The sequence below is a fragment of the Butyrivibrio proteoclasticus P6B7 genome, assembly GCF_000622085.1.
Lineage (GTDB): Bacteria > Bacillota > Clostridia > Lachnospirales > Lachnospiraceae > Butyrivibrio > Butyrivibrio proteoclasticus_A.
In genome coordinates this window covers 1-115,343 of record NZ_JHWL01000004.1, presented here as the reverse complement: position 1 = coordinate 115,343, position 115,343 = coordinate 1, and the positions used below count along the sequence as shown (strand labels likewise).

The 115,343-nt window shown below is 42.4% G+C and carries 101 protein-coding genes and 1 tRNA gene (1 of these 102 running past the window's edge); 17 read left to right on the top strand and 85 right to left on the bottom strand.

Features of this window, described 5'->3' with window-relative positions; translation table 11 throughout:
* The 3 genes from rhaB to T541_RS0105225 all read right to left on the bottom strand — a co-directional run.
* Positions 1-374: the start of a rhamnulokinase gene (gene rhaB, locus T541_RS0105235; RefSeq protein WP_034466156.1), read on the bottom strand. The gene continues 1,057 nt to the left of window position 1, outside the view; the window shows 374 of its 1,431 coding nt (coding positions 1-374); it begins with the start codon at positions 372-374; the stop codon falls past the left edge of the window.
* Positions 375-416: 42 nt separating this feature from the next.
* A complete protein-coding gene (gene rhaD / locus T541_RS0105230) occupies positions 417-1,265 on the bottom strand; it encodes a rhamnulose-1-phosphate aldolase (RefSeq protein WP_034466153.1) in 849 nt (282 codons plus the stop codon).
* 104 nt (positions 1,266-1,369) lie between these two features.
* A complete protein-coding gene (locus T541_RS0105225; protein ID WP_026651697.1) occupies positions 1,370-2,620 on the bottom strand; it encodes an L-rhamnose isomerase in 1,251 nt (416 codons plus the stop codon).
* 207 nt (positions 2,621-2,827) lie between these two features.
* On the opposite strand from T541_RS0105225, the gene T541_RS0105220 reads away from it, so the two are divergent.
* Entirely contained in the window at positions 2,828-3,811 is a 984-nt protein-coding gene (locus T541_RS0105220) for an AraC family transcriptional regulator (protein WP_026651696.1), read from the top strand.
* A 45-nt stretch (positions 3,812-3,856) separates the two neighbouring features.
* Here T541_RS0105220 and T541_RS0105215 read toward each other — a convergent pair whose 3' ends face one another.
* The gene (locus T541_RS0105215) at positions 3,857-4,834 is read right to left on the bottom strand and encodes a hypothetical protein (protein ID WP_026651695.1); all 978 of its coding nucleotides are present in this window, start codon (positions 4,832-4,834) and stop codon (positions 3,857-3,859) included.
* Positions 4,835-4,972: 138 nt separating this feature from the next.
* Between T541_RS0105215 and T541_RS0105210 the strand changes: the two genes are divergently transcribed.
* A complete protein-coding gene (locus tag T541_RS0105210) occupies positions 4,973-5,854 on the top strand; it encodes a YitT family protein (protein ID WP_026651693.1) in 882 nt (293 codons plus the stop codon).
* A gap of 261 nt (positions 5,855-6,115) precedes the next feature.
* Here T541_RS0105210 and T541_RS18870 read toward each other — a convergent pair whose 3' ends face one another.
* Positions 6,116-7,411: a glycoside hydrolase family 3 N-terminal domain-containing protein gene (locus tag T541_RS18870; RefSeq protein ID WP_034466149.1), complete on the bottom strand. Its 1,296-nt coding sequence runs from the start codon at positions 7,409-7,411 to the stop codon at positions 6,116-6,118.
* Between the two features lie 989 nt (positions 7,412-8,400).
* Entirely contained in the window at positions 8,401-9,639 is a 1,239-nt protein-coding gene (glyA, locus tag T541_RS0105200; protein ID WP_026651692.1) for a serine hydroxymethyltransferase, read from the bottom strand.
* A 136-nt stretch (positions 9,640-9,775) separates the two neighbouring features.
* Here glyA and T541_RS0105195 point away from each other — a divergent pair, with 136 nt between their 5' ends.
* Entirely contained in the window at positions 9,776-10,747 is a 972-nt protein-coding gene (locus tag T541_RS0105195) for a diacylglycerol/lipid kinase family protein (protein WP_026651691.1), read from the top strand.
* A 68-nt stretch (positions 10,748-10,815) separates the two neighbouring features.
* On the opposite strand, the gene T541_RS0105190 is transcribed toward T541_RS0105195, so the two are convergent.
* The 16 genes from T541_RS0105190 to argC all read right to left on the bottom strand — a co-directional run bounded on the left by T541_RS0105190 (position 10,816) and on the right by argC (position 28,582).
* Positions 10,816-12,132 (bottom strand): sensor histidine kinase, encoded by a 1,317-nt coding sequence (locus T541_RS0105190; RefSeq protein WP_026651690.1) that lies wholly within the window; start codon positions 12,130-12,132, stop codon positions 10,816-10,818.
* Positions 12,133-12,258: 126 nt separating this feature from the next.
* Entirely contained in the window at positions 12,259-12,969 is a 711-nt protein-coding gene (locus T541_RS0105185) for a phosphatase PAP2 family protein (protein WP_051538102.1), read from the bottom strand.
* Between the two features lie 68 nt (positions 12,970-13,037).
* Complete coding sequence (locus T541_RS0105180; RefSeq protein ID WP_026651688.1) at positions 13,038-14,063, bottom strand: glycosyltransferase family 2 protein; 1,026 nt, start codon at positions 14,061-14,063, stop codon at positions 13,038-13,040.
* Positions 14,064-14,068: 5 nt separating this feature from the next.
* Positions 14,069-14,758: a DUF1653 domain-containing protein gene (locus tag T541_RS0105175; RefSeq protein ID WP_034466146.1), complete on the bottom strand. Its 690-nt coding sequence runs from the start codon at positions 14,756-14,758 to the stop codon at positions 14,069-14,071.
* 75 nt (positions 14,759-14,833) lie between these two features.
* Positions 14,834-15,862: a DNA polymerase III subunit delta gene (holA, locus tag T541_RS0105170; protein ID WP_051538100.1), complete on the bottom strand. Its 1,029-nt coding sequence runs from the start codon at positions 15,860-15,862 to the stop codon at positions 14,834-14,836.
* A 64-nt stretch (positions 15,863-15,926) separates the two neighbouring features.
* On the bottom strand, positions 15,927-18,215 hold the full coding sequence (locus tag T541_RS0105165) for a DNA internalization-related competence protein ComEC/Rec2 (protein ID WP_155839464.1): 2,289 nt from the start codon (positions 18,213-18,215) through the stop codon (positions 15,927-15,929).
* Positions 18,216-18,220: 5 nt separating this feature from the next.
* Positions 18,221-19,156 carry a GerMN domain-containing protein gene (locus T541_RS0105160; RefSeq protein WP_026651684.1) on the bottom strand — a complete coding sequence of 312 codons (936 nt, stop codon included), beginning with the start codon at positions 19,154-19,156 and terminating at the stop codon, positions 18,221-18,223.
* Positions 19,157-19,164: 8 nt separating this feature from the next.
* Positions 19,165-20,691 carry a sensor histidine kinase gene (locus tag T541_RS0105155; RefSeq protein ID WP_034466142.1) on the bottom strand — a complete coding sequence of 509 codons (1,527 nt, stop codon included), beginning with the start codon at positions 20,689-20,691 and terminating at the stop codon, positions 19,165-19,167.
* Between the two features lie 6 nt (positions 20,692-20,697).
* Positions 20,698-21,378, bottom strand: coding sequence for a response regulator transcription factor (locus T541_RS0105150; protein ID WP_026651682.1), 681 nt, complete (start codon positions 21,376-21,378; stop codon positions 20,698-20,700).
* Between the two features lie 17 nt (positions 21,379-21,395).
* Positions 21,396-22,055: a helix-hairpin-helix domain-containing protein gene (locus tag T541_RS18865; RefSeq protein ID WP_051538099.1), complete on the bottom strand. Its 660-nt coding sequence runs from the start codon at positions 22,053-22,055 to the stop codon at positions 21,396-21,398.
* A 75-nt stretch (positions 22,056-22,130) separates the two neighbouring features.
* Positions 22,131-23,651 (bottom strand): sugar ABC transporter substrate-binding protein, encoded by a 1,521-nt coding sequence (locus tag T541_RS0105140; protein WP_026651680.1) that lies wholly within the window; start codon positions 23,649-23,651, stop codon positions 22,131-22,133.
* A complete protein-coding gene (locus tag T541_RS0105135; RefSeq protein WP_330375711.1) occupies positions 23,648-24,847 on the bottom strand; it encodes an aspartate aminotransferase family protein in 1,200 nt (399 codons plus the stop codon). Before T541_RS0105135 ends, T541_RS0105140 begins: the two co-directional genes overlap by 4 nt.
* A 37-nt stretch (positions 24,848-24,884) precedes the next feature.
* Complete coding sequence (gene argB, locus T541_RS0105130; RefSeq protein WP_026651678.1) at positions 24,885-25,772, bottom strand: acetylglutamate kinase; 888 nt, start codon at positions 25,770-25,772, stop codon at positions 24,885-24,887.
* 53 nt (positions 25,773-25,825) lie between these two features.
* On the bottom strand, positions 25,826-27,049 hold the full coding sequence (gene argJ, locus T541_RS0105125; RefSeq protein ID WP_026651677.1) for a bifunctional glutamate N-acetyltransferase/amino-acid acetyltransferase ArgJ: 1,224 nt from the start codon (positions 27,047-27,049) through the stop codon (positions 25,826-25,828).
* A gap of 27 nt (positions 27,050-27,076) precedes the next feature.
* Positions 27,077-27,520, bottom strand: coding sequence for a GNAT family N-acetyltransferase (locus T541_RS0105120; RefSeq protein ID WP_026651676.1), 444 nt, complete (start codon positions 27,518-27,520; stop codon positions 27,077-27,079).
* A gap of 9 nt (positions 27,521-27,529) precedes the next feature.
* Entirely contained in the window at positions 27,530-28,582 is a 1,053-nt protein-coding gene (gene argC, locus T541_RS0105115; protein ID WP_026651675.1) for an N-acetyl-gamma-glutamyl-phosphate reductase, read from the bottom strand.
* A 272-nt stretch (positions 28,583-28,854) separates the two neighbouring features.
* Here argC and T541_RS0105110 point away from each other — a divergent pair, with 272 nt between their 5' ends.
* From T541_RS0105110 to T541_RS0105095, 4 genes are all read left to right on the top strand, one after another.
* The gene (locus T541_RS0105110; protein WP_026651674.1) at positions 28,855-30,078 is read left to right on the top strand and encodes an argininosuccinate synthase; all 1,224 of its coding nucleotides are present in this window, start codon (positions 28,855-28,857) and stop codon (positions 30,076-30,078) included.
* Positions 30,079-30,081: 3 nt separating this feature from the next.
* A complete protein-coding gene (locus T541_RS0105105) occupies positions 30,082-30,375 on the top strand; it encodes a DUF1294 domain-containing protein (RefSeq protein ID WP_026651673.1) in 294 nt (97 codons plus the stop codon).
* A gap of 19 nt (positions 30,376-30,394) precedes the next feature.
* Positions 30,395-31,123, top strand: coding sequence for a LytR/AlgR family response regulator transcription factor (locus tag T541_RS0105100; RefSeq protein ID WP_026651672.1), 729 nt, complete (start codon positions 30,395-30,397; stop codon positions 31,121-31,123).
* 64 nt (positions 31,124-31,187) lie between these two features.
* Positions 31,188-32,024, top strand: coding sequence for a DegV family protein (locus T541_RS0105095; RefSeq protein WP_026651671.1), 837 nt, complete (start codon positions 31,188-31,190; stop codon positions 32,022-32,024).
* 13 nt (positions 32,025-32,037) lie between these two features.
* On the opposite strand, the gene T541_RS0105090 is transcribed toward T541_RS0105095, so the two are convergent.
* A complete protein-coding gene (locus T541_RS0105090; protein WP_026651670.1) occupies positions 32,038-33,060 on the bottom strand; it encodes a substrate-binding domain-containing protein in 1,023 nt (340 codons plus the stop codon).
* Between the two features lie 168 nt (positions 33,061-33,228).
* Between T541_RS0105090 and T541_RS0105085 the strand changes: the two genes are divergently transcribed.
* Entirely contained in the window at positions 33,229-33,729 is a 501-nt protein-coding gene (locus T541_RS0105085) for a DUF5721 family protein (protein WP_026651669.1), read from the top strand.
* Here T541_RS0105085 and T541_RS18860 read toward each other — a convergent pair.
* From T541_RS18860 to T541_RS18855, 19 genes are all read right to left on the bottom strand, one after another.
* Complete coding sequence (locus T541_RS18860) at positions 33,709-34,068, bottom strand: Hpt domain-containing protein (protein ID WP_051538098.1); 360 nt, start codon at positions 34,066-34,068, stop codon at positions 33,709-33,711. The genes T541_RS0105085 and T541_RS18860 overlap by 21 nt on opposite strands.
* 104 nt (positions 34,069-34,172) lie before the next feature.
* Complete coding sequence (gene prfA / locus T541_RS0105075; protein ID WP_026651668.1) at positions 34,173-35,240, bottom strand: peptide chain release factor 1; 1,068 nt, start codon at positions 35,238-35,240, stop codon at positions 34,173-34,175.
* A gap of 8 nt (positions 35,241-35,248) precedes the next feature.
* Positions 35,249-36,100 (bottom strand): peptide chain release factor N(5)-glutamine methyltransferase, encoded by an 852-nt coding sequence (gene prmC / locus T541_RS0105070; protein WP_026651667.1) that lies wholly within the window; start codon positions 36,098-36,100, stop codon positions 35,249-35,251.
* Positions 36,093-37,091, bottom strand: a complete 999-nt coding sequence (locus T541_RS0105065; RefSeq protein WP_026651665.1) for a DUF1385 domain-containing protein — start codon at positions 37,089-37,091, stop codon at positions 36,093-36,095. The genes prmC and T541_RS0105065 overlap by 8 nt, the downstream gene beginning before the upstream one ends.
* Before the next feature lie 72 nt (positions 37,092-37,163).
* On the bottom strand, positions 37,164-37,370 hold the full coding sequence (gene rpmE / locus T541_RS0105060) for a 50S ribosomal protein L31 (protein WP_026488091.1): 207 nt from the start codon (positions 37,368-37,370) through the stop codon (positions 37,164-37,166).
* A gap of 126 nt (positions 37,371-37,496) precedes the next feature.
* Complete coding sequence (sigH, locus tag T541_RS0105055; RefSeq protein ID WP_034466135.1) at positions 37,497-38,120, bottom strand: RNA polymerase sporulation sigma factor SigH; 624 nt, start codon at positions 38,118-38,120, stop codon at positions 37,497-37,499.
* A gap of 4 nt (positions 38,121-38,124) precedes the next feature.
* Complete coding sequence (gene rlmB / locus T541_RS0105050; protein WP_026651663.1) at positions 38,125-38,874, bottom strand: 23S rRNA (guanosine(2251)-2'-O)-methyltransferase RlmB; 750 nt, start codon at positions 38,872-38,874, stop codon at positions 38,125-38,127.
* An 89-nt stretch (positions 38,875-38,963) separates the two neighbouring features.
* Entirely contained in the window at positions 38,964-39,404 is a 441-nt protein-coding gene (locus T541_RS0105045) for a Mini-ribonuclease 3 (RefSeq protein ID WP_026651662.1), read from the bottom strand.
* Positions 39,389-40,813 carry a cysteine--tRNA ligase gene (gene cysS / locus T541_RS0105040; RefSeq protein WP_026651661.1) on the bottom strand — a complete coding sequence of 475 codons (1,425 nt, stop codon included), beginning with the start codon at positions 40,811-40,813 and terminating at the stop codon, positions 39,389-39,391. The genes T541_RS0105045 and cysS overlap by 16 nt, the downstream gene beginning before the upstream one ends.
* A gap of 28 nt (positions 40,814-40,841) precedes the next feature.
* Positions 40,842-41,318 (bottom strand): 2-C-methyl-D-erythritol 2,4-cyclodiphosphate synthase, encoded by a 477-nt coding sequence (gene ispF / locus T541_RS0105035; RefSeq protein ID WP_026651660.1) that lies wholly within the window; start codon positions 41,316-41,318, stop codon positions 40,842-40,844.
* A gap of 12 nt (positions 41,319-41,330) precedes the next feature.
* Positions 41,331-41,645, bottom strand: coding sequence for an AzlD domain-containing protein (locus T541_RS0105030; protein ID WP_026651659.1), 315 nt, complete (start codon positions 41,643-41,645; stop codon positions 41,331-41,333).
* Entirely contained in the window at positions 41,638-42,354 is a 717-nt protein-coding gene (locus T541_RS0105025) for an AzlC family ABC transporter permease (protein WP_026651658.1), read from the bottom strand. Before T541_RS0105025 ends, T541_RS0105030 begins: the two co-directional genes overlap by 8 nt.
* Positions 42,355-42,370: 16 nt before the next feature.
* Positions 42,371-43,555, bottom strand: a complete 1,185-nt coding sequence (locus tag T541_RS0105020; RefSeq protein WP_051538097.1) for an alanyl-tRNA editing protein — start codon at positions 43,553-43,555, stop codon at positions 42,371-42,373.
* A gap of 52 nt (positions 43,556-43,607) precedes the next feature.
* On the bottom strand, positions 43,608-44,126 hold the full coding sequence (locus T541_RS0105015; RefSeq protein ID WP_026651656.1) for a CarD family transcriptional regulator: 519 nt from the start codon (positions 44,124-44,126) through the stop codon (positions 43,608-43,610).
* Between the two features lie 158 nt (positions 44,127-44,284).
* Positions 44,285-44,845, bottom strand: a complete 561-nt coding sequence (locus tag T541_RS0105010; RefSeq protein WP_026651655.1) for a GNAT family N-acetyltransferase — start codon at positions 44,843-44,845, stop codon at positions 44,285-44,287.
* A complete protein-coding gene (locus T541_RS0105005) occupies positions 44,842-45,279 on the bottom strand; it encodes a hypothetical protein (RefSeq protein ID WP_026651654.1) in 438 nt (145 codons plus the stop codon). Before T541_RS0105005 ends, T541_RS0105010 begins: the two co-directional genes overlap by 4 nt.
* Positions 45,280-45,281: 2 nt before the next feature.
* Positions 45,282-47,198, bottom strand: a complete 1,917-nt coding sequence (locus T541_RS0105000) for an EAL domain-containing protein (RefSeq protein ID WP_081779859.1) — start codon at positions 47,196-47,198, stop codon at positions 45,282-45,284.
* A 70-nt stretch (positions 47,199-47,268) separates the two neighbouring features.
* Entirely contained in the window at positions 47,269-48,573 is a 1,305-nt protein-coding gene (locus T541_RS0104995) for an alpha-amylase family glycosyl hydrolase (protein ID WP_026651652.1), read from the bottom strand.
* 18 nt (positions 48,574-48,591) lie between these two features.
* Entirely contained in the window at positions 48,592-49,398 is an 807-nt protein-coding gene (locus tag T541_RS18855; protein WP_051538096.1) for a chitosanase, read from the bottom strand.
* 172 nt (positions 49,399-49,570) lie between these two features.
* Between T541_RS18855 and T541_RS0104985 the strand changes: the two genes are divergently transcribed.
* A tRNA-Met gene (locus T541_RS0104985) sits at positions 49,571-49,644 on the top strand.
* Between the two features lie 47 nt (positions 49,645-49,691).
* On the opposite strand, the gene T541_RS0104980 is transcribed toward T541_RS0104985, so the two are convergent.
* From T541_RS0104980 to T541_RS21060, 12 genes are all read right to left on the bottom strand, one after another.
* A complete protein-coding gene (locus tag T541_RS0104980) occupies positions 49,692-53,471 on the bottom strand; it encodes a diguanylate cyclase domain-containing protein (protein ID WP_026651651.1) in 3,780 nt (1,259 codons plus the stop codon).
* Positions 53,472-53,473: 2 nt separating this feature from the next.
* Positions 53,474-55,957, bottom strand: coding sequence for a bifunctional diguanylate cyclase/phosphodiesterase (locus T541_RS0104975; protein ID WP_197025141.1), 2,484 nt, complete (start codon positions 55,955-55,957; stop codon positions 53,474-53,476).
* Positions 55,958-56,134: 177 nt separating this feature from the next.
* Entirely contained in the window at positions 56,135-56,839 is a 705-nt protein-coding gene (locus tag T541_RS0104965) for a DUF4234 domain-containing protein (RefSeq protein ID WP_026651647.1), read from the bottom strand.
* A 37-nt stretch (positions 56,840-56,876) separates the two neighbouring features.
* Complete coding sequence (locus tag T541_RS0104960) at positions 56,877-57,287, bottom strand: DUF2752 domain-containing protein (protein WP_026651646.1); 411 nt, start codon at positions 57,285-57,287, stop codon at positions 56,877-56,879.
* A 28-nt stretch (positions 57,288-57,315) separates the two neighbouring features.
* Entirely contained in the window at positions 57,316-57,939 is a 624-nt protein-coding gene (locus T541_RS0104955; protein WP_026651645.1) for a L,D-transpeptidase, read from the bottom strand.
* 136 nt (positions 57,940-58,075) lie between these two features.
* Positions 58,076-59,413, bottom strand: a complete 1,338-nt coding sequence (locus T541_RS0104950; RefSeq protein WP_026651644.1) for an MATE family efflux transporter — start codon at positions 59,411-59,413, stop codon at positions 58,076-58,078.
* 68 nt (positions 59,414-59,481) lie between these two features.
* Complete coding sequence (gene argS / locus T541_RS0104945; RefSeq protein ID WP_026651643.1) at positions 59,482-61,251, bottom strand: arginine--tRNA ligase; 1,770 nt, start codon at positions 61,249-61,251, stop codon at positions 59,482-59,484.
* A gap of 60 nt (positions 61,252-61,311) precedes the next feature.
* Positions 61,312-61,800, bottom strand: a complete 489-nt coding sequence (locus T541_RS0104940) for a hypothetical protein (protein WP_155839463.1) — start codon at positions 61,798-61,800, stop codon at positions 61,312-61,314.
* Between the two features lie 20 nt (positions 61,801-61,820).
* On the bottom strand, positions 61,821-63,317 hold the full coding sequence (locus T541_RS0104935) for a carboxypeptidase M32 (RefSeq protein WP_026651641.1): 1,497 nt from the start codon (positions 63,315-63,317) through the stop codon (positions 61,821-61,823).
* A 20-nt stretch (positions 63,318-63,337) separates the two neighbouring features.
* Positions 63,338-65,098 (bottom strand): alpha-galactosidase, encoded by a 1,761-nt coding sequence (locus T541_RS0104930; RefSeq protein ID WP_026651640.1) that lies wholly within the window; start codon positions 65,096-65,098, stop codon positions 63,338-63,340.
* Positions 65,079-65,759: an epoxyqueuosine reductase QueH gene (locus T541_RS0104925; protein ID WP_026651639.1), complete on the bottom strand. Its 681-nt coding sequence runs from the start codon at positions 65,757-65,759 to the stop codon at positions 65,079-65,081. Before T541_RS0104925 ends, T541_RS0104930 begins: the two co-directional genes overlap by 20 nt.
* Positions 65,760-65,768: 9 nt before the next feature.
* Positions 65,769-67,232 (bottom strand): shikimate kinase, encoded by a 1,464-nt coding sequence (locus T541_RS21060; protein WP_026651638.1) that lies wholly within the window; start codon positions 67,230-67,232, stop codon positions 65,769-65,771.
* A 231-nt stretch (positions 67,233-67,463) separates the two neighbouring features.
* On the opposite strand from T541_RS21060, the gene T541_RS0104915 reads away from it, so the two are divergent.
* A complete protein-coding gene (locus T541_RS0104915) occupies positions 67,464-67,892 on the top strand; it encodes a hypothetical protein (RefSeq protein WP_026651637.1) in 429 nt (142 codons plus the stop codon).
* A 97-nt stretch (positions 67,893-67,989) separates the two neighbouring features.
* On the opposite strand, the gene T541_RS0104910 is transcribed toward T541_RS0104915, so the two are convergent.
* The 15 genes from T541_RS0104910 to mraZ form a co-directional block, all read right to left on the bottom strand.
* A complete protein-coding gene (locus T541_RS0104910) occupies positions 67,990-68,745 on the bottom strand; it encodes an ABC transporter ATP-binding protein (protein ID WP_026651636.1) in 756 nt (251 codons plus the stop codon).
* A 12-nt stretch (positions 68,746-68,757) separates the two neighbouring features.
* Complete coding sequence (locus tag T541_RS18850) at positions 68,758-69,552, bottom strand: ABC transporter ATP-binding protein (RefSeq protein ID WP_051538095.1); 795 nt, start codon at positions 69,550-69,552, stop codon at positions 68,758-68,760.
* A complete protein-coding gene (locus tag T541_RS0104900) occupies positions 69,543-70,358 on the bottom strand; it encodes an ABC transporter permease (protein WP_026651635.1) in 816 nt (271 codons plus the stop codon). The genes T541_RS18850 and T541_RS0104900 overlap by 10 nt, the downstream gene beginning before the upstream one ends.
* Positions 70,358-71,302, bottom strand: coding sequence for an ABC transporter permease (locus T541_RS0104895; protein WP_026651634.1), 945 nt, complete (start codon positions 71,300-71,302; stop codon positions 70,358-70,360). Before T541_RS0104895 ends, T541_RS0104900 begins: the two co-directional genes overlap by 1 nt.
* 78 nt (positions 71,303-71,380) lie before the next feature.
* A complete protein-coding gene (locus T541_RS0104890; RefSeq protein ID WP_026651632.1) occupies positions 71,381-72,985 on the bottom strand; it encodes an ABC transporter substrate-binding protein in 1,605 nt (534 codons plus the stop codon).
* Between the two features lie 199 nt (positions 72,986-73,184).
* On the bottom strand, positions 73,185-73,697 hold the full coding sequence (gene nrdR, locus T541_RS0104885; RefSeq protein ID WP_026651631.1) for a transcriptional regulator NrdR: 513 nt from the start codon (positions 73,695-73,697) through the stop codon (positions 73,185-73,187).
* Positions 73,698-73,930: 233 nt separating this feature from the next.
* The gene (ftsZ, locus tag T541_RS0104880; protein ID WP_026651630.1) at positions 73,931-75,169 is read right to left on the bottom strand and encodes a cell division protein FtsZ; all 1,239 of its coding nucleotides are present in this window, start codon (positions 75,167-75,169) and stop codon (positions 73,931-73,933) included.
* Positions 75,170-75,280: 111 nt separating this feature from the next.
* Positions 75,281-76,108 (bottom strand): cell division protein FtsQ/DivIB, encoded by an 828-nt coding sequence (locus T541_RS0104875; RefSeq protein ID WP_051538094.1) that lies wholly within the window; start codon positions 76,106-76,108, stop codon positions 75,281-75,283.
* Between the two features lie 31 nt (positions 76,109-76,139).
* Entirely contained in the window at positions 76,140-77,288 is a 1,149-nt protein-coding gene (locus T541_RS0104870) for an FtsW/RodA/SpoVE family cell cycle protein (protein WP_026651628.1), read from the bottom strand.
* Positions 77,289-77,338: 50 nt separating this feature from the next.
* Positions 77,339-78,715, bottom strand: a complete 1,377-nt coding sequence (murD, locus tag T541_RS0104865; protein WP_026651627.1) for a UDP-N-acetylmuramoyl-L-alanine--D-glutamate ligase — start codon at positions 78,713-78,715, stop codon at positions 77,339-77,341.
* Between the two features lie 20 nt (positions 78,716-78,735).
* Positions 78,736-79,701 (bottom strand): phospho-N-acetylmuramoyl-pentapeptide-transferase, encoded by a 966-nt coding sequence (mraY, locus tag T541_RS0104860; protein ID WP_026651626.1) that lies wholly within the window; start codon positions 79,699-79,701, stop codon positions 78,736-78,738.
* A gap of 21 nt (positions 79,702-79,722) precedes the next feature.
* Positions 79,723-81,972: a penicillin-binding transpeptidase domain-containing protein gene (locus T541_RS0104855; RefSeq protein WP_026651625.1), complete on the bottom strand. Its 2,250-nt coding sequence runs from the start codon at positions 81,970-81,972 to the stop codon at positions 79,723-79,725.
* Between the two features lie 44 nt (positions 81,973-82,016).
* Positions 82,017-82,478 carry a cell division protein FtsL gene (locus tag T541_RS18845; protein ID WP_242840749.1) on the bottom strand — a complete coding sequence of 154 codons (462 nt, stop codon included), beginning with the start codon at positions 82,476-82,478 and terminating at the stop codon, positions 82,017-82,019.
* 57 nt (positions 82,479-82,535) lie between these two features.
* The gene (rsmH, locus tag T541_RS0104845) at positions 82,536-83,471 is read right to left on the bottom strand and encodes a 16S rRNA (cytosine(1402)-N(4))-methyltransferase RsmH (protein ID WP_026651624.1); all 936 of its coding nucleotides are present in this window, start codon (positions 83,469-83,471) and stop codon (positions 82,536-82,538) included.
* Between the two features lie 10 nt (positions 83,472-83,481).
* Complete coding sequence (gene mraZ, locus T541_RS0104840) at positions 83,482-83,922, bottom strand: division/cell wall cluster transcriptional repressor MraZ (protein WP_026651623.1); 441 nt, start codon at positions 83,920-83,922, stop codon at positions 83,482-83,484.
* A 179-nt stretch (positions 83,923-84,101) separates the two neighbouring features.
* Here mraZ and T541_RS0104835 point away from each other — a divergent pair, with 179 nt between their 5' ends.
* Together T541_RS0104835 and T541_RS0104830 are read left to right on the top strand one after the other, a co-directional pair.
* Entirely contained in the window at positions 84,102-84,755 is a 654-nt protein-coding gene (locus tag T541_RS0104835) for a DUF3990 domain-containing protein (protein ID WP_026651622.1), read from the top strand.
* Positions 84,756-84,758: 3 nt separating this feature from the next.
* On the top strand, positions 84,759-85,394 hold the full coding sequence (locus T541_RS0104830) for a helix-turn-helix domain-containing protein (RefSeq protein ID WP_051538093.1): 636 nt from the start codon (positions 84,759-84,761) through the stop codon (positions 85,392-85,394).
* Between the two features lies 1 nt (position 85,395).
* Here the strand turns inward: T541_RS0104830 and lgt are convergent, their stop codons facing one another.
* The 4 genes from lgt to T541_RS21055 all read right to left on the bottom strand — a co-directional run bounded on the left by lgt (position 85,396) and on the right by T541_RS21055 (position 89,606).
* Complete coding sequence (gene lgt, locus T541_RS18840; RefSeq protein ID WP_081779857.1) at positions 85,396-86,385, bottom strand: prolipoprotein diacylglyceryl transferase; 990 nt, start codon at positions 86,383-86,385, stop codon at positions 85,396-85,398.
* A gap of 17 nt (positions 86,386-86,402) precedes the next feature.
* Positions 86,403-87,500, bottom strand: coding sequence for a redox-regulated ATPase YchF (gene ychF, locus T541_RS0104820; protein WP_026651619.1), 1,098 nt, complete (start codon positions 87,498-87,500; stop codon positions 86,403-86,405).
* Positions 87,501-87,747: 247 nt separating this feature from the next.
* A complete protein-coding gene (locus T541_RS0104815) occupies positions 87,748-89,283 on the bottom strand; it encodes a methyl-accepting chemotaxis protein (RefSeq protein WP_026651618.1) in 1,536 nt (511 codons plus the stop codon).
* Between the two features lie 179 nt (positions 89,284-89,462).
* Positions 89,463-89,606, bottom strand: a complete 144-nt coding sequence (locus tag T541_RS21055; protein ID WP_242840748.1) for a helix-turn-helix domain-containing protein — start codon at positions 89,604-89,606, stop codon at positions 89,463-89,465.
* A 318-nt stretch (positions 89,607-89,924) separates the two neighbouring features.
* Between T541_RS21055 and T541_RS0104805 the strand changes: the two genes are divergently transcribed.
* The 3 genes from T541_RS0104805 (at position 89,925) to T541_RS0104795 (ending at position 92,584) form a co-directional block, all read left to right on the top strand.
* Positions 89,925-90,260: a hypothetical protein gene (locus T541_RS0104805; protein ID WP_081779856.1), complete on the top strand. Its 336-nt coding sequence runs from the start codon at positions 89,925-89,927 to the stop codon at positions 90,258-90,260.
* A gap of 92 nt (positions 90,261-90,352) precedes the next feature.
* On the top strand, positions 90,353-90,814 hold the full coding sequence (locus tag T541_RS0104800) for a DUF2752 domain-containing protein (RefSeq protein WP_026651616.1): 462 nt from the start codon (positions 90,353-90,355) through the stop codon (positions 90,812-90,814).
* 165 nt (positions 90,815-90,979) lie between these two features.
* Positions 90,980-92,584: a hypothetical protein gene (locus T541_RS0104795; protein WP_026651615.1), complete on the top strand. Its 1,605-nt coding sequence runs from the start codon at positions 90,980-90,982 to the stop codon at positions 92,582-92,584.
* Between the two features lie 133 nt (positions 92,585-92,717).
* Here T541_RS0104795 and T541_RS0104790 read toward each other — a convergent pair whose 3' ends face one another.
* From T541_RS0104790 to T541_RS22050, 5 genes are read right to left on the bottom strand one after another with little or no spacing between them, the layout of a single operon-like run.
* Positions 92,718-93,578, bottom strand: coding sequence for a PHP domain-containing protein (locus T541_RS0104790; RefSeq protein WP_026651614.1), 861 nt, complete (start codon positions 93,576-93,578; stop codon positions 92,718-92,720).
* A 17-nt stretch (positions 93,579-93,595) separates the two neighbouring features.
* The gene (locus T541_RS0104785; protein WP_155839461.1) at positions 93,596-93,895 is read right to left on the bottom strand and encodes an STAS domain-containing protein; all 300 of its coding nucleotides are present in this window, start codon (positions 93,893-93,895) and stop codon (positions 93,596-93,598) included.
* 25 nt (positions 93,896-93,920) lie between these two features.
* Positions 93,921-95,474: a PP2C family protein-serine/threonine phosphatase gene (locus tag T541_RS20545; protein WP_051538092.1), complete on the bottom strand. Its 1,554-nt coding sequence runs from the start codon at positions 95,472-95,474 to the stop codon at positions 93,921-93,923.
* 35 nt (positions 95,475-95,509) lie between these two features.
* Positions 95,510-97,279, bottom strand: a complete 1,770-nt coding sequence (locus T541_RS0104775; protein WP_026651612.1) for an MATE family efflux transporter — start codon at positions 97,277-97,279, stop codon at positions 95,510-95,512.
* Positions 97,280-97,327: 48 nt separating this feature from the next.
* A complete protein-coding gene (locus tag T541_RS22050) occupies positions 97,328-98,881 on the bottom strand; it encodes an ATP-binding protein (RefSeq protein ID WP_197025140.1) in 1,554 nt (517 codons plus the stop codon).
* A 205-nt stretch (positions 98,882-99,086) separates the two neighbouring features.
* Between T541_RS22050 and T541_RS0104765 the strand changes: the two genes are divergently transcribed.
* The gene (locus tag T541_RS0104765) at positions 99,087-99,569 is read left to right on the top strand and encodes a cyclic nucleotide-binding domain-containing protein (protein ID WP_026651610.1); all 483 of its coding nucleotides are present in this window, start codon (positions 99,087-99,089) and stop codon (positions 99,567-99,569) included.
* A gap of 101 nt (positions 99,570-99,670) precedes the next feature.
* Here T541_RS0104765 and T541_RS0104760 read toward each other — a convergent pair whose 3' ends face one another.
* The 5 genes from T541_RS0104760 to T541_RS0104740 form a co-directional block, all read right to left on the bottom strand.
* Positions 99,671-101,179, bottom strand: a complete 1,509-nt coding sequence (locus T541_RS0104760; RefSeq protein ID WP_026651609.1) for a glutamate synthase subunit beta — start codon at positions 101,177-101,179, stop codon at positions 99,671-99,673.
* A 13-nt stretch (positions 101,180-101,192) separates the two neighbouring features.
* The gene (gene gltB, locus T541_RS0104755; protein WP_026651607.1) at positions 101,193-105,701 is read right to left on the bottom strand and encodes a glutamate synthase large subunit; all 4,509 of its coding nucleotides are present in this window, start codon (positions 105,699-105,701) and stop codon (positions 101,193-101,195) included.
* A 347-nt stretch (positions 105,702-106,048) separates the two neighbouring features.
* Entirely contained in the window at positions 106,049-108,157 is a 2,109-nt protein-coding gene (locus T541_RS0104750) for a glutamine synthetase III (protein WP_034466127.1), read from the bottom strand.
* 125 nt (positions 108,158-108,282) lie between these two features.
* Complete coding sequence (gene asnB / locus T541_RS0104745; RefSeq protein WP_026651605.1) at positions 108,283-109,866, bottom strand: asparagine synthase B; 1,584 nt, start codon at positions 109,864-109,866, stop codon at positions 108,283-108,285.
* Between the two features lie 230 nt (positions 109,867-110,096).
* On the bottom strand, positions 110,097-111,866 hold the full coding sequence (locus tag T541_RS0104740; protein ID WP_026651604.1) for an ammonium transporter: 1,770 nt from the start codon (positions 111,864-111,866) through the stop codon (positions 110,097-110,099).
* 428 nt (positions 111,867-112,294) lie between these two features.
* Here T541_RS0104740 and T541_RS0104735 point away from each other — a divergent pair, with 428 nt between their 5' ends.
* A complete protein-coding gene (locus tag T541_RS0104735) occupies positions 112,295-113,395 on the top strand; it encodes a ribose-phosphate pyrophosphokinase (protein WP_026651603.1) in 1,101 nt (366 codons plus the stop codon).
* Here T541_RS0104735 and T541_RS0104730 read toward each other — a convergent pair.
* Together T541_RS0104730 and T541_RS0104725 are read right to left on the bottom strand one after the other, a co-directional pair.
* Positions 113,382-114,596 carry an LL-diaminopimelate aminotransferase gene (locus T541_RS0104730; RefSeq protein ID WP_026651602.1) on the bottom strand — a complete coding sequence of 405 codons (1,215 nt, stop codon included), beginning with the start codon at positions 114,594-114,596 and terminating at the stop codon, positions 113,382-113,384. The two genes, T541_RS0104735 and T541_RS0104730, sit on opposite strands and share 14 nt — an antisense overlap.
* Positions 114,597-114,752: 156 nt before the next feature.
* Positions 114,753-115,343 (bottom strand): WG repeat-containing protein (locus tag T541_RS0104725; protein WP_026651601.1); only part of this gene is annotated, 591 nt, incomplete at its 5' end.

The following is a 115,343-nucleotide window of genomic DNA, read 5'->3' as shown; positions in this document are numbered from 1 at the left end:
ATTCCGGTCCTCTCATAGAGGGCTTCCTCAGAGATGATCTTGTAAACCTCAGTGTCCATGCCCTTTGTTCTGTCATCGCGGTAGGCAATGCAGTCACCAAGGAGCTTGTCATCCTTATCAAGGAGCACATAGTCAACTCCCCAGGTGTCGATGCCCATGGTTTCTGGGATTTTGCCCAGTTCTTTGCATTTCTTCATGCCGGCAAGGATTTCGGAAAAGAGCCTTTCTGTATCCCAGACTTTGTGGCCGTTTCTGTCATCCATGCCATTATAAAAGCGGTAGACTTCTTCCAGAACGATCCGGCCCTCCTCAAGGTGAGCTAAGATGTGGCGGCCGGAAGAAGCACCTATATCCACTGCCAAGTAATATTTCATAGTAGTTTTCCCCATATACATTAGTTTACTGTTTGACTGATATCACTTCTCACCGATGATGCGGCTCTTTTTGTCATAGAGGAAGTCCTCGCTGATATGAACGCCGAAAGGTTCATTAAGGGCTCTAAAGTCAGCTGGCTCAATGGTCTGTCTTTTCTGATTAGTCATGGACATTACCTTAACCAGGATTTCTGCGGCCTTTTCAACTGTGTGCATAAGGCCAAAGGTGATGTCAAAGTCTGTTCCGCAGGCGAACATGCCGTGGTGAGCCCAGATAGCAACGTCCTGTCTCTTCATGATCTCTGAAGTTGCAACGGCGATCTCTCTTCCGCCAGGAACCATCCAAGGCACAATGCCGATGCCCTCTGGGAATACGATTGGGCACTCTGTAGCCATCTCCCAGATTTCTCTTGTGAACACTTCTGATTCAAGAGGAAGCACGAAGGTAAGTGCGATGGTGTTAGCTGGGTGGCAGTGATAAACCACGCGGATCTGGGGATCTCTCTTTTTACAAACTTCAAGATTCATAAGGTGGGATGGAAGCTCTGATGTTGGTCTTCCGCCCTCCACAAGGCCCCAGACGATCTTATATTTCTCGCCGGCTTCATCCACCTTGATAAGGCAGATGTTGGCAGCTGGATCAATCTCTACATTTCTAAAGTATTTGCCTGAGCCGGTTACCATGAAGTATTCGCCGGCAAGGTCCTTAACGGTGGTGCCGATTTCCTTCCACTCTCCGGATTCATCAAGCTCTTCCTTTACTTCTTCAATCTCTTCTGGTTTAACTCTATAGCTGAGGTTTCCGCCATTTCTCTCGTGCCATCCCTGGTAGAAGCCATCAACACACAGACGGCAGAATCCCTTAGCAAATTTTGAATCTAGTACTTTCATGTCAATCTCCTTTATGTACGGCTCCATATCATTCTATGTCGCCGAATATACGTAATGTATTTCTGATATGATAGTTCTTTTGTCCTATCATTCTCTTCTGTGCCTCAGCCTCGCTTGGACAGTACTTCCTTCTCGTACTTTGCACAGTCTGCGAACCAGTCGCCTTCAAGGGCTACGCCGTTCTTCTCGCAGTAGTAATCCCAAACATCTCCGAATGGCATCATCTTAAGCTGCTCGTTAAGGCTCATAAGCTCTGTAAAGTTGCAGGAATCCTGAAGGGCAGTCAGCTTGTCCATTGGCTGCAGCTCAGCATACATAAGGGCTTTGAGGAAGTTCCTCATACCGTTGGTCCAGGCAGAGATTCTGTTGATGCTGGCGTCAAAGTAGTCCATGCCGATGTAGAATCTGTCGGCGCCGTTTCTTACGATCTCCTGAGCCAGATCTTTTGCATCATCATTGAAGATAACAACGTGGTCAGAATCCCAGCGGACAGGGCGTGAAACGTGAAGGGCCATCTTATCATAGAACAGGAGCATTGAAGAAAGCTTATCAGCAACGTTCTCTGTTGGGTGGAAGTGGCCTGTGTCGATAAGGCACATTACGTCGTTCTTGGCAGCGTAGTTCATGTAGAACTCGTGGCTTCCAACTGTATAGCTCTCAGCGCCGATTCCAAAAACCTTGGATTCAACGGCAACTGCTACCTTAGTCTTGTCGTAATCAATAGAAAGAATCTGATCAAGAGAATCCTTAAGTCTTGCGCGAGGGGCCTTTCTGTCCCCTGGAATGTCCTTAAGTCCGTCAGGAATCCAGATGTTCATCATACAGGTCTGTCCTGTCTGTTCAGCGAAGTACTCAGAAATCCTGATGCAGGCCTGGCCGTGTCTGATCCAGAACTGCCTGATGTCCTCGTCTGCTGATGAAAGTGTTGCCACCTCTGACTTAGGATGGCTGAAATATGTAGGGTTAAAGTCAACACCCAAGCCTCTCTCCTTGGCAAACTCAGCCCATTTCTTAAAGTGCTTAGGCTCTAAAGCATCTCTGTCAGCCCACTCGCCGTCTTCAAAGATTGCATATGAAGCGTGGAGGTTGATCTTGTGCTTACCTGGCACGTAGCTAAAAGTCTTATCCATGTCAGCCATGAGCTCCTCTGGAGTTGTGGCCTTGTATGGGTAGTTACCTGTGGTCTGGATGCCTCCTGTGAGAGGTCCCTTCTGGTCAAAGCCGATAACGTCATCTCCCTGCCAGCAGTGCATTGAGAGCTTGATCTTAGAAAGAGCCTCAAGGGCCTTATCTGTGTCCACTCCAACCTTGGCATAGCGCGCTTTTGCGTCTTTGTATCTTTCTTTTACTGTCATTGTAATCCCCTTTCCAAAACGTTTATGTGTTTTTATATTCCTTACATTTGTGTCCTTTGATACAGAGACAGCTCTTTTTGTAAAAAGAGCTAATCCTTTGTTTATAGTTCTATATTAAAGTCTTCACTTCTAAATCTTAAGGTCGGTTGTGAACAAATTTTACGTCCTTTCTTGCAATTAGAACCTGATGATTGTAGACTTGGATATATGGATAAACGACTAATTGAGATACTTGGAACAATTACAGATGAGGAAAGGGCCATTCTTGCTGGTGAAGAGCGGATCAACAGAGCCCTTTACTACAGCGACAGCCCCTCCGGCAAAAGAGCTAAATCCTCTGAGGATGAGATTGATGCTGCCAGAGTCCTTCAGGACGGCAAGCTCATCGATATGCGTCCTCACGTGCGTTTCGTGCACTTCCCTCTCCACACCCACAACTACGTGGAGTTTATCTACATGTGCCAGGGAGAGACCACCCACATCGTGGATGGGCAGAGGATCACGCTGAAGGAGGGAGATCTTTTATTCCTTAATCAGCACGCCAAACAGGAGATTCTGCCTGCCAGTGAAAGAGATATTGCGGTGAATTTCATGATTCTGCCGGCCTTCTTTGATACAGCCTTTTCCATGATGAAGGAAAATGACAGTGCCCTTAAGGATTTCCTGGTAAGCTGCTTAACTTCCAAGGATATCGACGGTAACTTCCTGTATTTCAAGGTTTCCGAAGTTCCACAGATCCAGAACATTATGGAGAATCTCATTTGGAACATGCTCTCAGATAACGAGGGCGGCAGAATGATCAATCAGGTGACCATGGGACTTCTTTTCCTTAATCTCCTTGAGCACACTGACGCCATCAGGGTTTCAAGGCGTTCCTACGAGCAGGAGGTTATGTTTGCCCTACTAAGATACATTGACGAGCACTTCCAGGATGCTACCCTGTCGGCCTTTGCCCGTGATCAGAAGGAAAATGAATACACCCTAAGCCGCATGATCAAGAAAAACACCGGCAGTACCTTCAAGGAATTATTGCAAAATAAAAAGCTCACAAAGGCCTGTGAGCTTCTAAAAAACACCGATATTCCCGTGGCTGACATCTCCGTGATGATAGGCTATGACAACACCAGCTTCTTCCACCGTCTCTTTAGGCGAAGCTTTGGCATGAGCCCAAGACAATACCGAATAATGTAAAAAGAAAACGCTATCACCAGCAAGTACTGATGATAGCGTTATGTTTTAATTAAAGGCGCTGTACATTGAGGATGTATCCTCGTTAACGCTGTTGATAGTAAGGATTCCGATAAATCCGTTGTGTCCAAAGATGTAAACGTCAGAGTAAAGAACTGCTCCGTTTTCGTAGTCCACTTTAAGAGTAACCTTGCGGGCTTCGTTGCCTTTAAAGGTTGTGGTCTCAATTGAGGTCTCGGCCTTAGTTCCGCCGTACTTCTGAGCTACAAGGGATTCATCTTCAAATCCAGACTCTGCCACCATCTTATCAAGCTTCTCAGAAAGACCCGTGTCCTTACCGTAATAAACTACAGAAACGCCAACGGTCTTGTAGCCATCGTTGGACTCAGCAAACATCTCTGATCTGTAGCTGTTATTGTTCATGATGTCTGTGTAGAGGTTCTCAAAGAAGTTATCGGATGTAACTCCGTCGTGGCTTGCAAGGCCCTGCTCATCGGCAAACTTCCAGTCAGAGCCCTTGGTATACTTAATGCCAAGTACGCTGCTGGTGTAGGTGTTGCCACTCATGGTAGGAAACACGTAGCCGTTTGTGCCACTGCTGATGGTGTCTACGATTCCAGACTGATCCTCTGTTTCCTCAGCCGCTGCAAAGACATCTGAAGTAGCAGTTGCGGACTCATCTGTCTGGTCTTCCTCACTATTAGAAGCTGCGGCTCCAGACTCTAGCTCTTTTAACTCAGAGGTGCCATCTGACAGGACCACGTCCTCTTCCTGGTCTGACTCTAAAGCCTCGCCATCTGCAGACTTGTGGCTGTTGATATACTCAGTAACAGTCCTGTAGTGTATCACTCCGCTAACTGTAGTTGCAATGAAACCACCAAGAGAAAAGGCTCCAATGCAGGCAACAATAATAAGAAGAGCGCTATAGTTCCTCTTCTTGCAGTGATAAGCCATCTTGATGGAAAGAATCAGTATTATAAGGGTTATTATGCCCCAAATTATATATTTTAATAATCCTGGTACCAAAATTAGTCCTCCATATAATTATACGGGCAATATTTTATTAGTTTCGGGGCATTTTGGCAATACTATTTCTTTAAGTTATGTTGTATACTGATTATGTGTGTATGTAAACCACAGAGTATATGTTAACAGGGGATTTTTATGTCAGAAAGGCAAAAGAAATTAGTTAAAGTATTGCGATGGGATCTCGTAAGGCTTACGGTGGTTCTTATGGCAGCTTTCGTGATGGCTTCTAACATCAAGACCTTCGTATCCGCAGGCGAGCTGTATCCAGGCGGCGCCACAGGTCTGACCATCATCATTCAGCGTATTTTTGAAACCTATCTTGGAATCAAAGTCTACTATACGCCTATCAACGTTATCCTAAATGCAGTTCCAATCTATATCGGTTACAAATATATCGGTAAGCGATTCACACTTTTTTCCATGATAATGGTGTTTGCCAACGGTATTTTCGTTGACCTTATCCCAAGCGTTACAATAACAAATGATCCGTTATTAATCGCAGTATTTGGCGGCCTTATCAATGCTGTAGCCATTACAATGTGCCTTAAGGTTGACGCCACAAGTGGAGGAACGGACTTCATTTCCATCTTCCTCTCCCAGAAGAAAGGTATCGATGCTTTCCCAATTATCCTTCTTGGAAATACAGTTCTTTTGCTGGTGGCTGGCTATTTGTTTGGTTGGGACAAGGCTCTTTACTCAATTATTTTCCAGTTCGTTTCAACCCAGGCTCTGCACACTCTTTACAGGACTTATCAAAAGAGAACTCTCTTTATTGTTACGGATAAGCCATCGGAGGTCTGCAGCCTGATATATTCTATGTGTAATCACGGCGCTACTCTCATAAATGGAGAAGGCTCTTTTGAACACAACAACAAGATGATCGTGTACTCCATCGTAAGCGCATCTGATACACGTAAGCTGATCCCGGCAATTAAAGAGATTGATCCAAAGGCCTTCGTTAACTCTATTCAGACTGAGGAAATGATGGGTAACTTCTATCTTAGGCCAAGAGATTAAGCCTTTGTGCTTGGTAAAAGAGATTTAATATGGATATAAGATAGCATGTTGCTTGCAACATGCTCGCGCCGAGCGCGGTTGCATTTATGCAACATTTACCTATCGCGCGAGTGCGCATCCATAGCGGAGCGTTTTTTATGATATAGGAATTTCGGAGAAATTTCCTATTATCATAAAAAAAGTCATAGCTCGTGTGGGCTATGACTTTTATTATGTGTTATTTGAGTTACGTTATATGTTGTGTCAAAAGATATCCAATCATCAGTTACCTTCTGTGATCTGATCCACTCTGTCAGCGTACTTAACTCGGTAAATACGGGCTAAGGACTCATCGATTCTCTCTTCTGAGATCTTACCTGACTGAACTGCCTCTAAAAGGCCCTGGTAGGCTGCCTCAAAGTCCTCTGGCAAATAGAGCATGTCTGCTCCTGCCTTGATAGCCTCAACTACGGCCTGTTCTGATGTGTAATACTCAGTGATGGCCCCTTCATTAAGTGGTGCTGTAATTACAATGCCTCCAAATCCAAGGTCGCCTCTAAGCTGGCCCTCAATAACTTCCTTGGAAAGCGATGCTGGCGTATTGTCAGATGCTATAGATGGAAAAGAACCATTGCTGACCATAACTGCATTGAGATGGCCTGTTGCAATTGCATCTGTAAACATGCCGTAGCACTGCGCCTGAAGGTCCTCAGCGCTTCTATCATCCACTGCCATTCCTGCCTTGGTATCAAGGCTTGCAGGGAACATACTCATACATGTGGTGATTCCGGACTCTTCCATTCCTGTCACAAAGCTTGCCATGGTTCCTCTGGCTGCCTCTGGATCAGTTCCAAAGGGTGAGCTCTCAGAAAGATCTGTAAGTGGAGCAATGTTAAAGTTGAACTTGTACTGGAAAAGTGTATTGCCAATGGCCTGCGCAGCTGATGTTGCCAAATCAGGATCTGTCATAGGACCGATTCCCTCAAGGCCTATAGATGATGTAATGGCTCCTCTATCACTTCCATCCTCAGAAACCACGGTAAATATAGGATATTTACTCATGGAAGCTGTGGTGCCAAGCATATCTGTTATCTGATCCTCTGACTTGATATTCTTGCCTGAATATACTATTCCGCCAACAGCATATGTTGTCAGAGCTGACTGTGTGCCGCTTCCAGCCTTAACAGCTGTGTCCACTCCTGTAAGCTGCTCAGGAGTTATTATAAACAAACCTGCAACCTTATCCTCCAGGGGCATCTCGCTGATGCAGGTACTAACTATCTCATCCAAAAGATCTGTCTGGCTCATCTCCTGCACCTCTTCATTTTCCTCGGGTGTCTCGATGACTGTGTTCTGAGCCTCCAGCGATGCCTGAATACTTGCTGCCTGTTCTTCAGCCTTCCTTGCTGCTCTGTCGTTAATGAATTCCTTAAGGAAATGTATTCCGGTTCCAATAACACCTGCTATCAAAAGAACACATACTCCTAATACTATAAAAGCCTGAATCTGGCTCTTTCTACGCTTCTGCCTCCTTGCCAAGCGTTTCTCGTCAAGGTCTAAATCGTCTATTCTACTCATATCTTCCCCATCAAAAAGTTTTCTCCCGTTAATAAAGATATTCTACCACAAAAAAATGCACAATAATAGGGCAGAAGCTTCATCATATTACCTGCTTCTGCCCATCATACCGAGTACTCTTCTAATTCAAAATTTTCTGCGTCCAATGGACCGTCCTCCGAATTCTCAGCACCATCTTTCCATTAACTATTGCATTCATATGCTGTGGCTGTAGATGGAAATATACAATTACCACTCTTCATGTACTCAAGGGCTGTTAGTTACTTCCTACAAAACTTAGAAAAATTCATTTTAAAACTAAAGCTTAATTGTCTGGTGGTCTTTACCATCCTTTCCTTAAATATTTTGACTTAGTATCCCTTTGGTCCGTACCTGCCTTTCTTTCCCATCAACTTCACGATCAATTACCTTGTTGTGAGAAGTAATGTTTCTCTTGATGCTTTTATTATACTCGACCCAAATAATTTGTCAATACATTTTTGAAATATCATGCCATTATTTTGATTATTCACTTATAATTGTTCTATATTCAGCCAATTAACATAATTGTATATTCATTATACACAATTCTGTACATTTACATTGTTAAAAATCAGACCCTTATTTCATCTATGATTCACCTTCTGAAAATGTATCGACAGTTCCATTCCCACTCCAAAAACAAACGTTCAAATTTCTGAAAATTTACAAGGGAAAGGCCTAAAGAAGGAAATGCCAGAGCTGGTAAAGTAAGTTACTATAAGTATCCTTTTTTATTAATAGCCCCAGGCAAGCGAATAAGCGAGCCTCTTCGTTAACGTAAATACGCCATCCATAAACCAAAATATATTCACAAGGAGCGATTTTAGTTTTTAGGGTTCATACCCTATCTCCTTATATAACCTTCACCCTAAAAACTACGAGCGACGGTGAATATATTTTGGTTTACGGATGGCGTTTCACAAACAAACCCCAGGCATGCTTATTCGCTGCCTGGGGCCCTTCATATCTTAAACTAAAGGATACTTATCTGTAAGTGTCTTAATTATAGCTCTGGCCTCTTCGTTCTTTTCGCCCTTGGATTTGATGACGATGGAGATGGCCTCTGCGATCTTGTCCATGTCGGCTTCGTTCATGCCACGAGTTGTTACGGCTGGTGTACCGAGACGGATACCGCTGGTTACGAATGGTGACTTCTGCTCATTAGGAATTGTGTTCTTGTTGGCTGTGATGTGTGCATCATCAAGCCAAGCCTCTACCTCTTTTCCTGTAAGATCGTAATTAGTAAGATCGATCAGCATAAGGTGATTGTCTGTACCACCTGATACGATCTTGATATCTCTTTTCATAAGTCCATCGCAAAGAGCCTTGGCGTTCTTAACAATGTTCTCAGCATATGTCTTAAACTCTGGAGAAAGAGCTTCCTTAAAGCAAACAGCCTTAGCTGCCACAACATGCTCAAGTGGGCCACCCTGGATTCCTGGGAATACAGCCTTATTGAACTTGAACTTGTCCTGAGCCTCCTGGTTCCAAAGGATAAGTCCTCCTCTTGGTCCTCTGAGAGTCTTGTGAGTTGTTGTTGTAACAACATCAGCGTATGGGAATGGGCTTGGATGAACCCCTGCAGCCACGAGACCGGCAATGTGCGCCATGTCTACCATAAGGATCGCTCCGCAGGCATCAGCAGCCTCTCTGAATTTCTTGAAATCTATTGTTCTGCAGTAAGCAGAAGCGCCGGCAATAATAAGCTTTGGCTTGTTCTCTACTGCAAGTCTGTACATCTCGTCGTAGTCAAGTACGCCGTTTTCATCAACACCATAAGGAACAACCTTGAAGTATGTTCCAGAAATATTAGCACTGCTTCCATGAGTAAGGTGACCACCCTGATTAAGGTTCATACCCATGATGGTATCTCCTGGCTCAAGAAGTGCAAACTGAACAGCCAGGTTAGCCTGAGCTCCTGAATGGGGCTGTACGTTGGCATAGTCACAGTTAAAGAGCTTCTTAGCTCTTTCTATAGCAATATTCTCTACTTCATCCACTACGTGGCATCCGCCGTAATATCTTTTTCCAGGAAGACCTTCTGCATATTTGTTTGTAAGTGGGCTTCCCATAGCAGACATAACAGCCTTGCTAGTCCAGTTCTCTGATGCAATAAGCTCAATGTGGTTGTTCTGACGCTCAACCTCTGCTTCGATAAGTGAAGCAATCTCCGGATCAACGTTTCTTACTTCTTCCAATGAATACATTTTGACTCCTCCCAGAATAAACATTTTGACAATTTAATGTGCTAAAGTCATATCTCGCATATCGTACCATACTCTATAAAAAAATGCTATAATAATTTCACTATTTTATTATTTTACTAGAGTTGGGGGAACACACATGTATTACTGCATAGTCAATCCATCAGCCCGTTCTGGGAAGGGGAAAGAGATCTGGGATAAACTGGAATCCAAGTTTAAGGAAAAGAACTTAGAATATAAGGCAGCCATGACAAATGGCCCTGGGCACGCCACCACGCTTGCCAAGAAGCTTTGCACTGAGATCAATGATGAAAAGAAATTGCCCATTAAACTCATTGTTATGGGAGGCGATGGAACGCTTAATGAAGCAATTAACGGTATCACTGACTTTGACAAGTTTTTACTTGGATACATTCCTATCGGATCCAGCAATGATTTTGCCAGAGACCTGTCCTATCCTAAGAATGTTGATGATCTTATTGATACAATCCTTGAGGGAAAAGAGGTACGTAGGCTTGACCTTGGTAAGCTGTCCTACAACTCCATGACTGATCCCTTATCAAGGCTTCACGAGGATAAGGTTGCCACAACAAGGCTCTTTGATGTAAGCTCTGGAATTGGCTTTGACGCTGCGGTTTGTGAGGAAGCTCTTTCTTCAGGCACCAAGAATTTCTTTAATAAGATCGGTCTTGGTAAGCTCACCTACGGAACCATCGCACTTAAGCAGCTTTTGGGAGCAGAAAAGATACCATGTGATATTGTATTTGAAGATGGCACATCCCAGCACTTTGACCACTTTATTTTCATAGCAGCCATGGTTCATCACTATGAAGGCGGCGGATTTAAATTCGCTCCTGATGCGGACCTGACAGATGGACTTTTTGATATCTGTGCTGCCGGAGATATTCCTAAGGGCAAGATGCTTCCTGCTCTTCCCTTTGCTTTCTTTGGCAAACACTATTGGATCAAGGGCATCTACCACTATCTTGTTCCTAAGGTAACCATCAAGACAGAAAAGCCTGTCTGGGTTCACACAGATGGTGAAGTATCCGTCAAATCAGATAACATCACCTATGAATGCCTTAAGGAAAGGCTTATCATGATGTGCTGATTCGTTTCGCAATGATTTTTAGACAATAAAATGCGGCGCCTAATCTTGAATTGGGCGCCGCTTATTTTTTACTTGGATGGAATATTGATCACGCAGGTGGTTCCTCTGCCAACCGCTGAGTTAATGCTAAGTGTTGCATATTTCATCAGCTCAAGTTTCTTTCTAACGCTTCGGATTCCTACAAGCTTTCCGTCTCCTTTTTCCTTCTCTTTTTCTTTATACTTGTCGATATCAAAGCCAGCGCCATTGTCACTGATCATGATTTCGATGTTACTGTATTCCTTAGTAGTTCGTATGGTAATAAGTCCCTTCTGCCCTTCTGGCATCTTAGTTACGCCGTGTTTAACAGCGTTTTCAACCAGTGGCTGAAGTGTAAGGGCTGGAATAGTAAAATCAGAGTAGTCTATCTTATATTCCACGTCGAACTGGTCTTTATATCTTTCCTTCTCGATATTCAGGTATATCTTAGTATGAGCCAGCTCTTTTTCAAAGGGGATAGGCTCCACAGATTGTATGGAATCCACATCGTTTTTAAGATATTCAGCCAGGTTTCTCACCAGGTCTTTTGCCTTATCATCATCACAAAGGTCATAGACTGCGTTTAGGGTATCGTAAAGAAATGCCGGTTTAATCTGTGATAATGCAACTCTCATCTGCATATCTTCCAGTTCATCATTTTGCTTACTGATCTTGTACTGCTGCTTTAACAGTGTCTGAGCATTCTCCTCAAGGGAATAAGCAAACAACGCCAGGGCACTGATAATTATAGCCATGTTGGATAGTGAATATCCATATACAAAGGCCTGTACCACTGCAGCTGCCATAGGCAACAAAGCAAACAAAAGAACTACTACCATGTTCTTTTTATTGAGGTATTTATGCTTATATATGGTGTAAAAGAGGAATACAAAGCATTCGATCATGATTATGGCTTCCCAGATTGGGAACAATGGACCTCTTTCATATAGATTGGTCAATGTGTCGATGGAAAAGATATAGCCCTTAAACTGCATCATGCTAAGCCAAATGATGGCGAAGGTTCCTATTCCGCCCTCAAGATAAATGATTCCAAGATTTCTTTGTTCATCAGGAAGGGCCAGGAACAGATAAGCCGTCACGAATACTGGCATTATGGCATTACAGATAAATGAGATGTAGTTACTTATGGAAAGAATTGAATAAGAGTTATCATACAGAGTGCCGTCGAAGATATAGGCTATGGCATCAGAAAAGAGCATCACAGCAATAACCAGCTCCAGCTCCGCTAAAGCGCGATACTTATCCTTGATTGCGGATTTTCCCACGAACAGATAGAAGGCAGCCAGTAGTCCAAACAAACTGCCCCAGAACTCCATTCCGATCACAACGTATTTAGGATCAAGCACGTCTGTTCCTCCTGATCTGTATACCGTTACCTTATATATATAATTTAGTTGATTTTGAGGATTATTTCAATGCTTGATAAATAAAAAAGACTTAGCTATTACGGCTAAGTCTTAAAATCTTATAAATCAATCAACATGATAGGCCAGCTTTCTTTCTCTCTTCTTGCTGAACTCCTCCACCACATCTGTCTTGTAATACAGAAGGTAGAAGATAACTGCCATAATGAATGCTGTAGCAACGTCATATACTGAATGCTGCTTAACGAACATAGTTGAAAGAATAATTGAAGCTCCAATAATATGTCCAATAAATGTGGCTACCTTATTAAATCTAGGGCTGTGCTGAATCGCGATCATAATTCCAATTGAATTATAAACGTGGATACTTGGCCAAAGGTTGGCTGAAGTATCAGTCTTGTAAATAGCAAGAACCATATGCGTAAACACGTTGTCCCTAGGCATTACTGCTGGACGAAGGTTCTGCATATTAGGCCACAATGTAGATATGATAAGGAAAATTGTCATACCTGTAGCCAGGAATATAAAGCACTTATAAAAATCTGATAAATCCAAAGCCAGTAACATTATAGCCAGCACGATCGTTACATAAAAGAACCACATGTAGTAAGGGACGATAAACACTTCCAAAAATGGAATAAAATCATCTATTACCGTATGAATTACTGTGTAGTGTGCAAACTTATGGTTCTCAATATAAAAGAACCAGTAAAGATAGACCACAAGATACAGAATGGCTGGTGTAACAACCCTGATGACGTCGGCCACATAATCTTTAGTTAATGGCCTTCCTGTCCACTCTTCATATTTCTTTTTCATAATCATCCTCATAAAGCGTAACAAAAAAACAACAATTTCGTATATATTACCACTTTATTAACAAAATATCAATTAAAATGGAAAATATTACGAAGGAGCTTGTAACCTGCAAGGGTTATCTTTCTTCCGCCCTTTCCAGGAAGGTAGATATATGTTCCTTCGATGCTATATCTGATCTTTAAGTAAAGTAAGAAGCTCTTATCCTTGATGTAGTCAAGAAGCTCTTTTCTCTTGGCAAGATTCTCTTTAGTATCCTCAGTGATCAAAAGGATTGATGAGATAGCTGTGATAATCTCAAGGTAGTTAAACATATACTTATGTCTGTTGCACTGAGACTTGATCATGCCAATATTCTCAACATAGTAGTCCACCATGAGTTTGTTAACTCTGATCTGCTGATCGATTCGTGAAAGCATGATCTGCTGGTTAACAGACTGATCCTCACGACCAATGTAGTAGTAATAGAAGTTAACATCAAGGTAGTACATGTTCTTAACAAATGGAAGTGGATTGAACACGTAAATATTGTCTACATAGAATGTGTGCTCAGGAAGCTTAAGTCCGCACTCTCTAAGAAGCTTGGTTCTGTAGATAGCTGAGTGCATGAGAAGGTAATGTCCCTTAGGGGTTCTCATTACATCCTCCCAGGTAAAGAGCTTCTCAACTGGGAACATTCTGTTGTAGCGCATAACCTTATGGCGCTTCTCTCCAACCTTGTTGTAAACAAAGTTACTGATAAGAAGATCAAGCTGAGTATCTCCTCCAGCAAGCTCTGAAAGAGTTGCAAGAATCTTCCTATAAGCGATTTCCTTAACCCAGTCATCAGAATCTACAACCTTAAAGAAAAGACCTGTAGCATTCTCGATACCTGTATTAACGGCTGAACCATGTCCACCGTTTGGCTTGTGGATTGCCTTAACTATTGTAGGATATTTCTTGGCATACTCATCAGCGATCTCTGCTGTTCTATCCTTAGATCCGTCATCTACGATAAGGATCTCTACCTCTTCTCCACCAACAAGCAGAGAATCGATACATTTGCTCATATAAGCTTCTGAATTGTAGCAAGGTATTGCAATTGATAATAGCTTCATCTATCTTAACTCCTCAATCTATTACTTTCGAATTTTTCAACTGTTGCTAAACAGGTGCGAAGGTCATTGTATCTGTCATACACATCGCCTTCGTTAATAACAACGCCAACTGACATGGCCATAATATCAATCATATCATTTGTTATTATTGGTCTTAATTTAGACAAAATTCCCAGTCTGTCTGAAGCAAGCTCTGCATCCATGAACTGGATAACTAGTGGATCAAGGTTAAGCTCTTCTGCCTCTTCATCCACAGTCTTCTTCATATACTCAGAAGGCTCTGTAGGCTCAAGTGGCTTGATCACAGAGGTTCTCTCTGGTCTCTCTTCTGGGGCCTTAACTGATCCTGTCTCAATATGAATGCTTGGCTTAACCACTCTGTCCATCTCCGCTTCTGTAGTCTCTTTCTTAACTTCTGGCTGCTGAACCGGTGCCAATGTAGCAGGATCGATCTTCTCAAAGCGTTTCTTCTGCTTAACGTCTGGGTATTTAACCCTGTCTACGTCAGACATAAACATATCAAGAGGTCTTACGTAGCATCTGTAGTCTCCATAAAGAGCCTGGTACACTACCATTTCCTCTCTTGTCTCTGAGTGGGTTGCAACAGTAACTATCTGATATAAGTTGCCTTTAAAATGTCTGTAAAGTTCCTGTGGTCGTGGTCTGTCCAAAATAACCTCCTTATAGCACAACATAGATAAATATAACGCTATGTATAGTGTTCGTCAATGTGTTTTGTTACAAAAAAGGCACTAAATATAAGTAAGTTTTTAACTATTTTGTACCTTGTTCTCTGTACATTTGATAATAACTATCTCTACGCTGATGATATAGTCAAGCTTACCTGTCTTAACCGCCTCATCATTGGATGCGCAAAGTTCCAACGCTTCATGGAGTTCCTCAAATGTGTAATTCCTTGCCCAGTTCATATACTTGCCAACCAGGAAAGGTGCCAGCTTAATGGCGCTGGCTATCTGAGCTTTATCCCTGTGATTATCCACCATTTCCTTGACCTGAAGCATTAGATTGAACTGCCTTGTAATAAGGGCCAGAATCTTGGCCGGAGGCTCTTTAAGGGCCAGCAGATCATAATAAAGATCTATGGCTGTCCTCTGCTTCTTTTCAACAATGGCATCGGTCATAGCAAATATACGGCTGGTGAGCCAGTTGGCGCACACTTTATCAATGTCGTCCTCTGTAACCTCAGACCTGTCCATACAGTAGCACACAAGTTTCTCAAGCTCAGTACTTATGTTGGACATATCGGTGCCCACTCTGTCGATGAGAAATGCCAATGCTCTTGGGGAAATCGTCTTACCCTCTGCCCGGAGCTTAGATGCCACCCATCTCTTTAGAGTGTCCGCATCCTGTTCCTCGCAGCAGATGTCGAATCCAACCTTGGTAACTGCCTTGTATATGTCTTTTCTTTTGTCCACTTCCTTTTCAACGAAAATAAAGAAGGTGGTCTCAGAAGGACTCTTGAGATAATCTGACAGCTCAGGACATCCGGACTTAAAAAAGCCACTGTTCTCAACAAGAATAACTCTTTTGTCCGATAAGAAAGGCATGGTCTCTGCCATATCTATGATGGCAGCCGGATTACAGCCATCTCCCTCGTACTTTGAGAAGTTCATGGAAGAACCGCCTCCATCCAGGGCTTTCACCAGCTTATCCCTGTTCTGCAGCCTTAAATAGGCCTCATCCCCATAGATAAGATAGCAACGTTTGAAGTTTTGATTAGTGATATCCTCGTTAAGCTGCTTCTGCTTAGCAGGAAAATCTGTGGTTTTGATTGCCATTATTGTCCCCAAATCCTGTCAAAAAAATCTACTATACCAATATACCATTTTTCTGCCTGTGTTTCTATTTACAAAACTCATCTATATAGATTTTTTCTCCCTTTACAGTTATAGATATCATGCCCGATTCATCCGTCCTATAAATCCTGGCTCCGGATTCTTCAAGTCTTTCAAGGAGCTCTTTGTGGGGATGTCCATATTTGTTCCTATCTCCCACGCTGATAAGGGCAATTCTTGGGTCCACCAGACGAAGGAACTCCTCTGAGGTAGCTCCCCTAGAGCCATGGTGAGCAACCTTAAGAAGTGTCAGTTCCCTATACTTCTCGGGATTCTGCTTTATATCTTTTATCAGGTGGCTCTCTCCCTCCTGTTCCAGATCTCCTGTAAAAAGAGCTTTGAAGTTGCCATACTCCATGAAAAGCACGATGGAATGAGCGTTGGCAGATTCATAACGAGTGTTTTTATTTGGATTAAGACATTCCAGTTTGACTTTCTTATTGGGCAAAAGAGGTGATGCATGTAGCTCCAGCGTCTGACCACAGCTAAGATAATCCACAGTGATTCCAACTTCTCTTGCTCTCTTTTCCAGGTTCTTGTAGTTTTCCTCCTGCTGATTCTCTGGCACTGCTGGAAGAAATAGCTTTTTTACCCTGATTCCTCCCTCTTCCATGTCATCCATAAGCTCCAAAATGCCTGAAATGTGGTCTTCATCCTCATGGGTTACGAATACCGCTTCAATGGTACCTACTCCTTCGTAGTTAAGATATGGGATGATAGAATACTTGCCAACAGATTTGTTGGAGGTACTTCCGCCGTCAATGAGATAACTCTTTCCTCCAATCTCCATGTAGATTCCATCTCCCTGTCCCACGTCGATCATGGATATCTGTAGCTTTTCTCCAGGTCTAAAAGTCAGAAAAAGCACAAGAATCAAGGCTATTGCCAGTTTAAACTCTCTTAATCGCCTTGTTTTCAGCCATTTCGCCATATCAAGCTTTAGAATTGCAAATAATAACACAAGATATATTATCATCTTCCACTTGGCAGAATGGCCAAAACGCCAGATTCCACCAGGGATTTCCAAAGACAGATTGCAAAGAAGCCTGTAAAATACCAGGATAAGATGAATCAGAAAGGCTGGGATAATGGAAAGCTTACGGAATATGCACCCTAGGAGAAGACATATGATGCCAAGAACAAGTAGTGGGGTCATCAACGGAATAACTATCAGGTTAAGCACCATGGAACCTAGCGAATACTTGTAGTAGAAGCTGCTATAGACAGGGAGAGTCACAAGGAATATAGAAAGGCCTATAAATATGCTGCTCTTAAGCTTTTCCATTATTTCTCCCCAGAGTTTTTCGTATTTATCAGGGACAAAGGCCATTTTCCTTTGATCTCCCATGTCCTCCTTTGGGAAAAGAGCTGGATAGACAAAGGAAATGCCTACAATGGCACCAAATGAAAACAAGAATCCGCTGTTGTAGATCTGAAGAGGCTGATCCAGTAAGAGCAATATTCCAGCCAGGGCAAGACCTGTGAGCATGTCGTAGGTTCTTTTATGGAGCGGCGCTATAAGCCTTAAGCCAAACATTAGGATTGCCCTAAAGGCAGATACTCCCATTCCGCACATGGTTCCATAGGAATAGATGAAAGCCAGGGATATAACTGTGCACACGCTGTTTCGCAGATTGACCTTTCTAAGGGCCTTGTAGATTCCAAAGGCTATTACAGATATGTGCAATCCGCTGACCGCCAGGATATGGACTACACCGCTGTTCTGATATAGCTTTTTTACCTCATCATCCATGAAGGCTTTATCTCCTAGTAAAACCGCCTTCATTATGGAGCTGTCCTTCTCTGAAAGGCAACTATCAAGAATGCCTTCAAAGTGGGTCTTAAGCCTGAACAATCCTTCTCTGTATGGGTTTTCCCTGCCCGCTTTCTTAAGGACCTGGCAATTTGTCATTCTGTATGCGGTTTTTAAGGTTGAATAATAGAGGCGACTGTCAAATTCACCTGGATTGGTGGGGGATTTAAAGGTTTTAACCTTACCGGAAACCATGATTCTCTCACCAATAGATATTTTGCTGTTATTATCGAGTGAAACATAACACTGAATAAACTTAGAATTATCAGACATTCTTTCATCTGGAATCAGACAAAGAACTAAGATTTTATTTCCCTCATAGTCCAAGTGGTAATCCTTGGACGTTATCTTACCTGTTATAGTCAGCTCTTTTCCGTCAAGGTGCCCATAGGGGTCCCTTGACAGATAAGGGCTTCTAATCTCAAGATAAATATAGACAATCACCGCCAGTATCATAAAAAGATAACATAACGGTCGTTTCAAAATAATTACTCCATGATATCTAGATTTCTTTCATATGCACCATTTATGAGATAGTCCATATATGTAAATGTCAGCTCTCCGTTGACGCTCATTACAACCTTGTTGATGTTAGGAAGCTCAGTAACGGTGTTAACTATAGAATAAAGAGCTACCTCAGCGCTGACGTTATTGGTATTCTCTAAAAAGCTTGCATCAAAGTCCACGTAACATGTGCCGTCTTTGACACTTATACTGTTGATCTTACTACTGTTTGAAATGGTCGGGCTTGAAATGTCATTGTTGGGACCGCTGATGATCTGCTCAATAGCAAGTCTCTCCATGGAAATGTTACTGTTATAGACAACTGATCTATAGACAGGAACCAGCTTATCGCCAGTCTCGTTGGCGAAATACAGCTTAAGCTCCACCTTCTCATAGGTATTGATCTCGTTACCAACGTTATAGATAAAGGTGTCAGAGGACATATTGCCTATGATACTGCCTGAATGGTCTGTAAGAGGTGTTCCCTCGATCTGGAAGGAGACATAATCCACATGGTCAAGCTGAGTAAAGGTTCTTACTATTGCTGCTCTGTCCAGGATCTCAATGGTTCTTCCAAGGTCGTTGTAGCCAGCGTTGAAATTAAGGGTAAGCAGGTTATCATTTACTGAATAGCCCACAAGGTCGATCTTACTGGAAATTGGAGCTTCATACTCAAGTCTGTCAGGCATTGTCTTAAGGACTTCGATGAGCTCACTTATTGCTTCATCGGTATTGCCCTTTCCTGCCTTAAGCTCATAGTCTTGGGAAATAATACCTGTTTCATCCACATTGACGTAATATACCTTAATGGCATTAGCTGACTGACTCTTATTCTTGGCACAGGCAGCAAGCCCGCCTAAAACAAGGGTAAGGCCCAGGATCACTATTAAATTTCTTATGATCTTCTTTTGATTTTTCATAATAATCCTTAATTAGTCTTGGTGTTGCCACACATAAGCGGAATCTTAATGGTAAATGTTGTTCCCTCGCCTAAAACACTTTCTGCTTCGATGGTCCCTCTATGCATGATTACAGCGTTTCTGGCGATGGAAAGACCGAGTCCTGTTCCACCGATTTCTCTGGATCTGGACTTATCAACACGGTAAAATCTCTCATAAATATGGTCTAAAGACTCCTCTGGAATACCCATTCCGGAATCTGCTACCTTCACAGTAAAGAACTGATGATCAGCGTCAAGCTCTACTCTTACCCAGCCATCGTCCTTGTTGTACTTAATAGCATTCTCCACCAGGTTCATAATGACAAGAGAAATCTTAACCTCATCAATCTCAGCGTTTATAGCTCTGTTACTCTCAAGAGTAAGCTCCACATTCTTCTTCCTTGCAATTGGGCGGAGGCGCTTAAGCACGTTCTCAGTAAGGGCCACCACGTCAACGCTTGTAATGTTAAGGCCTGAAGCCTTCTTATCCATCTTAACAAGAGCAAGAAGATCGTTGATGATCTTGTCCTCTCTATCTATCTCAGCCACAATGTCGGTCATGAAGTCCTTATAAACCTCAGCAGGGATATTCTCCTGAGTAATAAGGGAATCTGCCAGTACCTTAATGGATGTGATAGGTGTCTTAAGCTCATGGGAGACGTTAGATACGAACTCCTGTCTTGAATCGTCAAGAACCTTCATCCTTCTAAGAAGAGAGTTAAAGGCATTGATGATCTGCTCTGTCTCGTAGTAATTAGGTCCAATAATAGGCTGATCTGTGTATCCAGCCTTAACGTCATTGATGGCTGCTGTGATCCTGTCGAAGGGCTTAAGAAGCGCATAGGATACAACTACTGCAAACACAAGAATAACAAGAATGATGATCATCTCCATATTCTTGGCCCTGGTACTTAATACGCTAAGGGTTGTCTCTATGGTATCTGTAGATACACTGGTTAAAAGAACTCCTCTAACCACCTCATTGGAATCGCCAACGATGGACACGTCGCCCTCTTCAATCACCTGGCTTTCAATGATAGGTGTGATCATCTCTATATAACCGTTGGCATTGTCGTATTTGGATATTGTTCCCTTAGAACCCTTTTTTAGACAGTTAACCACCTCTTCTGAAATGATAGTCTTACCCTGACTGATGTTATAGGTATCCTTAACAACCTTAAGGTCATCATTGATAACCATTACACGACCATCATAAAGATTAGCAAGCATATCAAGCTCTGCGTTAATAACATCAGAGGAGGTATCCTGCAAATAATTGTACATAATAAGGTGATTAGCCAGAATTCTAAGCTGAGTCTGAACCTCAGTTGATCTGACACTGACGGCACGCGCTTCATAACTGTCCAGGATCATGGTATGTAGTACCAGACATGAAACCACACCTGTCACAAAGACAATTATAAAGAAGCGCACCCGTAGACTTTTTAGAATATCTTTTATCTTAAGTTGTTTAAAGAAATCTGCAGCTCTGCTGCCAATCTGTTCAGTATCCATTAAATATTAACCCTGGAAAAAGTAACCTGTACCCCACTTAGTCCTAATATACTTAGGATGACTTGGATCCACTTCAATCTTCTCACGAAGTCTTCTAACATGAACATCAACTGTTCTAAGATCCTCTGGATGCTTACTGTTCCAGATAGCTGCAAGAAGCTCTTCTCTTGAATATACCTTTCCAGCGTTGTTAACAAGGAACTCTAACAGCTCATACTCTCTTGCTGTAACATTGATTTCCTTATCATCGATAAATACTCTTCTATAATCTGAGTTAATGACAAAACGGCCGAACTCCATGATACCTGAAGCAGCCTGAGTCTTAGTTGTTCTTCTGATAATAGCCTTGATTCTAGCCTTAACCTCAAGGATGTTGAAAGGCTTAGTCATATAATCATCTGCGCCATAGTCGAGACCAAGGATCTTGTCCATGTCGTCGCCCTTAGCAGTAAGCATGATAATAGGAACATTAGAAAATTCCCTGATCTGCTGACATACTTCAAATCCTGAAAGTCTTGGAAGCATAACATCAAGAAGGATAATATCATATAAGGTCTCTCTTGCCTTCTCTACAGCATCAAGTCCATCATATGCACAATCCACAATAAGATCGTCCTGTTCAAGACTGAACTTAAGTCCCTTTACAATAGCCTTCTCATCATCAACTACTAATACTCTCTTTGACATTTCCTCACCATTCCTGTTCAAATAGTTATATAATCTTTTATTTTCGCAAATAGCTTATCTTTGATGCCAGGAACCTTCATGATGTCTTCAATAGAATTAAATCGTCCGTTATCGTTCCTGTAATCTATGATTCTCTGAGCAAGCCCATCTCCAATTCCAGACAGAGTCTTAAGTTCTTCTATCCCGGCAGAATTGATATTAACAAGTCCGCTCTTACTGCTATCTTCAGCATAATTACTATCATCCCCACCAGATATGAATTCATCACTACCAACGCCGCCTTCAGCCTGCAACGCCTCGGAAACTGTGGGAACTTTTATTTTAATACCATCCGATATAGATGCTGCCAGATTAAGATATGTAGTATCTGCTTCCTGGCTAAATCCGCCAGCAGCCTCAATGGCATCAACAACTCTGCTATCAGAAGGAAGCGAATATACTCCAGGAGCATTAACTGCTCCGCAGACATAAACGCATACATCCTGCAGTGTATCAATGGTATTCGTATCTACATTTGAATTATCAGAGGATATTGTGCTCGATTCAACAGAAAAATCTTCAGAACTTATAGAAGCACTGCTTTCCAGGTCCGAGAACTCAATCTCCTGGTCTGGTAAGCTACATCCCGTCAACAAAACAAACATTATTAAAAATACTGGTATTACTCTATAACGCATGTTTCCTCCAAAAATTAGAGGACCCCGCCATGCTTTTCTATTCTAGTATATAAAAATATAAATCGCAAGCCTATATTAATCTGATTCTTCTGTTAGGCCAGCAGTTATTGCATCGTCATTAGGATCTGGAAGAACTTCCTCTGTATAAACATCTCCGGTAACCTGAGTCATGATATTCTCGGACACCTGTCTTAAAGTATCATTACAGTCCTCTCCGTTCCAGATCTTGGTAAATGCAATCTCAAGTTCCATCCAAAGATTACTTGTCTCAATAGTCTTAGGCATTGGAACTGAATCATTATAAACGTCAACAAATGTAGTAAGGTTAGGATCGCTGTAGCTAACACCGTAATGAGCAGCCAACTTACCACTAAGCTTGTACATATCATCAGAATTGTCATTACAAAGGAATCTTGCATAGGCATTAGCCTGATTAGTATGCTCTGAATAACCGTTAACAACAATACAGTTAGTAACTGACATTGTTCTTGTTCCGAAATCACTGGTAAGACCAGGCATGTCTGCAACTCCAAATTCGAAATCGCACTCACCAGCAGCCTTAGCATCATCAATCTTCTTAAGGATATCGGTAGTTGCCACTGTGAAAACGATCTTACCATCAATAAAGTCCTGAGTTACGGAATCATAATCAATCTCATCTGCATCAATAGCAAAGAACTGATTAAGCTGCTGATAGATCTTCATGCAGCTGATGGTCTCAGTATTATAGATATCTATCTGACTTACATCATCGCCGGCTCTTCCGCCAACGTTCATGTAATTACCAACAAAGAAATAATTATAGAAAATATCTGTAACGTCCCATTTAAATACGGCCTCGACTGTATCTGGAGCGTTATAGTTCTGAGCGAACTGCAGAATATCTGAAATTGAAAGAGGAAGTGCCTCCTCAACCTCGCTGTCGATCATATCCTGAGTAATACCATTTGAAAGATTCTCAGAAGCAGCATCAGATGCCACTTCACTTTCGCCTGAAGAACCAGCTGCAGCAGCTGAATCCTCTGAATCAATAGCCTCCTGAGCAGCCTCACCCTCTGCAGCATCAAGCTGAGCCTGAACATTCTCAACAGCCATATTCTCAAGGTAGGTCTTGTTATAAACAAGAGAGCTTGTTTCAAAGTACAAAGGATATCCTATAACCTTGCCCTTGTATGTAACTGAATCAATGGCAGCTGTAGGGAATGAACCGTTCTTAAGATACTCCTGGCCATTTAAGGTCTCCATGGCAAGCCCGGCTAAATAAGCCTTCTCAAGAGAATCGTTTGTTATTATAAAAAGATCTGGGTAATTGTCTTCCTCGACTGAAGCCTTATTGATGGCCTCAAGATATTCAAGACCTGAAACCAATACAGGCTCCACACGGACACTTGAATTAATTTCATTATAAGAAACAGCCTTACTTTGCATATAAGAAGTAAGGGCATCATCTGTATACCATATTCTGATTGTTGTCTTGTTCTTAGGGAACAATGCGTGATTTTCAAAAAGGCTCTGTCCTGAGCGGGCGTAAACTACAGCGCCCACTACAGTACATACTACTAATATAATAGAAAAAATTCTAACTCTTAACTTCATAAATCCCTCAGACATGAGTCCAAAATATCAATCATGTCATCAATATTTTCTTTCGTGATAATTAACGGTGGCACGAATCTGATGATATTGGCTCCTGCGTTTATGAGGATAAGTCCATTAGATAATGCTTTATTTATTACATCTCCTACAGGTCTGTTAAAGACCAGTCCCTGCATGAGACCAAGACCTCGCCTTTCTGTGATAAATTCATATTTATCCTTAAGCTCATCAAGGCGACTTTCCAAATATGGAGCCACTAGATTCACATTCTCTATTATATTGTCATCTTTAAATAAATCAAGGACTTTATTGATGGCAGCGCAGGCAAAAGGGTTTCCACCATAGGTTGTTCCATGGTCTCCCGCCACTAATGAATTTTGTGCTACCTTCTCATTTAATAGGAATGCGCCTACTGGAACTCCGCAGCCCAGAGCCTTGGCAGTTGTAACAATATCAGGCTTAATTCCATATCTCTGGAATGCGTACATGTAGCCTGTTCTTCCCATTCCGCACTGGATCTCGTCCAGGATAAGAAGGATATCTTTTTCATCACAAAGAGCTCTCACCTTCTTAAGGAAATCCTCAGAAGCGGGATAGATTCCGCCCTCTCCCTGAACAGTCTCCATAATGATGGCGCAGGTCTTGTCAGTTACACAGCTAAGAACACTGTCAAAATCGTTAAGGTCTGCGAATTTGATATTGCCGATCATGGGCTCAAAGGCCTCTCTGTAATGGGGATTGCCAGTAACAGAAAGAGCTCCAAAGGTTCTGCCATGGAATGAGTGATTCATGGCAATAATTTCATGATCTGTGTGTCCATCCTTGTTATAGGCATATTTTCTTGCAGCTTTGAGAGCGCCCTCAACAGCTTCAGCTCCGCTGTTGGTAAAAAATACCCTGTCCATACCAGAGGCTTCCTTGATCTTCTTGGCAGCTTCAACAGCAGGAACATTGTAGTAATAATTTGATGTATGCAAAAGCTTATCAATCTGAGCCTTAAGCGCATCATTGTAGTCCTTGTAGTTATATCCCAGGGCAAAAACAGCAATACCAGACACGAAGTCCAGATACTTCTTGCCTTCCAGGTCATATAAATACACTCCGTCTCCCTTATCCAAGACTATCTGATAACGATTATATGTGTGAAGAAGGGACTTCTCAGCCTCATCTATGTATTCTTTCATTGAAATGCTCATATTGATATCTCCTGTTATTTATTAAATGTAGGTATTCTCAGGATGCCAGGTCATCATCTGACATAAACATTGTTCCAACACCCTTGTTAGTAAATATTTCAAGAAGCAGGCAATGAGGAATTCTTCCATCCAGAATATGGACTCTGGAAACGCCCTCTCTGATTGCGTTTGTACAGTTATTAAGTTTAGGAAGCATGCCTCCTCCGATGTTTCCACCGGCAATAAGGGCATCTGCCTCTGAACAGGTCATTCTTGAGATGAAGGTGTCTGGATCATTGATATCCTTGTAAACGCCCTCGATATCTGTAAGGAAAGCCAGCTTGTCAGCGCCAACTGACTTGGCAATGGCACAGGCCGCATCATCTGCATTGATATTGTAGGTATCAAAATTGTCGTCATAGCCAACAGGAGCAACGATCGGAATATAGTCATTGTCCAGAAGGTCAAAGAGTACCTTAGGATCCACCTTATCAACCTCTCCTACAAATCCAATGTCTTTTCCATCAGAATACTTCTTGGATACATGCAAAAGACCTGAATCCTTACCGCTAATTCCAATTGCCTTAACGCCAAGTTCCTGAACCATAGTAACCAGCTGCTTGTTAACTCTGCCAAGTACCATCTCAGCTATTTCCATGGTCTCTTCATCTGTAACTCTAAGACCATTTACAAACTCTGCCTCTTTTCCCACTTTGGACACCCAACTGGAGATGGCTTTTCCACCACCATGGACGATAATAGGCTTAAAACCTACAAGTTTCAAAAGAGTAACATCTGTTATTACGCTCTTTTGAAGCTCGGGATTACTCATGGCACTTCCGCCATACTTAACAACAATCACCTTTCCAAAGTATTTCTGTATATAAGGAAGAGCCTCCACTAGAATCTCTGCCTTTTTAAGTACTTCCTGCATATCCTTATCCATCTTTTACCTCCAAAGCACCAATACTTTTCTACTTCTATAAGTTCTGAACCTGATCAGCTTCTGTAATCTGCATTTATCTTGACGTAGTCGTAAGTAAGATCGCATCCCCAGGCTGTGGCCTCTTCACTTCCCTCGTTCATATTCACAAACACTGTAACAGCGTCGGCCTTCATAATCTTAAGGGCCTCATCCTCGTCAAAATCAAGGGGAACACCCTTATGGAAGACCTCAATCTTTCCATTTGCGCTTTCAAAGAACAGCTCCACATCATTCTGATCAAACATGGCTCCAGAGTAGCCCATGGCGCAAAGGAATCTTCCAAAGTTGGCATCGCAGCCGTAGATTGCAGCCTTTGAGAGGTTAGAACCAACGATTGCTCTTGACAGAGTTCTTGCGTCTTCCTTGGTCTTGGCGCCAATTACCTTAGCCTCAAAGAGCTTACTTGCTCCCTCTCCATCAGCAGCCATTTTCTTAGCCAGGAACTCACATACATAGGAAAGAGCTTCCTTAAAGGCTTCAAAATCACCTCCCTTGGAAGTAATGGTGTTATTACCTGCAAGGCCATTAGCCATGCAAAGAAGCGTATCATTGGTGGATGTATCACCATCAACTGTTATCATATTGAAAGTATCCTTAACCACTTCAGAAACGGCGTCCTGAAGTAGCTCTTTTGCAATGGAAGCATCCGTTGTAAGGAACGCCAGCATAGTGCACATATTAGGATGGATCATTCCTGAGCCCTTGCTCATTCCGCCCAGAGTAACAGTCTTCCCATCAAGTTCAAGGGAGACAGCCACTTCCTTATTAACAGTATCTGTTGTCATGATTGCCTTGGAAGCGTCGGTTCCAGCCTTAATGCTGTCATCAAGGGTTTTACTCATCTTGGAAACACCAGCCACAAGCTTATCTACAGGAAGCTGCATTCCAATAACACCGGTAGATGCCACAGCCACTGCGTTGTATGCTACTCCCAGATTATCCTGAACCGCTTTGGCTGTAGCTTCGCAGGCATCAAAACCCTCTTTCCCTGTGCAGGCATTGGCAATTCCTGAGTTGATAACCACAGCCTGCATTGAATCACCGGATTCAACAATCTTTTTATCCCACTGGACACAGGCAGCCTTCACCACGTTTGATGTGAAGGTACCAGCGCAGACACAGGGCTCCTTGGAATAAACAAAGGCCATGTCTGTCCTGTCCTTATATTTGATATTTGCTTCGCAGCTACTGGCCATAAAGCCCTTTGCTGCTGTAACTCCGCCTTCGATAACTTTCATTGTGCCACCATCCTTTAAGTTTATTGTTTATGGAACAAATATGGTCTTGTTATCCTCGTTAAGGGCAAGATCGTAATAATTCATGTCGCTTCTAAGATTCCAGTTCATCTTCTGCCAGAACCTGTTTCCCACGGTGTTTGTAACAAAGGCATTGAGGCAAACCTTGTTGATCTTCTCTTTCTTAAGCTGTTCGCAGCAGAAGTTCACCATCTTTTTACCTATTCCATGCATTCTGTATTTCTCACTTACACATACGTGATAAAGGCAGGCTCTTCTTCCATCGTGCCCGCATAAAATAGCACCCACTATTTTTCCATCCTCGATGGCTACTGCACTTGTGGTGGGATTCCTCTTAAGAAAAATCTCTATTCCCTCCCTGGAGTCATCCAAGGATCTGATGCCAAATCCATGGATTGAATTCCAAAGCTTATAGACTTCTTCATAATCGTCCATTGTCATAACACGAACCATAACTACTCCTCACAGGCTCTTTGGAACAAGCTTAAGTCCGCTGGTTTCATCGATGCCAAACATAATATTCATATTCTGAACAGCCTGACCAGCCGCTCCTTTAACAAGATTATCGATGGTTCCCATCATAATGATCCTTCCGGTGCGCTCATCAATCTTAAAGCCTATATCTACGAAGTTACTTCCCTGAACCCATCTGGTCTCCGGATATACGCCGTCGCCAAGGATTCTTATAAACAGCTCTTTTCCATAGTACTTCTCGTAGGCTGCTCTGATCTCCTGTGCTGTTGGAAGAACACCGTTCTTCTTAGTAAGAGTCGCGTACTCTGTAGCCAGGATTCCTCTGTTCATAGGAACAAGATGTGGTGTGAAGTTAAGAGTTAGCTCTTTTCCCGCTGCGTATCCCAGCTGCTCTTCAATCTCAGGAGTATGTCTATGTGTGGCTACTCCGTAGGGTTTGCAGCTCTCATTTACTTCGCAGTAGAGATTAGCTACCTTGGCGCCTCTTCCTGCCCCGGAAACGCCTGAAAGAGCGTCGATAATAAGTGTGTCAGGATCAATAAGTCCCTCTTTAACAAGTGGATATGCTGTAAGAATTGAGCAAGTGGTATAGCATCCAGGATTAGCCACAAGTCTTGCACCCTTAATCTTGTCTCTGTTCACCTCGCAAAGGCCATATACAGCCTCTTCAATGAAGGAAGGAGCCTTGTGCTCTATCTTGTACCACTTCTCATATATAGAAACGTCTTTTAATCTAAAGTCTGCGGAAAGATCTATAATCTTAACCTTCTTAAGTAGATCTTCATTAACTAAAGAAGCGCAAAGCCCCTGAGGTGTCGCGGTGAAGATCACGTCCACCTTTGAAGCCATTTCCTCGATATTATCGTCCAGGCACTTAGCATCTACTATATTAAGAAAGTTTCCAAATATACTGCTGAACTCCTCGTCAACATAGGACCTTGAACCATACCAGACCACCTCTGCCTCTGGATGTCCCAAAAGGATCCTTGCTATCTCAGCTCCTGCATAACCTGTAGAACCAATGATTCCTGCTTTGATCATACTGCCTCCTGCAAAACCCTAAGGTTTTATACATTATTTATGCATATTTTTTCTGGTGAAATTTGTTTTAGTATACGACTGATGGGAACAATATGCAATAGATATTTTTATATTTATGCAAAAATAATATCTTTTTTAAGTATTTATGCATTTTTCTATTGCATTTTATTCATTATGGGTTTATATTATGAAACATAGACGGCTTAAAGGCCCTAACGAACTAATTATATCACTATATAGTTACTACTAATATGAAAGAAGAGGGAAAATAAATGGCTAAAGAAAAGGTTATACTTGCTTATTCAGGCGGACTTGACACAACAGCAATCATTCCATGGCTCAAGGAGAACTTCGATTATGAAGTTGTCTGCGTATGTATCGACTGTGGACAGGAGGAAGAACTTGACGGACTTGACGAAAGAGCTAAGAGCTGCGGAGCAAGTAAGCTTTATGTTCTTGATGTTGTAGATGAATTCTGCGACGAATATATCGTACCATGCGTTATGGCTCACGCAGTTTATGAGAACAAGTATCTTCTTGGAACTTCAATGGCTCGTCCTCTTATTGCCAAGAAGCTTGTAGAGATAGCTCGTAAGGAAGGCGCTGTTGCCATCTGCCACGGAGCTACTGGTAAGGGTAACGATCAGATCCGTTTCGAGCTTGGAATCAAGGCTCTTGCACCAGACATCAAGATCATTGCAGCCTGGAGAAATGACAAGTGGACAATGGATTCCCGTGAGTCAGAGATCGAGTACTGCAAGCAGCACGGAATCAATCTTCCATTCTCAGCAGATAGCAGCTACAGCCGCGACCGTAACCTGTGGCATATCTCCCATGAGGGTCTTGAACTTGAGGATCCTTCTCTTGAGCCTAATTACAAGCACCTCCTTGTTCTTGGAAAGACTCCTGAGGATGCACCAGATACACCAACAACAGTAACAATGACCTTCGAAGCTGGCGTTCCTAAGTCAGTTAACGGAAAAGAGATGAAGGTTTCAGACATCATCCGTACCCTCAATAAGCTGGGCGGAGAAAACGGCATCGGTATCGTTGATATCGTTGAGAACCGTGTAGTAGGCATGAAATCCCGTGGCGTTTACGAGACTCCTGGCGGAACAATCCTCTATGAAGCACACCAGCAGCTTGAGGAGTTGATTTTAGATCGCGATACCTATACAATGAAGAAAGATATGGGCAATAAATTTGCTGATATAGTATATGAAGGGAAATGGTTCACTCCTCTTCGTGAAGCAGAGCAGGCATTTATTGAGTCCACCCAGAAGTATGTCACAGGTGAAGTTACCTTTAAGCTTTACAAGGGCAATATCATCAAGGCTGGCACCAAGTCTCCATATTCTCTCTACAACGAGAGCATAGCATCCTTTAAGACTGGAGATCTCTACGATCACCACGATGCTGAAGGCTTCATCAATCTGTTTGGACTTTCTTCAAAGGTTCGTGCTATGAAGATGCAGGAAGTTATGAACAACAAGTAATACATGAATTCGCTTTATCTTATAGCTATTTATTTAATAACAGTTAATATTATAGGGTTTGCCTTAATGGGAATCGACAAGCGGAGGGCCAGACGTAATGCCTTCCGCGTCCCTGAGGCGACCCTTTTTGCTATTGCCATTGTTGGAGGAAGTATTGGTTCTATTTTGGGAATGTATATTTTCAAGCACAAGACAAAGCATTGGTATTTCAAGTTCGGAATGCCTATAATACTAGTATTGCAGATAGCCTTAGTGGTATTTCTTTACTATCTGCCAATTCAGTTTAGTTTTATCTAATAATTAATGGGGGATTACAATGCACATAGCAGTTTGTGATGACAATATAGCAGACAGAAAGCAGACTGAACGTCTTTTGGGAAGGCAGTCAGATCGATTCTTTAAGGAGACTGGAGAGAGACTCCACATTGACTCTTATGGCAATGTTTCTGCATTTATGAGCTTTCCACAGATGTACGACGGCCTGTTCGTGGATATGGTTCAGTCAGAGAAGGATGGCATCGAGATCACCAAGATGCTTCTTGATGTGGGCGTAGTAAGGCCTATCATCCTCTGCTCTTCATCCATCGACTACAGGACTCGCTGGGCCCAGGAAGGAACCGATGCCACCAACATCTATTTCCTTGATAAGCCCATTAAGGTGGCTGAGCTTACTGCAACCATGGACATGATAAAAGAGCTAAAGGGAGAAGAGACACCTTCTTTAGAGCTTAGAAATAAGGATAAAACAATTTACGCCAAGGATGACGATATAGTATGTGTAAGGAAAAAGGGCGCTGAGCTTCACATCTATCTTAAGGATGGCCAGGTTGTAACTCTTATGGACGAGATCTACAACTTCTATGACCAGTGCAGGATTTTCCCTCAGATATGCCCTCTTACGGACAATTCTCTCATCAACATCAACCATATCCAAAAGAGATCCTTTGGAAAGGTACAGATGGACAATGGCATGATCTTTAATATTGCCTTTAGTTACAGGAATTCCATAAAAGAAGCTCAGGCGATACTGGATTCACAAAAATAGTTCCTGTTTACTCCCCTGTACGTTGATGTTATGATAACTAATAATTTTCTTTATCGGAGGTTTTATGAGTTACAAAATAGTAGTAGATAGTTGCTGTGATTTACCAAAGGAATATAGAAACGATCCTAGATTTGAGATCATTCCTCTCATTCTGCAGATCGGCGACGAAATAATCGTAGACGACGAAACCTTCGATCAGGAATCTTATCTTGAGAAAGTGGCTGCGTCAGAAGAATGCCCTAAGACTGCCTGTCCTTCACCAGATCTTTTCATGAAGGCCTATGACTGTGATGCTGACGACATCTATGTTGTCACCCTCACTTCCAAGCTTAGCGGCAGCTACAACAGCGCACTTCTTGCCAAGAACATCTATCACGATGAAAAGGGCGATAAGAACATTTACGTCTGCGACTCTCTTTCTGCAGCCAGCGGAGAAGTTCAGCTGGCCCTTAAAGCTATGGAGCTTGCGGATTCAGGCCTTAGCTTTGAAGTGGTTTCCTCAAGACTTGAGGAGTATCGCGACCAGATGTCTACTTACTTTGTTCTTGATTCACTTGAGACTTTAAGGAAGAACGGAAGACTTTCCAACATGAAAGCCTTAGTTGCTTCCACTTTGAATATTAAGCCTGTTTGCTGTGGCCTTAACGGTGAGATTATTCAGAAGAGCCAGGGAATAGGCATGAAAAAAGCCATCCTTAAGATGGCTGACCTTCTTGCTTTGGAGGTTTCTGATGCCGAGAACCGCGTCCTCATGATCACACACGTTAACTGTTATGAAAGAGCCTGCGTAGTTCGCGACATTATTCTAAAAAAACTCCCCTTTGGCAAATCCCTTATTCTGGATGCCGCAGGGGTGTCAACTACTTATGCAAGTGACGGAGGAATCGTAGTAACCTGCTAAAGCTTTTATAGCTTTAGCCTACTTTTCTTACGCTCTCTCCCTCGATCATATGACCTTCAAGGATCATTACGCCCTGACGGTATCTCTCACCGCTGATCTTTCTGATAAGATTAAGAACAGCATTTCTTCCCATTTCGTAGCTATCTACTCCAAAGGTTGTAAGCTTGATATCGCAAAGACCTGGATAAAGATAATTATCAAATCCTACAACAGAAATATCATCTGGTACTCTGTAGCCTTTCTCAAAAAGCTTCTTAATAAGCATGCTGGCTGTCATATCACAGTTACATACAAAAGCTGTAGGCATCTCCTTAGGAAGCTCTAAGAACTTGTTGCTGTCGATAGAGCCCTTCTTAGGATCTCTGTCTGGAATGATCCAATCCTGTCTGAAGGGACGACCATGCTCCATAAGTGACTTGGTAAATCCAAGATATCTGTCTGTAATAGCACCATTAGCTAAAAGTGTTCCAACATAGGCTATATCCTTATGTCCCATATCAAAAAGATAATTGGTAAGAACATAAGCGCCGTTAAAGCTATCTGAAATAACCGCATCCTCATCACCAGAGTGATTGCAGAAATCAAGATAAACCATCTTAATTCCATTCTGATTCTTAAGATTATCAAGATATTTCTCATCAAGTCTTCCGATAACAACAACACCATCCACCTTCTTATCCTCGATAAGTCTTGGAAGTGTCTTGTTCTTCTCGTTCTCAGCTGAGATTACTTCAAGCATAGTAAAGCATCCCTTATCCATAGCAATCTGAGAAACCTGCTGATGCATTCTTGTGTAAAAAGAGCTATATTCGCTCATGTATCTCTCTGAAATAAGAATACCAATTGTATAACTTCTCTGAGCAAAAAGAGCTTTTCTTGAGATAGAAGGAATATATCCCATTTCATCAGCTGCTGTGTGAATCTTCTTTCTAAGCTCATCGCTCATACCCTTTTGACCAGTCAAGGCCTTAGATACTGTGACAGTACTAACTCCCAGTCTGTCTGCGATGTCTTTTAATCTTACTGATTTTGTCATAACTACTCCCCTGTTCAATACTTTGGTTAATTTTATCTCATCTAGTATAGACTAATATTAAGTCTATGAAAATAGTTTATTTTATCAAAAATATTGTATTCATTTACCATTTTTTTGGTATACTTGACTTGTTGCTTAACAATTTAGATATAAAAACACGAGGAAACAATGGTATCACTCAAGATAAACAGCAAAAAAGAATTCATGGCTCTCCTTCTTAAAGGAAACCTTTTCGACAGCTTCTTCTTAGAAGAAGCTTCTATAGATACATTTAATACCTTCACCATAAATGGCCTCATTCACAAGGATTTCTACAACTCCGGTGATGTTGATACAGATAATCTCCCAGAATATTCCAAATGGAGCGATATTAAACCAATATGTTTTGATCTTATCAAGGGCAAGAACACACCTCTTTCCTTTAAATTCATCCTTCACGCAGATGACGAGTTAAAAGAAAAGCTTATTAAAGAGGCTGATTTTGGAATAGATAAAAGTCAGATAAATCTGTGCCTAAATATTAAGTTCTCAAATGGGGAAATTATTATAACCACCGGCATTTCTTACTCGATTTTTACCTTAGATAAATCAATAGAAAAAGCCTGGGATAGTTACATCCCAAGCTTCTTAGAATCAGATTCCTATGGCTTAAGCCTGATACTTTTGTAATATAGCTATAAGAGCATCATACTTAGGCTTTATGGTATCATACTTTTCTCTGGCTCCGTCCATAGAACCAGCTCTAAGTATCTCAGTAAGCTCACATACAGGAGTGATAAAGCCCTTAAGTCCAAGGTTTGCTCCCACACCCTTAAGAGTATGCACAGCTTTGAATGCCTCAGTAACATTTCCCTCATCAAGGTACCTGGTAAGGTCACTCATGCTCTGATCATTCAAAAATTTAAACATAAAGCGTGCAATGAGATCCTCATTTCCCATAAATCTATCGAGAATTTCGTCCCAATCCACGCCCCATTCTATTAGTTCACTTTTGAATCCAGCATCCATAAATCTCCAACCTTCTCGTTATCGAAATAATAAATACAGATTACCTATATTAAGATTGTACACTATTTAAATATAAGCTTCAATAAAAGCGAATTATTTAATATTTATTTAAGAGTAAGAAGCTTTTCCGCCTGATCAGCAGCAATAAGGGAATCTATAACCTCATCGAGGTCGCCGTCCATGATCTGATCGATCTTATAAAGGGTAAGATTGATTCTGTGATCAGTCACTCTTCCCTGATGAAAATTGTAGGTTCTGATCTTCTCAGATCTGTCACCGCTTCCCACCTGGCTTCTTCTAAGCTCAGCCTCGTCGTTGTGCTGTTTTTCTCTCTCCATCTCATAGAGCTTGGCTCTAAGGACCTTAAGGGCCTTAGCCTTGTTCTGCTGCTGGCTCTTCTCATCCTGACAGGAAATAACGATACCTGTAGGGAAATGAGTAAGTCTTACAGCTGAATCGGTAGTATTAACGCACTGTCCACCATTACCAGATGCTCTAAACACGTCAAACTTGCAGTCGTTAAGATCAATATCAACCTCAACGTCCTCAACCTCTGGCATAATAGCAACTGTTATTGCTGAAGTATGGATTCTTCCGCCAGATTCTGTAGCTGGAATTCTCTGAACTCTGTGAACACCACTTTCAAATTTAAGCCTTGAATAAGCGCCATTTCCCTTTATCATAAAGCTCACAGCCTTGATTCCACCGATACCGATATCCTCAACGCTCATGGTCTCTACCTTCCAGTTCTGTCTCTCAGCGTACCTTGTATATACCCTGTACATATCCGCTGCAAAAAGAGCTGCCTCATCACCACCAACGCCTGCTCTGATCTCTACGATAACATTCTTCTCATCGTTAGGGTCCTTAGGAAGAAGAAGGATCTTAAGTTCCTCCTCCAGGGCAGGGATCTGATCCTTGGCATCTGCCAGCTCTTCCTTGAGCATCTCCTTCATATCAGGATCTGACTCTTCCTCCAGCATAGCAAGGCTCTCTTCGATGGTATCCTTGCACTTTTTGTACCTTTTATAGCACTCAACCAAAGCTTCAAGGCTCTTCTGCTCCTTCATAAGGCTTCTGAACCTCTCCTGGTCAGCTATAACTGAAGGATCATTGAGCTCCATCGTTATATCTTCATATCTTCTGATAATGTCTTCTAATCTATCAAACATAGTTAACCTCAATAAAAGCAAGCCCTGACTACTCTGTCATTGCCCTGATAATCCTTGACCACCTCTATATCATGATACTTACCATGGTCTTCCAAAAGCTTAGTTACTGCTTCGCCCTGGTCATATCCAATCTCCATTATAAGATATCCACTTGAATACAGATAGTCGGGAGCTTTATCCACAATTCTTCTGTAAAACTTAAGGCCATCTGTGTCTCCATCAAGAGCAAGTCTTGGCTCATAGTCCTTAACCTCCTCTGCAAGGGTCTCAATAACGTCGCTTGCAATATATGGTGGATTAGACACTATTACATCAAACTTGCTGCCATCGGCCTCTGGAAAAAGATCTGTCTCTACAAACATAGCTCTTTGGTCAAGCTGAAGGCTCTTAGCATTATCCTCTGCCACTAAAAGAGCCTCTTTAGAAATATCAGTGCATACAGCCTTGGTTTCATTAGTATAGTTAAGAATACTAAGGGCAATGCATCCAGAACCTGTGCAAAGATCCAGAATTCTCATTCCATCTTCACAGAATCTCAAAGCCTCTTCTACAAGGCACTCTGAATCCTGCTCTGGAATAAGGACATTACAGTTAACCTTAAAGGAAAGGCCCATAAAATCCCAAGTTCCAAGGATATAGGCCACAGGCTCTCTCTTGGCACGTCTCTCAATAAAAGAAAGATACTCTGCCTCTTTATCCTCATCCACATCCATATCAGGGTGGGCCAAAAGAGTGCTGTGATCTGTGCCACATACATATTCCAAAAGGAGCCGGGCGTCAAGCTTAGCTTCGGCAATTCCGGCTCTCTCCAGGGTATTTAAACCATTTTCATAAAGTTGTCTATACTCTATATTACTCATCTTCCTCTACAGGCTCATCATCTCTAAGCCAGCTGTCATCAATCTCGTATCCAAAAGAGTCCTTAAGATACTCTTTCCAATCAAATACTGCCTCTACAGACTTAATAGCAACCTCTACCATGCTGGCATCTGGTTCCTTGGTTGTAAGTCTCTGAAGCCAGAGACCTGGTGCAGAAATAATTCTTACAAGGATGAAATCTGTCTTACCTGCAAGTCTGATAATCTCATAAGAAATACCAGAAATCACAGGAATAAGAAGAATTCTGATAACTACACGCCAAAGGTATGAATCGATTCTGATAAAGAAGAAAAGAATGATACTAATAAGCATAACAAAGAGAATAAAGCTGCTACCGCATCTCTTGTGAAGTCTTGAGCTCTTCATAACATTCTTAACTGTAAGTGGTCTACCCTTTTCAATACAGTTAATGCACTTATGCTCTGCACCGTGATACTGGAAAAGGCGCTTAATATCCTTCATCCTGGAAATAAGAAGAATATAAAGGACGAAAATAAGGATTCTAAGAACGCCCTCAATAATAGCCACCAGTGAAGTATTTCTGATATATCCTGCCAAAAGCTCTGAAAGAGCATATGGAAGAACCATAAATAAAGCAATAGCAAATACAAAAGAGATCAAAGTTGTAAGGATCATAAGGAAAGTATCCTCATGACCATTAGAAACCTGCTCAAGGCCCTCATCAAGTTTGGTAGGCTTATCCTTGTCCTCTTCATAAAAAGAAGATGAATAATTAAGGGACTTAAGTCCAAGAATCATGGAATCAATAAATACAAATATTCCTCTGATAAATGGAATATTAAGAAGCTTACTTCCATAAGCTACTCCATGATATTCATCAATCTCTATCTCAATCTCATTATTAGGCTTTCTAACAGCAACAGCGTACATATCCTTATTCTTCATCATTACGCCTTCAAGAACTGCCTGTCCGCCTATTCCTGAATAATGTCTAACTCTACGCTTTCTCATCACGTTCTCCTTGGGATAAAAGAAAAAGAGGTCGAGGCCATTGCCTCAACCTCTCAATTTCTCTTTTCTTAATTACTGATTGTTCATGCCGTATTTCTTGTTGAACTTATCAATACGTCCACGAGCACTTGTAGCCTTCTGCTGGCCAGTATAGAATGGATGGCACTTTGAGCAGATTTCTACGTGAATCTCGCTCTTTGTTGATCCAACTGTAAATGTGTTACCGCAGTTGCAAGTAACAGTTGCCTGATGGAATTCTGGCTGAATGTCCTGTCTCATCTCTTCTCACCTCTCTATATACAATAAATCTTCTTAATTAACTATAGTTACCTCTGTCAACAACAGCTATATAAATATAACATACTTATAAATCATACGCAAGCATTTTTTATCATTATTTTGTTTTTAGTCTTTAAGGTACTTTTTAAGCTTGTTTCTGATCCTTTGCATGGCGTTATCAGTGGATTTTTCATCTCTTCCAAGAACTGCAGATATCTGTTTAACGCTCATACCGGTAATATAAAGATCAAGAACCTGTCTCTCCAAAGAGCTAAGCTGCTTATCAATCTCGCCCTCTAATAATTCATAATTCTCCTGATCAATAATATGCTGCTCAGGAATAAGACTGGAATCAGATTCCAGGATATCCTCAAGAGCCACCTCTGATCCGTCCTCAAGATCTTCTCTCTTGGCATAGATTGAAATGTAGCTATTCAACGGACCGTGCTTTTTGCGGGCAGAAGCCTGGATTGCGGAATACATCTGCCTGGAAATACAAAGATCCGCAAAGGTTGCAAAGCTTGCATCCCTTCCAAAATCATAATCTCTGATGGCCTTAAAAAGACCAATCATACCTTCCTGAATAAGATCATCCCTGTCTGCACCAAGGATAAACATGGAACCAGCCTTTTTACGGACCAGATTCTTATACTTATTAAGGAGATGATCTGTAGCACCATCATCTTCGCCATCATGTATATGAAGCACAAGCTCTTCGTCTGTATACTCTTTGAACCGGTTTACACTCATGTTCTCACCCAAGTCTCTGTCTTACAACCTCAAAGGCCAATACGCCACAGGCAACAGATGCATTAAGAGAATCAATGTCGCCCTTCATAGGAATAGAAGCCACCATATCACATTTCTCTTTTACCAGTCTGCTTACGCCGTTTCCTTCATTACCTATAACAATTCCGATAGGTCCCTTAAGATTAAGCTGGTACATGGTTGTTCCGCCCATATCAGCGCAGGCAAACCAAAGTCCCTTATCCTTAAGATCCTCGATAGTCTGTGCAATGTTAGTAACCTTAGCAACCTTAGTGTAGTTCAAAGCTCCTGCTGAAGCCTTGGCAACTGTTGCTGTAAGACCAACTGCTCTATGCTTAGGAATAATAACGCCGTGGGCTCCTGACAGATTAGCTGTACGAATGATGGCACCAAGATTGTGTGGATCCTCTATACCATCAAGGACAAACACAAATGGGTCCTCGCCGCGCTCTCTGGCCACATCAAGAATATCCTCAACCTCTGCATACTCATAGGATGCAGCATAAGCAATAACGCCCTGATGCTTGCCAGTTTCTGAGATCTGGTCAAGACGCTCTTTTTTGACAAAAGAAATCACAGTGTCCTTGTGCTTCTTGGCTTCCCTAAGGATAGTCTGAACTGGGCCATCCTTACAGCCATCAAGAACAAAGAGCTTATCAATTGTCTTGCCTGAACGAAAAGCCTCCAGGACAGCGTTTCTTCCTTCTACTATTCTACTTTCAAAATTCTCTTCCATATAAACCTCATTACTAACTATCGGATTCAAAACACTAAATCCAAACCAAATTCCAATTCAATCAATAAAATAATTCAACCAATGATCAATCAATCCAGAATATCCAGTTCCAGCTTCTCGATTCCAAGCTTAACCAGTTCCAATGCCCTGTCCAGATTATCTGTAAGATAAAGATATCCCATAACCGCCTCAAATCCTGTGGCATCAAGATACTCAATAGTTGAAGCATTCTTAGCCTTTGTGTGGGGCTTTGAATTGCGACCTCTTTTATAAATATCAATCTCATCCTGAGTCAGATCATCCATAAGGATATGGACAAAATCAGACTGGGTCTTGGCCTTAACAATACCACTGGCCCTCTGATGAAGCTTATTGACCGCAGTATTACCCTTATTAACAAGGATAGACCTGATGATCACATCAAAGACCGCATCTCCTATGTAGGCCAAAGTCAATGGAGAATAGGTCCTGATATCCTTGCTTTCAATGTTAAAAAAGCTGTTTAAATAACTGTTTAGATCAGCTGCCATTTAACTCCTTCGCGTGTATCCTTAATCTCCACGCCCTTACTTAAAAGCTCATCTCTGATAGCATCTGCTGTTGCAAAATCCTTAGCCTTCTTAGCCTGAGCTCTTCTCTCGATAGCATCAAGTACATACTTCTCAAGCTCTGGATCAACACTTGGTCCCTCAGACAAAGCCTTAGCATGTCCTATAAGATCAAGAGAAAGAACCTTATCAAAGCTGTTTACAAGATAGAGCTTGGTTGCATCGTTAGTATCAGCCTTAAGAGCATCATAGAGAACTGTAATAGCCATAGCTGTATTAAGATCTCCAGAAACAGCCTCTCTAAAGCTGTTCTCATACTGCTCTACTACTGCCTTATCCACTTCGCCATCCTCTTTAAGCTCAGCAATTCTCTTAACAAGCTTATTGAATGTAGCTGCAGCCTGATCAAGAGCCTCATAAGAGAATACTAAAGGCTTTCTGTAATGGGACTGAAGGCAGAAGAATCTGTAAACCAGTGGATCATAGCCCTTTTCCTGTAAAAGAGACACTGTAAGGATAGCACCCTTACTCTTACTCATCTTACCTGACTGATCGTTAAGGTGGTTAGAATGAAACCAGTATTTGCACCATTCATGGCCAAGATAGCTCTCAGACTGGGCAATCTCATTGGTGTGGTGAGGGAAGATATTATCAACACCTCCGCAGTGGATATCAATGTACTCGCCAAGGTGCTTCATGGAAATGCATGAGCACTCAATATGCCATCCTGGATATCCAACGCCCCATGGGCTGTCCCACTTAAGAGCCTGATCCTCGAACTTGGACTTGGTGAACCAAAGAACGAAGTCAGTCTTATTCTTCTTATTGGCATCCTCTTCAACATCATCACGAACGCCTACTTCAAGCTGTTCCTTCTCAACTGATGAAGAGAAAACATAATAATCATCAAGCTTACTTGTGTCAAAATATACATTTCCACCAGCCACATAAGCATAGCCCTTCTCAAGAAGAACCTCTACCATGTGGATAAACTCCGGAATGCAGTTAGTTGCAGGCTCAATCACATCTGGTCTCTTGTTGCCTACAGCATCAAAATCCTTAAAGAAAGCATCTGTATAGAACTTGGCAATCTCCATGACGCTCTTGTGCTCTCTCTTGGCACCAGCCAGCATCTTGTCTTCGCCAGTATCTGCATCAGATGAAAGATGTCCTACATCTGTGATATTCATAACTCTTTTTACATTGAATCCAGCATATTCAAGGGATTTGATAAGAGCATCCTGCATGATATATGTACGGATATTACCGATATGAGCGTAGTGATAAACGGTTGGTCCGCAGGTGTACATGGAAACCTTGCCTTCTTCTCTTGGGACAAATTCCTCAATCGTTCTTGATAATGTGTTGTAAAAAGTAAATGTGTTCGCCATTTTATATAAAACTCCTTAAATCTAAAGTTTAATTTGCACTTGTTAAAAGACATATAGCCTGGGAGGAAATACCCTCCTTGGCACCAGTAAATCCAAGGCCCTCCTCAGTGGTGGCCTTAACATTAACCTTTGAAACATCTATACAGAGAGCATCTGCGATATTCTCTCTCATCTTATCGATATATGGTCTCATTTTAGGTGCCTGCGCAATTATTGTAGCATCAATATTCTCTATAAGGAAGTGGTTCTCTGAAAGCATTCTTCCCACCTCTTTTAAAAGAGCTACAGAGTCAGCTCCCTTGTACTTAGGATCAGTATCAGGGAAGTGCTTACCTATATCTCCAAGGGCTGCTGCGCCAAGCAGAGCATCCATTATAGCATGTAAAAGAACATCTGCATCAGAATGTCCTAAAAGTCCAGTTTCATGAGGAATCTTAACTCCGCCCATGATAAGATCTCTTCCTTCCACAAGCTTATGAACATCATATCCCATTCCTATACGCATAATCTAATCCTCTCAAATCACATATCTGTAAATACACTCAACAATAAAGGCTGCTCCACAAGCACATCCTGCCACAGTGATAAGACTTCTGTTACAAAGCGCAAGGATAATAGCCACTGCAAATCCTACAATCGCCGATAACATGTAGTCTGTAGCTCCAAGTATTGCCGGGAACGTCATAGCAGCCAGCGTTGCATAGGGCACATAATAAAGAAAGCTTCTGATAAAGGTACTCTTAATCTCTTTTCTTATAAGAGTAAGAGGAAGAGCCCTGATAGCATAGGTAACCACCGCCATAAGGAGAATATAAACATAGATCCTACTCATTGTCTTTCTCCTTCCTAGGCGCCACAACAGCAGCTATAGCAGCCACAACAACTGTTATCAAAATAATCCTGTAGCCAGAATCCAGCATTTTAAGGTAAGGAGCATAAGTAAATAAAGAGCTAAGGATCATAGATCCTACCACAACTCCAAGAACTGCGTTACTTCTTTTGGTATCAGGAACAATAATCGCAATAAACATGCCGTAGATGGCAAGTCCTAAACAGCTTACAAGTATCTGGGGAAGTATCTGGCCTGCAAAGGCTCCAAAAGCCGTTCCCGTAACCCATCCAAAAACAGATGTTATTATAATTCCATAGGAAAACATTGGATAGAGCTTACCTTTTTTAAGGACGCTTACACCAAATATCTCGTCGGTAACTCCATAGGAAATAAGGAGTCTGTTAAGGGTACTGGTCTTTGGATCAAGCTTCTGAGACAAAGACGCAGACATAAGCATATATCTAAGATTGATAATAAGCTGAAGCATTGCAAGCTCTATAAGACTTCCATTTCTCTTTATCACATCAAGAGCTGAGAACTGACCTGCGCTGGTCACATTAAGCAGCGATGTAAGCGCCGCCTGAAAAACAGTCATTCCAATTCCCGCTGCCCCTATGCCAAAGGCAAATGAAACTGCAAAATACCCAAGGCAGATTGGTACCCCATCCCGGCACCCTTCCTTAAAATCCTTAAACGTTCCAACTTCCATTTTTCATATTCCTCTTTTAGATGCTGTAGCAGCTGTCAATTACGTCGCCAATATCCTGGGCGCAGAGGCTCCCCTGAACCATCTTGTTGTTGCCGCCGCCCTTAGCACCATACCTTTCCTTAAGCATCTCATTAAGAGCCTTAAGGTCTCTGTTGTCATCCCCAGTTGCTATCACATATCTATAATTCCCGCTATCTCCCGAGAATACCCCGCTATATCCACTATTTCTGGCAGCAAGAAGGTTCACCATCTTCCTGGCTGCGCCAGCGTCAAAAGAGCCAGACTTTGCCACAAAGACACTGCCTGCCTTCGATTCTATCTCATTAACTTCAATATCTATCAGCTTGTCCCTAAGCTCAGAAAGCTCTGCCTTTAAAGAGCTGTTCTCTTCAGAGAGTTTCTCCACAGAGGAAACAACCTTGTCATCAGAGGTAGTAAAGGTATCAGATAAAGTCTTCACGATATCCTGAGCCCTTCCAAGGTACTCAAGAGCTCTCTGACCGCACAGAATGCTGACTCTTACGCCGCCCTTGTAGTTCTGAAGGCCAACAACCTTCAAAAGACCTATCTCTCCTGTTCTATTTACATGAGGAGCGCAGCAGGCACAAACATCGTAGCCTTCTACTGTCACGATCCTAACGTCCCCTGACAGCTCTTTTTTACTGCGGTAATCAATTGTGCTAAGCTCAGAAGCCTCAGGGAAACTACAGGTCACAGCCACGTTCTCCCAGATTGCTCTGTTGACAGCAAGCTCAATATCATCAATATCGCGCTTGGACAGTGGGCCATTGTAGTCCATGGTCACCTCTGAATCGCTTAAATGAAATCCAACGTTATCATAGCCAAAACGTTTTGACACTATTCCGGAGAAGATATGCTCTCCTGTATGCTGCTGCATATTGCTGAATCTGTGGGCAAAATCAATTCTGCCATGAAGCTCATCTCCTGCAGAAACGGCTCCGTCGCAGATATGTCTGATGACGCCATCCCCTATAGATACGTGGGATACATGGATCTCAGTACCGTCAGATGTAGTAAACAGGCCAACATCAGAGGTTTGTCCTCCCTGCTCAGGGAAAAAAGCTGTCTTATCAAGAATCACCTCGTAATGGCCGTCGTCCCTACTGTCACAGGCAAGAACCCTTCCCTCAAACTCTGTTAAATATGCACTTTCGTAGTAAAGCTCTAAAGTTTTATCCATAGACCCCATTGTAACACAAAGGCATGTCTTTATAAACAAAAAAGAGACCGCCTTAAGCAGTCTCTAGTGATAAGTTTGAAAGTTCTTCGATTACTCTAGCTTTAATTCTGTCCTTCTCAGTCTTGATTGAAAAAGCCATCTCTGTGTAAAGAAGCTTCTCTGATATGTTAAGATACTTCTCATTGATGGCTGCAAACTTCTTGCCGTTTGCCTCCCTGATAGCTTTGATCTTGTGAAGTGTCTTAACAAGACTCATCATTTCATCTGGAACGTTTCGTTTGATGATACCAGATATCATAGGCTCAGCCTTCTTACCCTCTGGAAGCTCAAGCTCCTGAACATCCTCTATCTCATCAATCAAGCACTCTGCGTCCTTAGCACTAATTACTTCACGTACTTTATCTTCTGCGCCATCAACTGGAACATAGAGAACACTTCCAGCATCAACTGCAGATTCCATCACGTAATACAGTTTCTCTTTTCCCCTCTCAAGAAACGAAGGTACCATAATATCCTGTACCTTGCATAAACCATGACTTCCATAAACTACGCATTCATTAATACTTAGCATTGCCTTCCTCCTTCGTTTCAACTAAAACACCAGAACTCGTGAAAGAATTAATGGCTAAGGACAAAAATAGAATTCCGCAACATTCCCCGGAATTCTATGCGACCTCGATATAGATAGATTATACCACATTATTACGTTTTTTGTAATACTTATTCTCGTTAAAAATTGTGACTTTTTTGTGTCCTCCAATCTTCTCTAGTAAGGAAGTTTACTTGCTCCTGACGATTTTCGTTAAGCATTGTTATATAGACGCTTTCATTGGTGTGATGGTACTTAAACCCGCATTTTTCCTGAACTCTCTCCGATTTGTGGTTTCCTGTAAAGAATCCGCAATATATTGTGGTTAGTTCCAGGTCTTCGAAGCCATATCGTAACATTTCTCTGACCGCTTCTGTGGCGTAGCCCTGATCCCAGAAGGGAACTCCCACCCAGAAGCCAAGCTCTGCCTCATTTTGAGATAGTTCTTTTACGCTGCGGTCTGCAAAGGTCAGGTCCACACTGCCTATGGGCTCATTGCCATTTCCCTTAAGGCAAATGGCATAGGATTCCTTGGTGGACAGAATTGTCCTTATGACAGCCCTGGAATAGGCGGCGTTCTTATGGGGCTCCCAGCCTACGTTTAGTCCTATTCTCTCATCCTGGGCATACTTAAAGAGGCTGTCCGCATCTGAATCCAGCCAGCCCCTTAATATCAGCCTATCTGTTTCAAGCACCGTCATAGTGACACGTACTCGAAGCCTGTTTTCTGAACAAAGGCATCTGTTGCCTTCTTAAACAGGGTCATATATGCTTCTTCTTTATGTTTAGCCTCGTGGCCAAGGAAAAAGATAACCTTTCCGCTCTTGATATCCCACTCGATATCATGCTGAGGATCCAGGGCATCTATGTCCTTATAGGATAGACCATATTTCTCCCTGCAGAAGTCATCTCTGTTCTCAAGATCCATAGCAAGCTCCAGGATCTGGTTCTTGGTCTTTAAAAGAGTATCCAACTGTTCAAGCATGATCTGCTGAGCCACGTTGACTGCGTTGATATCATAGCCAACAAGTCTCATATCAGAGATGATTCTGGCAAAATCGGCATTTGTGTTAGCAAATGGATCTACCTTGTTCTCACCGTAACAAAAAACCGCTTCGTACAATCCTTCGTTCATAATCAGTCTCCTTTGTTAAATATGCCCTTCTGTGCCTTCAAAAACTCAATATATTCATCCTCTGGTATAGGTCTTGAATAGTAAAAGCCCTGTAAATACTCAACACCCTTATCAATAAGGAGCTTGGCCTGTTCTATATTCTCAACACCCTCTGCGAGAATATGGAGGCCGTAGTCCTTAAGGAAGCCTATGGTATATTCTAGCATTCTCATGTTCTCTGGCTTTCCTTCATCAAGACAGTTCCACACAAACTCTTTATCCATCTTGACCAGCATGTAATCCATCTTAAGTATCTCCAAAAGGTTGGAGTAGCCTGATCCAAAGTCGTCCATGGAGAAGGTTGATCCCATGTTCTTAAGCTTTCTCACATTTTCCTTAAATGCCTCATCGTTGTTGATGTAGGAGGTCTCCGTGATCTCGAAATTAATGAAATTAGGCGGAATGTTGTACTTCTCCATCTTGTGGATTAGTCTGTCATAGGTTCTTGGGTCCACCACCTCAACTCCAGATAAGTTAACCTCAATAACCTTGATTCCGTAGCTTGAAAGCTTTTCTCTAGAGATAAAAGAGCAAACCTTTTCAAATACAATATCATCAATATCGTGGACCATTCCGCATTTCTCAGCAATCGGAATAAAGTCTTCAGGTGAGATGTACCTTTCATTGTCAGGTCTTTTAAGTCTTACAAGAGCCTCCGCCGATGAGAAATTCCCCTCCTTAACATTGAGGATTGGCTGGTAATACACATCGAAGGCCTTATCTCTAACTGCCTGTCTTACGATATCCTCGATGTTGTTTCTAAATATCATCTTATCCACCACAGCATCGTCAATAACAAGATTTGGCGAAGACTGTGTGAAAACATATTCTCCGGAAAGGTAACTTAGTATCTGTACCGCCTCGTCAGCTCCCTTGGCATATTTAGGAGCTTCCATCAGGCAAAAGGTCTTTCTGTAGCTGGCATCAATGGAGTTATCCTTGTTATGGATCAGATTCATAGCCGTTTCCACATTGGCAGGGTTATGAACCAGGAAAACCAGTGTATTCCAGTTAAAAAGATATACTCCGCAGTTATTAAGGGCATTGTTTATCATTCTGCCTATTCTGCTCTGCTCATCATAAAGGTTCTGCCTGTCATTACTAGAAAGAACATTGGTCTTTCCTGTAAAAATAACAGCCATTATATAAAAAGTCCTGGAGCCGGCATACTTCTCGCTGATCATCGTATTAAAAGCATCCCTGTTAAGGATATTTGGTATCTGCTTTTCATAAAAGCCCTTGGGATTCTCTATACAGATGAAGATGATAAGCGACATTGCCATGATAGCCATGGCAGAAACCTGAAGTCCATGGCCTGAATACTGATAATATGCCATGGAAGCCCAGATAATAAAGCCTATAAGAAGGACTCTGAAGTTTCCCCCTCCAAGTCTGCTCCTGAACACGATAATTACAAAAAAGCCCACAAGAACATAGAACAGGCCAACAAAATATGCAAAATTGATGGCTGAACCATAGTTGTAATAAAGGCCATCAATATTTCTTGCAAAGCTCACATCGCCTACAAACAGCATTATGATGGCCACAAGAGCTGGAATTCCACCAAGAGCTATTACCCAGTTGGACACCAGAATTCTTCTCGTAACCTTGGAATATACATAGCAGGTAATAAGATAAGCGCAGATGATAATGGTGGAACAATAAAAGATCTGTGCTGCTTTTCTTAGTACAAAAAACGAATTGTTGAGATAGATAAACACCGCACACTCTGCTATTTCTGCAAAGGCATTAAGAAAAGACGCAACAAGAAAACCAAAGAAAATTCTTGCAGAAGCAACCTTCGGAACAGAATTTCTAAGGTACACAACAAGCAATATGCTAAGTGTCATTATTGCAACAATAGGTGTACGTATTTCCATAGATAAATTATAATATAAAAACCTGTGGTCAACAACAACTTTGCCTTATATCAAGCGTTATTAGATAGCTTTAGATCTGAAGAAGATAGGCGGTATATCCTGGTATATCAAGGCCGCCTCCAAAATCTATCTCAGCGCCTGTTATCATGTCTGTAGCTTTACCGGCCCTTGCATTAAAATCAGCGTGGAACTGGTTCTCATCAGCGTTTATAACAACTATTACCCTGTCATCCTCTGCTTCTCTTTCAAAGATGCACTGCCTGTTTGTAAGAAGCAGCGACTTAAAATCACCGTAGCTAAGGGCCTTAGAGCCATTTCTTCCCTTGCAGAGCCTTGCGATATAGTCAGTAAGCTCAGTCCACTTAGGCTTATCAAAGCATGGACGAAGGGCTGGATCTCCCTGGGATTTATCTGCCTTCTCTCCCCACTCACTGCCATAGTAGATGGTAGGAATTCCAGGCATTCCAAACATAAGGGCATAGATGAGCTTTAAGTGATTCTCATTGTTAAGAACGCTGGCAATCCTTGATACATCGTGATTATCCACAAAAGATAACAGATGTTTTCCTCTATACAACGTCCAATTTTCCGGTCCAAACTGACGAAGAAGTGAATGGACGATCTCAAACATATTCATGCTGTTAAAAGAAGAATACATTCCCTTATAGCACTCGTAGTTGGTGGCACTGTGGCAGAGATCATCTCCCATGATCCTGTTGTAGTCACCACCGATCATTTCTCCCATTAAAAAGAAATCCTCTTTCCAGGATGAAGACTCGCTTCGAAGCCTCCTTATGAACTCAGGATCAAGACAATAGGCCACATCAAGCCTTAGTCCATCGATTCCAAATTCATCCACCCAGAACTTAGCGCTCTCAAGGAGGTAATGAGTCACCTCAGGATTTTGAAGATTAAGCTTAACCAGATCGTAATTGCCTTCCCAGCCCTCATACCAAAGGCCGTCATTATAACAGCTGTTTCCGTCAAAGCTTATATTAAACCAGTCCTTATAGGGAGAATCCCACTTCTTTTCAAGGACCTCCTTAAATCCAAAGAAGCCTCTTCCGGCATGGTTGAACACTCCATCCAGCACCACTTTTATTCCTGCCTCATGGAGAGCATCGCAGACCTTCTTAAAGTCCTCATTTGTTCCAAGACGGCAATCAATCTTTTTATAATCCCTTGTGTTGTAGCCATGGGTATCTGACTCAAAGACAGGGTTGAATAAAACAGCCCCCACTGAAAGCTTTTTAAGATGGGGAATAAAGTCCAGAACCTTCAGAATTCTGTGCTCCAATTTCCCGTCGTTTTCAAAGGGTGCTCCACAAAAGCCCAATGGATAGATCTGATAAAAACTAGTTTCATATGCCCACATAATGTCCTCTTTTCTGTATTAGTCCTCGTCTGTAATGTAATAGATTCCTGTATCATCTCCCCACTTTATTGGGGTAGCAAGCTCAAAATTATTGGCATCCACAAAGCCCATCAGTGTATCAAGTCTAAGGGCATTATCATCCTTTCCAAGTGACAGCTCCAGGTTCTTCTGAGCGTACAAAAAGGCCTTTAAATACTCTGCCTCACTTCCGCCGTTAAGTGGAAGGTCTGCTGCCTTAAGAGCCATGATCCTTATGCCATCAAAGCTGTTCTCATCCTCAGAAAGACCGTGATTAACAATGGCATCCAGATAGATAAACTGTCCAAGAATCCCCAGACCATCAGCACTTGCATACTGGAAAGCCGGAGAAAGGTACAGTTCCTGAGCCATCAGATCCTGGGCCTGTATAAACTCCGGATCCTCAGAAGCCTTTCCTATATCCTCAATAAAGGCATCCCCAAGATCCATCACAGCCTGAGTATCCTTAACTGTCTCAAGCCTTGTTATGTACTTACTAAGCTCATTATCTGGCTTAAGGCTCTCATATAGCCTTATCACCTCTAAAAGGTCGCCGCTCTTTGTGGAGAACCCAAAGACTCCGGCCTTTATGCCCTCATCCTCATCATACCATGCATTTCCATAAAGGGCCGGATAGTCCAGATTATCGTAGTTAAGCCCTGTAAAAAGAGCTAACACAGTATTTTTCATATCTGCTGATAAAAGAGTACTCTCTTTTGCATAGACCTTTGTACCAAATGTAAATGGTACAATGAATGCAACCAGCAGCACCGCAATCAACCTTGTTATCCTACTTTTTTCCCTCATAATACCCTCTCTTTTCAAAAGCACTTAAATGCAACATCGTTCAAAAAATCACTATATAAAAATTCTTCGAAAATTATAATAAAAAGTGGTAAAAAATGTGTTGACAATATAACCCAATTAGAGGTATATTATGTTGGTCGGCTGATTCAGCCGGACACAACATAAGACACATGGCGAGATAGCTCAGTTGGCTAGAGCACGCGGTTCATACCCGCGGTGTCGAGGGTTCGAATCCCCCTCTCGCTACTCCCACAGGCCGTACATTCCTTGTACGGTTTTTTCTTTGCTCTTTTTTACAGTTTTACCTTCTCACAGGTCATGACAAAGCCCTTTACTTCCTCATCCTGAGCCCACTTCTTCTCTATTTCATCAATAAAGGATATATCTGCTCCCATACCCTCAATATCACTCATGATGATTATCTTGGTTTTTCCATCAATACAGTAAATATCCCTTGGAGTTAGACTGTTATCCACAAGATCATAGAATTTTTCCAGAATTTCTATAGGATACTGATCGCTGTTTTCATTCTTTACTTCCAAAAGGATAAAGTCAGCCTTTCTTTCTCTCCCCTTCTGGAGCCTCTTAAGTATGCGATATACATCCTGGATGCTGTTGTAATCAAGTCTGTATGGATGTTCTGGCGTAGTTCTTTCATCCAATATCTTTACAAGGCCGGTAATGCCGCCCTTTCCATAGGCATCAACTAATTCTGACGCACCTCCTACGGAATCATAGATACTGTAACCGTGCTTACCGTTGTTCTTAACTGTATAAAGAGCTTTATCTGCCTTTTTAAGCAGATCTTCATAGTCTCTTCCCTCTGCAGGTACTCTAACCGCTCCCACGGATACACCGATAGGAATATTAATGTCATCGCCCATGTAGGTCTTGGCTGCGCGGACCATCTCAGTATTAAGAAACAGTGTCTTATCCTGAATTACCTCTTCCCTGTCTGCGTTCTTTAAAAATACTACGAACTCATCGCCGCCTATCCTAGCAAGAATATCCTCTTCTCTTGTGCAGATCTTCATCATCTGAGCCATACTGATAAGCATTCTGTCACCAAGGTCATGGCCGAAGATATCATTAACAGGCTTAAAGCTGTCCAGATCAAGGATCATGAGAATACCACTCTCAGTCTGGCAAGCCTTTATCATCTCTTTATTAGCGCCTCTCTTGTTATAAAGGCCTGTAAGAGGATCCCTTGAAGCCTCATTCTGCCACTTCTCAAGACTATGGGCATTCTGAATGATATAACCAATAGCCCAGCCCACATAGAGAATGAACAGGAAACATACAAAATATAGATACGCCTTAAAGTAGCCCCTCTCAAACAGCTGGGATTCTTTTATCACAGGGAATTTCTCATCCCTTTGCACCACGGTTCCCGTAGCATCAAGAACCTGAACATGCAGCGTATACTCACCAAATGGAAGGTTTGTAAAAGACAGCGACTGCAGCTCATTCTGATAGCAGGTAACACCCTCATCCTCTGCTCCCTCAAGATAGATATGAAGTAGTGGGTTTGAAAGGGTATAGTTAAGCACACCAACATCAAACTGGATACGGCTTGATGTAGGAGGAATAACGTAAACGCCGTCAGTAAGTCCAATTCTGGTATCTCCCGCAGTTAAGTTGGATACCTTAAGCAAAAAGTCCTGATTAAAGGAATTATAGTTGTTGATATTGATTCTTTTTACTCCGTCGGTGCAACATAGATACAGCATATTGCTCTTAACAGTGTATCTGGCATTTGACGTAAGGGATGAAGACAAGCCTCTACTTCTGTTAAGAAGGATATAGTTATAGTCCCAGTCACCAATTAGCTCTTTTACATTGACAATATAGATACCGGCACTGGACAGGATCCAGGCATTGTCATCCTCTGCCACATAGACGTCATAATTGTTGCTATATGGGAAGTTCTCAAGCTTTCTGATGGCGCCGTGACTGTAATAGTAAAGAGCATTGCTGGTAACAAAGATATATCCACCCTTACAAGGCACGATTTTCATTACCACAAGGGTATTAAGGCCATCCTCCTCGCCAATTCTTCCAGTGATCTCTCTGTTCTCAATGATGTATATTCCATCACCGTCAGTACCTGCCATGAGTCTTCCATTATCATCCTCAACCAGGTTAATGACTGTGGCGTTTATTCCATTCTTTTCTCCCAGAGTCTTAACTATTCTGCCATATTTAACAAAGTTAAGACCAGCCTCTGTGGAAGCTACAATAGTTCCATCTGAAAGTTCTGTACAGGTCCGGAACTTCTTTCCAAGGGCTCCTTTACTCTCAGTATTAAAGTAAACAATCTGTCCGTCATGGGTCAGCTCTACAAGTCCGTACTCGCCATAGGTACAGAACCACAGATTGTCCTTGCTATCGCAGATAACGTCCCGTATGCGGGCACCCTTAAGAATCTCAGGATAAGGAATAGGCACTGAATAGTAGGTCTTAAGGTCAATAGTCTTAAGTCCAGAGTCTGTAGCCACATACAAAAGACCATCACGGACGACTACACTGTTAACCACCTCTCCCTTAAGGTCAGCACGAAGGAATATGTCCTCAAAAGGATTCCAGGTATAGCGCTTGATTCCCTGCTTACTGGAGGCAAACCAGATATTGCCCTGATAATCTATGATAACGTCGTTAATTGAACTATCAAAGCCATCCTCTGTAAGGTTGGTAAATACACCCTGGTTAGAAATAAATCCAAGGCCGTTTTCGTCTGCAATAAAGTATCCATCGTAATCCTTTGAATAGATAAGCTGATTGCAGAACATCGTATTATCCGTGTAATACTTGTTGATAATGTTGGTTCCGCCATTGCTGAGTCTCAGGGTACCAGTCTGGTTCTCAGCATTTCCAAGTACAAAATCACCGTTCATTTGTGGGGCAATGGCTGTATAATTACCACCAATATAATACTGCACCGAATCGTCCTTGATTATGAGAATATTGCCGTCATGCCTTAGTGCAGCCACATTCTCTCCGCTGGTGCATACCTTATCGATATTAAGAAAGCTCTTTTCCTTGAAGGTCCTGATATTCCTGTCTGTATCAATGATGCAAAGCTCCCCAATAGAAGCAACGTAGATATTACCCTTATTATCCTCAGTAATATCCCTTATAACATTGGAGGAAAGCCCATCCTCCGTAGAATACATTTCAAAAGCCTCCGTCTCAGGATTATAGCAGGCAACACCGCTGTCATTGGTGCAGATCCACAGATTGCCTTTGCTATCCACAAAGAGACTCATTACACTCTGGATTCTGTCATCCAGATCCATCTCTCTAAACTTGTAACCATCGTACCTGTACAATCCGGAATAACTTCCAGCCCAGATATAACCGTCGTTGGTCTGGGCAAGGGCATTAACCTCAATTGAGGCAAGACCGTCCTCTGTATCATAGATCTTTCCTGCATATTCTGCCGCCAGATCCACAGCCTCTACGTCTGATGCTGGTAAAAGAGCTACCATAAGAGGAATAGCTACTGCCAGCCCAAGCTTCTTTTTGTTAATGCCAAATATCTTTTTGAAGAACCACATTATTCCAACTGCCAGAACCACAGAAAACGTCTTATCCGGCACGTCAATAAAGCTCTGACCACAGAAGGTATTAATGAAAGGAACCCTTATATCTGCAGAAAGCATGTGCATAAGGGCATCTCCCCAATCATTACCTGTATTTCCCTCGTACATAACAAGGTTAATTGGAGTAGATAAAACAGCTGCCATAAAGCCAGTAAATACACCAACAGAAATGATATGGAAAGCAAGATTTCTCTTTTTAGAAGGATATAAAAGTCCTACAGCGATACCTATAGCAACGGAAACAGGCATGTAATATATGGCATTAGGATCTGCCCAGGTATTAACTATGTTGGATATAATACCGCAGACTACCCCCGGAACTGGCCCAAGGGCGCAGGCAATTACGCAGGTACCAATGGAATCCAGCCAAAGAGGCGGCCTAAAATGGATCACCGCCGTTTTACCGATCCAGTTAATACCCACACATATGAAGATTGATATCCAAGTCTGCCATTTCTTTAGAATCTTCATAGTTACCCTTCCAACTTAGTTTCAAAGCTTATAGCATCCTCTGCCTTAAGAGGCTTACTAAAGTAATATCCCTGAATAGTATCTGCTCCAAACTCACGAAGCTTTTCGTACTGCCACTTCTCTTCTACGCCTTCCACAGTAATGGTCTTTTGCATATCGTGAACAAGTAAAATAACATCCTTTATGAAATTCTCTCTGCCATCCACAAGGTAAGCATCCACAAGGCTCTTATCCAGCTTGATGTCATCGATAGGCATGTAAATAAGATAGCCCAATGAAGAATAGCCTGTTCCAAAATCATCCAAAAGAAGCTTTATGCCCATCTTCTTAAGATCTGCGAACAATCCTTCTGTAAGGGCAGAATTCTCCATGAGAAGACTCTCTGTTATCTCAATCTCAATATACTTTGGAGAAATATTAAACTCATCCAAAAGGTCTCTCAAAAACTCCGCATAGCCCACGTCATTGATCTGCTTGCTGGAGAAATTGATGGATACAGGATAGATCTTTTTCCCTGCCCTCTTCCAGATCGACAGCTGCTCCACCACAAGCCTTGTTGTGAGCCTTCCAAGCCTTGTGACCCAGCCATTCTTCTCGATAATAGGAACAAATACTGCTGGAGAAACGGCGTTGTCCTTCATGCGGACCAGAGCTTCATAGCCCACCACCTTTTGCTCCTTAGCGTCAATCTTAGGCTGATATACCATGTAGAAGCCATCATTACTAAAGGCATCATGGAAATAGCCCTTTATCCTGTTCTCTTCGATGATCTTTTCCTTCATTTCACCAGTGTAGACAAATACCATATTCTTGCCCTTTTCCTTGGCTTCAAACATGGCAATCTCCGCATTGATAAGCTGCTGCTCAGGCGGATAGACATCATCCGAATTGGATACGCCCACACTTATAGAAAGAACTACCGTCTCATCGCCAATGAGAATCGGCCTGCAGAATTCATCAACGATTTCCCGTATTTCGTTAGAATTCTCTGTGAGATTCTTATCTGGCACCATAAGGATAAACTCATCGCCGCCGTATCTTCCAATAATGTACTTTCTCTTTTTCGACAGGTCCTTGAGTCTCTTAGCCAGGATAGTTAAGGTCTTATCAGCTATATCATGACCATATGTTTCATTAACGCTCTTAAATCCGTCAATGTCAAGCATAACTATTGAATAAACCGAGCTCCTGCCTAGGTTCTTGCTAAGGTACTCAACCGTAGACCTTCTGTTTAGCAGGTCTAGGAACTCATCGTGCTCAGCCTGATACTTGAGTTTTTCTCTTGACTGCTTTATTTCCTCGTTGGCCAGCTTCTGGTAACGTAGGGCGATATCACCAGAGAATATGAAAAGAACTAAGGAGGCCAGGATAAGAAGTGCCACCGGAAGTCCCTTTCCAAAGGTCTCTATAATGCTCTGGGGCTTTTTGTAATACTCTGCATCCGCCGGGAATGCCTTAGAGCTTACCTTATACTTAACAAGGGCTGGATAGCTATAATAGCTCTTGTACTTAGTTTCAGTATCAAGCTCATAATCACCAATGTCTTTTCCATCATTTAAGACATCACTTATCACCATGCCTGCATCATAGGCCTGGGCTTCAAAGTCCATGTAGGTTCCGCCAACAACTCCCATATCTCTTCCGCCGGAATAATTCCTGAATATAGGGACACTAACGTTATTGACCACAGTACTGGTCCTATCCAGCATAGAATAGGTATTACCGTACTTATCGCTGTAGCAGGTCATGTAAAAGAGAATTGCATCGGAGCCAAGGAATTTAAGCCTTTCAATAAGAGCACCCTCTGTCATTGAGGAGGTATCTATATCCGTAAAGATACAGTCAGGATACTGATTCTTTAGTGAATAGAAAATCTCCTTATCAGAAACTCCTGCTGCAGACCTGTCATGAAGAGCCACCAGTGTTTTCCTTTCAGGGAACATGGTAACTGCCATACTAAGGGTCTCTGCAAGGTAGTCATTCTCATAAAAGCCTGTCATATTATCGCGAAGCTGGGCTTCCTTAGCCAGTTCCATATTGTTTATGCCAAAGAATACCATAGGGAGCCCATCAAAGAACTCGTACTGATACTGCATGCCAAAAACAAGGGCATCATCATCACCTAAAATAACAGCTTCGTAGTGCCTGTCTCTATCAAGGCGCCTTTTTATAAAATCATGGAAATCTCTTTTTTCATCTTCGTCTGGATAATTCTTGGTATCCATGTAGATAACGTCGTATTCGATACCATTAGAATAAAGACTCTTATCAAGACCTCTGATCTGGTCATCATAAGTAAAATAGAGTGGGTTGTATGAACATAAAAACAAGACCCTATGTTTGACCTGGGTCGGTTCAGTTGGCAAAGGATTCATTCTTTCCTTGGCTACGGAAACACCAAGGATAGCAATTGCCGCCACCAGGAACATGGAGCCTAGAAGCACAGAGAATCGCCTTAAGTAAGGTAATATGTCCTTCTTTTTCATTGCTTCGCCCACAAAATTAACGAAATACGGTACTCTTCTATTATATTGCACCGTTATCATTCATATAATAAAAAAAGTATTAAAAAACGATAATAATAAAGAAGAAACTAAAAAAATCCCCCAAAAGGCAGTGACCCTTTGGGGGATTATTAACTATCTGATCAAAGATCTTTCAGATTACATCTGAGCAAAACCGTTCTGGTTGTTGTAAGCTGCGCAGATAGCGTTTGTATTCTTGATGATGATGTTCCAAGCGATGAAAGCACCTACACCGCAAAGTAATGAACCAAAGAGCATCCAAAGAAGTACTGTTGTACCATTCTCCTGGAATGCCATGCCATATCTTGGAGCATTGTTGTTAAGTCTGTTTCCAAGCTTATAATACCAAATCCATGAATAAATACCACATGTTACCATTGTAAGAAGAATGAACTTAACAAGACCAGCTGTCTCCTCACCATCGCCAGCGCAGGCTGTGTTAACATCCTTAGCAAGCTTGTAGATGAATACATATGAATAGATACCACATGTAACAATTGTAAGAAGAATGTACATTAAAAGACTTCTGTCAGTCTTAAGAGGCATGACTGGAACCATTCCGTTAGGATTTGGGTTAGCATAGCCATTGTTATAACCATTGTTGTAACCGTTATTGAAGTTGCCGTTATTGAAGTTGCCGTTACCATTGTTAGCTGCATTCTGGAAGCTGGCTGTAACATCATCAATAGCGTTACCAAGCTGCTGCTCAGCGTCGTTAAGAACGTTGTTAGCTGCATTTGCTGCATCGTTGATCTTCTGCTCTAATGTCTCTGCAGATGCACCACACTTAGGGCAGAACTTTGTTCCCTCAGGTATCTCTGTACCACAATTTTTACAAAACATTTTACCTCCTACGCATCATACCCTTAAGCATTAGAAATTACTTATGCCTGATAAAAGAATATATGCCATACAAAATTTTATATACGAGCCCACTTTTCGGCTCAACAACCACAATTGTATCACTAATGTCGAATAATCTAAAGAGATAAACAGCAAAAAACAAAAATAATGTCAAAAAAATTAATACTTTATAGATTTTCTTTGGGATTTTGGCTTTAAATAAATAGATCACCACCCATAATGCAGGTAAAAAGAAAAGAGGATGGAACGCAAATGCGCTGTGGAAATCTCCTCGAAAAAGGCTAACGTACGCCCTGGTCATTCCACAGCCCATGCAACTTATTCCAGTTATGAACTTAATGGGACAGCCTATGCCTGTTACGTAGAACACCACATACACTAAGGCTATCGCCAGTATTACTTTCACATACTCCCTTACTTTTTTCATTCCCCTATTTCCCGATCAAAAATCTCTTTTAATGAACTACTACTGCTGTTCCTATTTCTACCATATCGTAGAGCTGCTTTGCAACATCTGAAGGAAGATTAACGCAGCCATGGGAACCATTGCTCTTATAGATTGAGCCTCCAAACTTACTGCGCCAGTTGGCATCATGAAGTCCTACAGCCCCTGTAAATCTCATCCATCTGTCCACCCATACATTCCAATCCGGGCCCACCAGGTACTTTCCAGGGATCTTGGTAAGAACCTGAAATACTCCTGTTGGTGTGCTGCGGCCATTTCCAGGCTGGCCTGTTACACAGGGTGATGTAAGAACTGCCACTCCATCCACATAGTAAGTAACAGTCTGATTAGCTATATCCACATCAATATATGTATCCAGGGTGTCAGAGGCCTGATTGTCTGCTTCCTCCTGGGCATTCTTAAATCTGTGCTCATTCATTCCAAAGTTGAGATAATGGCCATATAATGCCACCGGATCATTGCCATAAGCTGCCGCCACATCCGGATATCTCTGGGCATAATAGACCGGGTCGAAATCCCCGCTTGCCCTGGAAGGGAAGCTTGTTAAAAGAGCTGTCGAAAAAAATACACATATAGCCAGTAATACATTTAGCCAGATCCTTGTATTTTTCATAGGTGCCTCCTGGAATTATTTGTTCTTTTACCGATTGATAATTCTCGGTAAAGAGTCTAATTAAATTATATTGCCAGTAAAACACCAATGCTCTTAAATAAGTCTAAAAAAAGAATAATAAAACAGTTACTGAGGTTTATACCACCTTGTGTATCCACTTCATACCCTTGAATCTAATAGTAAAGACGATGCCTCTGATTCCCCAGTCCGCAAACATTCCTATCCACACGCCCATAGGTCCCATTCCCACAACTCTGATAAGGTATGTAGAAAGAGATACTCTGCAAAGCCACATGGTAAGCGTAGCCACAAGCATAGAGAACTTAACATCCCCGGCTGCTCTCATGGCATAAGGTGTAACAAAGGATGTAGGCCACAGGATAGGCTTAACTATGGTAATCCACAGAAGCATATGAAGACAAAGGCTGGCTGCTTCCGGACTCATGCCCGCAAGAGTCGTAACAGGGCCTGAAATCGCAAAGGCAAAGAGACAGCTGGCCAAAATAGCGATGTAGCCCCAGCCTATCATCTTCTTGGTGTAGTAAACCGCTTCATCCTTTCTGCCTGCTCCAAGACACTGTCCAACTATGGTCATAAGGCCTATTCCAACACCTATACCTGCCACGCCGTTGACGTTCTCAAAGATCGTGGTCATGGACTGGGCCGCAATGGCCGCAGTTGTAAGGGTTGATACTGAGGACTGGATCGCAAGTTTACCAAACTGGAACATGGAGTTCTCGATTCCATTTGGAATACCCATGGCAAGGATTGTCCTTATCTTACTAAAGTCAGGTCTGATCTGCAGATAATCCCTGACAGGAATAAGCCTGTCTTTTCTTCTTAGAAGGAACAAAAGAACTACAGCTGAGAAAATCCTGGAAAGCATTGTAGCAAGGGCTGCTCCCAAAACTCCAAGGCCAAAGCCCCAGATTAAAAGGGCATTTCCTGCAACGTTAAGGATGTTGGAAACAATGGCTACGTTCATAGGAAGCTTAGTATTGGACTGAGCCCTGAATATGGCGCTGGCTGCAGCGGATAAGGCTATTCCAGGATATGAGATTATGGTTAAAAGAAAATAGATACCAGCCACGTCCATGACATCCTTTTCTACCTGTCCAAAGATCAGGTGAAGAAGGGGCATTCTCACGGATAAGCATATGGTCATAATAACAACTGATATAAAAAAAGATACCAGTGCCACTTGCTTAGCGGCCTCTTTTGCTCTAAAAATATCTTTTTGTCCAATGTAGGTGGAACAAATGATGACACCACCGGTGGCAAGGGCATTAAAGGCCTGGATCACCAGGTTATTAATGGAATCCACCAGGGTTACTCCTGAAAGGGCGGCCTCTCCCACGTTACTAACCATCATGGAGTCGGCCATTCCCATAAGAGAATTCAGAAACTGTTCAGCTATAATAGGAATCAGCAACAGGAGCAGTTTCCTGTTGCTGAACATGTGCTTTTCATTCATTGTTATATCCTTAGGACGGCAAAAGAATGGTGTGTATGTTGCTTCGGATAAATAACTAACCACTTATCTTACATACGCTCTGGTGCGTCGAAGCCCAGAAGGTCGATGCCGGTCTGTAATACTTTGAGAGTGATTGCGATTAACGCAATGTAACTTTCCTTCTTGACAGGGTCTTCTTCTGCGAGAATCTTTGTACCGTGATAAAAACTATTTAATGCGTTACTTAAATCGTAGATGTATGCACAGATTCTGTTTGGTGAAAGGTCCTTAGCGGCGCCTTCTACGCTGTCTGCGAATCTTGTAAGGAGAAGCATAAGTGCCTTCATAGCGTCGCTATCAGGGTTACCAAGCTTAGCTTCCTTAACGTTACCACCCTCTGCCTCAAACTTCTTGAGGATAGACTTGATACGAACCATAGTATAAAGGATGTATGGGCCTGTATCTCCCTCAAAGGATGTGAATTTATCAATATCAAAGATGTAGTCCTTAGATGGCTGGTTGGAAAGGTCACCATACTTAAGAGCTGAAAGAGCGATCTTGTGAGATGTGTCCTTAGCTTCCTCTTCGCTGATATCAGGATTGCCTTCCTTGATTCTGTTGTACATCTTATCGTCGATCTCAGCGATAAGGTTCTCAAGACGCATTACTCCGCCTTCTCTTGTCTTAAATGGCTTACCGTCGCTGCCATTCATTGTACCAAAGCCTACGAAATGAAGCTCTGTCTCAGGCATAACAAGCTTGGTCTTACGAGCACAGCGGAATACCTGTGTGAAATAAAGCTCCTGTCTCTTATCTACTACGTAGATGATGCCCTCTGGGTGCATCTCTTCCATACGCTGCTTGATAGTAGCAAGGTCTGTTGTGTTATAAAGTGAAGCTCCGTCTGACTTAAGAATCATGCATGGAGGAACTTCCTTGGTATCTGTCTCCTCTGCAACGTCTACAACAAGGGCTCCCTGGCTCTCATGAGCATAGCCATGGCTCTTCATATACTCAACCATGCCTGGAATTGTCTCGTGAGCATCAGACTCACCCTTCCAGAGGTCGAAATCTACATTGAGCTTCTTATAGTTCTTTTTAAGATCCTCTACTGATACGTTAAGGATATGGTGCCAAAGAGCTCTGTAAGGCTTATAACCATCCTGTAAAAGCTTGGTTGCCTCCATAGCCTTTGCCTTGAAGTCCTCGTCCTCCTTGGACTTCTTGCTGGCCTCAGGATAAATCTCCTCAAGCTCAGATACTGTAAATGGAGCCTCCTTAGGATAAGCTCCTGTGTAATCAGGATCAAAGTAGCAAAGATCCGGCTTTCTCTCCTTAAGTCCTGTGATAACAAGACCCATCTGAAGTCCCCAGTCTCCAAGGTGAACATCACCGATTACCTTGTTTCCTGTATATTTAAGGATTCTCTTGATACTCTCGCCAATAACAGCTGAACGAAGGTGTCCAACGTGAAGTGGCTTAGCTACGTTAGGTCCGCCGTAGTCAATTACATATGTAGGCTCGTGACCTGGCATAGTAACTCCCATGTGCTTCTCGTGGAGCATTCTGATGATATAGCTTCTAGCAAAATCACCGCTTACTACGATATTGAGAAATCCCGGCTTAACTGACTCAACCTTCTCAAACATCTCATTACCAGCAAGCCTTGCTGCCACATCATCTGCAATCATAAATGGAGCCTTGCCATACTTCTTGGCACCAGCCATAGCACCGTTACACTGATATTCGCAAAGGTCAGGTCTGTTAGATATAGTAACCCTTCCCAGCTCGCGGTCATAGCCAGCTGCCTCAAAAGCATCTCCTACTTCTTTAGATATTAGCTCAAGTACCTTTTCCAAAATAAAACCCTCTTTCTATAAATTAAAAAGTCTAACCGATTTTACCAAAATAAGTTATTTCTAGCAACCAGGTTCTTTAATGCCGTATTTACGGAACTGTTGCATCAGGAATATAGGCATACAGATAAAATCAATGATATGCCCTATGACGAAACACACCGCAAAAGTGATCACAAAGACCTTGATAAAAGAAATAGCTCCAAGTCCGCCTGTCTTCTTAATTGCCATGGCATAGGCAACTCCCACCGATGTAAAGGTCAGGATCGGTGTATGAATACAGCCAGATACAAGACCTGATACATATTTCCACATAAAGGATCCTGGAACAAGCTTAAGCTTCATGCAGGCATCTATCTGGAACTTGCCTATTGGAAAGAAATATCCAATAACAAAAGTAATAGCCAAACAGATCAAAAGACTTACAATATATCCAACAACAGTAAAATAGCCTGTTGCCAGATTCCCAACCAAACAAAGAATAACACTCATTATCGTTCCCATGCGAAACGTCATGGCACGACTTATCTTCTGAAATAATTCTTCATTCATACACTCTTCCCCAAAACAGATTAAAGATTATATACCTTAGTATACTTCTCCTTAAAATACCTGATAAGTGGCGCAGCTGAAAGCTTCTGTCCACATACCTCCTCCAAAACCTCTGAAGAGGTTCTTGTTGAACCATACTGATGAATATTGACCTTAAGCCATTCTGATATCTTGGCAATCTCCCCGTTTGCCAGAATATCATCGATTGATCCAAGCTCTTTTTCCATAGCCTCTAAGAACATTCCGTCATAGATGCTGCCAAGAAGATAAGATGGGAAATATCCAAAGCTTCCATCTGACCAGTGCATATCCTGAAGGATACCCTCGGCATCATTGGATGGTCTGATGTGTAAAAGTTCTTCCATCTTGTCATCCCAAAGCTTTGGAAGATCCTTAACCTCTACCTCTCCGTTAAAGAGCTTTCTCTCAATCTCATATCTAAGTATAACATGAAGGCAATAGGTAAGCTCATCTGCCTCTGTTCTTATAAAGCTGTTCTGAACATGGTTGATCTCTCTTACAAACTCTTCCAGTGTCACAGAAGAAAGCTCAGGAACAATCTCAAGAACCTTAGGCCAGATTGGCTTCCAGAAATTGATGTTCCTACCCAAAATGTTCTCGTAGAACCTACTCTGACTTTCGTGAAGTCCCATTAGGTTTATCGTTCCACCTGAGGTACCGCTTAGCTTTGAATCCACATGCTGTTCAAAGAGAGCATGTCCACCTTCGTGGATGGCACTAAAGATAGGCTGGATAACATCGTTCTCATGATAGTGATTGGTGATACGGATATCATCACTGTTCATGTTAGTTGTAAATGGGTGCTCAGATTCTGACTGGGCAAATCTGTCCATATCCATTCCCATGTACTCCACAAGGAACTTGCAAAGCTCTGCCTGCTTGTGAGCTGGGATAGTCATTGTAAACTTGCTGTGATCAGGCTGTGGCTTCTCTAAGATCTTCTCAAGAAGTGGCACAAGCTCTTCTCGTAGCTCACCAAATACTCTGTCGATCTCAGCAGCTGTCATACCTTTCTCATAATCATCGATGAGAGAATCGTACACTTCCTTGTCAGGATTCTGGATCTTCTGCATTTTCTTTACAGCCTCGATGGTGTCTGTAAGAGGCTTCTCATAAAGACTAAAGTCGCTGGCCCTCTTAGCCTTTGGCCATGCAATAGATGAAGTTGTGATTGTCTTTATATATTCCTGGTAGAAGTCAGTTGGAACTCTTCTTGACTTCTCAAGATCCTCTCTGTAAGTCTTGATGTCGAACTTCATAACATCATCAAGCTTATCGAACTCTTCCTTCTCAGAAAGAGCTGTAACCAGCTCAAAAAGCTCATCACTGGTAATAAGTTCGAAACACTTTGTTGAAAAATAAGTAATGGCGTCAGAAAGCTTTTCCTTTGCTCCCTCTGGAGTAATTGTCTCCATATCCCAGTTCATCAAAGCTGTTGCGTGTTTAAGGTAGTTTATCTCCTTTTCTATCTCTTTAAATCTCTCAAGCTTATCCATTTAAACACCTCTCTTTATATTTATTCTGGTGTCACAAGAATTGTTACGTTGTCACACCCTTTTAGTCCCTTTACTTCGAACACACCGCTATCACTGGTGCTCTCCTTACCTGTCCACAGATCTTTTACCCTGTAAAAAGAGCTATCTCTTACTTTATCACCAAGAAATGCCTTGATCTCTGGGACAGATATTGAATAACAGTTGTTATCATCCTCAAGGCTTACGTTAATAAAACTGATGGCAAAGCTGCCGTTCTTAAGTGGCTTAACCAGAATATCAACTCTGTTAATGTCCTTGATGTATTCCTTGTCAGGGCACTCTGTTGCAAGGCTTGAAAATACTCTCTTAGACTGGATTCCCAGTTCATCCTGATTAAGAGCGATCAAATCCTTATTGGCAATGATATTGTAGATCTCATCGCCCTTTTCCACTCTTCTAAGGTCCAATCCCAGCATAAGTGGTGAATTCATCATGCACCACATGGTCATATGAGTTCTGTACTGGGTCATACTAAGGCCATTCATGCCAACAACCAGCATATCAGGATCATTCCAGCCCTTTGAAAGGCCTGCAAATTCATCCATAATGACAGCCTTGTTGTACTGTGCAGTTATATTAGGGGTATAGTCTCCAACCCATTCGCATGCTCCAGGATCCCCGTCACTTCCTACTCTGAAGCTAATGTCGTTAAGGATCCTCCAGCTATCGCAGACCTTATATGCCCAGTTCTGCGGCTGATTTTTTCCCCATTCACATGCAGAGTGAATTATATCATGGTCAGGATTAATTTTATATAGTTCTTTAAGAAGCTTTGCATAGGAATTTAGCGGATTTTCCTGTCTTCTGTGATTCATGAGTCTGATACTGTTTACGCCCTTTTTAAGGCTCACTGTAACTGTACTCACCTGAAGGTCAGTACTGTCCTCATCTCCAAGAATCTCATCATATGGGTAGCTCCTGCTTCCATCCGGGGAGATAACGCCCACAGATAGCCAGCTTCCCTGCTCAGGCTCCTTGCCATTTATATGGCTAATTAAAAGAGAATACTCTCCATCCTCTGGTACATCTACGTCAAACCTAAGCTCGCCGCTCATATCCCCCACGGGAGTGTTCTCTGGGCCTGTTCCATCAAAGGTTCCGATTCCCTTAAAGAATACAGTTCCATCAATGTCGCAAGTCTTGACGCCAACGCCTGTAGCTACAATATTTCTGCCACACTCAAAGGTCTGTGACAGCTCTTTTACCTCTACCTTGGAAATTGCGGGAGCATAGGAAAACTTAGCATTTGTCCCGTCAGAAAAGGTGGCGTTGTCAAAAGGATAGTAACAGTTGTCCACCTTAAGAAAATCAACTCCCCACTCTATATAGCTTTCAGCATCCTCTTTTTCATGGTCACAGGTTCCAACTGCTGCTCCAGCGCAGAGATTGGTTCCTATGTCGTTGTACATACCGAATTTAAGGCCCTTTCCATGGATATAATCAGAAAGAGCTTTGAAGCCGCTTGGAAATTTAACCTCCTCATTGGAGAGCTTGCCCTCCACTCTGTTTTCCTTGTAGCATCCATCGTCCAGGATAATAAATTCATATCCAAGGTCCTTAAGGCCAAGTTCTACAAATCTGTCAGCCATTACCTTGGTAAGTGCCTCTGTATTTCCGCTTCCAAAAGCATTCCAGCTGTTCCAGCCCATAGCAGGCAAATGATTTTTCTTTTTGCTGCTGATGACCTCCCCGTTGTTAAAGCTGTCAAACCTGCCTTCGGTTTCAATTCTGTCTGGTCTCATAAGTCGTTTCCCCGTTTTTTGTTTTATTTCTTTCAGCCTTTGAAAAGCTGCAGCCACAGTAGTCCTGTCTGTAAAGGCCATACTCCTTGGACAGTTCTATGGACCGTTTGTAGCCGTTTTTCTTTTTAAAATCTGATGGAAGGAAGGTCGCCCTTGAATTAACTGCATCCTGTGCCTGCTCTCCCACTTCATTGAGCACATCAGCGTTCTTAAGTGGGCTGATAGTCAGGGTTGTTGTAAAGAACTCAAATCCCTCCTGCACAGCTATCCTTGCTGTCTCAAATAGTCTTAGCTCAAAGCATTTCCTACAGCGCTCTCCGCCTTCCTTGCAATCTTCAAGGCCTTTGGCTGCGTCATAGAACTCTTTGGGTTCATAATTTCCTTCAATTATCTGAATCTCCCGCTCTGTACCCTGTCTGTTCTTGTTGTACTCACCTATCAGGCGCTTTTCCTCTTCAACCCTCTTTTGATACTCTCTTTCCTCAGTAATGTTGGGATTGTAGAAAAAAACTGTCACATCAAAGAAGTTCCTCAAAAACTCAAGACAGTAGGAAGAACAAGGGGCACAGCAGGCATGCAAAAGAAGCCTTGGGTATATGCCCTGCTTTTGAAATTCCTCTATTTTGTTGTCCAGCTCTTTTGCATAATTTCTTTTATTCATAATTCCTGCTTATTCTTTAAATTCAAGGCCCAGGCCCTTGATGATCTCAATTGCTATATCCTCAGGGTCCTTGCCATCTGTATCTACGATAAGGTCAGCTGCCTCTTCATAGATGCTTCCGCGCTTAGACAGTAGCTCTTTTATCTTACCCATAGGGTCGTCCCCGGCAAGAAGCGGCCTTGTGGTGTCATCCTTAACTCTCTCATAGACAGTCTCTGGCTTGGTTCTAAGGTAAACCACCTTGCCAAGTTCCTTAAGAAGGTGCCTGTTGACTTCTCTCATTGGAAGTCCGCCTCCAAGAGAAAGAACCATGCCTCTGGTGTTATCTTCCACAAGGTAACTTATCAGGTTAGTCTCACATTCCCTGAACTCCTCTTCTCCATATCTTTCAAAGATATCATTGATACTGATCTCCGCCATATCCTCTATAGCCTTGTCCGTATCCATAAGCTCCATCATAAGCATATCTGAAAGCATTCTTGAAACTGTGGTCTTGCCACTTCCCATAAAGCCCTCAAGAATGATATTGCCTGCGTCGTTAACCTCCCTCACAAGGCTTTCGTAGACTTCATCTATCTGATCCTTAGTTATCTTGATGCCATTTCCTTCGCCGTCCTCATTCCACAGCTCAAAGGCTTCAATTCCCTGGTACAGGAGCATCTTAAGGCCTGAAAAGGTTTTGGCACCTGCTTCCTTTGCAAGCTCAAGGAACTTGGTCTCAAGAGGTCTGTAAACCAGATCAAGACCTGCACTTAAATGGCTGTAGAAAGCCTTGTCCTCGATAACTGCGCTGTTCACATCAGGGAAAAGACCTACTGATGTACACTGGATTGCAAAGAACTTATCCTCTTTTTCCAAAAGCTCTTTATAATCAGACAGCGCCATGGCTTCAAGCTCAGTCTCCATGTCAAAGATCTCTGATGGCTTATCTGTATCACCATCTGCTGATGCGGCGTTTCTCACTTCTTCCACCACATCAAGAGCCTTCTCATAGGTTCTGTTAAGGACGTAAACCTTCCTTGCGTGGGCCTGGGTGCACAGGTAAGCCACTGGGCGGGCAACTCCCCCTGCTCCAAGAATCACAACGGTCTCTCCCTCCAGCTCAATGCCTTCATCCCTCATAGCTCGAAGAAGTCCTGACATATCTGTATTGTAGCCCTTAAAGCCTCCAGTAGAAGTCCTTACAAGGGTATTAACTGCGCCAATTCCCTCTGCCAGTGGATCAATCTCCTCAAGGAAAGGGATAACATCGCTTTTATAGGGAACGGTCACATTAAGGCCCTGAATATTAAGAGCCTCTGCTCCCTTAATAGCATCTCCAATCTTGCCCTCTGCTACTTCAAAGGGAACGTACACAAGATTAGTGCCTGTCATTCTGGCCAGGCTGTTATGTATAAGTGGCGACATGGTATGCTTAACCGGATTACCAATCAGTCCATAGGTGCTGGTGTTTCCATCGGTATAATTCTGCATAGTTTCCTCCCCAAATAAGCCTTTTCATCAATTTTACCCACATTTGACCGTAACATCAACGGGAAAACCTAAAATATTTTAGTTTTCTTATCCCCCGTCTCCAATTTCTTAAAAAAGTCTTAAATCTTCAGTGTTTACGGGGTTTGGTACATATTTTTAGTATAATTAATTTAAGTAATTGTTGTCCTTGTCCGATATAAATATTGAATGATATGGAAAGGAGGCAACGCTATGGCATATAACAAGATTGGCGGTTATCAGGCAGGCTTACATGCGTACGACATTCCCTCCATCAAGGACAAACAACAGGTTAATGTACCAGACCCTAACATCAATACATCGGTAGACCCACAGGTCCTTGATCAGAAAGAACAGGAACAGGAAAAAGAACTTTCATTAGACGTTACTCCTTTACCCCAAAGGGAAAACGCTTCTATAGAGAATATAGCAATAAGCTTTGGACAGTATGACCAGACCTCCATCGACCTTTATGGAGAAAGAGGCCTTGCTTCCGGCGATATGCAGAAGGCAATAAGTGGAATGCAGAAGGATCACATCCTCCACGAGTATCAGTACTTCGTAGGTGGAAAGGATCTTACAGGAAAAGAAAACAGCAGAATCATTGCAGGTACAGAGGATGGTGTAGCTATCCGCCTGTAAAAAGAGATTTCTAAAGAAAATAAACGGTGGTCACCCTATAAGAGTGATCACCATATTTTTATTAATCATATCATCAGATCCGCAGCATGCGCACTGATTAAGCTCTGATACCGGCAGCATTAAGAAGCTCCTTGGTGTAATCAGCCTGTGGATTCCTATATACATCATCAGTCTTACCCTTCTCCACAACGCAGCCATCCTTCATGATCATGACATAATCGCTGATGTGATAGACCACACGAAGGTCATGGGAAATGAAGATAATTGAGATGCCATGCTTCTTGTGAAGGTTCTGCAAAAGAGCCATGATCTGAGCCTGAATAGTTACATCCAGGGCAGAAACCGGTTCATCTGCAATAAGAAGCTTAGGAGATCTCATAAGTGCAATACCTATGCAGACTCTCTGGCGCTGACCTCCGGAAAGCTGTGATGGGTAGCGCTCCAGCATGCTAAGGGGAAGCTCGATCTCTTCCATAATCTCCTCAACCCTCTTTTTGCGCTCCTCTTCAGTCCACTTTCTGGTCTTATCCACACGAAGTGGCTCCTCCAGTAGCCATCCTATCTTCTTGGCAGGATTAAGGGAACTGTAGGGATCCTGGAAAACCATCTGAGGTCTGTCATATTTCTGATAGATCTCACCTGTATAATCCTTGTTAATGCCCACAATAGCCCTTGCAAGGGTAGACTTACCACAGCCTGATTCTCCGGCAATAGCAAGAACCTGGCCCTCCTCCATCTCAAAGGATACACCCTTAAGAGCCTGTATTTTTTTATCTGCTTTTGAAAAGAGCTTACGATCCCTGTTCTTGTAGAAAACATTGAGATTACTTACTCTAAGTACTGTTTCACCCATATTATTACCACTTTACAACTCAATCTTAGGAATGGCCGCGATCAGTTTCTTGGTATACTGATGTCTTGGCTTCCTGAATACCTCAGCAGTACTGCCACTTTCCACAATATTGCCCTGCTGCATTACGATAACCCTCTCACAGAGCTGACTTACAAGGCTAAGATCGTGGGAAATAAAGATAATTGATGTTCCTCTCTCCCTATTGATCTTTTTAAGAAGCTCCACGATCTGGGCCTGAACTGTAACATCAAGGGCTGTAGTAGGCTCGTCAGCTATGAGAATCTTGGGGTTTCCAATCATAGCAGCTGCTATCATAACCCTTTGTCTCATTCCGCCGGAAAGCTCATGAGGGTACATCTTGTAGACCTTCTCAGCATTTTCAAGGCCCACAGCCTTAAGCATCTCTATAGCTCTTTTCTTCCGCTCTTCCTTTTTGATCTCCTTGTGATGGATAAAAAGAGCTTCCTCCACCTGCCAACCTATGTTCTTAACAGGATTAAGGCTTGTCATTGGCTCCTGGAAGATAATGGAGATCTCATCTCCCTGGAAGGAACGAAGAGTCTTTCTGTCGCAGGTAAGAAGGTCAACCCCTTCGAACATGATCCTACCTGTCTTCTTAATGGCATGTCTGTTCAAAAGACCTGCAATAGCCAGGGCGCTCATACTCTTACCTGAGCCGGATTCTCCAACAATTCCAACAATCTCGCCCTTCCCCAGCATGAGATCAAAGTCCTCTACTGCTGTCTCAGGAAGATCATGGTCATGAAATTCAATATGAAGGTCGGTTACATCAAGGATTACTTCCATCTTCTGATTCCCTCCCCTAAAAATGCGAAGCCCAGCACCATAAGAACAATGATAATACCAGGTCCTAAAACATAGCTTGGACTCTTAGTCATATACTGCTGTGAATCTGAAAGCATTCTTCCAAGGCTGGCGTATGGAGGCTGTGAACCAACACCCAGATAGCTAAGTCCCGCCTCAGCAAGAACAGCATTATTAAAGCCAATAAGTATTGAAGAAGCCATAACTCCCTTAATGTTAGGAAGTATATGCACAAAAATCATCCTAATGTCTGAAACACCCTGAAGTCTTGCGTTCTCCACATAGTCCATGTTCTTGCACCTAAGAACCTCGCCTCTAACGATTCTGGCAAAGCTTGGTACAAAGGCAATTCCAAGAGATACAAGAAGCTGAACCCAGCCTATTCCATAGACACTGACAATAACAAGAGCAAGAAGAATACTTGGAAAGGCAAAAAGAGCATCTATTACTCTCATGGTGATTTCATCAAGCATACCACCATAGTAGCCTGTGATAGCTCCAATTATGGTTCCAACACCGGCTCCAATAATAATGGTACCAATTGCGATCATAAGGGTCACACGACTTCCGTACATAACACGGCTAAAGATATCCCTACCCATGTTATCAGTGCCCATAAGGTGTCTAAGTGAAGCTCCCTGAAGCTTTTCTGCAGCATTCATCTTAGTAGGCTCATAGGGCATCCAGAAAAAGCCCACAATGATCATAAGCAGAATAAGTCCTGTGATTATTCCGCCTGCAACAAGATATGGATCTTTTAATATCTTTTTCCAATTATTGTTCTTCATTACTCATCTATCCTTATTCTTGGATCTATAACACAATAAACAATGTCAACCAAGAGATTTATCACAATTACTATAGTGGCAATACCCATAATAATGGTCTGTACAACAGGGTAATCTCTGTTGCTGATACTGTTAATAAGTACTGTGCTGACTCCAGGTACATCAAATACCTTCTCAACAACGATACTTCCTGCCACCATATCTGCAAGAACCATTCCAAGGAAGGTTATAACAGGGATCATGGCGTTCTTAAGAACATGTCTGTAAAGAACTTCATTGGTCCTGTTACCTCTACTGTAGGCTGTTCTTGTATAATCTTTTCCCGCTTCATCAAGTACGCTGCCCCTAAGCATCTTAACTGTCATTGCAATCTTAGGAAGGGCCAGAGCAACTGCCGGGAACAACAAATACCAAAGAAATCCAGGGACATTGTCCTTGTAAGATACATATCCCTTTGGAGCAAAGAGCCTTATGACTCCTGCAAAAATCATAGAAATAAGAATTCCTGAAAAGAAAGGTGGAATCGCCATAATGATCTGGTTAGTGACGCTGATCACTCTGTCGATAACTCCATTTTCATGTTTAGCTGTAAAAATACCCAGTGGAATAGAAACCACAACAGTAATAAGAAAGGCCATGATACCAAGAATAATGGTATTAGGTATCTTGCCTGCGATAAGCCACATAACAGGCTTATTATAGCTATAGGAGGTACCAAAATCCCCCTTAACAAAAGCAGATATCCATCTGTAATATCTAACAACAAGTGGGTCATTAAGGCCCATTTCTTCCCTTACCTGGGCAACAAGCTCAGGGGAAGCCTCCATACCAAGCTTTTTAAGGGCTGGATCTCCGGGAATAACAGAAAAAGCGAGGAACACACAAAATGAGACCACCACCAAAGTTATTATTGTCATAAAAAACTTCTTAATGATATATCTCATCCGTGTTTCCTCGCTTATCAAATTCATAATATGATCAGTAAATCTAAAACATATTCATCTGATCAAATCGAAGGCACATTACTGTGCAGGTCTGATCTTAGCAATATCCTGAACATAAAGAGGATAGAAAACATATCCTGTGAACTTCTTGTTCAGAACAACGTACTCAGGCATATCCTGAATATATACGCTGGCTGCCTCGTTAGCAAGAATTGTCTCGCACTCTTTGTAGTACTTGGTCTTCTCTGCATCATCGTTAGTAGCCTGTGCACTAGCATAAGCTGCATCATAATCAGCGCTTGAGAAGTTAACAAAGTTCTTGCTGCTATCAGATACATATCTTGAAAGCATAGCAGATGCTGCAAGTGTTGTAGCGTCTACACCTACTACTGTAGCTTCAAACTGTCTTCCAGTATAAACATCATCAACCCATGAATTCCACTCGATCTCCTGGATATTGGCTGTAACACCGATCTCCTTGAGCTCCTCAGAAATAACCTGAGCTGTGTCAACGTGCTGAGTATAGTTAGATGGAACTGTGATAGTAAACTCAAATCCATCTGGATAACCAGCCTCTGCTAAAAGATCCTTAGCTTTCTGTACATCTGGATTATAAACATCGTTAAGCTCTTCCATGTAGTACTTAGTGAAAGCTGGGTACATAGCACTTCCTACCTCTACGCCTGCTCCATCAGATACGAAATCCATGATCTCCTGAGGATTGATAGCGTAGCAAAGTGCCTGACGAACTCTGACGTCATTGAAAGGCTCAACAGCGTTGTTGAGGTAAAGAGCCTGTACAAGGTTCATTGTTCCCTCATAAACATCAAACTGATCTGAAAGCTGGCTTACCTGTGTGCTTGTAAGTCTTGCCATCATATCAATAGTACCATTTTCAAGGTCACTTACGATTCTGTTTGAATCAGACTCGATCTTGAATACAACGTCCTGGATGTATGCCTTCTCACCCCAGTACTCGTCGAATCTTGTAACAACAAAATTCTCCATTGGAGAGTTAGATACATACTTGTATGGACCTGTACCAATTGGGTTAGTATCTGGGTTCTCATTAGCTGCTGGAATAATAGCAACTGTAAGCTGTGTAAGGAAATCAGAATCTGCTTCCTTAAGAACAACCTCTACGTGAGAATCATCAACTACATTTACACTGTCAACTTTGGAAAACTGTTTGATAAGTGGTTCACCGCTGTCAGCACCTCTAACGCGGTCTAAAGAATATTTAATATCCTCTACTGTAACTAAACTTCCATCATGGAACTTGATTCCATCTCTAAGTGTGAAAGTGTAAACTGTGCTATCATCTGAAATTGTGTAGTCACTGGCTACAGCAGGGTTAAGATTACCGTTCTCATCGGCTTTAACAAGTCCCTCAAAGATATTAAAGAGAACCTCTCTTGTTCCAGCCCCTTCTGCGTAGTGGGGGTCCAGAGCGTCGATATCCTGTGGGATGCCTACGATAAGCTTGGAAAGATCTTCCGAACTAGCAGCATTTGAATCAGCTGAGCTGGTCACTGCTTCAGTGCTAGCTCCTGTGCTTTCGCTACCATTTGCGGAATCCCCTGCCTTGTCACTTGAGCATCCGCTCAATGCAACAGTCAGTGCAGTTAACACAACCATCAGAAGTGAGCAGCCTCTCTTTCTACCTAAACTTCTTCTCATCATGTTAAAATCTTCCTCCTTATGAAATTGTAAAACGCTGTACATGATATAAACAGCAGATGTGACACTTTGTTCGTATCACATTGTCAAATATAAGGCCTTGATAATTAAATGTCAAGGAAAAACCCCTGCTCTTTTTTGAGCAGGGGCCTGATTTCTAATTAAAAGAACTAATTATATTGAAATATCATATGCAAGATCATTATTCCTTTTTAAGAAGAGGTGTGTTCTTATCGGTGGTATCTGTAATTGTGCCTTCTGCCTCTTTCTTAAGTACGCTCTTAAGCTCGTCCATAAAGGTATTAACATCCTTAAACTCGCGATATACTGACGCAAATCTAACATAGGCAACAGGATCTAAGTTCTTCATCTTATCCATAACTATCTCACCGATAGCACGGCTAGGAATTTCCTTCTGCTCCATGTTAAACACTTCAGTCTCAACAGCATCAACGATCTTGGTGATCTGCTCAGCACTGACTGGTCTCTTATGGCAAGCTCTGAACACGCCAGCTTCAATCTTGGCTCTGTCGTATGGTTCACGAACATCGCCCTTCTTTATGACAATAAGTGGAATGGTCTCTACCTTCTCATATGTAGTAAATCTCTTTCCGCAGGAATCACATACTCTACGTCTTCTAATGGATGTATTCTCATCTGCAGGTCTTGAATCAATAACTCTGGTGTCATCTTTACCGCAAAATGGGCATTTCATGTAGTTACCTCCGTTTTATCATAATGACATGTCCACTGTATATAGTATAAAAAACTAAATCACTCCACAAACTATTGTATCACTATCTTTCAAGTTTTTCTACACTTAATATCGATTATTTTAAAACTTATAACTGTTTCTTGCTGGTAACCATGGGCATTTCACCTAAAAAGGCAACGAAAAAGCCCCACACCACCTGTGGTGTAGGGCTTTGCATACTCAATTATTGTCGATTACTTCCTCTGAAGGAAATCAGGTATCTTCAAAGACTTAGGCTCAACAGTACTCTTGATCTCTGATGGTCTGTTGAGTGTAAGATTTGGAGCTGGTCTTGTAGCTGCGCTAATACTTGGTGTGTCTGCTCCAATGATTGGTGTTACAGCCTGCTGAATTGGTGTAACAGGTGTAACTGGTGTCATAGCTGGCTGTGGCACTGATACATGTACTGGACCTGCCTGTGCTACCTGCTGTGGCTGTGCTGCGGCTGGCTTAGGTGCTGTAGCTGCTGCAACTGTATTAACCTTATCATCAATTCCTGTTGCAATAACTGTAATTGTGCAGGAATCTGTCTTGTTCTCATCATACATAGCACCGAAGATGATGTTAACATCATTTCCAGCAAGCTGACGAACATACTCAGAAGCATCTGATGCATCTGTAAGAGTGATATCACCAGAGATATTGATGATAACATTAGATGCGCCATTGATCTTAGTCTCAAGAAGCGGAGACTCAACAGCCATCTTAACAGCATCAGTAGCCTTGTCATCGCCCTTACCAGTACCGATACCGATATGAGCAATTCCTCTATCCTTCATAACAGTCTGAACATCAGCGAAATCAAGATTGATTACTGCAGGAACATTGATAAGATCAGTGATTCCCTGTACAGCCTGCTGAAGGACTTCATCAGCCTTCTTAAGAGCATCTGGCATTGTTGTACGTCTGTCAACAATCTGCAGAAGCTTATCATTAGGGATAACAATAAGTGTATCCACATTAGTCTTAATATTCTGTATACCAAGCATAGCGTTCTGCATACGAACACGCGCTTCAAAACTGAAAGGCTTAGTAACTACGCCTACAGTAAGTATACCCATTTCCTTGGCGAGCTTAGCTACAACAGGAGCAGCACCAGTACCAGTTCCGCCACCCATACCACAGGTAACGAATACCATATCAGCGCCCTTAAGTGCAGCAGAAATCTCCTCTGCGCTCTCCTCTGCGGCCTTCTGGCCAATCTCTGGCTTAGCTCCGGCACCAAGACCCTTGGTGAGCTTCTCTCCGATCTGCAAAAGCTTAGGCGCTTTGCAAAGCTGAAGAGCCTGTTTATCAGTGTTAATACCGATAAACTCAACGCCAGTAATATTCTCATCTACCATTCTATTTACAGCATTATTACCTGCACCGCCAACCCCGACGACAATAATTTTGCATGCAGATTCAGCATCGTTTGACTTTATCTCCAGCAAGACAACTCCTCCTTCATAAACCTCATAGACTCCTAATAGCTATGATACGATTTTTTTTTGCAATTATCAACCTGTTTTTTTCAATAAAATTTTCGATTTTACGAAGACAATTTACTGCTTTTTCTCTTCGAACGTGACATTTTTTGTGCCTTCGTCGTAGTCCTTCATCTCCAGAATTCCATTTTTTCCTTCCAGATTTGGAAGGATGTACTGAAGCTGAATTATCTTTTCGTCAATGTATTCCTCTTTTCCAAGGCTTACCTCCACACCCCCAAAGTAAAGATAAACATTGTAATCACTGTCGAAGAAAATCCTATCAGCCTTCAGATTGTACTTGGATAAAAGATGCGTAATATCGAGAATTTCCGCAAAAACTGTCTCGTTTTCAACAGGAAGTTTTTCATGAATTATTACGTGATCAAACTCAAGACCCAAAACCTCAGGAACATTGTCCGACTTCTCGTAGGAGCTCTCCACCACGATTCCGTCCCTGTCAAAGTACATATATCTGCCAAGATAAGTGATATACCCGGCTATAGCCTTCTCATAGACATTGATCCTGATGGTATCCGGAGAAAGTATGTCCACATCCATCTTCTGGATAAAAGGCACCCCTTCAATACTCTTATTTCTGTACTTAAGCGACAGAAAAAGTGAGTTGTGGCTCAGCTTCCCATCCAGCACCATTTCAATGATCTCATCATTGGTGTAATGGGTATTTCCTGAAACATATATGTTGGTAACAGTGTAATTATCATAGATATACTTAAAGAAAATGCCTGCTCCCAGGAGAACTGCGATAATAATCCCGGCAATGATATACAGGCTCCTCTTATATTTAAAAGAATTCAAAAAAGCTTCAAGTGGATGAAACTCAAATTCCTCGTATTCTCTTTTCCTTCGGGCCACAGGGCGCCTACGTTTCTTCTTCCTAACCATATTTCCATCCACATTGATTTATTTTAGCTCTTTACTTACCTATATTCCTGGCCACATTAAGGGCAATGCCAATCTCCGCCAACTGAACAATAACCGCAGAACCACCATAACTGATAAATGGCAGAGTAATACCGGTATTAGGAATTGTATTAGTAACAACTGCTATGTTAAGAATAACCTGAATAGCAATATGTCCCATAACTCCTATTACCAAAAGAGCTCCAAACATATCCGGTGCGTTATTGGCAATGATCATAAGTCTCCAGATGAGAAGAATGAACATCAGCATAACAGCAATAGCTCCAAAAAGTCCCAGCTCTTCGCAGATAATAGAGAAGATCATATCGTTCTGAGCCTCAGGAATAAAGCCCATCTTCTGCATACTCTCACCAAGGCCCTTACCAAAGACACCTCCGGAACCAATAGCATAAAGAGCCTGCAATGTCTGGAAACCCTTACCACTGGCGTGGGCATTAGGATCAAGCCAGGCAAGAACTCGCTCAAATCGGTAGTTCATACCACTTGTCTGCTCTGAGGATGCAATAAGAATAACCACCACAGCAGCCAGTCCAAGCACTGCCACCGCTGCCAGGATATATCTCTTATAGCCTGGTGTAGAAACAAACAGCATAACCATGGCGATTCCCACAATGATAATGGCAGAACTAAGATTCTTGGAAATCTTATATACAAGTCCAGCCTGAATCAGAGCTGATCCAAGGGTTACACCAAATCCTCTCGGGTTGAGAAGGTTCTTTTTAAGCTGAATGATAAGAGTTGCGGTAAAGATAATAACCGCCACCTTAACGACCTCCGCAGGCTGAATGGAAATACCCTTGATAACGATCCATCGTCTGGCACCGTTGACCTTTTTACCAAATGGAATCAGCAAAAAGAGAAGGGTTGCCGCGAAAACATACACCGGAATGGCGAATTTCTGTAATATCCTATAGGGAAAATAAGACATAAACACCATGACACCAAGCCCAAGAAGGGTTGGTATCAGCTGGTGCTTGAAATAATAGGCAGAATCTCCAAAGTCGAGATTAGCCTCATAAGAACTAGTGGAATAGAGCATAATAAGACCAAAGGCCAAAAGAAACAGTGTGATAAAGATCAAACTGTAATCAATATATGATTCTTCTCTTTCTCTGTGTAAAGCCTTAATCCTATCTAACATACCCCTTCAATACCTTTCCTGCAGACTGATAACCAATCCCCCAATACCAGTTAATCAGCCAGCTTATTGACATACTCCTTGAACTTCTTACCACGAGTCTCGTAATTTGGGAACATATCCCAGCTTGCGCAGGCTGGTGAAAGAAGAACTGCGTCGCCCTTTTCTGCATTCTCTGTACAAAACTTAAGGGCATCCTCATAGGTGTCCATAAATACATATTTGTCAAAGCCGTGCTTCTTGGCACACTCTGCTATCTTTTCCTTAGTCTGTCCGATAAGTACAAGCATCTTAACCTTGTCACCAAAGTTCTCAATCCACTCATCGTACTCACTACCCTTGTCATAGCCGCCGCCAATAAGGATTGTAGGCTTGCACATAGCCTTGATTCCCTGGATGGCAGCATCAGGGTTAGTGCCCTTTGAATCGTTGTAGTAATCTACGCCGCCCTTTGTGGCCACGTACTCAATTCTATGCTCAACTGCCTTGAAGTCTCTTATAACAGAAAGAATTGTTGAAAGAGGTACTCCCATGGCAAGAGCCATAGCTATAGCAGCCATAACATTCTCGATATTGCACATACCAACAAGGTTCATGTCATGAATGTTCATAACTCTTGTGGCATTTCCTGCTGTACTCATGAAGATCTCTTCTCCATCAAGGAAGAAACCGTCAGAGAGCTTTTCTTTTGTTGAAAAATACACAACCTTGGCAGGGCATCTCTTGCCAAAGTCCCTTGTATACTCATTGTCATAGTTAAGAACGCAGGTGTCGTCCTTAGTCTGGTTATTGGTCACATTCTCCTTCATCTGAGCATAGCACTCCATTGTATGGTGCCTGTTCAGGTGATCTGGTGTGATATTAAGGATCGCAGATACGTTGGCATGGAAGTTCTCAACTGCCTCAAGCTGGAAAGAACTGATCTCACCAACTGTTACAGATTCCTCAGTCATCTTAGGTGCAGCCTCTGCGTATGAAACTCCGATGTTACCAACAACATAAACTGAATTGTAGTAAGCCTTCATGATGTCGCCAACAAGTGTGGTTGTAGTGGTCTTACCATTAGTTCCTGTAATAGCAACAACTCTGCCCTTTGCGAAATTGTAAGCAAGTTCAATCTCGCTCCATATGGGAATATTTTTATTCTTGATTCTCATAACTGTAGGTGAATCCAAAGGAACTGCTGGGCTTGGAACTGTAAGAGCAATTGAATCCAGCTCTTCATCGCTGATCTCTCCTACAATAACAGTTGTTTTTTCTTTATCCTCGTCGTGGAGCTTCTTGATGATATCCTCTTTGCTGACCTTGGTATTCTCCTCAAGCATTACAGGAATAGCCCCAACCTGATTAAGAAGCCAGACAGATCCAACTCCGGATAAGCCTGTTCCGATAACTAAAACTTTTTTACCTTTAATTTCTGATGCGTTCATTGTGTTCCACCTTCAAAAAATTATAATCCAGCATATGCAACCATGCATAAAAGCACAGTTACAGCAGTAAATACGTAAACAACCTTGGTCTCAGACCAGCCACCCTTCTCAAAATGGTGATGAATTGGCGCCATTCTGAAAATTCTCTTTCCGTGTGTGATCTTAAAATATGAAACCTGCATGATTACAGAAATAACCTCGAGAGCATATATAAAACCAACAATAACGATAAAGATAGGCATTTGCATAACGTATGCTATTCCAGTTACAAAGCCACCGATTGCAAGTGATCCGGTATCACCCATCATTACTTTTCCAGGATATACATTGTAAACAAGATATCCCATAAGGGCTCCCATCATAGCTGAAGAGATAACCTCTGCACCTGTTGCGCCGTAGTGAATACCTGCAACAGCGAAGAAAAGAGCTACAACAGCGGTCACTGAAGCACAAAGGCCATCAACACCGTCTGTAAAGTTAGTACCATTGGCTGTTCCCAGCGCAATAAAGAAAAGAATCGGAATATTCCAGATCCCAAAATCCAGCATTATATCAGTAAATGGAACTCTCATAGCCAGAGAAAGATCTGTAAATCTCTCAACATAAACTGCGAAAACAATTGATATGATTAACTGTCCAAGAATCTTTTGCCATGCATAAAGGCCCTGATTGTGCTGCTGAACAACTTTGATATAGTCATCAAGAAATCCAATAAGACCAAATCCAAAGGTAAGGATAAGAACCGGAATAACCTCTTTATGAAATGCTCCGTAGCAAACACCAATAATAAACATAGGAGTCAAGAATATGATTCCGCCCATGGTAGGTGTTCCCTGTTTTTTCTTATGGGAAGCAAGCCCTTCTTCTCTCTCAGTCTGCTTAGCCTTAAGCTTTTTAAGCATATTGATAACAGCTGGTCCGATTAAAAGAGCTACCAAAAAAGAAATAAATAATGGAGCTAAAGTTCTTAGAAAATACTCGTTCACGACAATTTCCCTCTTTATCTACTAATTTGAACCAGCAGAAGACGCTTCACCACTGGCTTCTCCCTCAAAATCAGGAAGTGCGTCATCTCCGCCGATCACATTTCCATTTACAGGATCGATAAGATTACCTGTGTTCGGGTCAATATAATACCCCGTTGCAGGGTCTACGTCAAATGACTCCCAAATGGAATTATCCTCAGGTACAGATTCCTCTGTTTCTGTAGATTCTTCCTGGGTTTCCTGAGTTTCTTCTGCATTGCCCTCTTCGCCCTCCTGGGTCTCTTCTGTGGTTGCAACAGGTGGAGTAACCATCTTTTCGCGAAGCTCCTCAAGTTCCTGCTGTTCCTTCTCTGAAAGAGGCTCAGTCATTGGATAGTTAAGGTAAGGAAGCGCCTCTGTAAGAATAGCTCTTACTATTCTTGTAGCATACTTGGCATCGTCCTGAAGAAGTACGTTAGGTCTGTCTACTACCACATAGATAGCGATATCAGGGTCATTTGCAGGTGCATAGCCCATGAATGAAACAACATACTGTCTGTTACCACGAGGAAGAGTCTGGGCTGTACCAGTCTTACCACCTATCATGTAGCCTGCAGGTCTTGCAGTCTTACCAGTACCCTCTTCGCCAGCAACAACCTGGTTACAATACTGGATAATCTTCTCTGAAGTAGTTGCAGAAATGGTCTGTCTTAAGACTCTTGGTTCTACACTCTTAATAGTAGCTCCACTGCTACTTACAACCTTTTTTACCACATGAGGTTCGTAGTAGTAGCCACCGTTAATAAGTGAGGCAAAGCCTGTTATCATCTCGATCATGTCCACGTTGAAGCCCTGTCCAAAGGTATTGGTTGCAAGGTCCGTGGAAGTCATGTTGGAAGCGTTATAAGTAAGTCCCTCTGTTCTGGCTTCTCCAGCCAGGTCGATATTAGTCTTAAGTCCAAAACCAAAGTCCTTCTGGAACTTGGTGAAGTTGGTAACTCCGATAGCCTGACCAATGTACATCATGGCTACGTTACAGGAAACCTCGATACCTCTTTCTACAGATACAATTCCATGTCCGTAGGTATTGTGACACTTAATGTGCCATCCACCAATTTCCAGTTCGCCCAGACAGTTATAAGCTTCGTTACCGGTAATTGCGCCGGTCTCGATACCTGTTGCCACTGTGAAAGGCTTGGCAACTGAACCAGGCTCGTAAGTATCATTGATACAGAAATTCTTCCAAAGAGCATTGTAGTTCTGATAAAGCTGATCATCAGAAAACTCATTTATCATTTCCTCAGTAATATAGACGCCTGAATCAAATACAGACTCGCCAGCTATCTTATTACCCTTCTCATCAACAGAAGGCATTCCGATAAGTGGGGCTGTATCACGAGGATTGTTAAGGTCATACTTAGGATAGCTTGCCATGGCAAGGATCTCACCGGTGTGAATATCCATAATAATGCAGCCCACGTTGTTGGCTCCATTACCCACTCTGGCATTGTTAGCATACTCGTCGTTAAATTCCTGAAGATACTTCTCAACGATAGTCTGAAGGTTACCATCTATAGTAGTTACAATGCTGTCACCATCTGTGGCAGGAATTGTAGTTCTTTCCAAATTGGAATCATCATCAAGATATCCGTACTCTCTTCCGGGAGTTCCGCTAAGAGTATCATTGTAGTATTCCTCAAGACCGTACATGCCGTTGTTATCATTAGAAGTAAAGCCGATAACGTCGCAGGCCAGGGATCCATTAGGATATTTGCGGATGTAGGATGACTCAAACCAAATTCCCTGAATATTGGAATCATAAGTTTCGGTACCAGGTGTTATTAAATCCTGAAATGCACTGATCTGGCCATATGACAGCTTTTTTGCCAATATATAATACTGAGAAGTTGGATGATCATTTAAGTAGGCTCTGATCTCCCCCTGATCCAGACCGAAATTCTGAGAAAGAGCTGTCAAAGTAGGCTCAAGATATTTGTCATCGCGAAGAAGAAGCTTGGCATCCAGAATTACGTTGTATACCTTCTCACTGTATGCCAGCACTGTATTGTTGGAATCAAGGATTTCGCCTCTTCTGAAGGGCAAAGTTACAGAGTCATACTGCTGCTGGGAAAGAACCTGTCTTTCATACTCCTCACCGTTGTTCTTGGTGATCAGAATAAGTCTTACCCCTAATCCAACGAAAGCCAGTAGTACCAATGTAAAAAGTACTACCAGCTTTTTCTTCATTCCTATAGTGAACTTCTGTTTAGATTTCGCTTTTCTTTGCTTCATTTATAACACATCATTTCCTTAATTATTTAAAAGAAAAAACGGTCTTAGTTGCCATCACTCTCTGGAATTGGAGCCACCTGTCTTACGTAGTCGTTTCCACCACCGTCTGAATATGTTATGATCTGGCCTTCTGTAGCATAGGTCATGCCATATTCCTGAATGGCAATTCTCTTAACCTCATCGAGGTCAATGTTACCGTTTGCTCTATTATACGCTTCATCATTGTCCTGTTTCAAATCGTTAAGCTGACTTTCCAGCTCAGCAATATGCTTAACGCTGTTTGTCACCTGGGATTGCAAAGAAATATAAAATGCCAAAGTTCCTACCATAAGCACTATAGCTATTGACAAGAATAAAAGATAGCCAAGGCTCATGTGATGGCGCTTTTTGTGGCTCTTAGGCTCCTGAACATGGACTCTTCTACCGTCATGTGCAGGTTCTTTTACTTTTCTTACTGTGTTTCCGTGAATATATGAAGTTGCCATGTTCATCTCCTTTCTGTACATGTATTGCCTCATCCCCCAGGCTGATACCGCACATTCTTTTGTAACTTTTTTCTACCCTTACACCTTCTCAAAGACTCTCAGCTTGGCGCTTTGAGATCTTTTGTTTTCAGAAAGCTCTGTTTCGCTTGGTAGTATTGGCTTTCTGGTAATAACCTTGCCCTTTGAAACCTTTCCACAGACACAAACCGGGAAGTTAGGCGGGCAGGTACAAGGATTCTCATTAGTTCTGAAATTGTTCTTGGTGATACGATCCTCGAGAGAATGGAATGTGATGACACACAATCTTCCCCCAGGATTCAAAAAATCTATGAACCCATCCAAAGAGTTCTGAAGTACGTCCAATTCTCTGTTAAGAGCTATCCTTATGGCCTGATAGGTTCTCTTAGATGGATGACCACCCTTTTCTCTCATCTTGGCAGGAATTGCAGCCTTTATGATGTCGTTAAGCTCGAATGTAGTCTCTATAGGCTTCTTCTGCCTTTCGATGCAGATGTGCTTGGCGATGTTCTTGGCGAACTTATCCTCGCCGAAATCTCTGATAATATGGAAGATTTCCGTCTCTGAGTAGTCATTGACGATGTCCCTGGCAGTTAAGACCTGTCTCTGATCCATTCTCATATCAAGCGGAACATCTTCCTTATAAGTAAAGCCCCTTTCAGCGTTATCAAGCTGATAGGACGAAACTCCAAGATCCAAGAGGATTCCATCAACGCCTTTAACTCCAAGGGTCCGCAGTCTCGTGACTGCATTCTCGTAGTTATCTCTTATGATGGTCACTCTGTCTTTAAAGGGTTCAAGTCTCTTGGTGGCCGCCTTGATAGCATCCTCATCCTGATCCGTTCCATATAAATGGCCGCCATCAGTGAGCCTTTCTGCTATGTGAAATGAGTGTCCGGCACCGCCCAAAGTTCCATCAAGGTATATGCCGTCAGGCTTAATATTCAGATTGTCCAGGCACTCCTGTAGGAGCACTGAATAATGTTTAAATTCCATCAGATTCCTCTTAAATACTCAAACCGTACTCACTCATCTTGGCAGCGATTCCATTAATGTCATCAAATGTGCTAGCCTTCTCCCACTCAGCCTTACTCCAGATCTCGGCTCTATTACCAACACCGGCAATAACTGCCTCCTTCTCAATGCCTGCATGCTGCAGGAGATTGGCTGGTAAAAGAATTCTTCCCTGTTTATCAAGCTCAGCGTCAATGGCTCCAGCAATAAAGAATCTTCCAAGCATTCTGGCCTCTGGCTTATCCATAGGCAGCGCCTGGAGCTTCTCCTCAAAGTGGTTCCACCCCTCTTCAGAGAACACAAAAAGGCATCCGTCAAAACCTTTGGTAACCACAAATTGTTCTCCCAAAAGTTCGCGGAATTTAGCAGGAATTATGAGTCTTCCCTTAGCATCAATGGAATGACTATATTCACCTTTAAATGCTGTTCCCACTTATCTACCACTTTCATCCACTTTTTGACACTTTTTACCACCTAAATGTATTATAGAGCATTTTTTTTCATCAAACAATAGCTTTTTTCTAAGGATTTTATAAAAAGTTACAGAATTGTTGCAGAAATACTTCTAGAGAGTTATACTTAATATAACTCTACAGAAGTATAGGAGTAAAAATGAAAAAAATAGATCTTTATCACGGCTCTGATATGATTATCAAAAGGCCAGAACCAGAAAAAGGAAAAAAACATAACGATTATGGTCAGGGGTTTTATTGCACCAGACACATTAAACTAGCCAAGGAATGGGCTGTAGACAGCAACAGAGACGGCTATGTCAATCACTATTCTTTTGATATGTCAGGACTAAAGGTTCTTGATCTGGGTTCAGAGGAGTTCAATATCCTTAACTGGATAACTATTCTTCTGGAACACAGAATCACCAGAATGAATGGCCCAATAGCTGAACAGGGCTTAGCATATCTAACCTCCCACTATCATGTGGATCTGTCTGACGCAGATGTTGTTATTGGATACAGAGCTGATGATTCCTACTTTTCTTTTGCAAGAGCCTTTATATCTAACACTATCAGTGTTGAACAGCTGGAACAGGCAATGTACCTTGGAGAATTAGGCAATCAGTACTTTCTAAGAAGCCCAAAAGCATTCTCCCACTTATTCTTTATAGATGCAGAGACTGTGGATCACTCCACATACTACCCTCTCAAACAGGGAAGGGATGAACTTGCGCGTAATAACTACAATGAACTAACCTCTTCTATTGATTATTCAAAGGGTACTTATCTGATTGATTTAATAAGAAAGGGATAAATCATGTACGCATATAATCAAATGTATCTTGATGATGCAATGCACAATTTAGCAGAGGCCCTGGAAGCAGCCAAGTTGAGACTTAATATCACTCTGGATTCATTCATGCACATGTTTATTTGTTCAGGAATCGCTTCACAATTCGAAATCGGTAATCCCAAATATGTGTCTGGGATGTCAGGCACTGAGCTTGTCAACGAAGTACTCTTAAAAACCTATGGGTCAGATGCAGATACTCTTGGTAACTGCAAATACAGTGATCCCACTCCAGAATACTGGACAGGATGGGTTCTTGCTTATTATCAGTGGTTTAGTGGAAAGACATTTAAGGATATTCAGAAAGCTATGCCAATTGAGGAACTTGTGGACAAATACCACCCTTTTCATGAAGGAGACGAAACCCTCGTGGTGGAATATATAGACAGGCGCTTTCTTGAACAGTCCCAAATAAACAGACTCAAGGCCTACAGGAAGCTGATTGGCCTTTCTCAAAGCGAGCTTGCCAAGGCTTCAGATGTTAATCTCAGGACCCTTCAGCAATATGAAATAGGGGCAAAAGACATAAAAAAAGCCTCTACAGCTACAGTCATAGCGCTTAGCAAAGCACTAAAATGTAGTGTAGAGGACTTAGTTAACTAAATTATTCTTCGGAATCATCAGAATCTTCTGCTTCTGATGATTCTTTTTTATCTGTATCTTCGGATTCGGTATCTTCTTTCTTGTCAGTATCTTCTTTCTCAGTATCTTCTGATTTCTCTGTAGCTACTGCTTTGGAAAGCTTAACTCTCACAACAATATCCGTAATCACAGCTGCCACAAACAGACAAATACCAAGCACCTGTGAAACAGGAATTGTGGTGCCATGGATTCTGAGCTGGTCAGTTCTAAGGTTCTCGATCCACGCTCTTCCAAGACCATAGCCTCCAAGATAAAGAAGGGTTACCTCTCCATTGAACTTCTTACGCTTTGTATAAAGGATCATAAGAGTAAGAAGGCACAGATTCCAAAGGCTTTCATACAGGAAGGTTGGACTAACCTGGATGTAATTGGTGCCTTCGGTCATATGCTGCTGCATAAGGGCTGTGATTTCGCCGCCTCTGACCATCTCAGTAGGGATTCTCATAGCAAAAAGACCGTTTGTATATTCACCAAAGGCCTCTCTGTTAGTGAAGTTCCCCCATCTTCCAATGAGCTGACCAAGAACCAGTCCATACATTGCAGTATCTGAATATTCGCAGAAGTTGTAGTTCTTTATCTTCAGGAAGATCGCTGCTGTAAGGAAGCCAGCAATAATACCACCGTAAATGGCAAGTCCGCCATTTCTTATCTGAAGAATGCTTATTGGATTGTCCTTATAATATTCCCAGGAGAAAAAGACATAATAAAGTCTTGCTCCAATGATTGAGAAAATAATAATGTAAACAGCTCCATCCCAATACTTATCAGGATCCTGACCAGTTACCTTGGCCATTTTGGATATAAGCATAAGAGCCATAAAAAATCCAAATCCAATGATCACACCATACCAGGCTATTGTGAAGCCAAAGACAGTGAAGTTCTTAGGGACATTGTGCAGATACAAATGCAGATTAGGGAAAGCAATGTCCATTTTATCCATTAAGTCTGGCATTAGATATTCCTCCCAAATCAGACATTAAATCTAAAGAGAATTACATCTCCGTCCTGAACCACATACTCTTTACCTTCCATGCGGACAAGACCCTTTTCCTTAGCTGCTGAAAGTGAGCCCTCACGAAGAAGATCCTCGTAGTTAATAACCTCAGCCTTGATGAAGCCTCTCTCAAAGTCAGTATGAATCTTACCTGCTGCCTGAGGAGCCTTTGTTCCAATCTTGATTGTCCAAGCTCTTGTCTCATCCTCACCAGATGTAAGGAAGCTCATAAGACCAAGAGTCTTGTAGCTTGCTGCGATGAGCTTATCAAGACCTGACTCAGAAAGACCAAGGCTCTCAAGGAACTCAGCCTTCTCGTCCTCATCAAGTTCAGAAATCTCAGCTTCAATCTGAGCACTAATTACAAATACTTCGCTTCCAGACTTAGCTGCAAGCTCTCTAACTGCTGCAACGTACTTATTAGAAGCACCATCATCAGCAAGATCCTCATCCTTAACGTTAGCAGCGTAGATAACAGGCTTCCATGTAAGAAGATCCAAGCTGTTTACAAATGCTCTGTCATCATCGTCATCAATTTCAAGTTCTCTTGCCATCTTGTTATCTTCAAGTGTGGCCTTGATCTTCTCTAAGATCTCAAGCTCTTTTGCTGCTGACTTGTCCATACGAGCAAGCTTAGCAACCTTTGCAATTCTTCTCTCAAGAACCTCAAGGTCAGCAAAAATAAGCTCAAGGTTGATAGTCTCGATATCTCTTGCAGGATCTACTGATCCATCAACGTGAACTACGTTAGTATCCTCAAAGCATCTAACTACGTGCACGATAGCATCTGTCTCACGAATGTTAGCAAGGAACTGGTTTCCAAGACCTTCACCCTTTGAAGCTCCCTTAACAAGTCCTGCAATATCAACGAATTCAATTGTTGCTGGTGTAACCTTCTTAGAATGATAAAGATCTCCAAGAAGCTTAAGTCTCTTATCTGGCACTGCAACCACACCTACGTTAGGATCAATTGTTGCAAATGGATAGTTTGCAGCAAGCGCTCCAGCGTTTGTAAGTGAATTAAAAAGTGTACTCTTTCCAACGTTAGGTAAACCTACGATTCCTAGTTTCATTTTCTATGTATCTCCTTCTAAAAATGCTTTATTTAAGCCATTTGTTATCTCAGCTCGTTGTACCGAGTGCCACGCCGGGCACCATTTTTGTATTAATTATGCGTTATGACACATTGTGACATAAAAATAGTCCTGACACAGCGAATATATATTACCATGTCAGGACGGATTTGTAAAAACATGCAGTGACTTTTCCGGCACAGCGCTTCATTTTTAGAAGGCACAGTCTTTTGACACTTACATCTTTTTAATTATTTAGAAGACGATTAATCTCATCAACCATGTCATTGATTGCACTAGCCTGCTGTGCAACATGCTCAGTATTTGTAGCATTGTTTCCAGCCATGGTACTGATAGCCACAAACTGCTCGTTCTCACTTCTGATACTCTCTGCGATATTCTGGTTAATCTCAACAGTTTTCTTGATGATTTCTGACTGGCGTTTATGTGCCTCATTCATCTCTTCAATTGCATTAACCGAATCATTCAGCATTGTAGTCATTTCACTTATGTCGCCAAATACTGTCTTAAACTGTTCATTCTGTTCAGCAAGCTTATTGGCATTTATCTCAACCTGTCCTGTAATCTCTTCTACGTTCTTCTGAACTCTTTCAATTATTGCACCAACGTCCTTAAGTGAGCTCTGCGTGTTTTCTGCAAGCTTACCAACTTCAGTTGCTACAACAGCAAATCCTTTTCCAGCATCACCCGCTCTTGCGGCCTCAATTGAAGCATTAAGAGCAAGAAGACTTGTTGATGACGAAATTCCCTGAATAAGTTCAAGCGTTGTTCCAATTTCTTCTACTGCCTTTAGAAGTCTGTCTGCAATATCTGTTGTAACTGCCATAGAATCAGAAACTTCCGAATTTATTCCCTGAAGATCATTTAATGATTTCTCATTTTCTTTTGACTTCTTAAGAAGGTTGTCAGATGTCTTCTCAACAGTCTCAACATTTTCTTCTACAATGCTTGCGCAATCATTAAGCTCTGACAAGTTTGCCATACTCTCATCTGCTTTATTACCAAGAATATTACTGTTTTTAACAAGCTCATCACTTGTTGCTGATAGCTCTTCTGCTGAAGCGCTCTCACTTGATGAGATATCCAAAAGAGTTGTTCCAGCAGTTACCATCTTGGAAGATATTGAACGAACAGCATCCATAACACCTGTAACACGCCTGTTGTTCTCTTCAAGCTCATCCTTTTTGGCAGTAATCAAAAAGTGTGAAACAAAGAATAAGAACATTACAAGGCCGGCTAACGAAAGCACAAGACCTACAACACACATGATTACATCTGTAATAAAGAGTTCGTCTTTTACTGGCAAAAGAGCTGTGCCTCTGACAAACCATGCAATAAACATAGAAACAATACAAATACTGCCGGTAACGGACAGTAGCTTAATATCCATAAAGAATCCGATAAGTATCAGGAAGAAACATAAAAATCCCCAGAATGTTCTGGTCGGAACCATGTAAATAATGTAGTTCCACTGAATGATAAGAACAACAGAGCAGAAAATCTTTCCTATTTGAAGTTTTCCATCTTTTAAATATCCATCTTCATCAAATGAAGACTTAAGAATCAGCATTCCTGTAATAAAGAAACACACATCCATGATACCGAAAATTATTACTGCGATCCAAGGGATAACCTGATAAAAGCCAATTGTCTTTTCTACTATGAACATTGCTGTAGCAAACATACAGGCCGATACCAGTGCAGTAATACCCCATTTAAAAACCGCAGACAGGTATACTTCAAAAGCAGATTTTTTATTCATTGATAATTACCTCCTGAGATAAATGGTTTATGTTAACTAGATTGCCACAACTATTTTACTAAATTTCGCAAATTCTCATAAGTAAATATCTCTGAAATTATTATTAAAAAACTCTGCATTGAAATGAATTATTTATTTCACCTTGTATTACCTGTCTTTCCAGCATTTAATTGCATTCGTTATTTAAAATTTACTAAAATCCATTCACCTTTTTTATTTGAGCCCACTCTCTTGACTACGCCCTTTTCAATCAGCTTTTGTAGTTCTCTTTTAACAGTAGCTTCAGAGCAGCCAAGTTTGTCTCCCATCTCTTTTCTTGTCATATCAGATCTCTAACGAAGTAAATCTATAATTTGCTGCTCCCTTTTTTTCAATTTTATCGGGTCATTTATCGGGTCATTTATCGGGTCATTATTACTCTTTTTCTATCACCTTCAAGAGTTGTTTTTATCCCTTCCTCTATTGTGCAGTTCCCACAGCTTCTGTCGTGTTCTGTAGAATGCCATGCTTTTTTGAAAGCATCGACCTCAATTTTTAAGCCTGCTTTCATATTTGCTTTTAGTAATATCCTTAATTGCGTTTATATATGTACTTATTAATGATATAATCTCTTTATATTCATATTCTAAGGAGGTTATTAAATGGATACTAACAACACACCTAATCAGGAACCAGTAAATAACCAGCAGCCTGTGTATAATCAGCAGCCTGTATATAACCAACAGCCTGTTTACGCACAGCCGCCGCTTGATCAGCCTGTATCTGTAGGCGATTGGGTTCTATCTCTCTTTTTAATAGGCCTTCCATGTGTAGGTATCATCCTTCTATTTGTCTGGGCATTTGGAAGCAACACTCCTAAGTCAAAATCCAACTGGGCCAAGGCTCAGCTTATATGGCTTGCAATTGCTATCGTTCTGATGATCATCGTTTATGCTCTGGCAGGCGCAGCAATCCTGGCTTCAATGAATAGCTATTAATTAAAATTCACCTGGTAAAGCCTGCAATGGCTTTATCAGGTGTTTTTTATTTCTCTAAAAATGTTTCTCGTTTTCTATATGAGGCCCAAACCATGAAACTAGTACTAAAGCGCATCTACAACGACATCTACGCAAACAGAATTCCCATCATGGCACTATCAGTAATAATTCTGTCTTTGCATCTTATCTTCCATCACGTGTGCCCTGTGGTTCTTCTGACTGGTTTTCCATGCCCAGCCTGCGGACTTACCAGAGCCTTTTTAGCGTGCTTTTCCATGCATCCAGTGGCAGCCCTTTCATATAATCCCGCATATCCACTGTGGCTTGCAGCTATATTTGTTTTTATTGTAAAAAGATATTTCTTAAATCAGAAGCATACTAAAAGCTTCAGATATCTCTTTCTAACAGTAATCATCATGACTATTCTTGTATATATCCATCAATTAATCTACGTCTTCCCAAGCCATTCTCCCATGTCATACTCCAGCGACAATCTTATGGCCACTATCCATCCTGAATATGATCAGCTGATTCAGAGAATCATCAATAAGTAAAACTCAAGTTTCATCAGCATTTTCGCACTATCCCCATCTGCCAGGCCGCGAATTTTAAGCATTCTCCGATTCTTTATTTCAGATAAATAAATTAATCTTGAAATAAAATTATCTTTGTGTTATTTTTTTAACTCGGGGATTTTTTTAGATGGAGGAAATGAAAAAATGTACAATAAGAAACTTATAAATCTTACAGCTGTAGTAATTGCTATGTCACTTGCGCTTACTCCAGCAATGACTGTATGCGCTGAGGATACACAAGCACCTGAAAACACTTGGGAGAAGAATTCAGGTGAAGTAGTTGTAAACACAGGCGATGTAACAAACAATTCCAGCCAGTGGTCAGCAGTATATGCTGAAGGCGAAGGAACTGTAGTCGTTGAAAATGGTAACGCAACAAACGAAAGCGACGAGTGGCGCGCAACCTGTGCTCATACAAATGGAACAGTTGAAATTACTGGCAATGCAGAAGGTGGCAGAGGCGCTGTTTCTGTAAATGATGGCACAGTAGTAGTAGACGGAAATGTAACAGGAAGAACAGGTTCTGGCCTATATGTTACAGAAGACAGTTATATGATTGTAGATGGTGACGTAACTGGCGGCGCTAATGTTGATCAGACCAGCGGAGTTGATGGAATCTACACAGATGGCTCATCAACAGTTATAGTTGAAGGAAATGTTACTGGTGCTGACGATGGTGTCACTGTAGTAGTTACTGACCTCAACGGTGAGACAAAGTGCGCATGCACAACTTGCAGCGCTAACCCATGCACATGTGATTCAAACACAGGTGATAACAAGAACATCGTTGTAGTTGAAGGCACAATCAAAGCAAATGATAAGGGTGTTTATGTTGAAAAGAAAAATGACGAGCTTATAAACTGCAACATCCCTACTATCGTAGTTTATGAGATTGATGCTCCTACTGCAGTTGCAGGTAACACAGAAGAGGTAACCAAGTACCTTGAGGAGCACGTTCAGTATATCGTTAAGAACACAACTTCTGCTGGAATCAGAGAGGTTTATGGTCTTAACCACACAACAGTAACAAAGGTTGAGTCTATCTCAGCAGATGTTGCTAACCAGACAGCAACAAAGAACGAACAGAAAGAAACACTTCTCACGACTACTCTTAACAAGGCATTTAAGGTAGCTGTTGAGAATGGCTATGAGCTTTCAGCTGGTGACAACGTGGAGATGGTTGATCTTGGCGGCGGTGTTTACAGCATCAGACTTACAAACAACAATGGTGGAATCACACTTGTAGCAAGACTTGTTCAGGTTGCTACTCCAGTTGCTACAACTACTTCTGCTCCAGCAAATAACGGTGGTTCTTCAGAGACACACGAAGAGTCACAGGAAGAAGCTCCAGCACTCTTTGCTATCTTCTCAGTTGCAGATGGCAACCTTCCAGAGGTTCTTGGCGCAGTTCGTGGCGGCGAAACAGCAGAAAGCGTTGTAAGACCTGTTGCAACAGTAAAAGCTAGCGGAAACCTTACAGCACTTCAGTATAAGAGAGCATTCATCGACACAATCAAGAACGCTCCAGAAAATGCACTTGTAAGACTTGAGACATCTGTTTCATACTGCATCGACAAGGAAATGATGGAAGCACTTGCATCACGCCCAGACGTTGAGCTTAACGTTATCTTCCCTGTTGCCAACGAGAAAGTATCAGTTACTGTTCCAGCTGGCTACGATGTAATGAGTCTTCTTGATGAGAACGGATATTGCGGATTCCTTTACCTCAACTCCGTTTTCAACAAATAATTTAATTTGCTATAATCCAAATTTTTATAGACACATAGAAACCTCCCGAGTTCCTTGGAACCAGGGAGGTTTCGTGTTTTTCATATCACTAATCTAATTCATTTATCAATGTATCTCAATTATCTAATAATCCTCACACAACTGCTTCTATAAATCTCACTAGCTCAGGCTCAAGCTCATCATAGTTAATAGCCCCCACATCTCCAAGCTCCACCATCTTATTCTTTCCGTGATAGTCGGAGCCTGCGGTAATGTACAGATTATTCTCTTTTGCCAAAGAAATCACGCTGGCAGTAAGCTTAGGTGCAAAGCCGGAATAATGAGCCTCCAGTCCCTGAAGCCCCATGTCCATCAGGAACTGAACTCTGGAAGCCAGGTCAAATCCAAGAATCAGCTGATCACCGCTACCGTAGCATGGGTGCGCCAGAACCGGAATACCACCTGCTGCCTTTATAGCCTCGATAGCTTCTCCTGGAGTCAGATACTCCGTGGCAAAGCGCTTCTTGTTGATAAACTCCTTAATGGCCACTTCCTTAGATGGCGCAAATCCAAGCTTTACCATAGTATTTCCAATATGGGGCTTTCCTGGATTATCAAGACCGTACAGATAATCAATATCCTCTTTAGGAAACTCAAAACCAAACTCAGACTTAAGAAAAGCCAGCCTGTTATCAAGCTTGTGAAGTCTTAGTTTATGGCCCTTTTCCACAAGGGATACAATTGCATCGCTGTCTGGATCATAGTTGTAGCCCAGGATATGGTATTTGCCGCCCTCATCCTTGCAGGAAAACTCAGCGCCGCACACGAACCTTACGTCCCTGGAAGACACAAGCTCTTTTAACTCCTTACACCCCTTAATGGCATCATGATCTGTGACAGCAAAAAGATCTATGCCCTTCTCCACCACCTTATCAAGAATCTCAGCCGGCGTATCCGTTCCGTCTGAAACGGTTGTATGCATGTGAAAATCAAATTTCCTGATACCTTCTGTCATTAACTGATCTGCTCCTTTTATACTATTGTAAGAATATCAAGGAATCCTGTTACCTCGAAAATCTCCTTTATAGTATCACTGACGCCGGTAATCTTCATCTCACCCTGCTTAGACATAGCTTTCTGAGCCGCAAGAAGAACACGAAGTCCTGCAGAAGAAATATATGAAAGCTCTGAAAAATCAAACAACAGCTCTTTTACGCCCTCCAAGGAATCCATGATGCTCTTCTCAAGCTCAGGAGCAGTCACTGTATCAAGTCTTCCCTCCAGCGCAAATACTGTCTTTTCTCCTGTGATCTCTTTGTTAATATTCAACATGTGTTTCCCTCCTCTTAACCTCACATCAGTTGTCTGACTTCCCAAATTCTCCAAAATACCTGAAGGTAAGCATGGTGATATCGTCAAACTGCGGTGCATCCTTAACAAAGGACGATATCTCTTTTCTTATATTGTCATCAAGCTTCCTGGCAGAAGCATTTGGTTCAATATTAAGGGCATCAACCAGCCTGTCCTCTCCGAACAGCTTCTTGTCCATGTTCATGGCCTCAGTTACGCCGTCTGTGTAAAGATAAAGGCAGTCGCCGGGATTAAGAGTCATCTCTCCCTCTCTGAAATGAAGGCCCTCCATGGTGGCAAGAGGCGGTGAATGCTTTTCCTTATCCACAACAAACTTGCCGCCTCTTCTGCGAATGATGGGGTACTCATGTCCTGCATTGGCATAGGCAAGGCTTCCTGTGGATATTGTCAGAACTCCAAGCCACACCGTCACAAACATCTCAAGCATGTTGCCATCGCAGAGCTGGTCATTAACCTTTTCAAGGATAAGTCCTGGCTTTTCTCCATCATCCGCCAGAGTCTGGTTCTTAAGAATAGTCTTGGCTATCATCATGAAAAGAGCTGCCGGCACACCCTTTCCGGATACATCAGCGATAGTAAGGGCTATGTGGTCATCATCAATAAGATAAAAATCATAGAAATCTCCGCCAACCTCTCTGGCTGCGGTCATTGAAGCATAGAGGTCAAATTCCTTTCTCTCAGGGAAAGGCGGAAAGATCCTTGGAAGAACATTTTCCTGAATGCCCTTAGCCAGGGTCATATCTCTTTCTGCTGCTGCCTTCTCTCTTCCCTGCATAACATTAAGAACGCAGTACATAAGAAGGATTACAAGCATCACAACTCCGGAAATAACAGAAATTCCATATATTGGCAGGGTCAGCGCAGATACCACCAGTGGCGCAATGCCGTACATAAAGAAGGTAACCACCTGATAAACCTGAAGATGCTTTCTCTCTAAGATGATCATGACAAGGGTCACGATCATGCCACCAAAGGCATAGATCATGGACACTCCATAGTACTGACTTCTTGAATAGATGCCCTCTGCAGATACAGTAAAGTAAACTCCTGTAAAGAGATTTGTGACTCTCATGAAAAGAGCTATGGCAAGTCCCACTTTAAAACCAATATCCGCAAGCTTTATGCTCTTTTTATCCACTTCTAAGAAGGTCTTGGCATAATTCCAGAAAAAGAAAGCCTCAAAAGGAGCACACATATAATAGAGCGTGTTATCAAGGACATTGAGCCAGATGTATTTCTCAACGCCGTCCACAAGCCAAGCCACCGCGTCGCAGAAGGTCCCAAGGAATGCGGCATTCAAAAGATATAACAGCCACTTAAGGTTAGAACCTGTCTTCTGAACATCGATGATACAACAGATAAACAGCACATATCCTGCAAGCATGGCAAATATATCGCCGCTTATATTAAACACATAGATGGGCTTAAGCTGGTCAAGCCCCCTAATGTACAGAAGCTGCGCTGCAATAAGAATCAGAAACAAATATACTACTGTGGCAATAATCGCCGTATTCTTTTGTCTCTTAGTAATAAAACTCATGAAACTCTCCAAATAGATTCATTATAGATTCCGCATCAAACCTTAATAGTAAGGAAGTTAAGTCCCAGAATATTCTGATACTGCACATCACTGGCCACCTTGAAGATCATACGGATACCCATGTTCTTTGTAGGATCATCATTTTCTGTGATCTTCTGTCTCTCGCGAGGGTCAAATGGCACGCAGTCATCCTTAAGTCGCAGAATAACGTCATCGTCCTTGTGGACCACGCGGATATCCACAGAATGGGTCTTTTTATCCTTGGTAAAGCCGTGCTCTACGATATTTCCAGCCATTTCCTCCATGGAAAGTCCCGCCAGATAAGACCTTCTCTTATCCACACCTCTCTTTTTACAGAACTCCTGAACCTGCTCAGCCACGCTGGTAACCTCTTCGATGCTCTTAACGGAAATGTCCATTCTCTCATCATCAGAGGCTCCGAAGTCATCAGGCATAGCCATGACATCCGCCATATTGCGAGGAATTCTCTTTATCTGGGTTATGGAATAGATCACAAAGGTAAGTGTGACAACCACTCCGTTTAATACATTAGCGATGTATACAGAGGCCATTCCAAGAGGCTTTATCAAAAGAGCTGTAAATGCAACCACGCAGATAACGCCATCAAGAGCAGTCATAATGTGGAGAATAACGTGCTTCTCCAAAGCGTGGGCATAGCATACATAGTGCATACACAGAATAGAAAAGCACATGCAAAGCGGAAGAATCCTAAATCCCATAACGGTGTAGCCATATACAGGTGCTGAAGGATCCTTGAAAAAGAGCTTTGTAAATGGTTCTGCACAGGCAATGATGCCCACAACAAATACCATCATTATAGGAATATATCTGTAGAACATTGTTCTCATTACATCGATCAGAGTCTGCCTGTCCTCTTCACCAGTGGCAACGCTGATAAGAAGTCTTGATACTGCGATCATTCCCGCAGGAATAGCCCAGAACAGTCCCATCAGGTTATTGGCAGCCGCAAAGGCAGATACGCCGGCGCTTCCCACAAAGGCCAGCAGCATTTTGTTAACTGCAATTCCCCTTAGGGTCTGATAGATATTTGTCTCAGCACCAGGGAATCCGCAGCTTACGATATTCTTAAACTCAGTAAGATCAAGGGATTTGTAATCATATTTGTAATAGGACTTGCCAAGGATAAAGTAGATTGCTTCAATAAAGCAGAACACCCACATACCAAGTGCAGAAGCAAGGGCCAGTCCCAAAGCTTCCATGTGGAGTTTTTGAACAAATAAAACATTAAGGATCAGGTTAGCTACGATATATCCAACGCTGGCAATAACTGAAAGTCTCTGTTTATTCTCCATGGATAAAAAGATGGTCAGCTGATTGCCGATGATAAAAGGAAGGATTCCCACAGCGTTACCGATAAGGTAGATGTTAAAGATAGGCTGAATCACCTCATCTCTTGTAAAGAAAGAAGTGAGACTAAAGATTCCCATCACCAAAAGAAGTAATGTGAAGATAATAGACAATGCCACAGATAACACAATATCCAAAGTAAAGATGTTCTTTACCTTGGCATGGTCGTTCTGTCCTACGTACTTACCAGCAAGAAAGGCTGCGCCTCCCACAAGAACCGTACTGCAAGCTCCGATCAGCATATTGATAGGACCATAGAGACCCACAGCACTCATGGCATCTACGCCCACATAGTTACTGGCAAAGTAAGTAGATACGATTCCATTTATCGTAACGATTATGGCAAACAATACCTGCACAGGAAGTAACCTTAGCATGGTCCTCTGGATCATCTTAGCATTTGACTTGGCATCCATAATTATCTTCTCTCCTTGCTCTTTAAATAAGCTATTCAAAGACTATAGTCAGATGTTCTTTTTAAGCGTTAAGATGTTACTTCCATCCTTGTATTCGTAATTCACGTCGTCCATGGTCTTCTTGGTCATGAAGATTCCAAGACCTCCGATTTCCCTCTCCTCAGCAGAAAGAGTCACATCCGGATCCTCCTTAGCCAGCGGATCATAAGGCTTTCCGTGGTCTATAAAGGTTATGGATACACAGACCGGATCATCTGATATCTCCACCTGTACCACAGCAATGCCCGTCTCCGGCTTATAAGCGTAGTTTGCGATGTTTACAAAGATCTCTTCCACCGCCACCTCAATCTGCATGGAAGCCTTTGGAGGACAGTCAACGGTGCTTAGCTTATCCTGTACAAAGTCCTGCACCAAAGGAAGGTTATCCACAGTTGCCTCAATCACCAGCTCATTGCAGGTAAATGTAAGGGAATCAGTCTTATCCACCAGCTCTGTCAGCTCTTTTGTCCAAAGATCTATCTCTGCCTTGCCCTTTTCTGTCTCATTGAGCTTTCTTCTGATGGACCTTCTGATCATTCTGGTATAGCCGATGATTCTTGCCTTATCCTCAATGTCCTTAAGCCTGTTCTCATCCTCTGTGCCAAAATAGGCTGCCAAGAACTTCTTCCAGAAGGTAATTCCGGTATCATAGCTGATTCCAAGGAATTTTTCGATATCGTCATGGTCCACCTCGTAGTAGCCCACCATGGCGTTGAATATTGACGCCAGCTCAATGATTGGATGGCCCACAGAAAGGGTATCCATATCTATCAAAAGAACTTCATCGTTCTGTAACTCTAGATTCTTAACATGATAATCACCGTGGATCATGTGATCATCCACAGGAATTGCCTCAATAAGCCTTATAAGCTTAGCTCCCTCTTCCTTTGGAAGGTACTCTGCCGTGAACTTAGCCCAGTTAATGGCTGTTTCTCTGGCATCAGGAAGCTTTCCCTTAGGAACCAGGGTACTGTGAATCTTTTTAAGCATTTTAACGTACTCTTCCACGCACCAGTCCAGTTTATCCGGCTCTGTTGCCAGGATTTTGGAAAAAGATCTGGCATTTAACAGCTCAAACACGGAACCGTAGCTGTCACCAACCTTAACCACGTCATAGGAAATCGCTGTGGGAATACCAAGAACCAGGGCAATCCTGGCCACCTCCCTCTCATGCTTGATATCGTCAAGGGCATCAGGGTTGTTGTACACCTTTACAACATTATCCTGGTCAATACGATAGATAGAGCCGTTGGCACCTCTTCCGATCTGCTCACAGCCCTCAATAGAAACGACTCTGTAGGCTTTCTCCACATCCATCATCTCTGTAAAGCCAGTCATATCAAGAATCTCATAGACCTCAGAGCTTACCCCTGTGATCTTAAGACCCTTATACTGCTTCTTGAGATGAAGAATAATGCGAAGTCCTGCACTGGAAATATATTGAAGAGCAGACGCATTAAGTTCAAGGTCATCACCTTCATAGCCTTCAAGCTTAGATAATATGGAATCTTCAACGTCTTTAGCATTGCCAGAATCAATCCTGTCCTTTAATTCAATGACCATATAATCTCTCCATCCTTTCTGCATCTGCGAAGTCACAAAGTCTACTATTCTAATTTTACCATTCTTTTTGCTTTTATGTTTGGTTTTTCATTTATTTTTTAATGGATACTTATATCATCCTTAGTTTATAATGATACTTAGATAAAAAAGTCTATATTTCGCCAGGATGATTATTATATCTGGTGTTCATAACGGAGGATATACTATGCTTACTAAGGTCCCCGAAGGAACAATTATTCTCAGAGAAAATGAAGTAAATATGGATATGTACAAGATTGTAGACGGCCATGTGGAGGTATACAGTGGCTATGGAACTGATAGTGAGGCTATCCTTAGTGTTCTTGGAAAGGGCTCCTATTTTGGAGAAATCGGACTTCTTGCCCAAAAGCCTGCAATCTATACTGTGATTGCCTATGATGACGTTCTGCTTATGCGAATCACCATGGACGATATAGATGAATACATCAAGGCCAACTATCACGATATCTTCCACATAATGCAGCACATGGCAGAAACCATGTATAATCTCAAGTACTCTATGGACATGGTCATAGGAGATTTCGAGCTTAGAGACAAAGTCTACGAAAAGAAAGAATACAAAGCCTACTTCTCCAAAATGTTTGCAAAGTACAACGTTACCAGCTCTCCTATCACTTCTCCAAAGAGGAATGTCACCTATAAAGAATAGAGGAAGTCACTGGGGACGGTTCTGATTGACTCATTGCAAGCAATGAGTCAATCAGAACCGTCCCCAGTGACTTAGAACCGTCCCCAATGACTTCTTTAAGATTATAGATTTGAATATCCCATAAGGTATGTATCCACTTCCTTAGCGCAGGCGCGACCTTCTGCTATAGCCCACACAACCAGTGACTGGCCTCTGTGCATATCTCCTGCGGAAAAGAGCTTGGTTCCTTCGATGTGATATTTATCAGGCGAAGTTGTGGCAACAGTGCCTCTTGGACCTCTCTCAAGCTTAAAGGCCTCTGCAGCGTAGTCTTCACAGCCTACAAAGCCTGTAGCAATAAGTAAAAGGTCACACTTTATCTTTTTCTCTGTACCCTTAACCTCAGTGAGCTTACCATCCTTAAAGGCAACCTTAACAGTTTCGATTTCCTTGATGTTACCCTTCTTATCGGTGGTTACGCTCTTAACTGTGGTTTCAAATACACGAGGATCCTCGCCATATACGTAGATAGCCTCCTCGTGACCATAGTCGGTCTTAAGGACCTTTGGCCACTCTGGCCATGGGTTACTTGCACTTCTCTCTACCGGAGGCTTAGGCATCATCTCAAGGGCTGTTACACTCTTTGCTCCCTGTCTTATAACTGTACCGATGCAGTCATTACCTGTATCTCCGCCGCCTACGATAACTACGTTCTTACCGGCTGCGTCGATGTAATCACTCTTGATATTGGTAACATAATACTTAAGGCTCTCTACTGTTCTATCCTCACACTCAAGTAAAGTCTTTGTGGTTCTTGTAAGGAAGTCCACAGCATAGTAAACACCCTTTATCTTATCAGGGTCAGCCACAGGAAGAGGCCTTGCCTTCTTGGCACCACAGCATAATACCACAGCGTCAAAGCTATCCAGTAGCTCTTTTGCCTTCTTGTCCTTACCAACGTCGACTCCTGTGTGGAATACAACACCCTCATCCTCCATGAGCTTTCTTCGTCTTTCGATAACTGACTTATCAAGCTTCATGTTAGGAATTCCGTACATGAGAAGACCACCAACACGGTCCTCCCTTTCAAATACTTCAACCAGATGGCCTCTGTGATTGAGCTCATCAGCTACAGCAAGACCTGATGGGCCACTTCCAACTACAGCCACTCTCTTGCCACTTCTGATGGCTGGAACCATAGGCTTAATGTATCCATTTTTGTAGGCTGTCTCCACCAGGAACAGCTCATTGTCATGGACTGTGACTGCATCACCATTCTGACCACACATGCAGGCCTTTTCACAGAGGGCCGGGCAAACTCTTCCTGTAAATTCAGGGAAGTTGCTGGTCTTGTGAAGTCTGTCAAAGGCGTGACTGTCATGTCCTTTGTAAATCTCATCGTTCCACTCAGGGATAAGGTTATGGAGCGGACACCCCGTAACCATTCCTCCTAAGTTAATTGCTGACTGGCAGAAGGGAACTCCGCAGTTCATACATCTTGCGGCCTGCTGCCTTCTCTTATCTGAATCCAGATAGGTGTGGAATTCCTCAAAGTTCTTTATTCTGTCCTTTGGAGGAATATCCCTATTGTTAGTTCTTTTATATTCAAGAAATCCTGTATCTTTTCCCATAACTCTTATCTCCTTAGTTAAGCTCCTTGAAGGCTTCAAGGACTGCGTTTTCGTGATCTATTCCCTGCTCCTCGTACTTGCCAATGGCTGTCAGCATCTTCTGATAGTCGTTAGGTACGATCTTCTTAAAGTCAGGAATAAACTCCTCGAACCTTTCCAGGATCTCTTTTCCAAGCTCTGAATCTGTCTCTTTTACGTAATCCTCCAAAATACCACGAAGCTCTGCTATGTCGTATTTCTCAGTTACTTCGCAAAGAGAAGCCATATCCTTGTTCATTCTAAGATAAAGAGTATGTTCTCTGTCCAGTACGTATGCGATTCCGCCGCTCATACCTGCGGCAAAGTTCTTGCCTGTCATACCAAGGATCACAGCTCTTCCGCCGGTCATGTACTCAAGACCGTGATCGCCGCAGCCCTCAGAAACAGCCACTGCTCCGGAATTTCTTACAGCAAATCTCTCTCCTGCAATACCGCAGACATAGGCCTTACCTGCTGTTGCGCCATAAAGAGCTACATTACCAATGATGATGTTCTCGCTGGCCTTATAAGTAGCCTTCTTCTGAGGTCTTACCACAACCTTACCGCCAGATAATCCCTTTCCAAAGCCGTCGTTGGCATCACCAAACAGGCGCAGTGTAACACCCTTTGGAAGGAAGGCGCCAAAGGACTGGCCGCCGCCACCATTTGCCTTAACCACAATGGAATCATCAGGCAAGGTATTCTTGTAATCCCTTGTAACTCGGCTTCCAAGAAGAGCTCCGAAGCTTCGATCTGTACTGGATACATTAACCTCCATGGAGATCTGCTCAGATCCTTTCTTAAGGCTCTCCTTCCTTTTCTCATATTCAGGAATGAGCACCTTGGAATCCAGAGTCTTCTCAAGACCAAAGTTGTATTCATCCTTAGGATTAAAGTGATTGTTCTTTCTTCCAACATATTCTGGAGCAAGGATCCTTGAAAGATCTGCAGCATCCTTGCATCTTACTGATGGGATGTGTCTCATCTTAAGGCAGTCAGTTCTTCCCACCATTTCTTCAAGCTTTCTAAAGCCCAGCATACTCATGATCTCACGAAGCTGTCTTGCAACAAAGAGCATGAAGTTCATGACGTACTCTGGCTTTCCTGTGAATCTCTTTCTAAGCTCCTCGTTCTGTGTAGCGATACCAAATGGGCAGGTATCCTTTGAGCAGACTCTCATCATCATACAGCCCATACATACAAGTGGCGCTGTGGCAAAGCCAAATTCCTCAGCTCCAAGAAGGGCTGCTATAGCCACGTCTCTACCGGTCATGAGCTTACCGTCGGTTTCAAGAACCACGTGGCTTCTAAGACCGTTATCAAGAAGGGACTGATGGGCCTCACTTACGCCCAGCTCCCAAGGAAGTCCTGCATGGTGCACTGATGAAGAAGGAGCAGCTCCTGTACCTCCGTCATAGCCTGAAATAAGGATAACTGAAGCTCCAGCCTTGGCAACACCAGAGGCAATGGTTCCTACACCTGCCTCAGACACCAGCTTAACTGAAATCCTTGCCTTATCGTTGGCATTCTTAAGATCATAGATAAGCTGCGCCAGATCCTCGATTGAATAGATATCATGGTGAGGTGGTGGTGAAATAAGGGCTACGCCTGGGGTTGAGAATCTTGTCTTGGCAACCCAAGGATATACCTTCTTTCCTGGAAGATGTCCGCCTTCACCTGGCTTAGCACCCTGTGCCATCTTAATCTGGATTTCTTTTGCACTTAAAAGGTACTGGCTGGTAACACCAAATCGTCCTGATGCCACCTGCTTAACAGCGCTATTTCTCTCAGTTCCAAAGCGGGCCTCATCCTCGCCGCCTTCACCGGTGTTGGACTTACCCTGAAGCCTATTCATGGCAATAGCCAGAGTCTCATGAGCCTCCTTGGAAAGAGAACCATAACTCATGGCACCAGTCTGGAAGCGCTTTACGATTTCCTCTTCGCTTTCAACCTCTTCGATCGGCACAGGCTTCTTAGCTGGAACGAAGGATAAAAGAGCTCGTAGGGTATGAGGCTTGTCCTCGTCGTCCACCATCTGGGTGTACTCCTTGAATCTCTCGTAGTCCCCTTCCCTTACAGCTCTCTGGAGGGTCACGATGGTCTTAGGACTGTACATGTGATCTTCCTTGTCATCTCCACTTCTAAGATTGTGGAAGCCGGTAGAATCAAGGGTTGTATCGATAGAAAGTCCCAGTGGATCAAAGGCCGCATTATGTCTAAGTTCCACATCCTCTCCGATTTCCTCGATTCCTATGCCGCCCACACGGCTTGTGGTACCGGTGAAGTACTTATCCACCATCTCCTTAGAAAGGCCGATGGCTTCAAAGATTCTGGCTGACTGATAGGACTGCAGGGTTGAGATACCCATCTTGGCTGCGATCTTAACAACGCCGCCAAGAAGCGCTTTATTATAATCAGCAATAGCTGTGTGATAGTCTTTATCAAGTATTCCAATATCAATAAGCTCTGCAATGCACTCCTGAGCCAGGTAAGGATGAATAGCTCGTGCACCAAAGCCAAGCAGGGTTGCGATCTGATGAACGTCTCTTGGCTCGCCGCTTTCAAGGATAAGAGAAACGGCGGTGCGCTGCTTGGTCCTTACAAGGTGCTGCTCCACTGAGGATACAGCAAGCAGGGAAGGAATTGGCATGTGGTTCTCATCAACGCCTCTGTCTGAGAGGATGATGATGTTGACACCATCTGCAACTGCCCTGTCCACGGATACATCCAGTTGCTCCAAAGCTCTTTCTACAGGTGTGTTCTTATAGTACAAAAGAGATATCTTCCTAACCTTAAAGCCCACCTGATCCAGGGCCTCGATCTTCATAAGGTCAACTCCTGTAAGAATCGGGCTGTTAACCTCAAGAACCCGGCAGTTATCACTCTTTTCTTTTAACAGGTTACCGTCAGATCCGATGTAGACTGTGGTATCTGTTACCACCTTCTCACGAAGGGAGTCAATAGGCGGGTTTGTAACCTGGGCAAAGAGCTGTTTAAAGTAGCAGAACAGCATCTGATGATGATTGGAAAGCATAGCAAGTGGGATGTCAGTACCCATGGAAACTGTAGGCTCAATACCATTCATAGCCATAGGCATGATCTGGTTTTTGACATCCTCGTAGGTGTAACCAAATACCTTGTAGAGCTTATCACGCATCTCCTGGGTATTGGTTGGGATCTTTTTATTTGGAATAGAAAGCTCTCCCAAGTGAAGAAGGTATCTGTCAAGCCACTCTCCGTAAGGCTTTGCCTTTGAGAATTTCTCTTTTACCTCTTCATCTGAGATGATCCTGCCCTCCTTAGTGTCCACAAGGAGCATGTGTCCCGGTGAAAGGCGGGACTTCTTAAGTATTGTCTCCTCTGGAATATCCAGAACGCCAACCTCAGATGCCAGAATAAGTCTGCCATCCTTAGTAACGTAGTATCTGGAAGGTCTAAGGCCGTTACGGTCAAGGGTTGCTCCGAATACGTCACCGTCTGTAAAAAGAACTGCTGCAGGACCATCCCAAGGCTCCATCATAGTTGCATAGTAGTGATAGAAGTCCTTTCTGTCCTTGGCCATGAAGTCATTGTGTTTCCAAGGCTCTGGAATTGTGATCATCATGGCAAGTGGTAGATCCATGCCGTTCATGTAAAGGAATTCCAGTGTGTTATCCAGCATTGCTGAGTCAGAGCCTGAAGAAGCGATGACAGGATATACCTTTCCAAGGTCGTCCCCAAAGGTATCTGATGACATGGTCTCTTCTCTGGCCAGCATTCTGTCGCTGTTACCACGAATTGTATTGATCTCACCGTTGTGAGCGATTATTCTGTATGGATGAGCACGCTGCCATGAAGGTGTTGTATTGGTTGAGAATCTTGAGTGAACCATGGCAATGGCCGTAAGGTAATCAGGAGATACCAGATCCTCGTAGAAATTACGAAGCTGGCCCACCAGGAACATTCCCTTATAGACAATGGTTCTGGATGAAAATGAGCAGATATAGGTATCTTCTGAGGACTTCTCATACTCTCTTCTAAGGCAGTAGAGGCGTCTGTCAAAGTCTATGCCTCTTTCAACATTTGAGGGTCTTTCAATGAAGCACTGACAGATGTGAGGCATGCAGTTCTTTGCCACTTCTCCAAGAATCTCAGGGTGGATCGTAACATCACGCCAGCCAAGAACTTTGAGGTTCTCTTTCTCTGCAATGACTTCCAGCATGCGCTTTGCGAACATTCTCTTCATAGAATCCTGTGGAAAAAAGAACATTCCTATGCCGTAGTCACCTGCGCTCTTTAATGATATGCCAATTTTCTTTGCTTCCTTTGAGAAAAATTTGTGAGAGATCTGCACGAGGATACCGACACCGTCGCCAACTTTTCCGGAGGCGTCTTTACCAGCGCGGTGTTCGAGTTTCTCAACGATAGAGAGGGCATCGTCCAGTACCTTATTATCGGGGGTGCCGTCTATATTGATGACTGCACCTATTCCGCAGGCATCTCTTTCATTCATCCATGGTTCCATTTGTGGGTCTCCTTCCTTTTGCAATCCACCGCATGTTAGCACTGTGAACCGCTAAAGCTTTGAATATACGCCAAATCATGCCTCTGCTCGCGTTTCCTCGTTGTGAGATTCTACGGTTCATATCAGAAAAAAGTCTCATTTCACAGTCGTTCAGAACAATCGACTTTTTTCTGATATTTCACCTAGAATCTCATCAACTCGTGCAAATGCCTCGCATCGACATGATCAGGTGTATCTCCAGAAAGCTTTAGCTCACTTCAAGCGCTAAGCCTCTATTTTTTGCTGGCCTTTGGTATCTGCCTTCCGGCGGGTTGCTTATATAATTCTATTTCTTTTTCAACTTTTTCTTATCTAAGTGAGAAGAGCATCTGTCCGTAGGTAGGATAGCTAAGGTACTTCTCTGGGATGAGGGCTTCTGCCTCATCTGCGTACTTACGAAGCTCGTCCATGTCTGCAAGGACTGTTGCCTGATAGTAAGAAGCTGCCTCAAGGTTCTCTGTAAGACCTTCTGCTGTCTTAGTGTCATCAGAAAGCTTTGTAAGAGCCTGTCCCATCTTGAAGCTTGCATCATCAAGGGCCTTAAGAAGTCCAAGCTCAAGCTTGCAGCTTCCATCTCCAAGAAGTTCCTTCTTCTGAACTACTTCCTTACTAAGATCCTTCTGATAAGCTACGATACCCTCTGTAAGGTCTTTTCTTACCATCTCCTGCATAGTAAGGGACTCGATATGGATTGACTTTGAGTAGTTCTCAAGGAGAATCTCATATCTTGAGTGGATCTCTTCCTTAGTGAAGATGTGGTGTCTTGTGAAGAGATCAATTGACTGATCTGAAATCCAGTATGGCATTGCATCTGGAAGAGACTTAAGGTTTGGAAGTCCTCTCTTTGCTGCTTCCTCAACCCACTCGTCTGTATATCCATTTCCGTTGAAAAGAACTCTCTTATGAGCCTCAAGGGTCTGTCTTAAGATATCCTTGATATTCTTCTTAAGTTCTTCTGGACCGTAGCCTGAAAGCTTAGCGTAGAGCTTTGCAACCTCTTCTGCTACTGCTGTGTTGAGAACGATGTTAGCGTTGGCAACTGATACTGCAGAACCAGGCATACGGAACTCGAACTTGTTACCAGTAAATGCAAATGGTGATGTTCTGTTTCTGTCTGTGTTGTCCTTAGTAAAGTGTGGAAGTACTGTAGCTCCCATAGACATCTGTACCTTTGCAGCGCTCTGATAGTCTGTGCCATCGACTACGCTCTGAAGTACTTCTGCAAGCTCATCACCTACGAAGATTGAGATGATAGCTGGAGGTGCCTCGTTACCGCCAAGTCTGTGATCGTTGCCGGCAGATGCAACAGAAAGTCTAAGGATTGGTGCATACTCATCAACTGCTGCGATTACTGCTGTAAGGAATACTAGGAAAGGAATGTTCTCAGCTGGTGTCTTACCAGGATCAAGAAGATTCATTCCTGTATCTGTGCAAACTGACCAGTTGTTATGCTTACCAGATCCGTTGATTCCCTCGAATGGCTTCTCGTGAAGGAGGCAAGCGTAATTGTGCTTGTCAGCAACCTTCTTCATAACTTCCATTGTGAGCTGGTTGTGATCTACAGCGATGTTAGCTGTCTCAAATACTGGTGCAAGCTCGTGCTGAGAAGGAGCAACCTCGTTGTGCTTGGTCTTTGCTGGAATTCCAAGCTTCCAAAGTTCTTCATCAAGGTCATGCATGTATGCAGAAACCTTAGGCTTAATAACACCAAAGTAGTGATCCTCCATCTCCTGACCCTTGGTCGCTGGCGCACCAATAAGTGTTCTACCTGTGAGAAGAAGGTCTTTTCTCTTCTTATAGAAATCCTTGTCAATAAGGAAATATTCCTGCTCTGAACCGATTGTTGTGCTTACTCTGGCAACATCCTTGTATCCGAGAAGATGAAGCATCTTAACTGATTCTTCAGAAAGAGCTTCCATAGATCTAAGGAGAGGTGTCTTTTTATCAAGAGCTTCTCCGCCGTAAGAACAGAAGGCTGTTGGAATGTATAAAGAGCCGTCTTTGATAAATGCTGGTGATGAAGGATCCCATGCTGTATAGCCTCTAGCCTCGAATGTTGCTCTAAGACCGCCACTTGGGAAGCTTGATGCATCAGGCTCGCCCTTTACAAGCTCTTTTCCTGAGAACTCCATGATGATTGTTCCGTCATCACTTGGTGAAATGAAGCTGTCGTGCTTCTCAGCTGTAAGGCCTGTCATAGGCTGGAACCAGTGTGTGAAGTGTGTTGCACCGTTCTCGATTGCCCATTCCTTCATAACTGCTGCAACGCAGTTAGCCACATCAAGCTCAAGATGTGTGCCCTTTTCTATTGTCTTGTGAACTGCCTTGTAAATGTCCTTTGGAAGGCGTTCTCTCATGATCTTGTCGTTGAATACTAAGCTTCCAAACTCCTCTGTAAGTTTTCCTGCTTCTATCATTTTTCATTCCTCCTAAATTGTATTTATAATCTACTCTACTCCTGGATATCCACTAAATTCGACAAAACCTCATTAAGTGGATCCCAGAGGTTCGCACTAGGCTCGAAAATACCTCGCCAAGTGCTCTACTCTCCGCTAGCCCCATAATTGGCAAGCACACGAGCTGAAGGATCTGTTACATTGCAGCCCTTCCAGCTCTTATTTGGCATCCAGAAATCTTTTACCATCTCTGACTGACCTTCGTAGTACTTCTCAAAGATCTCTCTATATAGAAGCGATTCCTTTGTAAATGGAGTCGCATGTGTATACTTCTTTCTGCGGATCTCATATTCTGCGTAGCTGTACTTAGCATCTGCATACTCCATAAGATCATCTCTAAGTGAATGTCCCACTGCATCAGAAAAGGCTGCCTTTTCTCTCATGAGAATCGACCTTGGAATAAGTTCATCCTTTTCAAAGGCCTTACGTAAAAGAAATTTGCCGATTCCGTAGGTGTTGAGCTTCTTGTTTGGATCAATGCTCATGCAGTAGTCCACAAAATCCAAATCTCCAAATGGTACTCTTGCCTCAAGACTGTTAACGCTTATGCATCTGTCAGCTCTAAGCACATCGTACATGTGGATCTCTCGGATTCTCTTTTCTGCCTCCTGCTGGAAAGCCTCCGCTGAAGGAGCAAAATCCGTGTACTTGTAACCAAAGATCTCATCTGATATCTCCCCAGTAAGGATTACCTTGATATCAGTGTTCTCGTGGATCCATTTGCACAACAGGTACATTCCAATGGAAGCCCTTATTGTGGTGATGTCATAGGTTCCAAGGGCCTTGATAACTGGCTCAATGGCTTCCACCACATCCTTTTGTGAAATGATAACCTCGTGATGATCACTTCCTATATAATTTGCAACCTCCCTTGCATACTTAAGATCGATTGCATCTATATCCATTCCAATCGCAAAGGTCTGAAGAGGCTTGTCTAAGATCTTAGCCGCTACGCCGCACACCAGCGATGAATCAAGACCTCCTGATAAAAGAAATCCCACAGGCGCGTCAGCATCAAGTCTCTTTTCAATACCCTTGTAGAGCTTGTCGTGAATCTTAGTGGTAATGGTTTCTAAGCTGTCAAAAGAAATCTCTTTTACCTTAGCCATATCTCTATAGCAGACAAACTCGCCATCCTTGTAGTAATGTCCTGGAGGGAAAGGCATTATCCTCTTACACACTCCAGTCAGGTTCTTGGGTTCTGAGGCAAATAAAATGTATCCCTCATCGTCGTAGCCATAGTACAAAGGCCTGATTCCTATCGGATCCCTTGCTGCTATGAACTCATCCTTCTCTCCGTCATAGATGACGCAGGCAAACTCTGCATCCAAAAGAGCAAACATACTTGTTCCAAGCTTTTCATATAGAGGAAGAAGTATCTCGCAATCACTGTCACTCTTGAACGAATAGCCAAGAGAAATCAGATACTCTTTCAAAGCTCTAAAGCCGTACAGCTCTCCATTACATACCACGTAATTATTATTAAGATTAAAAGGCTGCATTCCATTTTCATTAAGCCCCATAATTGAAAGGCGATTAAATCCAAGATATCCTCCTTCTACCCTAATAACCCTGCTCATGTCAGGTCCGCGGGAAGCTGTTCTTTGAAGCAGTTCTTCAAAGGCTTCCTGCGAAATCGACTTACGTGCATATGTAAGTATTGCGCACATACTGCTACCTCCTAATAATTATTCTTATTCCCGGAGTGGAGAAGTTGTGAGTGTATATAAGCGAAGCATTTGATCGAGCTGATGAAGTCCAAGGTGAAATATCAGAAAAATGTCGAGTGTTCCGAATACAATGAGATGAGACATTTTTCTGATATGAGCCGATGGAATTCACAGCGAGGAAACGTGAGCTTAGATACACTCTCACTTCTTCAGCGCGGGATTAGTAACATTTACTCAACGTCAGCCAGTGCAGCTGCGCCTTCTTCTCCAGTGCGGATCTTGACTACGTTGTCGAGAGAATATACGAAGATCTTTCCATCACCGATGTGGCCGGTGTAAAGAGCCTTCTTGGCAGCCTCGATAACATCCTCAACTGGGATCTTACTAATAACAACCTCAAGCTTAATCTTGGGAAGGAGAGTGGCATCCATCTCGACTCCACGATACATTTCGCCAGAACCTTTCTGGACGCCACATCCCATGACTTGAGTAACAGTCATTCCGGTAACACCAAGATCGTTCATTGCACGTCTTAACTTATCGTACCGGGACAACTTAGCGATAATGACAACTTTATGAATACCTGATTCTGTATGTACAGGTGCTGCTACTACTGGAACTGAAGCCTTCTTCTGAATCTCAGAAGCTGCCTCGTATTCGCTGACACCAAGATCTGTATTTTCGTTAACTGCCATGTTAAGAGTGTTGGAAACATCCATGATGGCAAATCCTGAATAAGCTGATGCAAGACCATGCTCTGTAGAATCAAGACCAAGGATTTCCTCTTCCTCTGAAACACGAAGGCCCATAATAGCCTTAATTGCGAAGAATGTGATTGTGATTGTAACTGTTGTCCAAGCTGCTACTGCTGCAAAGCCAACAATCTGAATTCCAAGAAGCTTAAATCCGCCGCCGTAGAAAAGACCTGTCATCTCGTTGCCAGCTGCATCTGCGATTGAATAGCCAGGAGCTGTGTTTGTTGCAAAAAGACCTACAGCGATTGTTCCCCAGATACCGTTTAAGCAGTGAACTGCTACAGCACCAACAGGATCATCAACGTGAAGCTTGTAATCAAGGAACCAAACACCGAAGCAAACCAAAAGACCTGCAACGATACCAATTACGATTGCGCCAAATGCATCTGTTACATCGCAAGGAGCTGTGATAGCTACAAGACCAGCAAGAGAAGCGTTAAGACACATAGAAACATCAGGCTTACCATACTTAACCCATGTGAAGATCATACATGTTACAGTTGCAAGAGCTGGAGCAATAGTTGTTGTTACAAATACTGATCCAAGCTGCTCGATTGATGTGCAGGCTGCACCGTTGAATCCGTACCAGCCAAGCCAAAGGATGAATACACCAAGAGCTGCAGCTACAAGGTTGTGACCAGGGAAAGCATTGACCTTTGTGATCTTTCCGTTCTTATCTCTTTCGAACTTACCAATACGTGGTCCAAGGATTGCTGCACCGATAAGAGCTGAGATACCGCCAACCATGTGAATACATGTAGAACCTGCGAAATCATGGAAGCCCATATTTGCAAGGAATCCACCGCCCCATGTCCAATGAGCTTCAATAGGATAAATAACTGCTGAGATAACTGCCGAGTACACACAATATGAAATGAATTTTGTTCTCTCAGCCATGGAACCTGAAACGATTGTTGCTGTTGTTGCACAGAATACCAAGTTAAATACGAAATTTGACCAGTCGAAGTTTGCATAGTTTGTGAAAATGTCAAAGCCAGGTCTTCCGATGAGACCAGCCATATCTTCACCAAGAAGCAGACCAAAACCGATAAGAATAAATACTACAGTACCAATACAGAAGTCCATCAGATTCTTCATGATGATGTTTCCTGTATTCTTTGCTCTTGTAAAGCCGGCCTCGCACATGGCAAATCCTGCCTGCATCCAGAATACAAGGGCTGCGCCAATTAAGAACCAGACGCCGAAAACGCTTGAATTTATAGAACTTAAGATTTCCTCACTCATACACTTTTTCTCCTCTCCTGTTTCACATGGCAGTTAAAAGAAATATCTTTTTAAACAAAAAGCGACGCAACAGGCACGCTACGAATCCGCAGCATGATGCCCCATTGCATCGCTTTAGTTTATATGCCTGAATACATGTATACAGATGACCTTATGCCATCCCCCAGGAGTATGCATCCAGACGTCTTTTCAATTTCAAAACATACCGTGTGATAAACAAAAAGCGCCTTAGAGTGTTATCTCTAAGACGCCGTTGTCTTTATAGTTTGTTATATTACTCTTACAAAAGTACACTGTCAATAACTTTTTTCAGAATTTTTTTTCTTTGTAAGTCATTGGGGACGGTTCTGATTGACTTACTTTACATACTCGCACCAAAAAACGTATAATTGTTATTGCAAAGGTGTTTGATTTACAGGAGAAAGCCTATGAAAGACGATCTTGCATTAATCGCACTTGAATCTTATATTACCCGTGGCACTAAGATTGACCACATTCTTAAGGAATGGCGAGGAGGAGATACCTTCCTTGTTCCATGTAAGTGTCCTCGTTTTGCCAGTGGCGAAGCCAAGGGCATCATCGTTGATTCCATCAGAGATAAGGACGTATATATTTTAGTGGATGTCAGCAACAACTCCATCCGCTACGAGATGGACGGTGAGCTTAACCGCATGTCCCCTGACGACAACTACCAGGACCTTAAGCGCATTATCGCTGCCTGCAACGGAAAGGCTAAGAGGATCACTGTTGTTATGCCATTTCTCTATGAAGGCAGACAGCACCGTAAGATCCTACGCGAGTCCCTGGACTGCGCTGTTATGTTAAAAGAGCTAGAGGCTATGGGCGTAGATTGTCTGGTAACCTTCGATGCCCATGATCCAAGAATGCAGAACGTGGTGCCTCTTAAGGGAATTGAGAACGTCTCTCCTGCCCTTCAGTTTACTCAGGTTCTCCTTACAGAATACGAGGATATTCAAATAGATCCTGAGCACCTTATGTTCATTGCTCCTGACGAGGGCGCTGTTGAGCGCGTTGTATTCATGGCCTCCGTCTTTGGAGTTGATATAGGAATGTTCTACAAAAGAAGAGACTATGCCAACATCGTTAATGGCTCCAACCCTATCGTTGCCCATGATTTCTGCGGTCGCGACCTAAAGGGCATGGATGTTATCGTAGTTGACGACATGATTGCCTCCGGCGGCAGCATCATCGATGTGTGTGCTCAGCTTAAGATAAGGGGCGTTAAGAGGATCTTTATCTTCGCCACCTTTGGTCTATTCTCCAGTGGCTTTGCCAAGATCGATAAAGCCTACGAGACAGGCCTTTTTGATAAGATCTTCACTACCAACCTGGTCTACCAGAAAGAGGAGCTTCTTAACAGGGAATATTACTACAGCGTCAATATGAACCGCTACATTGCAGCCATCATCGACAACCTGAATAAGAACAACTCCATGACACCACTGGTTAAGCCAGAGAAGCGTATGCGTGAAACCATTGCAAATTACGTGCCAATCATAAAGACTTGATTCTCTCCATAGCCTCGATGGTTCTCTGTCTGTCACCGAAGGCTGTGAGACGGAAGAAGAGCTCTCCGCTTGGTCCAAAGCCTGAGCCTGGTGTTCCTACCACATTGGCCTTTTCAAGAAGGAGGTCAAAGAACTCCCAGCTGGTCATGTTGTCCCTTGTCTTAAGCCAGATGTATGGGGCATTTACGCCGCCTGATACCTGGTATCCCATTTCCTTAAGGCCATCATAGATGATCTTGGCATTTCCCATGTACCATGCGATCTGATCCTTGATCTGCTTCTGGCCCTCCTCTGAATATACTGCTGCACCTGCCTTCTGAACAATGTATGGAGCTCCGTTGTACTTGGTTCCATGTCTTCTTGCCCACAGCGGCCACAAAGCCTCTCCGCCAGCCTTAAGCTCTTTTGGCACAACTGTAAATCCAAGTCTGAGCCCAGTAAATCCTGCGGTCTTGGAAAAAGATCTAAACTCGATAGCACACTCCTTGGCACCGTCGCACTCATAGATGCTGTGAGGAACGTCATCTTCAGAGATATAGGACTCATAGGCAGCATCATAGAGAATGATAGCCTGGTTCTTGCGTGCATAATCAACCCACTTCTGAAGCTCATCCTTCTTCATTACAGCTCCAGTTGGGTTATTAGGAAAGCACAGATAGATAAGATCCGGAGTCTCCTTAGGAAGCTCAGGCATAAAGCCATTTTCCTCTGTACATGGCATGTAGATCACGTTAGAAAAACGCATTGTGGCTTCGTCATATTCTCCGCATCTTCCAGCCATAACGTTAGAATCCACATATACAGGATAAACAGGATCGCACACCGCAATCTTATTATCAAGCGCAAAAATCTCCTGAATATTACTGCAGTCGCTCTTAGCTCCGTCAGATACAAAAATCTCATCAGCCGCTATATCACAGCCCCTTGCCTTATAATCCTTTTCAGCAATTGTATTCCTAAGGAACTCATATCCAAGATCTGGAGCATATCCCTTGAATGTGTCCTTGTTTCCCATTTCATCAACTGCACTATGGAGCTCTTTTATAATCTCTGGAGCAATTGGCTGAGTAACATCACCAATTCCAAGCCTAATAATGTCTGCTTCAGGATGCTTTTCCTGAAACTCTCTTACCTTCCTTGCTACAGTAGAGAACAAATAGTTGCCAGGAAGCTTTAAATAATTGTCATTAACCTTAACCATAATTAACCTCTATTCTTATATATTATTTATTAACCATTTGAGCATAGGCGCATAAAAATAGGCGCCTTGAACTAAATGTCCAAGACGCCCTTGCCTTTTACAAAGTACAGATTACAACAATCACTTTACTTTGTCAAAGTTATCGGTACTCAGATATTATGGTATTTCAACTAAATTCACACCATTAAAATAGTCATAAATAGTTTTATATTTTGGTTCGATAACCCATTCGCCTTTATTATTCACAAAACCAAATAAATCATTTTCATCTTTTGCTGATGCAAGTCCATTATCAGAAAATCCACCAAGAAATTTAAAAGATGGTTCTATCACAAAATTGCCACTATGATCTATACATCCATAAAGCCCGTCTATTTCAACAGATGCATATCCGTTTTCAAACTCGTTAGCAAAATCAAAACTATAATCTGTCAATGCTTTTCCACTTTTATCGAAATATGCATATTTTCGATCATCATTTCTTACAACAGTAAAGCCTTCAGAAAAAATATATCCATCAATATCTATTACTTCTGTTCCTTTAGTATCTATAAAAAATGATCTTCCATTTACATAAACTGGTGCAACACCATCATTAAAATCAAAAGCTGTATCGTATATCTCTGAAATAACAATATCGCCATTTATATCAATATAACCATATTTCCCATTCTTACCTTTAACAACAGCTAATCCATCTTTTGAAAACGAACTTGCACCATAGAACTTTGGCTCAATTATCACTTC

Bases quoted from the DNA above. Each gene is read 5' to 3' on its own strand.
- rhaD (WP_034466153.1), bottom strand. From the start codon at position 1,265: ATGAAAGTACTAGATTCAAAATTTGCTAAGGGATTCTGCCGTCTGTGT.
- T541_RS0105225 (WP_026651697.1), bottom strand. From the start codon at position 2,620: ATGACAGTAAAAGAAAGATACAAAGACGCAAAAGCGCGCTATGCCAAG.
- T541_RS0105220 (WP_026651696.1), top strand. From the start codon at position 2,828: ATGGATAAACGACTAATTGAGATACTTGGAACAATTACAGATGAGGAA.
- T541_RS0105210 (WP_026651693.1), top strand. From the start codon at position 4,973: ATGTCAGAAAGGCAAAAGAAATTAGTTAAAGTATTGCGATGGGATCTC.
- T541_RS18870 (WP_034466149.1), bottom strand. From the start codon at position 7,411: ATGAGTAGAATAGACGATTTAGACCTTGACGAGAAACGCTTGGCAAGG.
- glyA (WP_026651692.1), bottom strand. From the start codon at position 9,639: ATGTATTCATTGGAAGAAGTAAGAAACGTTGATCCGGAGATTGCTTCA.
- T541_RS0105195 (WP_026651691.1), top strand. From the start codon at position 9,776: ATGTATTACTGCATAGTCAATCCATCAGCCCGTTCTGGGAAGGGGAAA.
- T541_RS0105185 (WP_051538102.1), bottom strand. From the start codon at position 12,969: ATGAAAAAGAAATATGAAGAGTGGACAGGAAGGCCATTAACTAAAGAT.
- T541_RS0105180 (WP_026651688.1), bottom strand. From the start codon at position 14,063: ATGAAGCTATTATCAATTGCAATACCTTGCTACAATTCAGAAGCTTAT.
- T541_RS0105175 (WP_034466146.1), bottom strand. From the start codon at position 14,758: ATGTTGTGCTATAAGGAGGTTATTTTGGACAGACCACGACCACAGGAA.
- holA (WP_051538100.1), bottom strand. From the start codon at position 15,862: ATGGCAATCAAAACCACAGATTTTCCTGCTAAGCAGAAGCAGCTTAAC.
- T541_RS0105160 (WP_026651684.1), bottom strand. From the start codon at position 19,156: ATGAAAAATCAAAAGAAGATCATAAGAAATTTAATAGTGATCCTGGGC.
- T541_RS0105155 (WP_034466142.1), bottom strand. From the start codon at position 20,691: ATGGATACTGAACAGATTGGCAGCAGAGCTGCAGATTTCTTTAAACAA.
- T541_RS0105150 (WP_026651682.1), bottom strand. From the start codon at position 21,378: ATGTCAAAGAGAGTATTAGTAGTTGATGATGAGAAGGCTATTGTAAAG.
- T541_RS18865 (WP_051538099.1), bottom strand. From the start codon at position 22,055: ATGCGTTATAGAGTAATACCAGTATTTTTAATAATGTTTGTTTTGTTG.
- T541_RS0105140 (WP_026651680.1), bottom strand. From the start codon at position 23,651: ATGAAGTTAAGAGTTAGAATTTTTTCTATTATATTAGTAGTATGTACT.
- T541_RS0105135 (WP_330375711.1), bottom strand. From the start codon at position 24,847: ATGAGCATTTCAATGAAAGAATACATAGATGAGGCTGAGAAGTCCCTT.
- argB (WP_026651678.1), bottom strand. From the start codon at position 25,772: ATGGATAAGGATATGCAGGAAGTACTTAAAAAGGCAGAGATTCTAGTG.
- argJ (WP_026651677.1), bottom strand. From the start codon at position 27,049: ATGAAAGTTATCGAAGGCGGAGTTACAGCAGCAAAGGGCTTTATGGCC.
- T541_RS0105120 (WP_026651676.1), bottom strand. From the start codon at position 27,520: ATGGTTCGTGTTATGACAATGGACGATTATGAAGAAGTCTATAAGCTT.
- argC (WP_026651675.1), bottom strand. From the start codon at position 28,582: ATGATCAAAGCAGGAATCATTGGTTCTACAGGTTATGCAGGAGCTGAG.
- T541_RS0105110 (WP_026651674.1), top strand. From the start codon at position 28,855: ATGGCTAAAGAAAAGGTTATACTTGCTTATTCAGGCGGACTTGACACA.
- T541_RS0105105 (WP_026651673.1), top strand. From the start codon at position 30,082: ATGAATTCGCTTTATCTTATAGCTATTTATTTAATAACAGTTAATATT.
- T541_RS0105100 (WP_026651672.1), top strand. From the start codon at position 30,395: ATGCACATAGCAGTTTGTGATGACAATATAGCAGACAGAAAGCAGACT.
- T541_RS0105095 (WP_026651671.1), top strand. From the start codon at position 31,188: ATGAGTTACAAAATAGTAGTAGATAGTTGCTGTGATTTACCAAAGGAA.
- T541_RS0105090 (WP_026651670.1), bottom strand. From the start codon at position 33,060: ATGACAAAATCAGTAAGATTAAAAGACATCGCAGACAGACTGGGAGTT.
- T541_RS0105085 (WP_026651669.1), top strand. From the start codon at position 33,229: ATGGTATCACTCAAGATAAACAGCAAAAAAGAATTCATGGCTCTCCTT.
- T541_RS18860 (WP_051538098.1), bottom strand. From the start codon at position 34,068: ATGGATGCTGGATTCAAAAGTGAACTAATAGAATGGGGCGTGGATTGG.
- prfA (WP_026651668.1), bottom strand. From the start codon at position 35,240: ATGTTTGATAGATTAGAAGACATTATCAGAAGATATGAAGATATAACG.
- prmC (WP_026651667.1), bottom strand. From the start codon at position 36,100: ATGAGTAATATAGAGTATAGACAACTTTATGAAAATGGTTTAAATACC.
- T541_RS0105065 (WP_026651665.1), bottom strand. From the start codon at position 37,091: ATGAGAAAGCGTAGAGTTAGACATTATTCAGGAATAGGCGGACAGGCA.
- rpmE (WP_026488091.1), bottom strand. From the start codon at position 37,370: ATGAGACAGGACATTCAGCCAGAATTCCATCAGGCAACTGTTACTTGC.
- sigH (WP_034466135.1), bottom strand. From the start codon at position 38,120: ATGAGTGTAAACCGGTTCAAAGAGTATACAGACGAAGAGCTTGTGCTT.
- rlmB (WP_026651663.1), bottom strand. From the start codon at position 38,874: ATGGAAGAGAATTTTGAAAGTAGAATAGTAGAAGGAAGAAACGCTGTC.
- T541_RS0105045 (WP_026651662.1), bottom strand. From the start codon at position 39,404: ATGGCAGCTGATCTAAACAGTTATTTAAACAGCTTTTTTAACATTGAA.
- cysS (WP_026651661.1), bottom strand. From the start codon at position 40,813: ATGGCGAACACATTTACTTTTTACAACACATTATCAAGAACGATTGAG.
- ispF (WP_026651660.1), bottom strand. From the start codon at position 41,318: ATGCGTATAGGAATGGGATATGATGTTCATAAGCTTGTGGAAGGAAGA.
- T541_RS0105030 (WP_026651659.1), bottom strand. From the start codon at position 41,645: ATGAGTAGGATCTATGTTTATATTCTCCTTATGGCGGTGGTTACCTAT.
- T541_RS0105025 (WP_026651658.1), bottom strand. From the start codon at position 42,354: ATGGAAGTTGGAACGTTTAAGGATTTTAAGGAAGGGTGCCGGGATGGG.
- T541_RS0105020 (WP_051538097.1), bottom strand. From the start codon at position 43,555: ATGGATAAAACTTTAGAGCTTTACTACGAAAGTGCATATTTAACAGAG.
- T541_RS0105015 (WP_026651656.1), bottom strand. From the start codon at position 44,126: ATGCTAAGTATTAATGAATGCGTAGTTTATGGAAGTCATGGTTTATGC.
- T541_RS0105010 (WP_026651655.1), bottom strand. From the start codon at position 44,845: ATGACGGTGCTTGAAACAGATAGGCTGATATTAAGGGGCTGGCTGGAT.
- T541_RS0105005 (WP_026651654.1), bottom strand. From the start codon at position 45,279: ATGAACGAAGGATTGTACGAAGCGGTTTTTTGTTACGGTGAGAACAAG.
- T541_RS0105000 (WP_081779859.1), bottom strand. From the start codon at position 47,198: ATGGAAATACGTACACCTATTGTTGCAATAATGACACTTAGCATATTG.
- T541_RS0104995 (WP_026651652.1), bottom strand. From the start codon at position 48,573: ATGTGGGCATATGAAACTAGTTTTTATCAGATCTATCCATTGGGCTTT.
- T541_RS18855 (WP_051538096.1), bottom strand. From the start codon at position 49,398: ATGAGGGAAAAAAGTAGGATAACAAGGTTGATTGCGGTGCTGCTGGTT.
- T541_RS0104980 (WP_026651651.1), bottom strand. From the start codon at position 53,471: ATGAAGATTCTAAAGAAATGGCAGACTTGGATATCAATCTTCATATGT.
- T541_RS0104975 (WP_197025141.1), bottom strand. From the start codon at position 55,957: ATGAAAAAGAAGGACATATTACCTTACTTAAGGCGATTCTCTGTGCTT.
- T541_RS0104965 (WP_026651647.1), bottom strand. From the start codon at position 56,839: ATGTTTTGTAAAAATTGTGGTACAGAGATACCTGAGGGAACAAAGTTC.
- T541_RS0104960 (WP_026651646.1), bottom strand. From the start codon at position 57,287: ATGAAAAAAGTAAGGGAGTATGTGAAAGTAATACTGGCGATAGCCTTA.
- T541_RS0104955 (WP_026651645.1), bottom strand. From the start codon at position 57,939: ATGAAAAATACAAGGATCTGGCTAAATGTATTACTGGCTATATGTGTA.
- T541_RS0104950 (WP_026651644.1), bottom strand. From the start codon at position 59,413: ATGAATGAAAAGCACATGTTCAGCAACAGGAAACTGCTCCTGTTGCTG.
- T541_RS0104940 (WP_155839463.1), bottom strand. From the start codon at position 61,800: ATGAATGAAGAATTATTTCAGAAGATAAGTCGTGCCATGACGTTTCGC.
- T541_RS0104935 (WP_026651641.1), bottom strand. From the start codon at position 63,317: ATGGATAAGCTTGAGAGATTTAAAGAGATAGAAAAGGAGATAAACTAC.
- T541_RS0104930 (WP_026651640.1), bottom strand. From the start codon at position 65,098: ATGAGACCAGACAGAATTGAAACCGAAGGCAGGTTTGACAGCTTTAAC.
- T541_RS0104925 (WP_026651639.1), bottom strand. From the start codon at position 65,759: ATGAATAAAAGAAATTATGCAAAAGAGCTGGACAACAAAATAGAGGAA.
- T541_RS21060 (WP_026651638.1), bottom strand. From the start codon at position 67,232: ATGCAGAATTATACCGATGGAAACACCAGCACCTATGGACTGATTGGT.
- T541_RS0104915 (WP_026651637.1), top strand. From the start codon at position 67,464: ATGGCATATAACAAGATTGGCGGTTATCAGGCAGGCTTACATGCGTAC.
- T541_RS0104910 (WP_026651636.1), bottom strand. From the start codon at position 68,745: ATGGGTGAAACAGTACTTAGAGTAAGTAATCTCAATGTTTTCTACAAG.
- T541_RS18850 (WP_051538095.1), bottom strand. From the start codon at position 69,552: ATGGAAGTAATCCTTGATGTAACCGACCTTCATATTGAATTTCATGAC.
- T541_RS0104900 (WP_026651635.1), bottom strand. From the start codon at position 70,358: ATGAAGAACAATAATTGGAAAAAGATATTAAAAGATCCATATCTTGTT.
- T541_RS0104895 (WP_026651634.1), bottom strand. From the start codon at position 71,302: ATGAGATATATCATTAAGAAGTTTTTTATGACAATAATAACTTTGGTG.
- T541_RS0104890 (WP_026651632.1), bottom strand. From the start codon at position 72,985: ATGATGAGAAGAAGTTTAGGTAGAAAGAGAGGCTGCTCACTTCTGATG.
- nrdR (WP_026651631.1), bottom strand. From the start codon at position 73,697: ATGAAATGCCCATTTTGCGGTAAAGATGACACCAGAGTTATTGATTCA.
- T541_RS0104875 (WP_051538094.1), bottom strand. From the start codon at position 76,108: ATGGTTAGGAAGAAGAAACGTAGGCGCCCTGTGGCCCGAAGGAAAAGA.
- T541_RS0104870 (WP_026651628.1), bottom strand. From the start codon at position 77,288: ATGTTAGATAGGATTAAGGCTTTACACAGAGAAAGAGAAGAATCATAT.
- murD (WP_026651627.1), bottom strand. From the start codon at position 78,715: ATGAACGCATCAGAAATTAAAGGTAAAAAAGTTTTAGTTATCGGAACA.
- T541_RS0104855 (WP_026651625.1), bottom strand. From the start codon at position 81,972: ATGAAGCAAAGAAAAGCGAAATCTAAACAGAAGTTCACTATAGGAATG.
- T541_RS18845 (WP_242840749.1), bottom strand. From the start codon at position 82,478: ATGTACAGAAAGGAGATGAACATGGCAACTTCATATATTCACGGAAAC.
- rsmH (WP_026651624.1), bottom strand. From the start codon at position 83,471: ATGGAATTTAAACATTATTCAGTGCTCCTACAGGAGTGCCTGGACAAT.
- T541_RS0104835 (WP_026651622.1), top strand. From the start codon at position 84,102: ATGAAAAAAATAGATCTTTATCACGGCTCTGATATGATTATCAAAAGG.
- T541_RS0104830 (WP_051538093.1), top strand. From the start codon at position 84,759: ATGTACGCATATAATCAAATGTATCTTGATGATGCAATGCACAATTTA.
- lgt (WP_081779857.1), bottom strand. From the start codon at position 86,385: ATGCCAGACTTAATGGATAAAATGGACATTGCTTTCCCTAATCTGCAT.
- ychF (WP_026651619.1), bottom strand. From the start codon at position 87,500: ATGAAACTAGGAATCGTAGGTTTACCTAACGTTGGAAAGAGTACACTT.
- T541_RS0104815 (WP_026651618.1), bottom strand. From the start codon at position 89,283: ATGAATAAAAAATCTGCTTTTGAAGTATACCTGTCTGCGGTTTTTAAA.
- T541_RS21055 (WP_242840748.1), bottom strand. From the start codon at position 89,606: ATGACAAGAAAAGAGATGGGAGACAAACTTGGCTGCTCTGAAGCTACT.
- T541_RS0104805 (WP_081779856.1), top strand. From the start codon at position 89,925: ATGGATACTAACAACACACCTAATCAGGAACCAGTAAATAACCAGCAG.
- T541_RS0104800 (WP_026651616.1), top strand. From the start codon at position 90,353: ATGAAACTAGTACTAAAGCGCATCTACAACGACATCTACGCAAACAGA.
- T541_RS0104795 (WP_026651615.1), top strand. From the start codon at position 90,980: ATGTACAATAAGAAACTTATAAATCTTACAGCTGTAGTAATTGCTATG.
- T541_RS0104790 (WP_026651614.1), bottom strand. From the start codon at position 93,578: ATGACAGAAGGTATCAGGAAATTTGATTTTCACATGCATACAACCGTT.
- T541_RS0104785 (WP_155839461.1), bottom strand. From the start codon at position 93,895: ATGTTGAATATTAACAAAGAGATCACAGGAGAAAAGACAGTATTTGCG.
- T541_RS20545 (WP_051538092.1), bottom strand. From the start codon at position 95,474: ATGAGTTTTATTACTAAGAGACAAAAGAATACGGCGATTATTGCCACA.
- T541_RS0104775 (WP_026651612.1), bottom strand. From the start codon at position 97,279: ATGGATGCCAAGTCAAATGCTAAGATGATCCAGAGGACCATGCTAAGG.
- T541_RS22050 (WP_197025140.1), bottom strand. From the start codon at position 98,881: ATGGTCATTGAATTAAAGGACAGGATTGATTCTGGCAATGCTAAAGAC.
- T541_RS0104765 (WP_026651610.1), top strand. From the start codon at position 99,087: ATGCTTACTAAGGTCCCCGAAGGAACAATTATTCTCAGAGAAAATGAA.
- T541_RS0104760 (WP_026651609.1), bottom strand. From the start codon at position 101,179: ATGGGAAAAGATACAGGATTTCTTGAATATAAAAGAACTAACAATAGG.
- gltB (WP_026651607.1), bottom strand. From the start codon at position 105,701: ATGGAACCATGGATGAATGAAAGAGATGCCTGCGGAATAGGTGCAGTC.
- T541_RS0104750 (WP_034466127.1), bottom strand. From the start codon at position 108,157: ATGATAGAAGCAGGAAAACTTACAGAGGAGTTTGGAAGCTTAGTATTC.
- asnB (WP_026651605.1), bottom strand. From the start codon at position 109,866: ATGTGCGCAATACTTACATATGCACGTAAGTCGATTTCGCAGGAAGCC.
- T541_RS0104740 (WP_026651604.1), bottom strand. From the start codon at position 111,866: ATGAGTGAGGAAATCTTAAGTTCTATAAATTCAAGCGTTTTCGGCGTC.
- T541_RS0104735 (WP_026651603.1), top strand. From the start codon at position 112,295: ATGAAAGACGATCTTGCATTAATCGCACTTGAATCTTATATTACCCGT.
- T541_RS0104730 (WP_026651602.1), bottom strand. From the start codon at position 114,596: ATGGTTAAGGTTAATGACAATTATTTAAAGCTTCCTGGCAACTATTTG.